General features: G+C 41.1%; 110 protein-coding genes, 1 other RNA gene and 4 pseudogenes (2 of these 115 cut by a window edge). 42 read left to right on the forward strand and 73 right to left on the reverse strand.

What is annotated here, in order from left to right; genetic code table 11:
* From G0029_RS11970 to G0029_RS12015, 11 genes and pseudogenes are all read right to left on the reverse strand, one after another.
* A protein-coding gene (locus tag G0029_RS11970; RefSeq protein WP_180108054.1) for a Bug family tripartite tricarboxylate transporter substrate binding protein crosses the window boundary here: on the reverse strand, positions 1-669 show its 5' portion. The gene continues 387 nt to the left of window position 1, outside the view; the window shows 669 of its 1,056 coding nt (coding positions 1-669); its start codon is at positions 667-669; its stop codon lies beyond the left edge, outside the window.
* A gap of 35 nt (positions 670-704) precedes the next feature.
* Positions 705-1,856 (reverse strand): tricarballylate utilization 4Fe-4S protein TcuB, encoded by a 1,152-nt coding sequence (gene tcuB, locus G0029_RS11975; RefSeq protein ID WP_180108039.1) that lies wholly within the window; start codon positions 1,854-1,856, stop codon positions 705-707.
* 3 nt (positions 1,857-1,859) lie between these two features.
* Positions 1,860-3,254 (reverse strand): FAD-dependent tricarballylate dehydrogenase TcuA, encoded by a 1,395-nt coding sequence (gene tcuA, locus G0029_RS11980; protein WP_180024033.1) that lies wholly within the window; start codon positions 3,252-3,254, stop codon positions 1,860-1,862.
* 99 nt (positions 3,255-3,353) lie between these two features.
* Positions 3,354-4,286 (reverse strand): LysR family transcriptional regulator, encoded by a 933-nt coding sequence (locus tag G0029_RS11985; RefSeq protein WP_180077346.1) that lies wholly within the window; start codon positions 4,284-4,286, stop codon positions 3,354-3,356.
* 226 nt (positions 4,287-4,512) lie between these two features.
* Positions 4,513-4,620, reverse strand: coding sequence for a DUF2474 family protein (locus G0029_RS11990; RefSeq protein WP_111886050.1), 108 nt, complete (start codon positions 4,618-4,620; stop codon positions 4,513-4,515).
* A gap of 11 nt (positions 4,621-4,631) precedes the next feature.
* A complete protein-coding gene (gene cydB / locus G0029_RS11995; RefSeq protein ID WP_180110009.1) occupies positions 4,632-5,636 on the reverse strand; it encodes a cytochrome d ubiquinol oxidase subunit II in 1,005 nt (334 codons plus the stop codon).
* Entirely contained in the window at positions 5,629-7,059 is a 1,431-nt protein-coding gene (locus G0029_RS12000) for a cytochrome ubiquinol oxidase subunit I (RefSeq protein WP_180035495.1), read from the reverse strand. Before G0029_RS12000 ends, cydB begins: the two co-directional genes overlap by 8 nt.
* A 259-nt stretch (positions 7,060-7,318) precedes the next feature.
* Positions 7,319-7,733, reverse strand: a pseudogene (locus G0029_RS18290) (DUF2946 domain-containing protein).
* A 205-nt stretch (positions 7,734-7,938) separates the two neighbouring features.
* The gene (locus G0029_RS12005; RefSeq protein WP_180108037.1) at positions 7,939-8,811 is read right to left on the reverse strand and encodes an MBL fold metallo-hydrolase; all 873 of its coding nucleotides are present in this window, start codon (positions 8,809-8,811) and stop codon (positions 7,939-7,941) included.
* Positions 8,812-8,813: 2 nt separating this feature from the next.
* Positions 8,814-9,230: a DUF6691 family protein gene (locus G0029_RS12010; RefSeq protein ID WP_078193079.1), complete on the reverse strand. Its 417-nt coding sequence runs from the start codon at positions 9,228-9,230 to the stop codon at positions 8,814-8,816.
* Between the two features lies 1 nt (position 9,231).
* Positions 9,232-9,648: a YeeE/YedE family protein gene (locus G0029_RS12015; protein WP_180108036.1), complete on the reverse strand. Its 417-nt coding sequence runs from the start codon at positions 9,646-9,648 to the stop codon at positions 9,232-9,234.
* A gap of 126 nt (positions 9,649-9,774) precedes the next feature.
* On the opposite strand from G0029_RS12015, the gene G0029_RS12020 reads away from it, so the two are divergent.
* The gene (locus G0029_RS12020) at positions 9,775-10,086 is read left to right on the forward strand and encodes an ArsR/SmtB family transcription factor (RefSeq protein WP_180108035.1); all 312 of its coding nucleotides are present in this window, start codon (positions 9,775-9,777) and stop codon (positions 10,084-10,086) included.
* Between the two features lie 40 nt (positions 10,087-10,126).
* Here G0029_RS12020 and G0029_RS12025 read toward each other — a convergent pair whose 3' ends face one another.
* From G0029_RS12025 to dsbD, 4 genes are all read right to left on the reverse strand, one after another.
* On the reverse strand, positions 10,127-10,489 hold the full coding sequence (locus G0029_RS12025) for a YidH family protein (RefSeq protein WP_180108034.1): 363 nt from the start codon (positions 10,487-10,489) through the stop codon (positions 10,127-10,129).
* Between the two features lie 88 nt (positions 10,490-10,577).
* Positions 10,578-11,330: a thiol:disulfide interchange protein DsbG gene (dsbG, locus tag G0029_RS12030; protein WP_180108033.1), complete on the reverse strand. Its 753-nt coding sequence runs from the start codon at positions 11,328-11,330 to the stop codon at positions 10,578-10,580.
* A 21-nt stretch (positions 11,331-11,351) separates the two neighbouring features.
* Positions 11,352-12,194, reverse strand: coding sequence for a TlpA disulfide reductase family protein (locus tag G0029_RS12035; protein WP_180108032.1), 843 nt, complete (start codon positions 12,192-12,194; stop codon positions 11,352-11,354).
* Entirely contained in the window at positions 12,191-14,122 is a 1,932-nt protein-coding gene (gene dsbD, locus G0029_RS12040) for a protein-disulfide reductase DsbD (RefSeq protein WP_227591822.1), read from the reverse strand. Before dsbD ends, G0029_RS12035 begins: the two co-directional genes overlap by 4 nt.
* Before the next feature lie 166 nt (positions 14,123-14,288).
* On the opposite strand from dsbD, the gene G0029_RS12045 reads away from it, so the two are divergent.
* Both G0029_RS12045 and G0029_RS12050 read left to right on the forward strand, forming a co-directional pair.
* On the forward strand, positions 14,289-14,978 hold the full coding sequence (locus G0029_RS12045; RefSeq protein WP_180108030.1) for a response regulator transcription factor: 690 nt from the start codon (positions 14,289-14,291) through the stop codon (positions 14,976-14,978).
* The gene (locus G0029_RS12050; protein WP_180108029.1) at positions 14,957-16,318 is read left to right on the forward strand and encodes an ATP-binding protein; all 1,362 of its coding nucleotides are present in this window, start codon (positions 14,957-14,959) and stop codon (positions 16,316-16,318) included. The genes G0029_RS12045 and G0029_RS12050 overlap by 22 nt, the downstream gene beginning before the upstream one ends.
* 481 nt (positions 16,319-16,799) lie before the next feature.
* On the opposite strand, the gene ssrA is transcribed toward G0029_RS12050, so the two are convergent.
* Positions 16,800-17,159, reverse strand: a transfer-messenger RNA (tmRNA) gene (gene ssrA / locus G0029_RS12055).
* A 128-nt stretch (positions 17,160-17,287) separates the two neighbouring features.
* Here ssrA and glpK point away from each other — a divergent pair.
* Complete coding sequence (gene glpK, locus G0029_RS12060; protein WP_180108028.1) at positions 17,288-18,772, forward strand: glycerol kinase GlpK; 1,485 nt, start codon at positions 17,288-17,290, stop codon at positions 18,770-18,772.
* A 72-nt stretch (positions 18,773-18,844) separates the two neighbouring features.
* Here the strand turns inward: glpK and G0029_RS12065 are convergent, their stop codons facing one another.
* The 3 genes from G0029_RS12065 to G0029_RS12075 all read right to left on the reverse strand — a co-directional run bounded on the left by G0029_RS12065 (position 18,845) and on the right by G0029_RS12075 (position 22,289).
* Positions 18,845-20,371, reverse strand: a complete 1,527-nt coding sequence (locus tag G0029_RS12065) for a DHA2 family efflux MFS transporter permease subunit (protein ID WP_180108027.1) — start codon at positions 20,369-20,371, stop codon at positions 18,845-18,847.
* Between the two features lie 6 nt (positions 20,372-20,377).
* Complete coding sequence (locus G0029_RS12070; protein WP_180108026.1) at positions 20,378-21,529, reverse strand: efflux RND transporter periplasmic adaptor subunit; 1,152 nt, start codon at positions 21,527-21,529, stop codon at positions 20,378-20,380.
* A gap of 262 nt (positions 21,530-21,791) precedes the next feature.
* Entirely contained in the window at positions 21,792-22,289 is a 498-nt protein-coding gene (locus tag G0029_RS12075) for a thioesterase family protein (RefSeq protein ID WP_180108025.1), read from the reverse strand.
* Between the two features lie 107 nt (positions 22,290-22,396).
* On the opposite strand from G0029_RS12075, the gene hemB reads away from it, so the two are divergent.
* Together hemB and thiO are read left to right on the forward strand one after the other, a co-directional pair.
* The gene (gene hemB / locus G0029_RS12080) at positions 22,397-23,410 is read left to right on the forward strand and encodes a porphobilinogen synthase (protein WP_180010032.1); all 1,014 of its coding nucleotides are present in this window, start codon (positions 22,397-22,399) and stop codon (positions 23,408-23,410) included.
* Between the two features lie 137 nt (positions 23,411-23,547).
* On the forward strand, positions 23,548-24,672 hold the full coding sequence (thiO, locus tag G0029_RS12085) for a glycine oxidase ThiO (RefSeq protein WP_180108024.1): 1,125 nt from the start codon (positions 23,548-23,550) through the stop codon (positions 24,670-24,672).
* A gap of 21 nt (positions 24,673-24,693) precedes the next feature.
* Here thiO and G0029_RS12090 read toward each other — a convergent pair whose 3' ends face one another.
* The 3 genes from G0029_RS12090 to G0029_RS12100 form a co-directional block, all read right to left on the reverse strand.
* Positions 24,694-25,629, reverse strand: coding sequence for a TIGR01777 family oxidoreductase (locus G0029_RS12090; protein WP_180108023.1), 936 nt, complete (start codon positions 25,627-25,629; stop codon positions 24,694-24,696).
* 70 nt (positions 25,630-25,699) lie between these two features.
* Positions 25,700-26,149, reverse strand: a complete 450-nt coding sequence (locus G0029_RS12095) for an ABZJ_00895 family protein (protein WP_078193094.1) — start codon at positions 26,147-26,149, stop codon at positions 25,700-25,702.
* Positions 26,150-26,543: 394 nt separating this feature from the next.
* The gene (locus tag G0029_RS12100; protein ID WP_111885262.1) at positions 26,544-27,488 is read right to left on the reverse strand and encodes a GGDEF domain-containing protein; all 945 of its coding nucleotides are present in this window, start codon (positions 27,486-27,488) and stop codon (positions 26,544-26,546) included.
* A gap of 144 nt (positions 27,489-27,632) precedes the next feature.
* On the opposite strand from G0029_RS12100, the pseudogene G0029_RS12105 reads away from it, so the two are divergent.
* The 3 genes and pseudogenes from G0029_RS12105 to G0029_RS12115 all read left to right on the forward strand — a co-directional run bounded on the left by G0029_RS12105 (position 27,633) and on the right by G0029_RS12115 (position 33,018).
* Positions 27,633-28,020: pseudogene (locus G0029_RS12105) on the forward strand (VOC family protein).
* Positions 28,021-28,158: 138 nt separating this feature from the next.
* Positions 28,159-29,412, forward strand: coding sequence for an exonuclease SbcCD subunit D (locus tag G0029_RS12110; RefSeq protein ID WP_180108022.1), 1,254 nt, complete (start codon positions 28,159-28,161; stop codon positions 29,410-29,412).
* Between the two features lie 9 nt (positions 29,413-29,421).
* Positions 29,422-33,018, forward strand: a complete 3,597-nt coding sequence (locus G0029_RS12115) for an AAA family ATPase (RefSeq protein WP_180108021.1) — start codon at positions 29,422-29,424, stop codon at positions 33,016-33,018.
* Positions 33,019-33,066: 48 nt separating this feature from the next.
* Here G0029_RS12115 and G0029_RS12120 read toward each other — a convergent pair whose 3' ends face one another.
* Both G0029_RS12120 and G0029_RS12125 read right to left on the reverse strand, forming a co-directional pair.
* The gene (locus G0029_RS12120; RefSeq protein WP_078193098.1) at positions 33,067-33,867 is read right to left on the reverse strand and encodes a thioesterase family protein; all 801 of its coding nucleotides are present in this window, start codon (positions 33,865-33,867) and stop codon (positions 33,067-33,069) included.
* 193 nt (positions 33,868-34,060) lie between these two features.
* Positions 34,061-34,747 (reverse strand): YggS family pyridoxal phosphate-dependent enzyme, encoded by a 687-nt coding sequence (locus G0029_RS12125; protein ID WP_180108020.1) that lies wholly within the window; start codon positions 34,745-34,747, stop codon positions 34,061-34,063.
* Positions 34,748-34,872: 125 nt separating this feature from the next.
* Between G0029_RS12125 and G0029_RS12130 the strand changes: the two genes are divergently transcribed.
* Entirely contained in the window at positions 34,873-35,910 is a 1,038-nt protein-coding gene (locus tag G0029_RS12130; RefSeq protein ID WP_078190026.1) for a type IV pilus twitching motility protein PilT, read from the forward strand.
* 27 nt (positions 35,911-35,937) lie between these two features.
* Positions 35,938-37,059: a PilT/PilU family type 4a pilus ATPase gene (locus G0029_RS12135; RefSeq protein ID WP_168379063.1), complete on the forward strand. Its 1,122-nt coding sequence runs from the start codon at positions 35,938-35,940 to the stop codon at positions 37,057-37,059.
* A 79-nt stretch (positions 37,060-37,138) separates the two neighbouring features.
* Here the strand turns inward: G0029_RS12135 and fur are convergent, their stop codons facing one another.
* Entirely contained in the window at positions 37,139-37,576 is a 438-nt protein-coding gene (fur, locus tag G0029_RS12140) for a ferric iron uptake transcriptional regulator (RefSeq protein WP_078193101.1), read from the reverse strand.
* Between the two features lie 112 nt (positions 37,577-37,688).
* On the opposite strand from fur, the gene G0029_RS12145 reads away from it, so the two are divergent.
* Complete coding sequence (locus G0029_RS12145) at positions 37,689-38,087, forward strand: outer membrane protein assembly factor BamE (RefSeq protein ID WP_078193102.1); 399 nt, start codon at positions 37,689-37,691, stop codon at positions 38,085-38,087.
* 43 nt (positions 38,088-38,130) lie between these two features.
* Here the strand turns inward: G0029_RS12145 and G0029_RS12150 are convergent, their stop codons facing one another.
* The 9 genes from G0029_RS12150 to G0029_RS12190 all read right to left on the reverse strand — a co-directional run bounded on the left by G0029_RS12150 (position 38,131) and on the right by G0029_RS12190 (position 47,691).
* Complete coding sequence (locus G0029_RS12150; RefSeq protein WP_180108019.1) at positions 38,131-38,457, reverse strand: RnfH family protein; 327 nt, start codon at positions 38,455-38,457, stop codon at positions 38,131-38,133.
* A complete protein-coding gene (locus G0029_RS12155; RefSeq protein WP_111885268.1) occupies positions 38,457-39,539 on the reverse strand; it encodes a hypothetical protein in 1,083 nt (360 codons plus the stop codon). Before G0029_RS12155 ends, G0029_RS12150 begins: the two co-directional genes overlap by 1 nt.
* A 142-nt stretch (positions 39,540-39,681) precedes the next feature.
* Positions 39,682-40,137, reverse strand: coding sequence for a bacteriohemerythrin (locus tag G0029_RS12160; protein WP_078190032.1), 456 nt, complete (start codon positions 40,135-40,137; stop codon positions 39,682-39,684).
* A 263-nt stretch (positions 40,138-40,400) separates the two neighbouring features.
* Entirely contained in the window at positions 40,401-41,249 is an 849-nt protein-coding gene (locus tag G0029_RS12165; protein ID WP_111885279.1) for a class II glutamine amidotransferase, read from the reverse strand.
* A gap of 209 nt (positions 41,250-41,458) precedes the next feature.
* Positions 41,459-42,367 carry an acetylglutamate kinase gene (gene argB / locus G0029_RS12170; RefSeq protein WP_078190033.1) on the reverse strand — a complete coding sequence of 303 codons (909 nt, stop codon included), beginning with the start codon at positions 42,365-42,367 and terminating at the stop codon, positions 41,459-41,461.
* A 10-nt stretch (positions 42,368-42,377) separates the two neighbouring features.
* A complete protein-coding gene (locus G0029_RS12175; protein WP_180108018.1) occupies positions 42,378-43,802 on the reverse strand; it encodes a phosphomannomutase/phosphoglucomutase in 1,425 nt (474 codons plus the stop codon).
* A 562-nt stretch (positions 43,803-44,364) separates the two neighbouring features.
* Complete coding sequence (gene dut / locus G0029_RS12180; protein ID WP_078193106.1) at positions 44,365-44,817, reverse strand: dUTP diphosphatase; 453 nt, start codon at positions 44,815-44,817, stop codon at positions 44,365-44,367.
* A 64-nt stretch (positions 44,818-44,881) separates the two neighbouring features.
* Positions 44,882-46,921, reverse strand: coding sequence for a UvrD-helicase domain-containing protein (locus G0029_RS12185; RefSeq protein ID WP_078193107.1), 2,040 nt, complete (start codon positions 46,919-46,921; stop codon positions 44,882-44,884).
* A 137-nt stretch (positions 46,922-47,058) separates the two neighbouring features.
* Positions 47,059-47,691 (reverse strand): OmpA family protein, encoded by a 633-nt coding sequence (locus tag G0029_RS12190; RefSeq protein ID WP_078193108.1) that lies wholly within the window; start codon positions 47,689-47,691, stop codon positions 47,059-47,061.
* Positions 47,692-47,938: 247 nt separating this feature from the next.
* On the opposite strand from G0029_RS12190, the gene G0029_RS12195 reads away from it, so the two are divergent.
* From G0029_RS12195 to G0029_RS12220, 6 genes are all read left to right on the forward strand, one after another.
* Positions 47,939-48,862: an acyltransferase gene (locus tag G0029_RS12195; protein ID WP_180050356.1), complete on the forward strand. Its 924-nt coding sequence runs from the start codon at positions 47,939-47,941 to the stop codon at positions 48,860-48,862.
* A gap of 15 nt (positions 48,863-48,877) precedes the next feature.
* Positions 48,878-49,942, forward strand: coding sequence for a preprotein translocase subunit SecA (locus G0029_RS12200; RefSeq protein WP_373685044.1), 1,065 nt, complete (start codon positions 48,878-48,880; stop codon positions 49,940-49,942).
* Positions 49,943-50,067: 125 nt separating this feature from the next.
* Positions 50,068-50,787, forward strand: a complete 720-nt coding sequence (gene minC, locus G0029_RS12205) for a septum site-determining protein MinC (protein ID WP_180110010.1) — start codon at positions 50,068-50,070, stop codon at positions 50,785-50,787.
* A 65-nt stretch (positions 50,788-50,852) separates the two neighbouring features.
* The gene (minD, locus tag G0029_RS12210) at positions 50,853-51,665 is read left to right on the forward strand and encodes a septum site-determining protein MinD (RefSeq protein WP_067670152.1); all 813 of its coding nucleotides are present in this window, start codon (positions 50,853-50,855) and stop codon (positions 51,663-51,665) included.
* Between the two features lie 2 nt (positions 51,666-51,667).
* Positions 51,668-51,940 (forward strand): cell division topological specificity factor MinE, encoded by a 273-nt coding sequence (gene minE / locus G0029_RS12215; protein WP_078190039.1) that lies wholly within the window; start codon positions 51,668-51,670, stop codon positions 51,938-51,940.
* A 286-nt stretch (positions 51,941-52,226) separates the two neighbouring features.
* Complete coding sequence (locus G0029_RS12220) at positions 52,227-52,514, forward strand: PA4642 family protein (RefSeq protein WP_067766167.1); 288 nt, start codon at positions 52,227-52,229, stop codon at positions 52,512-52,514.
* 81 nt (positions 52,515-52,595) lie between these two features.
* Here G0029_RS12220 and G0029_RS12225 read toward each other — a convergent pair whose 3' ends face one another.
* Positions 52,596-53,498, reverse strand: coding sequence for an AEC family transporter (locus G0029_RS12225; RefSeq protein ID WP_180107850.1), 903 nt, complete (start codon positions 53,496-53,498; stop codon positions 52,596-52,598).
* A gap of 104 nt (positions 53,499-53,602) precedes the next feature.
* On the opposite strand from G0029_RS12225, the gene G0029_RS12230 reads away from it, so the two are divergent.
* Positions 53,603-54,499, forward strand: a complete 897-nt coding sequence (locus G0029_RS12230; protein ID WP_180107898.1) for a LysR family transcriptional regulator — start codon at positions 53,603-53,605, stop codon at positions 54,497-54,499.
* 40 nt (positions 54,500-54,539) lie between these two features.
* On the opposite strand, the gene G0029_RS12235 is transcribed toward G0029_RS12230, so the two are convergent.
* Positions 54,540-57,653: a DNA translocase FtsK gene (locus tag G0029_RS12235; RefSeq protein ID WP_180110011.1), complete on the reverse strand. Its 3,114-nt coding sequence runs from the start codon at positions 57,651-57,653 to the stop codon at positions 54,540-54,542.
* Positions 57,654-57,906: 253 nt separating this feature from the next.
* Here G0029_RS12235 and trxB point away from each other — a divergent pair, with 253 nt between their 5' ends.
* From trxB to G0029_RS12250, 3 genes are all read left to right on the forward strand, one after another.
* On the forward strand, positions 57,907-58,860 hold the full coding sequence (gene trxB, locus G0029_RS12240) for a thioredoxin-disulfide reductase (protein WP_180107852.1): 954 nt from the start codon (positions 57,907-57,909) through the stop codon (positions 58,858-58,860).
* 111 nt (positions 58,861-58,971) lie between these two features.
* Positions 58,972-59,703, forward strand: a complete 732-nt coding sequence (gene aat / locus G0029_RS12245; RefSeq protein ID WP_180107853.1) for a leucyl/phenylalanyl-tRNA--protein transferase — start codon at positions 58,972-58,974, stop codon at positions 59,701-59,703.
* 21 nt (positions 59,704-59,724) lie between these two features.
* Positions 59,725-60,540 carry an arginyltransferase gene (locus G0029_RS12250; protein WP_078190044.1) on the forward strand — a complete coding sequence of 272 codons (816 nt, stop codon included), beginning with the start codon at positions 59,725-59,727 and terminating at the stop codon, positions 60,538-60,540.
* 85 nt (positions 60,541-60,625) lie between these two features.
* On the opposite strand, the gene rimI is transcribed toward G0029_RS12250, so the two are convergent.
* The 7 genes from rimI to G0029_RS12285 form a co-directional block, all read right to left on the reverse strand.
* On the reverse strand, positions 60,626-61,084 hold the full coding sequence (gene rimI / locus G0029_RS12255) for a ribosomal protein S18-alanine N-acetyltransferase (protein WP_111885277.1): 459 nt from the start codon (positions 61,082-61,084) through the stop codon (positions 60,626-60,628).
* Positions 61,085-61,201: 117 nt separating this feature from the next.
* Complete coding sequence (locus G0029_RS12260; protein WP_078193116.1) at positions 61,202-62,083, reverse strand: metal-dependent hydrolase; 882 nt, start codon at positions 62,081-62,083, stop codon at positions 61,202-61,204.
* A gap of 215 nt (positions 62,084-62,298) precedes the next feature.
* Positions 62,299-63,489, reverse strand: coding sequence for an elongation factor Tu (gene tuf / locus G0029_RS12265; RefSeq protein WP_180077405.1), 1,191 nt, complete (start codon positions 63,487-63,489; stop codon positions 62,299-62,301).
* A gap of 93 nt (positions 63,490-63,582) precedes the next feature.
* Positions 63,583-65,718 carry an elongation factor G gene (gene fusA / locus G0029_RS12270; RefSeq protein WP_111885035.1) on the reverse strand — a complete coding sequence of 712 codons (2,136 nt, stop codon included), beginning with the start codon at positions 65,716-65,718 and terminating at the stop codon, positions 63,583-63,585.
* A 131-nt stretch (positions 65,719-65,849) separates the two neighbouring features.
* On the reverse strand, positions 65,850-66,320 hold the full coding sequence (gene rpsG, locus G0029_RS12275) for a 30S ribosomal protein S7 (RefSeq protein ID WP_005011815.1): 471 nt from the start codon (positions 66,318-66,320) through the stop codon (positions 65,850-65,852).
* Between the two features lie 178 nt (positions 66,321-66,498).
* Positions 66,499-66,873: a 30S ribosomal protein S12 gene (gene rpsL / locus G0029_RS12280; protein ID WP_000246374.1), complete on the reverse strand. Its 375-nt coding sequence runs from the start codon at positions 66,871-66,873 to the stop codon at positions 66,499-66,501.
* A gap of 155 nt (positions 66,874-67,028) precedes the next feature.
* Positions 67,029-68,489, reverse strand: coding sequence for an EcsC family protein (locus G0029_RS12285; RefSeq protein WP_180110012.1), 1,461 nt, complete (start codon positions 68,487-68,489; stop codon positions 67,029-67,031).
* 273 nt (positions 68,490-68,762) lie between these two features.
* On the opposite strand from G0029_RS12285, the gene G0029_RS12290 reads away from it, so the two are divergent.
* Complete coding sequence (locus G0029_RS12290; RefSeq protein ID WP_180110013.1) at positions 68,763-69,992, forward strand: beta-ketoacyl synthase N-terminal-like domain-containing protein; 1,230 nt, start codon at positions 68,763-68,765, stop codon at positions 69,990-69,992.
* Between the two features lie 68 nt (positions 69,993-70,060).
* A complete protein-coding gene (gene hemJ / locus G0029_RS12295; RefSeq protein WP_180077409.1) occupies positions 70,061-70,513 on the forward strand; it encodes a protoporphyrinogen oxidase HemJ in 453 nt (150 codons plus the stop codon).
* A 62-nt stretch (positions 70,514-70,575) separates the two neighbouring features.
* On the opposite strand, the gene G0029_RS12300 is transcribed toward hemJ, so the two are convergent.
* From G0029_RS12300 to G0029_RS12340, 9 genes are all read right to left on the reverse strand, one after another.
* Positions 70,576-70,749 carry a hypothetical protein gene (locus tag G0029_RS12300; RefSeq protein WP_180107855.1) on the reverse strand — a complete coding sequence of 58 codons (174 nt, stop codon included), beginning with the start codon at positions 70,747-70,749 and terminating at the stop codon, positions 70,576-70,578.
* Positions 70,750-70,870: 121 nt separating this feature from the next.
* Complete coding sequence (locus G0029_RS12305; protein ID WP_180107856.1) at positions 70,871-71,344, reverse strand: hypothetical protein; 474 nt, start codon at positions 71,342-71,344, stop codon at positions 70,871-70,873.
* Positions 71,345-71,356: 12 nt separating this feature from the next.
* The gene (locus G0029_RS12310) at positions 71,357-71,833 is read right to left on the reverse strand and encodes a hypothetical protein (protein WP_180107857.1); all 477 of its coding nucleotides are present in this window, start codon (positions 71,831-71,833) and stop codon (positions 71,357-71,359) included.
* A gap of 108 nt (positions 71,834-71,941) precedes the next feature.
* Positions 71,942-72,415 carry a peptidoglycan-binding protein LysM gene (gene lysM, locus G0029_RS12315; RefSeq protein ID WP_078190053.1) on the reverse strand — a complete coding sequence of 158 codons (474 nt, stop codon included), beginning with the start codon at positions 72,413-72,415 and terminating at the stop codon, positions 71,942-71,944.
* Positions 72,416-72,606: 191 nt separating this feature from the next.
* Complete coding sequence (gene acpP / locus G0029_RS12320; RefSeq protein ID WP_078190054.1) at positions 72,607-72,843, reverse strand: acyl carrier protein; 237 nt, start codon at positions 72,841-72,843, stop codon at positions 72,607-72,609.
* 85 nt (positions 72,844-72,928) lie between these two features.
* Positions 72,929-73,663, reverse strand: a complete 735-nt coding sequence (fabG, locus tag G0029_RS12325) for a 3-oxoacyl-ACP reductase FabG (protein ID WP_180025027.1) — start codon at positions 73,661-73,663, stop codon at positions 72,929-72,931.
* Positions 73,660-74,640, reverse strand: a complete 981-nt coding sequence (fabD, locus tag G0029_RS12330; RefSeq protein WP_180110015.1) for an ACP S-malonyltransferase — start codon at positions 74,638-74,640, stop codon at positions 73,660-73,662. Before fabD ends, fabG begins: the two co-directional genes overlap by 4 nt.
* A 205-nt stretch (positions 74,641-74,845) precedes the next feature.
* On the reverse strand, positions 74,846-75,028 hold the full coding sequence (gene rpmF, locus G0029_RS12335) for a 50S ribosomal protein L32 (RefSeq protein ID WP_004279227.1): 183 nt from the start codon (positions 75,026-75,028) through the stop codon (positions 74,846-74,848).
* A 77-nt stretch (positions 75,029-75,105) separates the two neighbouring features.
* On the reverse strand, positions 75,106-75,663 hold the full coding sequence (locus G0029_RS12340) for a YceD family protein (protein ID WP_078194223.1): 558 nt from the start codon (positions 75,661-75,663) through the stop codon (positions 75,106-75,108).
* A 97-nt stretch (positions 75,664-75,760) separates the two neighbouring features.
* On the opposite strand from G0029_RS12340, the gene G0029_RS12345 reads away from it, so the two are divergent.
* From G0029_RS12345 to G0029_RS12355, 3 genes are all read left to right on the forward strand, one after another.
* Positions 75,761-76,423 carry an elongation factor P hydroxylase gene (locus G0029_RS12345; protein WP_180005434.1) on the forward strand — a complete coding sequence of 221 codons (663 nt, stop codon included), beginning with the start codon at positions 75,761-75,763 and terminating at the stop codon, positions 76,421-76,423.
* Positions 76,424-76,512: 89 nt separating this feature from the next.
* On the forward strand, positions 76,513-77,130 hold the full coding sequence (locus G0029_RS12350; RefSeq protein ID WP_078190059.1) for an L-threonylcarbamoyladenylate synthase: 618 nt from the start codon (positions 76,513-76,515) through the stop codon (positions 77,128-77,130).
* 100 nt (positions 77,131-77,230) lie between these two features.
* Positions 77,231-77,557: a hypothetical protein gene (locus tag G0029_RS12355; RefSeq protein WP_180107858.1), complete on the forward strand. Its 327-nt coding sequence runs from the start codon at positions 77,231-77,233 to the stop codon at positions 77,555-77,557.
* Between the two features lie 14 nt (positions 77,558-77,571).
* Here G0029_RS12355 and G0029_RS12360 read toward each other — a convergent pair whose 3' ends face one another.
* Positions 77,572-78,291 carry a GNAT family N-acetyltransferase gene (locus tag G0029_RS12360; RefSeq protein WP_180107859.1) on the reverse strand — a complete coding sequence of 240 codons (720 nt, stop codon included), beginning with the start codon at positions 78,289-78,291 and terminating at the stop codon, positions 77,572-77,574.
* 339 nt (positions 78,292-78,630) lie between these two features.
* Here G0029_RS12360 and G0029_RS12365 point away from each other — a divergent pair, with 339 nt between their 5' ends.
* From G0029_RS12365 to rluB, 3 genes are read left to right on the forward strand one after another with little or no spacing between them, the layout of a single operon-like run.
* Positions 78,631-79,425 carry a segregation and condensation protein A gene (locus G0029_RS12365; RefSeq protein WP_180035866.1) on the forward strand — a complete coding sequence of 265 codons (795 nt, stop codon included), beginning with the start codon at positions 78,631-78,633 and terminating at the stop codon, positions 79,423-79,425.
* On the forward strand, positions 79,422-80,018 hold the full coding sequence (scpB, locus tag G0029_RS12370; RefSeq protein ID WP_078190063.1) for an SMC-Scp complex subunit ScpB: 597 nt from the start codon (positions 79,422-79,424) through the stop codon (positions 80,016-80,018). The genes G0029_RS12365 and scpB overlap by 4 nt, the downstream gene beginning before the upstream one ends.
* 41 nt (positions 80,019-80,059) lie before the next feature.
* A complete protein-coding gene (gene rluB, locus G0029_RS12375) occupies positions 80,060-81,178 on the forward strand; it encodes a 23S rRNA pseudouridine(2605) synthase RluB (protein ID WP_180107860.1) in 1,119 nt (372 codons plus the stop codon).
* Positions 81,179-81,225: 47 nt separating this feature from the next.
* On the opposite strand, the gene bioD is transcribed toward rluB, so the two are convergent.
* From bioD to G0029_RS12400, 5 genes are all read right to left on the reverse strand, one after another.
* Positions 81,226-81,876: a dethiobiotin synthase gene (bioD, locus tag G0029_RS12380; RefSeq protein ID WP_180110016.1), complete on the reverse strand. Its 651-nt coding sequence runs from the start codon at positions 81,874-81,876 to the stop codon at positions 81,226-81,228.
* A complete protein-coding gene (gene bioC, locus G0029_RS12385) occupies positions 81,873-82,661 on the reverse strand; it encodes a malonyl-ACP O-methyltransferase BioC (RefSeq protein ID WP_180107862.1) in 789 nt (262 codons plus the stop codon). Before bioC ends, bioD begins: the two co-directional genes overlap by 4 nt.
* A gap of 7 nt (positions 82,662-82,668) precedes the next feature.
* A complete protein-coding gene (locus tag G0029_RS12390) occupies positions 82,669-83,826 on the reverse strand; it encodes an 8-amino-7-oxononanoate synthase (RefSeq protein ID WP_180107863.1) in 1,158 nt (385 codons plus the stop codon).
* Entirely contained in the window at positions 83,823-85,115 is a 1,293-nt protein-coding gene (gene bioA / locus G0029_RS12395) for an adenosylmethionine--8-amino-7-oxononanoate transaminase (protein ID WP_180107864.1), read from the reverse strand. The genes G0029_RS12390 and bioA overlap by 4 nt, the downstream gene beginning before the upstream one ends.
* An 86-nt stretch (positions 85,116-85,201) precedes the next feature.
* Positions 85,202-85,933, reverse strand: coding sequence for a YqiA/YcfP family alpha/beta fold hydrolase (locus G0029_RS12400; protein WP_180107865.1), 732 nt, complete (start codon positions 85,931-85,933; stop codon positions 85,202-85,204).
* A 223-nt stretch (positions 85,934-86,156) separates the two neighbouring features.
* Here G0029_RS12400 and G0029_RS12405 point away from each other — a divergent pair, with 223 nt between their 5' ends.
* Positions 86,157-86,690 (forward strand): peroxiredoxin, encoded by a 534-nt coding sequence (locus tag G0029_RS12405; protein ID WP_373423589.1) that lies wholly within the window; start codon positions 86,157-86,159, stop codon positions 86,688-86,690.
* 58 nt (positions 86,691-86,748) lie between these two features.
* Here the strand turns inward: G0029_RS12405 and ftn are convergent, their stop codons facing one another.
* Together ftn and rlmF are read right to left on the reverse strand one after the other, a co-directional pair.
* Positions 86,749-87,213 carry a heteropolymeric bacterioferritin subunit Ftn gene (ftn, locus tag G0029_RS12410; protein WP_067762676.1) on the reverse strand — a complete coding sequence of 155 codons (465 nt, stop codon included), beginning with the start codon at positions 87,211-87,213 and terminating at the stop codon, positions 86,749-86,751.
* 361 nt (positions 87,214-87,574) lie between these two features.
* A complete protein-coding gene (rlmF, locus tag G0029_RS12415) occupies positions 87,575-88,549 on the reverse strand; it encodes a 23S rRNA (adenine(1618)-N(6))-methyltransferase RlmF (protein WP_078194245.1) in 975 nt (324 codons plus the stop codon).
* Between the two features lie 365 nt (positions 88,550-88,914).
* Between rlmF and G0029_RS18295 the strand changes: the two are divergent.
* A pseudogene (locus G0029_RS18295) lies at positions 88,915-89,132 on the forward strand (DUF6500 family protein).
* A gap of 79 nt (positions 89,133-89,211) precedes the next feature.
* On the opposite strand, the gene G0029_RS12420 reads toward G0029_RS18295, so the two are convergent.
* From G0029_RS12420 to G0029_RS12430, 3 genes are read right to left on the reverse strand one after another with little or no spacing between them, the layout of a single operon-like run.
* A complete protein-coding gene (locus G0029_RS12420) occupies positions 89,212-89,604 on the reverse strand; it encodes a hypothetical protein (RefSeq protein WP_180107867.1) in 393 nt (130 codons plus the stop codon).
* On the reverse strand, positions 89,601-91,034 hold the full coding sequence (locus G0029_RS12425) for a hypothetical protein (RefSeq protein ID WP_180107868.1): 1,434 nt from the start codon (positions 91,032-91,034) through the stop codon (positions 89,601-89,603). Before G0029_RS12425 ends, G0029_RS12420 begins: the two co-directional genes overlap by 4 nt.
* Positions 91,034-91,405 (reverse strand): hypothetical protein, encoded by a 372-nt coding sequence (locus G0029_RS12430; RefSeq protein ID WP_180107869.1) that lies wholly within the window; start codon positions 91,403-91,405, stop codon positions 91,034-91,036. Before G0029_RS12430 ends, G0029_RS12425 begins: the two co-directional genes overlap by 1 nt.
* Before the next feature lie 88 nt (positions 91,406-91,493).
* Here G0029_RS12430 and G0029_RS12435 point away from each other — a divergent pair, with 88 nt between their 5' ends.
* From G0029_RS12435 to G0029_RS12445, 3 genes are all read left to right on the forward strand, one after another.
* Positions 91,494-92,183, forward strand: a complete 690-nt coding sequence (locus tag G0029_RS12435) for a hypothetical protein (RefSeq protein WP_180107899.1) — start codon at positions 91,494-91,496, stop codon at positions 92,181-92,183.
* Positions 92,184-92,311: 128 nt separating this feature from the next.
* The gene (locus G0029_RS12440) at positions 92,312-93,646 is read left to right on the forward strand and encodes an ISNCY family transposase (protein ID WP_194087869.1); all 1,335 of its coding nucleotides are present in this window, start codon (positions 92,312-92,314) and stop codon (positions 93,644-93,646) included.
* 359 nt (positions 93,647-94,005) lie between these two features.
* A complete protein-coding gene (locus G0029_RS12445) occupies positions 94,006-95,070 on the forward strand; it encodes an SDR family oxidoreductase (protein ID WP_180107871.1) in 1,065 nt (354 codons plus the stop codon).
* Between the two features lie 65 nt (positions 95,071-95,135).
* Here G0029_RS12445 and G0029_RS12450 read toward each other — a convergent pair whose 3' ends face one another.
* Together G0029_RS12450 and omp38 are read right to left on the reverse strand one after the other, a co-directional pair.
* The gene (locus tag G0029_RS12450) at positions 95,136-97,256 is read right to left on the reverse strand and encodes a TonB-dependent receptor (RefSeq protein ID WP_180107872.1); all 2,121 of its coding nucleotides are present in this window, start codon (positions 97,254-97,256) and stop codon (positions 95,136-95,138) included.
* A gap of 423 nt (positions 97,257-97,679) precedes the next feature.
* Positions 97,680-98,738 (reverse strand): outer membrane protein Omp38, encoded by a 1,059-nt coding sequence (gene omp38 / locus G0029_RS12455; RefSeq protein ID WP_180107873.1) that lies wholly within the window; start codon positions 98,736-98,738, stop codon positions 97,680-97,682.
* 378 nt (positions 98,739-99,116) lie between these two features.
* On the opposite strand from omp38, the gene G0029_RS12460 reads away from it, so the two are divergent.
* The 3 genes from G0029_RS12460 to G0029_RS12470 all read left to right on the forward strand — a co-directional run bounded on the left by G0029_RS12460 (position 99,117) and on the right by G0029_RS12470 (position 101,582).
* Positions 99,117-99,638 carry a GspH/FimT family pseudopilin gene (locus tag G0029_RS12460; RefSeq protein ID WP_180107874.1) on the forward strand — a complete coding sequence of 174 codons (522 nt, stop codon included), beginning with the start codon at positions 99,117-99,119 and terminating at the stop codon, positions 99,636-99,638.
* A gap of 113 nt (positions 99,639-99,751) precedes the next feature.
* A complete protein-coding gene (locus G0029_RS12465; RefSeq protein WP_180107875.1) occupies positions 99,752-100,927 on the forward strand; it encodes a thiolase family protein in 1,176 nt (391 codons plus the stop codon).
* Between the two features lie 205 nt (positions 100,928-101,132).
* The gene (locus G0029_RS12470; protein WP_180107876.1) at positions 101,133-101,582 is read left to right on the forward strand and encodes a VOC family protein; all 450 of its coding nucleotides are present in this window, start codon (positions 101,133-101,135) and stop codon (positions 101,580-101,582) included.
* Positions 101,583-101,652: 70 nt separating this feature from the next.
* Here G0029_RS12470 and G0029_RS12475 read toward each other — a convergent pair whose 3' ends face one another.
* The 5 genes from G0029_RS12475 to G0029_RS12495 all read right to left on the reverse strand — a co-directional run bounded on the left by G0029_RS12475 (position 101,653) and on the right by G0029_RS12495 (position 109,192).
* The gene (locus tag G0029_RS12475; protein WP_180107877.1) at positions 101,653-102,138 is read right to left on the reverse strand and encodes a DUF934 domain-containing protein; all 486 of its coding nucleotides are present in this window, start codon (positions 102,136-102,138) and stop codon (positions 101,653-101,655) included.
* Positions 102,131-103,774 (reverse strand): nitrite/sulfite reductase, encoded by a 1,644-nt coding sequence (locus G0029_RS12480; protein ID WP_078190090.1) that lies wholly within the window; start codon positions 103,772-103,774, stop codon positions 102,131-102,133. The genes G0029_RS12475 and G0029_RS12480 overlap by 8 nt, the downstream gene beginning before the upstream one ends.
* A gap of 265 nt (positions 103,775-104,039) precedes the next feature.
* Positions 104,040-106,445, reverse strand: a complete 2,406-nt coding sequence (locus G0029_RS12485; protein WP_180107878.1) for a glucose/quinate/shikimate family membrane-bound PQQ-dependent dehydrogenase — start codon at positions 106,443-106,445, stop codon at positions 104,040-104,042.
* A gap of 170 nt (positions 106,446-106,615) precedes the next feature.
* Positions 106,616-107,854, reverse strand: coding sequence for a carbohydrate porin (locus G0029_RS12490; RefSeq protein WP_227591925.1), 1,239 nt, complete (start codon positions 107,852-107,854; stop codon positions 106,616-106,618).
* 216 nt (positions 107,855-108,070) lie between these two features.
* Positions 108,071-109,192: a CaiB/BaiF CoA transferase family protein gene (locus G0029_RS12495; RefSeq protein ID WP_180110241.1), complete on the reverse strand. Its 1,122-nt coding sequence runs from the start codon at positions 109,190-109,192 to the stop codon at positions 108,071-108,073.
* A 210-nt stretch (positions 109,193-109,402) separates the two neighbouring features.
* On the opposite strand from G0029_RS12495, the gene G0029_RS12500 reads away from it, so the two are divergent.
* Entirely contained in the window at positions 109,403-110,413 is a 1,011-nt protein-coding gene (locus G0029_RS12500; RefSeq protein ID WP_180107881.1) for an AraC family transcriptional regulator, read from the forward strand.
* A 50-nt stretch (positions 110,414-110,463) separates the two neighbouring features.
* Here the strand turns inward: G0029_RS12500 and G0029_RS12505 are convergent, their stop codons facing one another.
* Positions 110,464-110,871: a hypothetical protein gene (locus G0029_RS12505; protein WP_194087870.1), complete on the reverse strand. Its 408-nt coding sequence runs from the start codon at positions 110,869-110,871 to the stop codon at positions 110,464-110,466.
* Between the two features lie 68 nt (positions 110,872-110,939).
* On the opposite strand from G0029_RS12505, the gene G0029_RS12510 reads away from it, so the two are divergent.
* The 3 genes from G0029_RS12510 (at position 110,940) to G0029_RS12520 (ending at position 114,812) form a co-directional block, all read left to right on the forward strand.
* Positions 110,940-112,145 carry an acetyl-CoA C-acetyltransferase gene (locus G0029_RS12510; RefSeq protein ID WP_180107883.1) on the forward strand — a complete coding sequence of 402 codons (1,206 nt, stop codon included), beginning with the start codon at positions 110,940-110,942 and terminating at the stop codon, positions 112,143-112,145.
* A gap of 11 nt (positions 112,146-112,156) precedes the next feature.
* Positions 112,157-114,289, forward strand: a complete 2,133-nt coding sequence (locus tag G0029_RS12515; protein WP_180107884.1) for a 3-hydroxyacyl-CoA dehydrogenase NAD-binding domain-containing protein — start codon at positions 112,157-112,159, stop codon at positions 114,287-114,289.
* Positions 114,290-114,473: 184 nt separating this feature from the next.
* The gene (locus G0029_RS12520) at positions 114,474-114,812 is read left to right on the forward strand and encodes a hypothetical protein (protein ID WP_180025000.1); all 339 of its coding nucleotides are present in this window, start codon (positions 114,474-114,476) and stop codon (positions 114,810-114,812) included.
* A gap of 78 nt (positions 114,813-114,890) precedes the next feature.
* Here the strand turns inward: G0029_RS12520 and G0029_RS12525 are convergent, their stop codons facing one another.
* Both G0029_RS12525 and G0029_RS12530 read right to left on the reverse strand, forming a co-directional pair.
* Complete coding sequence (locus G0029_RS12525) at positions 114,891-115,316, reverse strand: GNAT family N-acetyltransferase (protein WP_227591823.1); 426 nt, start codon at positions 115,314-115,316, stop codon at positions 114,891-114,893.
* 11 nt (positions 115,317-115,327) lie between these two features.
* Positions 115,328-115,343 (reverse strand): annotated as a pseudogene (locus G0029_RS12530) (class I SAM-dependent methyltransferase); it runs 1,209 nt beyond the window's last position.

Genomic DNA, 115,343 nt, shown 5'->3' on the forward strand with positions numbered 1-115,343 from the left:
CAAGGCTGTTAATACTTCGCCACCGCCTTCGAGAGCTACAAAACTCATATTGGCAGGATTTACCCCAGCCTTTTTAGCCAAAATTGCCGTTTGCATCCAATCTTGACCACCCACACTACCAGCACCACCAAAACTGATCCCTTTTGGATTTTCTTTTAGCGCCTTCATCAGATCATCCAGTGTTTTTAATGGCGAATCCTTATGCACTGCCACTAAACCGTAATCAACAGCTACACCCGAAAGCCACTTCACATCCTTCTCAGTAAAATTACCAAATTTACCTTGAGCCAAATTCAGTAAAGAACCAGTTGAAAATGCGATGACCGCATTGTTATTTGCTGGATCATTATTCACGATTTTATTGTAAGCAACGGCCCCAACGCCGCCTGGCATATAGGTCACACGCATAGGGTCTTTTAATACTTCTGTTTCTTTAAAGCCGGATTGGATCAGCTTACAGGTCATATCAAAACCACCACCCGGCTTTGCAGGTGCAATACATTCTGCACGTTTTGGATGACCAGGATCTTTTGAGGCATTGCCTGTGCCGCAGCCAACGACTGCAATACTGGTGCAAGCGACGGCTAACCATTTTAATTTCTTCATTGTTAAAATATCCTTATAGCGTTGTAGTCCATTTAAAAATTCAATTTTCTTACCTATAGCCATCATCGACCTCCATGGTCCGGTTGTGGTTTGGGTGCTTACTTGGTTTTTGAATTCGTTTGAAGTTTTGCGACACGTTCTTCGACGGCAAATTTTAGTAATGCGGCACTTCGGTAAAAGCCGTGCGCAAACTTACCAAAAGGGATCGTCAAGAAGAAAGTCATAACGGTTGCAAGATGAACAATCAGCAAGAGAGCCATTGCGGAACTATCGCGAAATGCCAATAGCGCCAGACCTGTAATGCTGATCAGCAATAAAAGGAAGATAAAACCACGGTCCATAGGTTTTTGTTTTGCATCACCATGCATCGGATGTCGTTTAATATTGAGATGAAGCAGCCCGATCGGTCCAATGATCAGACCAATACCGCCCAATGTACCTAAAATCACCGGTAAACTGGTGTAGGCATACGGTGCTTCTAAGCCTAAAAAGTAGTGATACATCGTCGCGACACTGGTTGCCATAAAGCAAAGTAAAAATCCATACATCGTAAAGTGATGGAAAACACGGCGGATTTGTGTATAACGATCATCTTCCTCATTACAGCCTTTACCATGTCCACCATCTAAATATTTTAAGGTCAGGACATTTTTTGACGCTTGTAAGATATCGGGTTGTGCAACACCCTCTGGAATAATTTTTGAGGTTTGTTTCCAAAATTTTGCAATTCCCAAACCCAAAAGTACAAAAGCCAAAATAAACACAGAGCCAAATAACACGGCAAGAAAGTTATGCGGAAAAATTGCATAAAAATCCCCTTGATATTGACCAAAGATATTGGTGCCATTGAGCCAAACACCCAACAGCATCAGTAATGCAAAAAATACTGACATCGCAGAAACTAGCGGAATTCCGGTATTTTTATAAATCGCGCCAAAAGATGCAGGAACTGCAAATTCTTGATAGGTTTCTAGGCGGACTTGTGCCATGGCTTGAGGAATATTGACGCCAAATTCATGCGGAGGCGCATACTGACAGGCATGTAAACATGCGCCACAGTTGTGACATAAATTTGCCATGTAATGAATATCGGCTTGAGTAAACTCTAGTCTTTTGGTCATTGCAGGGAAAACCGCACAGAATGTTTCGCAGTAACGACATGCATTACAAATCTGTAAAGCCTGTTTTACTTGTTGTTCATGATCCGTGAGCTGTACAACTGGAATTAAGTTTTTAACATTTGCATTCATTCTTTAAACTCCCAGTTTAAACGCAGCTTGAGCCGCATTTTTTCCTGCAATTCGACCAAATGTCGTTCCAATCGACATACCTACACCGGCTGTATAGCCTTGCCCAAGTACATTGCCTGCCATCATTTCGCCTGCAACAAATAGATTTGGACTTGCGACATTTTCAAAGCGCACAGCGGCATCATCTTCGACTTTTAAGCCCAGATAGGTGAAAGTAATGCCTGGACGTAATGCGTAGGCATAATATGGCGGTTGGTTTAAAGGAACAGCCCAATGTGTTTTTGCGGGCGTTAAATTCTCGGTATGGCAATTATCCAGTACGGTGTGATTAAACTCACCCGCTACACAGGCTTGGTTATAGTCCTTCACAGTTTGAACTAAAGTCGCAACATCTAGATTTAATTTTTCTGCCAATTCTTCGATCGTATCTGCCTTAGTACCTTCAAAAACTGGTGGCATAAAACGCCCAACCGATTTTGAATCAATAATTGAATACGCAATCTGACTTGGCTGTTTTGCAACTAAACGCCCCCAAATGGCATAACGTTTCGGCCAGAAATCTTCGCCTTCATCATAAAAACGTTGCGCATTTTTATTGACCACGATGCCGAGTGAAACACAGTCAATACGGGTGCAAATGCCACCATCGTAGAGCGGTGCGCGGGCATCAACTGCGACACAATGTGATTGAGATGGGTCGCCAATAATATCTGCACCCTGATCAATCATGAACTTTAATAAGTTGCCTTGGTTAAAACGTGTGCCTCGTATAATGAAATGATCTGCAGGCCATTCGCCATTTTCATTTTGTCCCCACGCTTCTTTTAACCATTCGCGATTGGATTCAAATCCACCTGCAGCTAATACACATGAAGCGCCGTCAAAACGCGTGCCATCTTCAGCAATTGCAGCAATAAATGTCCCATCTTCAATAATCAGTTCATTGATTTTTGTGTTGTAGCGAATCTCGACCCCTAAATCTTTTGCACTTCTAAAATAGGCATTCACCAAAGCTTTACCACCGCCCATAAAAAATGCATTGGTCCGTGCTACATGTAAGGCACCTGATAACGGTGGTTGAAAATTTACCCCATGTTGACGCATCCAATTACGGCAAGTTGCCGTGGTGCGAATCACTAAACGCGCTAAATGCTCATTGGTTTTACCTGCAGTCACTTTGAGTAAGTCCTGCCAATATTCTTCTTCTGGATAGGCATCAACTAACACATCTTGAGGTTCATCATGCATACAACGCAGGTTACGGGTATGTTGTGAATTTCCACCGCGCCATTCCTTTGGTGCTGCTTCTAACAATAAAACTGAAGCGCCAGCCTCCCTTGCTGTCAATGCTGCACATAAAGCGGCATTCCCACCGCCAATTACAATTACATCATGCATTCGATGTCTTCCCTTTCGAATTTGATGTAATTTAAGACCAAAACTGCCTAGCGCTGTGATAGGCAACTTTTAAATAGGTGTTTAGTAAAATTAAATAGGCTAAAAGTCTAATAGCTCTGCACTTGACCATAATCCTTTATTGATCAGCTGCTTAACACAAATTTTAATTGCTACTTTGGTGGCGAGACTTGCAGGAGAAAGCTCTTCTTCAGCAATACTAATAAGATAATTAATTCGATCCAGCACTGGTTCGACTACTTTGAGTAAACAAATATCTGATTTGAGATAATCAAAATGTGCACTGACAGGTTGAATGGTCGCCATATTTAAGTTGCTGACACAGTTCATGAGTAAGTGTAAACCATCAACTTCATAATTTACGTCCAGCCCCTCAACCTTTTGATCTATGAATTTACGTAGACCATGTCGTTGGCTTGGTAGTACCAGAGGCAAACGATTCACATTTTCTAAATCAATTTTTCCATTTTCAATGCAGTGTTCAAAGCCATACTCTTTCAGTAAAGAACGATTTGCCATAAGAAACATTTGTTCTTTTAATAACGGTTGTACTGCCCAATTGGCATCGACATCTTGGGTAAAAATAATGGCAATGTCGAGCTGTCTTGAGTTGACTAAATTGGTTAAATTTCCCGAGAGACTTTCAACTAAATGAATTTTAATATCAGGATAACGCTCTGACATGAGCTGCATAAAGGGAATACCCAATACAGATGCGATGCTTGGAGAAAATCCTACACTCACATGACCAGTCAGACGAGATGAGTGCGCCGCCTCAATAGCATATTGCACATGACGTAGAGAAAGTTGAGCTTGCTTAAAAAATGCTAAACCCGCTGGCGTGGGCGTCACACCTGTAGAATTTCGCTGTAATAAACGTGTACAAAGTTCATCTTCAAGTTTTGCAATTTGTTGACTGAGTGCCGATGTGCCAACCTCAAGTTTTTGTGCAGCTTTGCCTAAACTTCCAGATTCTACAATGGTGATGAAATATTTGAGCTGTTTAAGTTCCACTCACGCTCCTTAAGTTTTTTTCAATGCATCATGTTAGTTTTAACAATATAGAAGCTAAAAAAACAGAAAAATCATTCAAAAGAAGTATTGAATATAAAAAAATATATTTTATGTATTTCGACACTTTAAATTGTCATATTCTACTTACTCAATTCACCTTTAGTCCCTCAAAAAAATCCACTATCTTACCCAGCAAGATAGTGGATTCAGATTTAAGGAATAGGTTCTAGTAAGCCCACTGCACCAGCAGTCTAAAGAACCCTGCAACAAGCGCCAAACTCAAGACACCACCAAGCCATAGCACAATAAACCAGCCTGCTTGATTCAGTTTCATGATGATTCTCCTTAATGATAGCCATCATCGCCGACACGAACTTTGTCACGGAACACCCAATACGACAGTGCGGTATAGAACAAAATAATCGGTATCAGCACCAATGCTCCAATCAAGGCGAACAATTGACTGCTTTGCGGTGCTGCTGCCTGCCAAATGGTGACGGATGGTGGGATGATATTTGGCCATAGACTGATTAAGAACCCTGTATATGCCAGCACAACTAAGACAAGTGTATAAATAAATGGCGCAAATTCCTGACGTCTTTTACAGGCACGTAAAGCCAATAATGTGAAGATCAATACTAAAATCGGCACAGGGCTAAAATAGTACAGTTTCGGCAAGCTAAACCAACGATTTGCAATCTCTGCATGTACCAATGGGGTGTAAATACTCACTGCAGCAAAAATCACAAATAAGGCGATAATCAGTTTTGGCATGAGGCTAAACATATGATTTTGAACACGTGCATCCGTTTTAAAAATCAGCCAACCACAGCCTAAGGTGGCATACAGCACCACTACAGCAATCCCAGTAAAAATTGAAAATGGGGTCAGCCAATCCAATCCGCCACCACTATAAATACCATTGATGGTTTCAATCCCTTGGATATAAGCACCTAAAATCATACCTTGGAAGAATGATGCCAAGATCGAGCCCCAAATAAACGCTTGATCCCATAAATGTTTGGTTCGGTTCGCTTTAAAACGAAACTCAAAGGCGACTCCACGGAAAATCAGCGAGATGACCATTAAGATAATCGGCATATACAGCGCAGAGAGTACAGTCGAATACACCAATGGAAATGCCGCAAATAAGCCTGCACCACCTAAAACCATCCATGTTTCATTGCCATCCCAAACTGGTGCGACTGTATTCATCATCACATCGCGTTCTTGGCGATCTTTTACTAAAGGAAAAAGGATACCAATCCCTAAATCAAAGCCATCGAGTACCACATAAATCAGCACACCTACAGCAATGATTACTACCCAAATTAAGGATAAATCAATCATGGTTTTTCTCCTGTGGTTGTACTTCAAGCGACTCATCAATCGTACTCATTGGACGATTTGATGCACGAATGACCTCACCATCGCTATGGGCTTGAGAATGAATGAACTGTGGTCCTTTAACCATCAATTTGAGCATGTAATAAATCCCAATACCAAATACGATGCAGTACACGATCACAAAGATTATTAAGGTTAAACCGACTTGTTCTGCCGATACTGGTGACAAGGCGTCTTTGGTACGCAGTACGCCATACACGACCCAAGGTTGACGACCGACTTCTGTGGTAAACCAACCAGCAAGCAGGGCAATAAAGCCTGAAGGTCCCATACATAAGGCAAATTTGTGGAGCCATTTTGACTCATAAAATTTCCCAGTTTTACGCAACCATGCACCCATCAGAGCAAGCAAAATCATCAAGACTCCCATACCGACCATAATGCGGAAGCTCCAAAATACTATGAGCGAGTTTGGTCGATCTTCAGGGGCAAATTCTTTTAAGCCTTTCACCTCTCCCTCTAAGGTGTGCGTCATGATCAGACTACCGAGGTTCGGAATGCCAATTGCATACTTGGTTTCTTCCGCCTCCATATCAGGAATACCGAACAAATATAACGGCATGCCATGATCTTTATTAGTTTCCCAATGTCCTTCAATTGCAGCAAGTTTCGCAGGTTGATGTTCTAAAGTATTTAGACCATGCATATCCCCCACAAATACCTGTAAAGGTGCAAGTGCGAGAATCATCCACATCGCCATAGAAAATGATTTTTTTACTAAGGCATCACGGCGACCTTTGAGTAAGTGCCATGCTGCAGTAGCAGCGACCAATAAGCCAGATACAAGGAATGCTGCTAGAGCCATATGCGCTAAGCGATATGGGAATGATGGGTTAAAAACGATAGCAAACCAATCTTGCGGCACTATAATGCCATTTTCAAAGCTGAAGCCTTGTGGAGTTTGCATCCAGCTATTGGAAGATAAAATCCAAAACATGGAAATACAGGTGCCAATTGCCACCATCAGCGTGGCAAAGAAATGGGTTTTAGGACCCACTCTTCCCCACCCAAACAGCATAATGCCTAGGAAACCCGCTTCTAAGAAGAAGGCACTCAAGACCTCATAACTGAGTAAGGGGCCAGTGACACTACCCGCAATACGAGAGAATTCACTCCAGTTGGTGCCAAATTGGTAGCTCATGACTACCCCTGAAACTACTCCCATTCCGAAAGACAATGCAAACACCTTGATCCAAAATTGGAACAGATCTCGGTAAACGGGATCTTGTGTTTTAAGCCAACGCCATTCTAAGACCGCAAGAAAACTTGCTAGCCCAATGGAAATTGCAGGGAAAATAATATGAAAAGAAACTGTAAAAGCGAATTGAATTCGCGCCAATTCAAGTGCTGTCAAACCTAAATCCATGTCTATCACCTTATTGTGGAATTATGCGGTGAACCACTAACGGCCCATAATTTCGGGACTGCTTTAGGAAAGATAGATCAGTACGATGACGCAGACTGTTGTGAATCTGTTGGGATTTGATCAATTGTTTTAGCCTAATGATATAGGCGAACCGATTCTGTTCGCATCCGCTAAACGGTGCAAAAATATAAAGTTTCATAAAATCACTCTTTAAATACCGAGGTAAATCAACAATTCAAATTGTTGGTCTGATTAGGATTTAAAGTGTGTGTGGAGGTGCCCTACCTTGTGGAAGTAAGTAAAGCCTTTGCAGTGAGAAATATACATGTCGGAAAGCATCTTTATAGAAACTTAGACGGACTTGAATCTTATCGATGATTTCAACTATCTCAAAATCAAAAGGTAGGACAACATCACCATAGACGGTACAGTATTGGCATTGATGGTTAAGTCCATTGTGATCGTCGTGATTATGATCGTGGGTCAGATGATGAACAAGTTCGTTATACGTCTCATGTACGTGTTTGTGCTTTTCTGGGGGACAGTAAATTATGTGTAATAGAGAGACATACCGGAGCAATTTGAAATTCTTCGGGTAATAGTGGTTGTAAATATACTGCGATTTGCAAAACTAAAGTTAAAATTGCAAAAAACAGTCCACTCTGTCTTAGCAACATATTCTCTCAACAGATGCCAACGAAAGCAAAAATACTTAAAAAGCAGTGCTTCCTTGAAATCCGATCATACAAGTCAGCTTTATAGAATAAATATACCTAAAATACCAAGATCTTTAAAGTAAATATTCACTTTAAAGATATAAATATGAATTTTTAAGATAAAGACATAAATAAGTCTTTAGTAATTTGAAATACAATATTTTTAGGTTTTAAAAAAATTAAGCGGTAACTTTAAATACGACACCCCATTTTCTTCAGGTTCGGGAAATTGACCCGCTTTCATATTGACTTGAATCGACGGCAAAATCAGTTTAGGCATACTTAATGTTGCATCCCGCTCATGACGCATCTGCACAAATTCAGATTTTGTAGTTCCCTCATGAATATGAATATTATGCTCTTTTTGCGTTTGAATATCGGTTTGGCAGTGATATTCATCACGCGTTTTTGGCAAATAGTCATGGCACAAGAACACCCGGGTGGAGGCTGGCAATTGATACAGTTTTTGCACCGAATCAAATAAGGTATCTGCACTACCACGCGGAAAATCACAACGTGCTGTGCCATAATCTGGCATAAATAAAGTATCACCGACAAAGACTGCATCACCCACTACATAACTTAAACATGCAGGCGTATGACCTGGTGTCGGGATGTTATATGCCTCTAGCTCACCAATATGAAAATGCTCATGATCATCAAATAAATAATCAAATGGTTGTTGAGCATTAAACTGCTTGATATCTAAATTATAAATGGCACTAAAGGTTTCTTGCACCAAGGCAATGTGATGACTCATGGCAATTTTGCCACCAAGTACAGATTTTAAATACTGTGCTGCAGTCAAATGATCGGCATGCACATGGGTTTCCAAAATCCAATCTACTTTTAAATCTTGTACTTTGACATATGCAATGATTGCATCAGCATGGGTGGTCGAGGTGGTTGCCGAAGCCGCATCATAGTCCAAAACACTGTCAATGATAGCGCAGCGCTTGGTTACCGGATCACTCACCACATAACTAAATGTATTGGTCGCTTGATCAAAAAAATCCTGAACAATCGGTTGTTGCATAGTTAAGCTCCTGACCATTTACGGTGAATCAACACGCCTGCAAGCATCGCCACTATAAAATATAAAACTTGATAATGCCCTAAGCCAATTAAGGTGAAACTTGGCGCTGGGCAAATGCCGGCAATCCCCCATCCTGCACCAAATATTAAGGCACCTATAATAAGCTTTGAATCAATTTTATTGTTACTTGGTAAGTCAATCTGCTCATTAAATACTGTGGTTGGTGCACTGCTACGTACCGCTTTTTGGAATGGAATAAATGCCACAGCAATTGCCCCCATCATGACAAAGGCAAGGCTTGCATCCCAATTACCAAATATGTCTAAAAAATCGATCACTTTTTGCGGATTAGACATGCCAGAGAACATCAAACCTACTGAAAAAAGCGAACCAAATACAAAAGCTAAAAAGTTTTTCATTTTAGAATGCTCCAATCAAGTGACGAACGACATATACCGCAATAAAGCCTGCAAACATAAAGGTCATAGTTGCAATGATGGAACGTTTAGATAATCGGCTGATCCCACAGATACCGTGGCCACTGGTACAACCAGAACCTAAGCGGGTACCAAAACCCACCAGTAAACCAGCAATAATCATCATTAATGGGCTAGCAGACACGATAATCTCTGGTTGTACAAAAAGACCATAAATAAATGGCGTGATGATCAAGCCTGAAAGAAACCACACTGCAGGCGTTTTAAAAATCGTCTGTGGATTCAGTACCTGCGCAATCAAGCCACTGATGCCTGCAATACGACCATGGACATACAAATAACCCACCACTGCTATACCCAACAGAGCACCACCAAGAAACGCTGTCACAAAATCATGCATAGTTAATGCGCCATAAAACAATATTTAAACTTATATTATATAATATTATATATTAATCAAGTCATTTTATGTTATTATCTCGATATACTTTGCTCCTTTTGCTTTTTATGATTCAGGTTAGACGTTATGAACATCGTATTCGATAACTTAAAAATTGAATTTACGCAGGTTGATACCGTTTCCAATTGTTTGAAAGTGTTATCAAATCCTGACCGTTTAAAAATTTTATGTGTGTTGATCAATGGCGAATTAAATGTTCAGCAAATTGAGGAATGTACTGATATTCATCAGCCGACCCTATCACAACAATTGACCGTTTTACGGAACAATAAAATTGTCTCGACACGTCGTGAAGGCAAACAAATTTTTTATCAATTGGCAGACCCTAAAGTGCTGGGTATTATGCAAACGCTGTATCAATTGTACTGTCAGGAATAAACATTTTTGTGCATGCTTTTGTATGGAAGCTCAGCCAAGTTTAGTAAATCCAAAATGAGATGATCAGCAAAAACCCTGTCAGCATGGTCAATAAATTCAGCCACACGGGATGTTGGGTCTGATAATCCTCAATAAATTCCTGTTCGGTTAATGAGCTCAATCCTCGACGATATTGCAAAATTGAGGCAAAGTTCACGAATAAACCAAACACAATCACGGCAATGCCAAGCCACTGTCCATAGATAATTTTGTGCTGATATTGCTCAGGGTGCAGTAGTTGTAGCAATACATTTGATTTTTCAATCACAAAACCAAAGGCTATAAGGGCTAAACCACTGCGGTTCCATGCCAATGCTGTACGTTCCAAAGCGAACAATACGCGTGGATCTTGTAAATTTGACATTGCGCCCCCTGATGTTTAAGTCGTTGACGTTGAGCTTAGCATGATCTTAGACGCGCTGTTGTGTTGGCTTGGTGAGCATCTATTTTCCTTATTTTTCAAAGATTTCTTTGAGATCACTCGGCATCCCTTGTGCAGACTGGAAGTTACCCTTGCTATCACGCCAAGCAATGGATGGTGTTGAGAAGAAACCATATTTGCCCATTAAGCTTTGGTTAAAATCAATTTTTTCTGCAATCTCTAAAGGAATATTTTCAGCTGGTTTAAGACTATTTTTGCCACGATTGATATTAATGTCATTAAATACGGCTGTTGGATTTTTTGACATGAGTAAAGTTGCCACCTGAGCACGGCTTTCATCACGAATCACACCCACTTGAATATGACGTAATTGAACCTTGCCTGACTCTACCCAAGGACGTGCTTCTTGCCAAAATTTATGGCAATACGGGCAATTGGGATCTGAGAATACATAGACAATACGTGGCGCATCGGTTTTGCCATCTTGAATCCATGTTGAATCTTCTAATGTTTTCCATACATCATCCAAAATGGCTTTTTTCATATGCGTTTCAATTTGGCTATTGGAAAGACTATTGCCCTGGGCATCAAACAACTCGCCTTTGATGTAATACTTGCCATCATTGGAAATAAAAATGGTATTGGAATATTGGTCTTCATGCCCCACCCAACCCGTTAAACCTGCAGGTGCAGGAATTTGTTTTACAAATTGAAATCCTTCTTTTTCGAGTTGTTTTTTAATAGTATTCGGATTAGCACTGACACCACATGCCACCGTCAACAGTGTTCCGATGAGTAAACTGGTTTTAAGTAAAGTATTCATGACGCATATCCTATGATCAATTTATGGATTCATTTTCTTTAAGTATTGTTGCAACATCGCTTGACTGAGTTCGCCTTGATGACGCGCAATCAACTGACCTTGTGCATTGAAAAATAAGGTAGTGGGTAAACCTAAACTGTTCACTGCTTGTGGCATTTCACCCTGCATATCGAGCAAAACATATTGAAAACTGAATTGATTTTTTGTGAGATAAGCACGGACGGTTTCGACCTCTTCGCCTTGATTGAGCATGACAAAATGCACCTCAGGGTGCTGATCCTGCGCACGCTGTAATACAGGCATTTCACGATGACACGGCGGACACCAACTCGCCCATAAATTCACAACCGTGGGCTGACCTTGAAATTGTTTTAGCGCAATCATTTCTGACCGACCTTGACTTGTTAGGTTCAGACTTGGAAAACTCAAATTTGGATAATGGCTATCTTGATGCATGATTTTTTGTACTGTCCATCCTGCCCCCATAAGCAGGACAAAGATCAGTAATAATGTGGCTTTTGCTTTGTTCGCAATGGCTGAATTTCGCCACCAAAACCATGCACTTCCTATAATTATTCCGCCAATCAGATGAAACCCTTTGTCTTGAATTTTCAGCATATCAATTGGCGATGCGAGATAAGATTCCAGATTTAATCCAATAAAGACTAGGCGTGCACCGAGTAATCCGATCCAAACACTACTCCAAATCGAATCTTGGAAACGCTGTTGGATTTCGGTTGACCACTGTGCTTCTTGCCCGACTTTTCGTCCAATCATGGCACTGACCAGCAAAGCCAACACCAAACACAACAGTCCCCAAGGCAACATGAATGGTCCAAGATGCAGTGCTTCGCTTGAGATCATGGCGGTGTACCTCGGTTTAATCGGCTCAAGAGTTGCGCTGCACTAAAGGTGCCCGTCAAACGTAGATTGCGCTGTTCCTGATGCTCTGTATCTAAGAAAATTAAAGTCGGTGGCCCTAAAATTTGCCATTCTTTTAGTATGACATCCTGACTTACTTCGTATTCTGTTAAGTCGAGTTTGATTCGAGCAACAGCATCTAAAGCTGTTTGTACATCGGCACGAGGTAACACCTCTTTTTCAATCGGCTGACAAGCCACACACCAATCGGCATACACATCTATGAGCACTGCTTGTCCTTTGACTTGATTCAGTGCCTGTTCAAGCTCAGCTTGGGTACGTACTTTTTGCCATGCGACTAATGTTGTGGCTTGTGTCGTACTCAGTTGTGACCATGCTTGCTTGACATACCATCCACCCGATATTGCAGTAGCTAAGCTCATTGCAATGAACAGCAGTTGCGTCGGCATTTGCAAAATATGCGGACGTATCTTCCATAAAATGTAAATGGTAATACCGATTAATAGGAGTCCCATCAACGTCAAATAAACCACGCTCGGCAGTAAAGGACGTAGGAAATACACCGCCAACAACAGCATGACAAAACCAAAAGTGAATTTCAGACGATCCATCCATACGCCCGGTTTGGGTAAGTACTGTGCACCAAACACACAAGCAATCAACAATGGCAAGCCCACACCTAGACCTAGAATAAACAGGTAACTAGCCCCCATCCACGGTTCAGGCAATTGCGCAACAAACAGCAAAGCCCCTGCCAATGGCGCACTCATACAGGGTCCGACAATTAGCGCAGAGATCATACCCATAATGAATGAACCCCATAAGGTTCCACCTTTTTGTCGTTGTTGCCATTGATCTAAACGCTGTAATACACCTTGTGGTAAAGACAACTGGAATATGCCAAATAAATTCAATGCAAACAGCACGAACATCACGGCAAATAACCCAATAAAGATGGGACTTTGTAACCAACGTTGGAAGTTATAGCCAAGTCCAGCCACAGCTAAACCCATCAAGGCATAAATCAATGCCATTCCGACCACAAAGACACCTGCAATCATGCCAGCACGATAGCCACGATGACGTTGTACCAAAATACTGGATAAGATCGGAATCAGTGGTAAGGAACATGGTAAGAATGCGAGCAATACACCTAAACCTAAGAAAATGATCAGATTCAGTGCAATATTGTCTGTTGAAAGTAAGTGAAAGAAGTACTGATCATTGTTCCAATCGGCCTGCTTCGTGCGCTGTTCAGCATTTGTTGTAGTAACAGATTCTGAACTTGCCTGCATCATCAAGGCATCATCTAGCACTGGCGCACTGGCTTCGCTAGGTCCTGTTAATGCAGTCGGTTCAGAAGATGGATTTAAGCCATTTTCATCCTCTTTGACTTCTGCTTTATTTTTTTTGGCTTGAGTTTCAAATGTTGCAGTTTCAGTGTTTTTCGCCTGTGGTTCTACAGGTACTGCAGTATTGGGTAATGACGACGATGTGACTGCATCTAATAATTTCTTTTGCGTTGTACTTTGCTGACTCAGCTTGCTTTCAGGCAATAATCCATCGGCATCGGTTTGAATGGTGGTGCGCTGAACTGGATAACATAAGCCACTTTCGGCACAGCCTTGCCATTCAATTTTATAGCTTTGCTTCGGTTGCATGGCGACAGTTGCTTGCACTTGTCCATAATGCACTTCGGTCATGCCGAAATTGGGGTCATCTTTTTGCTGTGGACGAGGCAGTTGCAGTGATAATGCTTTGCCATTTTCAATGACTTTAAGCTGATCATGATACAGATAATAGCCATCAGCAATACGCCACGTGAAGATGGCTTTGTCTTGCGCTGTCGATACAGCCTGAAAAGCAAATGCTTGATCAGGGGGTAAAAAATCAGCGGATGCTGTTTGCATACTCAAAATGCTGAATATTCCACACAACCCTACTAACCCTATACGCATAGATGACTTTAATACCCGACATAAATCTATTTTGGTTGATTATGCAAAAGCATAAATTAAGGGAGCATTAACAAGATAAATCATTTATAAAATACAGGCAGGAAGTCAGGAAAACGCTATGTTTGTTGTTTTGGTTGAAGATGATCCATATATTGCCTCAAGTATTTGTGCCACATTGGATTTTTTAAATATTTCAGTAGAACATGTGAGTCATGCGCGTGATGCAGATTATTTTATCCGCCACAGTGCAGTCGATTTATGTTTGCTGGATTTAGGCCTACCGGATCAAGATGGTTTAGACTTACTGCGATCATGGCGCAGAGATCACATTCATGTTCCTGTTTTGGTTTTAACTGCACGGTTACAGACCCAGCAATGTGTTGAGGCATTAAATGTCGGTGCCGATGACTATTTGACTAAGCCTTTTGAACTGGATGAACTAATTGCACGGGTTCATGCACTCACCCGACGTCACCGCGGTTTTTCATCGAATGTCATTCAATTTGACCACTTAATGCTCAATAAAGACACTCAAGAAGTCCATTATCAAGATCAGATTATTCAGCTTTCACGACGTGAATACAGTTTGCTTGAAACCTTGATGAGCCATCCAAATCAAGTGCTTAAAAATGAAGTGCTGTTAGATAAGTTATACGGCTTTCAAGATAGCATTGAAAGTAATGCCCTGAATGTCCATATTTATCATTTACGGCAAAAATTGCATGCGGACTATATCCAGACCATTCGGGGCGTCGGTTATATGTTTAAAATTCCTGAGTCAATGCCATGCAAAAATCACACAGCTTAAAATGGCGCTTGGTCAGCAGTCTTCTGGCTGTGATGATCGGCTTATGGAGTGTGGTGTTTGTTTGGCTGTATATCGACTTACAAAAGCGTCTTCAGGACACCTTAGATCAACGTTTGCATGCCTCCGCACAAATGGTCGCACGACTGATTCAACAATTACCACTGCAAAGTTTGGATAAGTCTGCCTTAGTCCAACAACTTCATTCCACAGATCAAGAACAATTGATCGCTTGCGAAGTATCTTTATTTAGCTCTGACATCAGTGTAGGACAGCATGTCATTGCCAAAACACGCGGTGCACCGAAAGATTTAAGTCAGCAAGCAGTTGGTTTTAGTACTTGGCAACAAGGTGAGACGCAATGGCGCAGTTATGTGTTACGCCGTGGTGAGATTCAAGTGGTGGCTGCAGAGCGTATGTTTTTGCGGGAGTCTTTGCTAAAACAGATTTTGCAATCGGTCTTAATTCCGCTGATCTTGTCATTATTGTTGTGTATCGGCTTAATTGTTTTGATTATTCGTCGGGAATTTAAAGCCTTGGATCAGGTTGTAAGCGATTTAAGTCAGTCTAATTTATCGCTCAATGAAGCAAGCCAATATTTAACGAGCTTAGATGCCAATACCATGCCCTCAGAGGTCTACCCTTTTGTGCAAAATTCGAATCGCTTAGTCCATAAACTGCATCAAAGTCTTGAAAATGAAAAAGTCTTTAGTGCATACGCGGCGCATGAATTACGGAGTCCTTTAACCGCAATTAAAACCAATGTGCAATTGGCACAACTGATGGCAAAAACGGACGGCAATATGAAATTGCAATATAGCTTGGATCAAGCAAATCAAAGTGTCCGTCGCTATGCTGATTTACTTGAGCAATTACTGATGTTATCGAATACCGATCAATCTATTGAACAGATCAAAGCAAGCATTCAGGTACAGCCCATTATTGCCAAAGTACTTGATGATTTAGCACTAATTTATCCTGAAGCAACAGCTAAAATTCAGGTCGATTGGCACAGTCTTGGTAATTTGGCATTACCTGAATTTGTCTTGTATTCTGTTCTTAAAAACCTGCTTGAAAATGCCTTATTGCATGCAAACGCTGATGTGATTGAGGTGAAAATGCAGGAAAATACGTTACGCATTCAAGATAACGGCCGACATTTAAATGCCGAAGACATTCGTTACTTAGGGCAACGTTTTTGGCGTAAATCGGCTCAGCAGAAAGGTCATGGACTGGGCTTATCTTTGGTCAAAATAATGCTGCAACAATATGCTTATACCATCCAATTTGAACCGAATTTTCCTAAGGGATTAAAGATTACACTGTTGTCTCAAAAGAGTTGAATAAAGCAAATTATCATTTTTAGATCATGACTATTTATTCTTTGATTCTCAACGACCACTTTAAAAAATAGCTTGATATATTTGTAATAGACTGACTTGTAATACATTTATTTCAGTTCAATGGCAAGCTCTCTTGCTTTCTTTAAATTCCCCCTCAGGATATAGACAGAATGAATCAGAATTGCGTTCACCTTGAACGGTATAGCATACGTTTCTTTCTTTTTGTCCAATGGGTATGATTAATAGTGATGAGCCATTTTCATCTGAAAGGCGGTAATACTTATCTTGGGGCTGTGCTTTTCTGCATCTCGTATCTATGAGTTAATCTATATACCCATTATCTAGACTAAAAATTAAATGGATAAATTTTTCCAATAATTACCCGTAAAAGGCAAAAATTGAGGTGCACTGCTCAAGCGACAGGCAATACAGCCAATAAAAAAGCCTTTAAACATTAAGCTTAAAGGCTTTTTTAGGAATTTGGTGGAGATGGCGGGAGTTGAACCCGCGTCCGCCAGCACTACGCTCGAGAATACTACATGCTTAGATATCGTCTATTGATTTAGCTCTTTGTGACCCGACGAACAGGGTACAAATCGCGATCCTTTAAGATTTAGTATAAGACCCCAAGGCTTGATCTTATACGGACTTGTGTGCGTTCGCTTCAGTCGGGACCCCTAACCACAAGTATTCAGGGATGCGGACAAGCTGCCCTTAGGCAGCTAGAGCGTAAGTTTCGTCGTTTGCGACTAAAATATGCAAATTTGATTTACGAGAGAAAATGCGCTCTCGACATGCATCTATGAGTTTCATCACCAGCGTCGAAGCCAGAAACATCCCCAAAGTAGCGTCATCATAGCATAACTTCAAAAAATTGCGATGCAATTTCGAAACAATTACACATTGATCTGCGCTTAATTACATAATTGCGTTAATATTTTATTTTTCAAGACCGCAAAAGAAAAATATATGAGCTTTTTATTGGCACTCGATCAAGGAACGACTTCAAGTCGTGCGATCATTTTTAACGAACATGGACAAGTTCAAGCTACAGCTCAACGGGAAACCCATATTCAAACCCCGCATTCGGGTTGGGTGGAGCAAGATGCTCAAGAAATTTGGAGTACACAAATTGCCGTCGTGCAACAAGCACTCGCTTCTGCTCGTATCCTCGCAAAAGATATTAAAGCCATTGGACTGACCAATCAGCGTGAAACCACTGTGGTTTGGGATAAACGCACAGGTCAACCGCTTGCTCCTGCAATTGTTTGGCAAGACCGCCGTGCAACCGAGTGGTGTGGACAACTGACCCAACAAAACCTCAATGACCTCATTCACAAAAAGACCGGTTTACGTATCGATCCCTATTTTAGTGCTGGCAAATTGGTTTGGTTATTAGAGCACACTCAAGGTCTACGTGAACTCGCAGAGCAAGGTCATGTGGCTTTTGGCACGATTGACAGTTGGTTGGTGTGGAACCTGACGCAAGGTGCAGAGCATGTGATTGAAGCCAGCAATGCCTCACGAACCATGCTAATGAACTTACAGCAACAAGCTTGGGATGAAGAACTCTTAGAATTATTCGATATTCCCCTGTCGGTCCTCCCTAAAATCATCAGTTCAGATGAATATATTGCAGATACCGCTACAGGTTTACTTGGCGCAAACATTCCCATTACCGGCATCTTAGGTGACCAGCAATCTGCGCTATTTGGACAGTCATGCTTTGACGCAGGAACAGCAAAAAATACCTATGGTACCGGCTGTTTCATGCTCTTTAACACCGGCACCGAAGTTCAATATAGCCACAATAAATTACTCTCGACCCTTGCATGGCAAGCTCAAGGTCAAACCCATTATGCACTTGAAGGCAGTGTATTTATGGCTGGCGCTATCGTGCAATGGCTAAGAGACGGTTTAGGGATTATTCAAAAAAGCAGTGATGTTGAAAAACTTGCGTCCCAAGTTGAACACACCGATGGCGTGGTTCTGGTTCCTGCCTTTACTGGGCTAGGCGCTCCGCATTGGGATAGTGATGCCCGTGCCCTCCTCTGTGGAATGTCACGTGGTACAAATAAATCCCACATAGCTCGTGCCGCCTTAGAGGCTATTGCTTTTCAAGTGTCGGATGTATTGACCGCCATGCAGTCCGACCTGTCTAGTCCACTTAAAGAACTCCGGGTCGATGGCGGTGCCAGTAGCAATGATATGCTGATGCAATTTCAGGCCGATATTTTAAATGTGCCTGTACTGCGTCCTAAACTTTTAGAATCAACAGCATGGGGCGCTGCCGCAATGGCCGGACTCAAAGCGGGTGTGTTTTCAAATCTTGATGAAATTGCCGCATCATGGCAATTAGAACGTGCTTTTGAACCCAAAATGAATGCTGATCAATGTGAATTTCATTTGGCCCAGTGGCAATCTGCACTCAAACGGGCGCGCTCGGACCTTTAATTTTTTTCAATCTACACCGTGCGCAATAAAAATAACCGCTCATTCGAGCGGTTTGTTTATACTTGATAATATTTAATGTGCATGACCACCACCCACACCTGCTTTAGGCCGTGGGCAGAGCCAAATGATGAGTGCAGCGAATATGAAGACACCGGCCAGTACTAAAAACACATGATTGGCTGAAAGCGTTAAGGCTTCTTTATCCACCAAACTGGAGATGTAACCCAATGCGGCTTCTGAACTCATTCCATGATTCACCAAGGTATTTTGTACCTCGGTAACATGTAAATTACTGACCATTTCACTGCGTGCGACTTTGGTGTGATCATCCCAAATGGTTACTGCAATCGACGCTCCAATTGCCCCTGCCATGGTTCTTAAGAAGTTCATCAAACCTGCTGCAGATGCCATGTCTTGTGGCAGTACAGATGCCAAGGCCATATTGGACAAAGGAATAAAGAAAAATGGCACGGCAAAACCTTGTAATATCTGCGGTAAAGCCAAAGCCATAAAGTCTGCATCCGTAGTCCAAAAGGCGCGCATAAGGGTGACTCCGCCCAAGATACTTAAACCAAAACTCGCCAAAGCACGTTGATCGTATTTGGTTGCAAGCTTTGCAACAATTGGCGACATGGTCAAACTACCGACGCCCATAGTTGCAGTGAGATAACCGGCCCACGTTGCGGTATAGCCCAAGTTAATTTGTAACCACTGCGGAATCAGGACAATACTGCCAAAGAAGGCACCAAAACCAAACGCCAAAGCCAAGACTGAAATGGTAAAACTTCGGTACTTAAACAGCAGTATATTCACCACTGGATGCCGCTCAGTCAGCTCCCAAATCGTGAAAACGATCAACCCGACAAATGCCGTCAGTGCCAACACCACGATAAATGAATTATTAAACCAATCTCGCTCATGGCCTAAGTCCAACATCAATTGCAAGGCACCGATCCACAACACCAACAGCAGCAAGCCACCGCGGTCAATTTTCAATTTCTGTGTTGGAGTTTCAGCCGTTTTCAGTAAGCGCATCGCTGCGATAGCACAACCGATTCCGACAGGAATATTGATAAAGAAAATCCAATGCCAAGATAAATTATCACTGATCGTACCACCCAAAATTGGACCTAAAATAGGGCCAACTACAGTGGTCATTGCCCACATCCCCATGGCTTGGGATTGCTTTTCAGGAGGGAAAATGCGCATTAACAACGTTTGGCTCAGTGGCATAATCGGACCACCAAACAAACCTTGCCCAATTCGGCAAAACACCAACATTTCCAAACTGGTCGATAAACCACACAGTATCGAAAATACAGTAAAGCCAAACAGGCTGATCACAAAAACCCGTACAGAACCAAAGCGCCCAGCGAGCCAACCGGTTAATGGCACACAAATCGCTTCTGCCACAGCATAGGAGGTAATGACCCATGTCCCTTGGGATGCCGATACTGCAAGGCTACCGGTAATATGCGGCACAGATACATTGGCAATGGTCATGTCGAGCACAACCATAAAGTTCGCCAATGCCAAGACCAAGGCAGCGAGAATCAGACGACCACCTTTCAGGTCAGTCATTTGCATTTGCTGATTCATAGGCAATTACTTCGATTTCAGGTCAATCGTCGCTTCCATAGACAGCCCCACACGTAGTGGGTGTTCTGCCAACTCTTTTGGATCTAAACGTATCCTTACAGGTAAACGCTGAACCACTTTAATCCAGTTTCCTGTGGCATTTTGTGCTGGAATCAAGGCAAATGCTGAACCTGTGCCACCAGAAAAACCAGTGACTATGCCATTAAATTTAACTTTGTCACCATACAGATCAGACGTCAGTTCAACTTTTTGACCCGCTTGCACCCCTGCCAATTGGCTTTCTTTAAAGTTGGCATCGACATATAACTGAGAGACTGGTACCACCATCATTAATGACGTTCCCGGTGCAATGCGTTGCCCAACTTGAATATTACGACGTGTCACTACACCATCAAAGGGTGCTTTGATTTGTGTACGTTCTAAGTCCAACTGAGCTTGTTGTAGACGTGCTTGTGCAACTAAAACATCTGGGGTTGAGTTTTCATTGCTGTCTTGAATTAATGCATCATTCGCCGCTTTATTACTTTGTGCCGCTTTTTGACTAGATTTGGCTTGAGCGAGCCCTGCTTGAGCCACATCAAAACTGGCTTTAGCGGTATTCACAGCACTTTGCGCTGTGCTTAATTCTTCTTTAGAAATCGCACCTGAAGCAGCCAATTGTTGACGGCGTTGTAATTCATCTTGTGCTTTATTCAGATCGGCTTGTGCCTTGGCCACTTGTGCGCTTGCACTATGAATTGCATCCTCACTGACAAAGATTTGTGAGTTTAAAGAACTACTATTCGCCGCAGTTTGTTTGTATTGGCGTTTTGCTTTAAGTAATTCAGCCTGTGCCTGAGCTAAGGCAATTTCAGCATCACGAGCATCAATGCGAACAAGCACATCGCCTTTTTTCACTTGCTGCGTATCACTCACCAAAACCTCTGCCACTTGCCCCGTGACCATAGAGGTAATCGACGCTGTTTCTGCACCGACATAGGCATTATCGGTACTGACGGAATGATTTAGAAATATTGACCAAATCAAATACATCACCAAAGCAATCACGATCAATACAGCCACTATACCAAGGCCTTTTTTTCTGCGTGCTTTTAATTCCTGATCGGTGGGCTGCTCTGTAGATGGGGTTTCTGGCAGGTTACTAACGGTATCTGTCATAGATTTGTCCTAAATCTAGCAGACTTGGTCATGGCATCATGAGCTTTGCAAAGCATGTCAACTTTGCTGTCAGATAATGGTGTCGTGAGAAAGTCTATCTTCTTCAATTTTCCGGCATTTTAAAGCTAAAAAATCATATCCTGAGAATAGAAAATGTAACTCGTCAGTCTTTTTTTCGTCGGCAACAGGATAAAATCATGCCCTGCTGCCAATGCTGGACTTTATTTTTTCATCATTTTGAATGTGTTAACTTAAAAATGGCTTAATAAGCATACGATGCAATCGCCGTTGCAATCGCTTTACCTTCATCATTAACCATGGTCATACGCATAGTGCAACCCTTACGGCCTAAACGTAAGGTTTCAGCTCGTGCAACGAAATACTGTCCACGTCCTGGCGCCAAATAATCCACACGCATATCAACGGTCGCTAAGCGAGATACCTTTTTACTCGTTTCTGCTAGATCTTCAGCTGTGGCCTTTTTATACAATTCAGCCATCGCTGAAATACCACCGATACTGTCGAGTAAAGTTGCCGCAACACCACCATGTAAAATTTGGAATGCGACATTTCCTATTAGATTACTGGCCATGTCCACACGTGCTTCGATCTGACCATCGATCACCGTCATTTTCATGGCATTGTGTAAAAAAAATGGGGAGCTGTTAAATGCTTGAGCAATGTTATTTAATAAAGTATCGATTTCATTCTTCGAGTTTAGGTCAATATTACCGGTCCAACTCTTATTTACATCTGTCATAGCCTACTCGAATCGCTGTCATTGAATAAAAAAATAATACGGGGTGCGCCAAACCCTCATTATGCGTCTACAATAGTCAAAGTTTAATACTGATCAATGAGATTGTTATGACCTATACGTTCAATCGTCCAGCTTTTCCTGCCACTCGCATGCGTCGCATTCGTAAAAATGACCAGCTTCGTGCCATGGTGCGTGAAACTCAACTGACGACTGATCATCTCATTTATCCAGTATTTGTGTTGCCAGGCCAGCAACAAACTCAAGATATTCCAAGCATGCCAAACGTACAGCGTCTATCTGCTGACTTGTTACTAAAAAAGGCAGAACGTTTACTCGAATTGGGTGTTTCAAAATTAGCTTTGTTCCCAGTTACACCACAGGAAGATAAAAGCTTAACGGCTGAAGCAGCTTGGCATGAAGATGGCTTAGTCCAAAGCACCATCCGCTTATTAAAAAAAGAACTACCAGAAATGGTTCTCATCACTGATGGTGCTCTCGACCCATACACCACACATGGTCAAGACGGTATCATTGATGATACCGGCTATGTACTGAATGATGAAACCGTTGAATGCTTAATTAAACAAGCGCTCAGCCATGCCGAAGCGGGTGCAGATGTGGTTGCACCAAGTGACATGATGGATGGTCGTATCGGTGCAATTCGCCAAGCGCTTGAAGCCAATGGCCATATCTATACCAACATCATGGCTTATTCTGCAAAATATGCGTCTAGCTTTTACGGGCCATTCCGTGATGCGGTAGGTTCTTCAAGCAACCTCAAAGGTGGCAATAAATACAATTACCAAATGGACATCGGTAACCGTGCAGAAGCGCTACATGAAATCGCACTTGATATTCAAGAAGGCGCCGACATGGTGATTGTAAAACCGGGTATGCCATATTTAGATATCGTCCGTGAAGTCAAAGATAACTTCGGTGTTCCAACCTTTGTCTATCAAGTGAGTGGCGAATACGCCATGTTGGCAGGTGCCATTCAAAATGGTTGGCTATCTGAAAACGTGATTATCGAATCGCTTATGAGCTGCCGCCGTGCAGGTGCAGATGGGATCTGGACTTACTTTGCTGAAGATGCAGCACTCATGTTGAAAGACATGAAATAACCTGCAAAGCCTTCCTGAAATGGTAACGTTCAGGAAGGCTTTTTTATATCTGTAAAATTTAAAAAACAGTCTTGGAAGAAAAACTTCGGCGTTGCTGAAGTTAAGATCAAACTCATACATTCATCGGTTAAAAGAACATGAATATTGCCATTATTGGGGCGGGTATTAGTGGTTTACTCAGCGCATTGGAACTCGTTGAACGCGGTTGTACGGTGACGATTTTCGACCAACAACGCACAGGTTCTGCCGCATCTTGGGCTGGTGGTGGCATCCTCTCCCCGATGTATCCCTGGCGATATCCCAATGAAGTCAATGCGCTCGCACGTTATGGCAAGCAGAGCTACCAAAAATGGAATGAAAAATTAAAACCGATCACTGGGATTGATTTTGAAATTCATGAAACTGGCATGCTGATTTTTGATGAAGATGATTTTGAAATCGGCTTAGATTATGCCTGTTTGCACCAAGATCCCATGCAACAGGCGGAATATTTACAATCCAAGCAAATTGAGCAGATTAATCCTCACATTTCAGCACGCTTTGCACATGGCATTTATTTTTCACAATTAGCCAACATCCGTAATCCGCGACTTTTGCTGTCATTAACAGCTTATTTACAGCAGCATCCTAAAGTTCAGATTTATGAACATTGCGCGATCCGCCAATTAAACCGTTCGGACAATCGTATCCAGTCCATCACCACCGCAGATGGTACGCAACATACAGCAGATCAATTCGTTATTGCCACGGGCGCTTGGTCAGCCGCATGGAGTGAACAACTAGACATTGAGATACCCGTACAACCCGTGCAGGGACAAATGCTTCTCTTTAAAACTCCGCAGAACTGGTTGCCGACCATGTGCATGAATAAAGTTATGTACTTGATTCCACGCCAAGACGGTCATGTGGTTTGTGGCTCAAGTATGCGCCAATGTGGCTTTGATATTCAGACCACAGATGTTACTTTGCAGCATATTCAAGAATCGTGCTTTGACATGGTGCCAGAGCTTGCCAACTTTCCAATTGTGAAGTCTTGGGCTGGCCTGCGTCCATCTTCCCCTGAAGGGATTCCGTATATTGGGCAGATGCCAAATTACGACAATCTATGGGCAAATTTTGGGCATTTTAGAAATGGTTTATGCATGGGACCAGCTTCAGCTCAGTTATTGGCTGAACTAATGACTGGTGAAACGCCTTCATTCAATGCAGACCACTATAGTCCGACTCGCCTGTTTCAAGATGCATTATTAAGCGTCGAATAATGGTCAATCCGTCAAATTCAACTAAGCCAATAAATCCTGCAAGGCTTCTTTTAATGTCGGAAATTTAAACTCAAAGCCTTGCTGTAATAAAGCAACTGGCTGAACCAATTGACCATTTAAAATTAATTGCGATTGCTCACCCAATAAAATTTTAAAGATAGTTGCAGGCACATTGAGCCACGGCTTTTTGGCTAATTGACGTGCTGCAATCTGCGCAAACTGAGCCTGCGTCGTTTTTTCCGGCGCAACCAAATTGAAAATATGCGAATCGATTGGCGTGGGTTCAAGCAATGCATGTTTTTTCTCTGCTTGTTTCATTAAAAACAGCATACTTCGGATCACATCTTGTATATGTATCCACACAAAAGGCTGCCGACCGGAACCTATTTTGTTGACCAAATTGAGCTGAATCGGTCGCAGCATTTGCGGTAAGATTCCGCCACCTTCAGCCAAGACCACACCTAGTCGTGTGATAATGGTATTTTGTTCAGGAAATTGGCGTGTGACTTGCTCCCAACTTTGGCATAGCTCTGACATAAAAATGGCTTGTGGTGCAGCATTTTCATCGCACACTTTTGTCCATTGTTCTTCAATATCAATACCATAATAGCCAACAGCTGAACCTGAAATAATGCATTTCGGAAAAATTTTACGTTTTCGTAAATATTGATACAGCGCTTCTGTGGTTTTGACTCGACTTTCTAATAATTGCTGTTTACGCGTTTCTGTCCAGCGACCTTTGCCGATACTTTCACCTGCAAGATTAATCACATAATCAATTCTGTCATGAGGAATTTGATCGAGCTGCTGTACCCAAGTTAAATGAGGTGATTTAGAAATACGCCCAGCCTTACGACTGAGCCCAATCACTTTATAATCCGCAGCTAAAAGTGCCTTGATGAGATGTGTGCCAATAAAACCGCTGCCACCTGTCATCAGTACTGTGGGCTGATGCATAATTTGTTCTTATCTATCTATATGAAATAATACTATTATCTATAGAACAAGATCACCAAACGATCAAGCTTTATGCACCAAACTTTTGAGCAGCCATCCGCTGTGCTTGCGGACCATAAAACCAATAGGTGATTAAATACAAAGGGATAGCCATCAGTAACAACATGATCACCATTAAACTCATAAACTGAGGATGTTGAACATAGAGCATTAAATTTTGCCAAATTTCAGGATCTTTTCTTGAAAAAATTGCGATACCCAAAAGTACAAAAGCTAAATTATATAACCAAAAAATCAGGCTAAAACCTAAGGTAAATTTTTTACGCTCTGCCTGTGTCGGTGCTCTCTGATTTTTATTTAAAAACCGAAATAACACCACGATCATGGCAATCAGGTAGGGTACGACCGTTAAAATACCACCTACACCCTGTGGCAATAATGCAGCGATCACACCGCAAATACAGGTCATGATTAAACAAATGAAAAAAAACAATAAAAAATAACGTGTTAAAGACACCATGACCCTAACCCAAGAAGAAGTTGACACCTAGTATAAAAAAAAATGCATTTTTTTTCATTTTCATGTCAACCAATCTGTAAACGGCTACGTTATATAGGGTACAAGGTCTGTAGCAACCGATGATTTGGACGGCATCCACAATGTTTCGGTGACCTTTTTAAAAGCAATAAGCTTCATTTTGAATTTAAGTATGAACAGCAGCCATCACTTAAATTTAAAATCGATTTTTTGACCGACGATTTCATCATCACTCGAATCGTCGGTCTTTTATTTTTTGCCTTATGTATTCAGCATTTAATTTTTATATTCTACACCCAAAAAAATCAGCCGATAAAATATCGACTGACTGAAAAATCTATGCAACTTTAAAATAAGTCACAACTGCAAATCTATGTTATGCAGCACAGTAGCGATTACGCCCCTGTCTTTTGGCTACATAGAGGTTTTTATCAACTTGATCCAGAAATTGCATTGGATTATCCAGATCTGAAGGAATAATGGTTTTTACCCCCATGCTGAGTGTGACGAGTTCCGACACTGCAGAGGCTTTATGCGGTAATCGTGCAGCACGCACGGCATCCATAATTCTATCGGCCATCACTGCTGCTGCGGCTTCATTGGTCTCTGGTAAAATCCAAGCAAATTCCTCGCCACCAAAACGCGCAACTAAATCACGAGGTCGTGTACAACAAGATTCCAAACTTTTAGCAATTTGACGCAGACAGGTATCCCCAATCACATGACCATTCAAGTCATTGTATTGTTTAAAATAATCTAAATCGATCAAAATTAAACTCAGCGGCTTTTGCGTGCGGATTGCGTTTAACCATTCACGCTGGTAAAAGTCATCAAACAAACGTCGATTTGCAATACCAGTTAAGCCATCTTTATATGAATATTCTTCGAGCTGACGTTGCAATTTTTGTAGTTGTTCCTCTTGTTTTTTCCGCTCGGAAATATCAAACATAAAGCCGACAAGACAATCTACATCACCATTTGGTTTACGCACGACATGCACAACATCACGTATCCAAAGATATGAACCATCTTCTTTAAGTGCACGATAATCTGCTTCATGATCTATACCAGCCATCGACTGTGAAACACAATAATTCAGTACATAATTACGGTCTTCCTCGTGCATACGTGATGCCCAATCATCTACCGTTTTCCAACTACTTTGTTTCCAACCGAGTAACTTTTCAATTTGCGGTCCAATATAACTAAATGTTTTACTGTCCCAATCAATACACCAAGGAATGGCTAATGTAGACTCTAATAAAGTCTTATACACCATATTATTTGCAAGTTTTTCTTCATCAAAAGGATTATTTGGCATGTTGCATCTCCTGCTACCCCAAATGCAGGCAATATACCCGCTGTACAATAATTCACCTATATACAGGATTAGAACAACATTTTATATTCCTAGTTCTTGGTATTTTTTAACCTAATTTCAGATCTCTACTATTTGAAACGTGTAATCCATCAAAGAAAATATAACAACAATGAACCAGCCTACTATTTTGAAATTCAAAGTTCTGATACCAAGCGTTAAGTTGTCTATTATTCTGCCGTTTTTGGTTGGTCATTTACACGAGTTACAGGATTCCCTAATCAGTAACCCCAGACTTCATGGTGACCTCTTAGAATGCTCTGTACAGACTCCACCGATGCATTGCATTACCAATACATTTACTCGTAGTTTTGAAGTTAAAGATTTCGACCAAATCACTAAGAAAAATCTGGTACAAGATGGCCAAATTGCCATGGAAAAATTTGCGATCCCCGGTCAATGTTGGCAAGGCTATTTCTTAGACCCAGACCACAATACCTTTGGCCTTGTGCAAGTCGATCCAAATGCACAGTAAACACTTGGTTTTTGATTGGGGAGCTTCTACTTGTCGAGAACGACTTAGTTTGACGTATGAATGATTAATCGCCCTCGAAAACGTGACCATCTGTGATACTTTAGAGCCCAATCAATTTTTTTGATTTTTGGGGCTTGCATGACTGTTCGTTTTTTTCATACTTCTGATTGGCATTTAGGACAATTTTTCTATAACCACTCACGTGACTACGAACATGAACAGTTTCTCAATTGGCTGCTTGAACAAATAGCACAAAAACAGCCACATGCCCTGCTCATTGCAGGCGATGTTTTTGATGTGATCAACCCCGCTTCCAGAGCGCAAAAACAGTTGTATCAGTTTCTAGCAGATGCACATGAGCGAGCTCCGCACATGCAAACCCTGATGATCGCAGGCAACCATGACTCAGGCTATCGTATTGAACAAGTTGAACCCTTATTAGAAAAATACCATGCCAAAGCTGTAGGCGTGGTCCATAAAAATACCGAAGGTCAGCTCGATTTAGACCGACTGCTGGTACCGATTTATGATGAACACAAAAATGTAGTGGCATGGTGCCTGACTTTACCTTTTCTACGTGCTGCCGAGATCACCGGTTTCAATGATCAAACCACCAATAGTCAAAATGCCATTGCCTATGTACATCAACAATTAATTGCTGAAGCCAATGCACGTAAAACTCCAGATCAAGCCTTAATTTTAATGTCCCATGCCCACATGCAAGGCGGTGAAACGTCAGACTCAGAGCGCCCGATTATTATGGGCAATGAAGAAGCAATTTCAACCGCCCTGTTTGATGATGTAATTGACTACGTGGCTCTTGGGCATTTGCATAAACCGCAAAAAGTTGGACAAACTCATATCCGTTATAGCGGCTCACCGATTCCCCTGTCATTTAGTGAAATCAATTATAAGCATCAAGTGCTTGATATCAGTATTGACCCGACTCAAAGCGATGAATCACGCTTTCAAATAGAGTCCTTAGCGATTCCGCGCAGCGTGCAATTGCATCGCATCAAAGGCACAATTCCAGAAGTTTTGGCACAATTATCCGCTTTGCCGAGCGGTGAAATTGAAGATATTGATCTGCGTGAATATGTCGAAATTGAATATCATACCGACACTCCGCCTGCACCGAATTTACGACAGCAATTTGAAGAAGCGCTAGCGCCAAACCGTTATCGTTTGGTGCGCATCAGCCGCCGTTATTTAAATTCAGATCAAAATAATCCGCAGCAAGCCGCAATCAACCTTGATCCGCCTACGCCTGAAAAATTATTCCAAAACCTTTGGGAAAAACAGGGCTACGGTGCTGATGACACCGTAATGAAAGATTTTTTAAGTTTGGTCGATGAAGCACAAAAATCACTTGAAGATGATGCGAACACTTAAGGAATTGCCATGAAAATTTTATCTATACGCATTAAAAACTTGGCATCTTTAGCGGGTGAGCATTTTATTGATTTTGAATCTGAACCCTTAGCAAGTGCAGGCTTAGTGGCAATTATTGGTAAAACAGGTGCTGGTAAATCGACTATTTTAGATGCCATGTGTTTGGCGCTGTTTAACCGTGTGCCGCGCTTAAAAGACAGCGATGGCAAACTCATCGATGTAGATGGTTCAGAGCTGCCGACCAACTCACCGCAAACAGTCTTGCGCCGTGGTACAGGCCAAGGCTTTGCCGAGCTCAGTTTTATTGCTCAAGACCAAAAAGTCTATTCTGCACGTTGGGAAATTAAACGTGCCCGTGAAAACCCAAACGGTAAATTGCAAAGCGTACAGCGCTCACTGAAATGCTTAACAGATTGCACTGTTGTTGCGGATAAAACCAAAGCGGTTGAGAGCCAAATTTTACGCATTACTCAACTCAGTTTTGAACAGTTCACCCGTGCCGTTTTACTGGCTCAGTCAGAAGTGACCGCTTTTTTAAAAGCGCGTGATAATGAACGTGGCGAGCTATTGGAGTATCTAACCAATTCCAGTATTTTCGGGAAAATTGGTCAATTGGCCTTTGAAAAAACCAAGCAAATTGCCAATCAGCGTAAGGCTTTGGAAGTTCGACTCGGTGATATTGAAATTTTATCGGATGAAGATCTTGCCTTATACACGGCGAATTTTCAAAGTCATACAGAGTCTTACCAAAAATTCGAAAGTGAAAAGCAGCAATTGCTCAAACAGCAGCAATGGTTTCAACACAAAGATAAACTGATTGCGGATATTCAGCAACGTGAGCAATATTTGGCTATTCAACAGCAGCAACTCGATGCACTGCAGCCGCAGAAGCAGCAATTGCAGCAACTGGAAAAATTCGCCTCAATCCGTCCAAGCATCATTCAACGCAAGAATTTAAGAACTGAAATAGCAACGCTGCAGCCTCAATTGGCTCAAGCACAGCAGCAGTTCAGCGCAATTGAAATTAAGTTTAATCATGAAAAAACTCAATTTAAACAACTTGATCTACAGCAAAAACAGCAGCACCAATTTGAAGTTGATCATCAAGATCAAATTGATTTAGTACGTGCGCGAATTGCCGACCGCCGAGTGCTAGGCGATCAGCTAATTGCTGTAAAAGATGAACTCAAAAAACTGCAAGATCAGCATGTCCCGCTGCTTCAAGCCGAACAGCAATTGTTACAAGTACAGCAGCAGTTAGAACAAAATATAGCGCAGCAAAATACCCTACTCTCGCAAACAGCACATTTTCAAATTTTGGATGAAGCACTGTCTGCACATCTCAGCCCTTTACAGCGTTTTATTCAAAGTTATGCGCAATTTGAGCAGCAATATGGTGATGTCGCTCAAGCCACGCAACAAGTGGCACAAAAACAACAGCAACTTGACCAGCTCATTCAGCAATTTGGGCAAGACCAAGCACTTAACTCGAAAATTACGGGCTTGCGTACAGCGCGTGAAGACTTATTAAATCGCATCAATCAATTAGATATCACCAAGAGTCATTGGCAGCATTACCACGCCATTCATGTTGAACATCAGCAAAAATTGCAAGACCAGCACCAACTGCAAAGTGATCTCACACAGAATCAGCAGCAATGCAGCATGGCTGAAACTGAATTTCATGCACAAAAAGCAGCTCGAGAGAATTTGCAAACTTTACTGCAGCAGCAGCGATTACTGCATGCAGAAAATATTGAACAGCTCAGAGCAAATCTGGTTGCAGGTGAAGCATGTTTGGTCTGTGGCAGCACCGAGCACCCTTATACATATAACCAAGATGTGCTTTCCCATGAACTATTGAAACTGCAAGTACAGCAGGAACAGCAAGCACTAGCGCAGGAAAAAATAACGTTTGATCTGTGGCAGCAACTGCAAAAAAAATGCACACAGCAGTCCACTGCCTTTGAAGCCAATGCACATCAACTCACCTCAATCAGCACGCAACAGAGCAATGCCCAAACCCAGCTTGAGCAATCACTTAATGCACTGAATATTCCATACGATTTGCACTCAGATTTGAGCTTGCTTGAAACGGCTATAACGCATCATATTGCACAAACACAGCAATCTTTGCAGCAAACAGAAGCTGATTTAAAAACCCATGAACAGGCGCAGCAAAACAGCCATACTTTGACTCAATACATTCAGCACACGACAAAGCAGCTGACAGAAATACAGCATGCGGAACAAAATATTCAACCTATTTTGTCTTTATTGGATGACACTGAAAAATATGCATGGCAGCAGTCAACCCGCACCGCTGCTGAAGAAATTTATATTCAATTACAGCAACGTCTTAACACCTTAAAACAACGTAATGAACTAAATGCTCAGCTGAATCAAATAACACAGCAGCTGGAACAGGCAAAACAGCGCAGTAAATTCAGTCTAGAGAATATTGCTGCAACTGAAAAACGCATTTCGACACTGTTAGAAGAAGGTAAACAAAATAGCGATCTTGCAATCCAAGCTATTTTTACCATGACTCAAGTAACTGTTGAAAAACCGCATGAATGGTTATTACAGTTTGAGCAAAACCGACAACAGCTGCAGACTCAGTTTAATACGGTACGTCAACAATTTGAGCAGCGACGCCAAGCCTTTGATACGGCACAAGCAACACTGCAAAAATATCAGGCACAGCAACTACAGTTGCAAACTCAACAAAATGCAGCCGCGTTGAGTATTCAACAGTGGTTAGCGCTGCATATTGATTTTAATGACGCCTTGTTACAGCAGCTCAGTGAAATTACACATGAGCAAGAGCTGCAACTGAAACAGCAAATTAGCTCGGCTGAACGTGCATATAGCGATGCTCAGTCTGCTAAGAAAACATTGGATGAGCAACTACAGCAGCACTTAATGCTGCAGCCTGAAATCGAATTTGAAGCACTACTCTCACAATTACAAAGTTTGGTTGAACAAATAACCCAAGTGATGGAACAGCGTGATGAAGTGAAACTCAAACTCGAAGTACATCAACGCAATGTAGCAAAACAGCAGCAATTTACCGATCAGATTCAACAGATCCAATCTGAGGAACATCGTTGGAATAAGATTTCGAGCTTAATGGGCGATGCAACAGGCAAGAAATTCCGTGATTTGGCACAGCAATATAACCTCGATATTTTAATTGAATATGCCAATCAGCAATTGGCGATGCTTTCACAGCGCTATACCTTAAAGCGCCTTGAAAACTCATTAAGCCTAGCCATTGTCGATCATGATATGGATGGTGAAACCCGCTCGGTCTCTTCGCTTTCAGGCGGTGAGTCTTTCTTAACCGCGCTCGCTTTATCCTTAGCCATTGCGAGCATGGCATCAGGTACAACAAAAATTGAAAGCCTATTTATTGACGAAGGATTTGGTACGCTAGACGCTTCAAGTCTGCACATGGTGATGAATGCTCTGGATCAGCTACAAAACCAAGGGCGTAAAGTCGTGCTAATTTCTCACATTCAAGAAATGCACGAACGAATCCCTGTGCAAATTCAAGTCAATCCTGTCGGAGCAGGTGCAAGCACCATCCAAATCGTATCTTAAAAAAAGCCTGCTTAAAGCAGGCTTTATAATTTTTGATTCTCTAGATCATTACGTCCCGAGTGGACGTAGCGTTAAAATCTGTTCACTACGCCCAAATGGGCCATGGACATCATGCAATACAGAACTACTCAAACCAACACCATCCGCTCCATACTGCTGCACGGTTTCCAGACCTAACCACTGTCCCTGTGGTAAACGGTGCAAATGGATTTGTAGATCCAGATTTGGAAAGCCCCAGCCAAATGGCCAATCCTGACGCGGAACAATACCATTGGCGGTATCAACCATGCCCATTAAACGGACAAAATCAGCAGTCGGCTCACCTTCAACCATGTCATGCTGTGTTCTCAGCCACACAATGCCTTGACCTGCACGGCGCCCATGGCTTCTTGCTTCAATCGACTGAATATATCCCCCCGGCCACTGACGGATACCGTCCCAAATCGGCGCAGTTTCTGGCCCAGTCACATCAGCATCCTCCAAACCTTTCACGGACTGGCTATTTTGCGTCATCATGCGCCAAGTGCGTGCCACAATGCAGGTTTTGCCCTGAGCCCGCATTTCAGATTCAATCAGTTCAATGGTTTTTCCCGGACGAATCACTTGCGTGATTATTTCAAACTCGCCAGCAGGAATTAAGCCCAAAATATCGAGGCTAATGCGCCCGATACGCATATCATGACGTGGTGAAAAACGGTCTAATTCAGCACAAATAATGCCTGTAGCTGGTGCCATGTGTTGCTCATGTGCATTCCATGCACCTTGTGCTAAATTGGTCGAATGGTAATGTGCCGTGACACAGCCTTGCGCATCTACGTCGCGTTGAATCAACTGATAATATGCCGTCATGAACTTCCCTATTTGTCCAAGTGTGAATTACTTCAATATCAAAAACATCCTGATTATTTTGTACTCAACTTTAATGGAAAGTTCAAATTAAAAGGCTCACTTTGAACCCATAGGTTTCATCTATTGTGAAAATTTATCTGCTGTGCTTACACTTTATAAGCCTAGTTTTTGAAAGCAGGCTGAATCTTCTGTCCTATTTTGAATAATCACGTGCGCCAAACAATGCTGTCCCCACGCGAACCATCGTTGAACCCGCAGCAATCGCATCAGTCATATCGCCTGACATCCCCATACTTAATGTATCCCAATCTTCAGGTTTCGCATGCTGTGCTTTGACGTGTTCAAAGAGCATTTTGGCATCAGCAAACGCTTGCGGATTGTTTGGAGCAGGAATCACCATCAGTCCACGTAAGCGTAAATTCGGTAGCGTAGAAATCTGTGCGACCAAACCTGCTACTTCATTCGGCTGACAGCCATCCTTCGTATCTTGCGCATCAATATTGACTTGTAGGCAAATATTCAAAGGTGCTTGCGTCGCTTCTCGCTGGCTTGATAAACGCTCCGCAATAATCAAACGGTCTACCCCATGCACCCAAGCAAAGTTTGAAGCCAAATGTTTGGTTTTATTGCGCTGTACATGACCAATGAAATGCCAATCAATCTCTAAATCTGCCAAAGCCTCAATTTTTTCAAGCGCTTCTTGCAGATAATTTTCACCAAATGAGCGTTGCCCCGTTGTATACATTTCTCTTAGCATTTCAGCAGGATGCGTCTTAGATACAGCCAACAATTCAACCGACTGCTGTGGTCGACCCGCAAGTTGGCAAGCCTGCTCAATTTGCTGCAAGACTTGATTTCGTGCTTCTTGAAGTTTATTCATTGACGGGGTTCTCATTTCATTCATCTTTTTTTGCATTGCCCTGCAACTAAGTGTTGGTTAAGCTGTGGGAAAGCCTTATTATTCTATCAAAATAATTAAGATTTAATTTTTATCTCGGGGATTTTATGGACATTACAGAACTATTGGCCTTTGCTGCCAAAAATAACGCTTCGGATTTACATTTATCTTCTGGTATGCCACCAATGATTCGTGTGGATGGTGAAGTTCGTCGTATCAACCTTCCTGCTCTTGAACACAAAGAAGTGCACAAATTGGTTTACGACATCATGAACGATAAACAGCGTCGTGATTACGAAGAAAAATTAGAAACTGACTTTTCATTTGAAGTACCTGGCGTGGCTCGTTTCCGTGTGAACGCATTTAACCAAAACCGTGGTGCTGGTGCCGTATTCCGTACCATTCCTTCAAAAGTACTAACTATTGAAGATCTTGGCATGGGCCAAATCTTCAAAGATATTTGTGAATATCCACGTGGCATCGTATTGGTGACCGGTCCAACAGGTTCGGGTAAATCAACCACGCTTGCTGCGATGGTTGATTACATTAACGACAACCGTTATGACCATATTTTAACGGTCGAAGACCCGATCGAATTTGTACACGAATCAAAAAAATGCTTGGTCAACCAACGTGAAGTACATCGTGATACGCACGGCTTTAACGAAGCACTTCGTTCCGCACTGCGTGAAGACCCGGATATTATCTTAGTCGGTGAGATGCGTGACCTTGAAACCATTCGTTTGGCGCTGACAGCTGCTGAAACCGGTCACTTGGTCTTCGGTACACTCCATACAACCTCTGCCGCAAAAACCATTGACCGTGTGATTGACGTATTCCCTGCTGAAGAAAAAGATATGGTTCGTGCCATGTTATCCGAATCACTTCAAGCCGTAATTTCACAAACCCTACTCAAGAAAAATGGTGGCGGTCGTGTGGCTGCGCATGAAATCATGATCGGTATTCCTGCGATCCGTAACTTGATTCGTGAAAACAAAGTCGCGCAAATGTATTCTGCGATTCAAACGGGTGCCAACTACGGTATGACCACACTCGATCAAAGCTTAAAAAACCTTGTCGCAAAAGGCATTATTAGTACGCAAACTGCACGGACTGCAGCAAAACAACCCGAATCTTTCTTGTAATTTTTTTATTTTTCTGGGGCGATCGTTATGGATTTTAACGGCTTACTTGATTATATGGTGGAGAAAAAAGCATCGGATTTGTTTATTACAGCCGATGTTGAACCCTCGATTAAGATCAATGGGCAAATTTTGCCAATTGGCTCGACTAAGTTACCGGGCCCGACTGTCGGTCAAATCTTACATTCGATTATGTCTGACAAACAGCGTAAGGAATTTGCCGATACGCGCGAATGTAACTTTGCCATTAGTAATACCAGTAAATCTGCTCGTTTTCGTGTCAGCGCCTTTCAACAACGTGACCAGCCAGGTATGGTTCTGCGTCGTATCGAAACCGTTATTCCAACGATGGATGAGTTGAAATTACCGCCGATTTTAAAAGAATTAGCGATGACCAAGCGTGGCATTATCATTTTCGTAGGTGCAACGGGTACAGGTAAATCAACCTCTTTGGCATCTTTGATTGGCTATCGTAATGAAAATAGCAAAGGTCATATCATTACAATTGAAGACCCGATTGAATTTGTACACCAACACCGAGGCTGTATCATTACCCAACGTGAAGTGGGTATTGATACCGACTCTTTCGAAGTTGCCTTAAAGAATACGCTACGTCAGGCACCTGACGTGATTCTGATTGGTGAGATTCGTTCACGTGAAACCATGGACTATGCGATTGCCTTTGCTGAAACGGGTCACTTGGTTTTTGCTACTCTGCATGCCAACAACGCCAACCAGGCCATCGACCGTATCATTCACTTCTTTGAAGCGGATCGTCATAGTCAGCTGTTCATGGACTTGTCTTTGAATTTAAAAGCAATGGTTGCGCAGCAATTGATTCCAACCATTGATGGTAATTCACGTCGTGCTGCCATTGAGATTTTGATCAACTCACCTTTAATTTCAGACTTAATCCGTAAGGGTGAAGTGCATGAAATTAAAGACCTGATGAAGCGTTCTCGTGAACTAGGTATGCAAACCTTTGACCAAGCCTTATATGACCTTTATAAAGCCAAGCAAATTAGCTACAAAGATGCGCTCAAACATGCCGATTCACCGAACGACCTGCGTCTACAAATTAAATTGTCTGAAGAAGGCGGTGAGCATTTACTGCGTGCAAATTCAAATATTACCTTTGATGGTCAACATTAATTTTGCTTAAACGCTTTCGGAAATAAAAAACAGACTTCACATGAAGTCTGTTTTTTTATTCATTCTCATCCGTATCGGATTATTTTTTACGATATGCTTCTTGGCATTCAGGCGCATCACAATAGCCATAAAGATTTAATGAGTGACCTGTAAGTTGGAAACCAAATTTTTCTGCCACTTGATGTTGCTCATGCTCAATCACATCATTAGTAAATTCCACCACTTTATTGCAGTTTTGACACACAATATGGTCATGGTGATCTTCTTGCATAATCTCAAAAACAGAATGATTGTTTTCAAAATGATGGCGTTGAATAATACCTGCAGCTTCAAACTGTGTTAACACGCGATACACAGTTGCTAAACCCACATCTTCACCTTGTTCAAGTAAAGTCTTATAAATATCTTCTGCGCTTAAGTGATGTTGTCTTGAATTTTCAAGCAATTCCAATATTTTAATTCGTGGAAGTGTAACTTTAAGTCCAGCTTTACGTAAATCTTGATTTGAAATAGGCATGAAAAAAGGTCTCTCAACAAAATTAAAGTTGGAATATGCAACAAAGTGTAGATGCAGTATGATCTATCCTTGGATCAAATGCATCATAATTAATTTGGGATAGTTTAGCAAAATGCAAAAAATCATGCTGACGTTATTCGTCACTTCATTGCTCGTAGGCTGTTCAACCTTGGGCGTTTATAAAGTTGATATTCCACAAGGTACACCTTTAACTCAAGCACAAGCGGCTAAAATTCAAGTGGGAATGAGCCACCAACAAGTTCGCTTTTTGCTAGGTAGTCCAACTGTTGCCGATCCAATGAATCCGTTACGTTGGGACTACATTTATAAGTATACCCCAGGAACATATGCTAAAAAAGCCAAGATTCCTGCTGCACATGGTCAACACTTAAAAATCTTCTTTGACCAAAACGGTATCGTTCAAAAAATTGAAGGCTTAGAAACCATTCCAGAGTCACAACCAGGCTTACCAGGTTCTAAAGAAGCGATTTTAACTGCGCCACCACTATAGTCGCTTTAAGATAAAAATAAACCCCTAAATTTAGGGGTTTTTTTTATAAGTACAATTGTTTGAAACGATTGCCTCGACAATAACGGCCAACGGGATTTTTCTTGGCGCGATTACGACGAATATCTTTCGGATTAATGGTTAATGCACGATAGATTTCGACACGATCACCTGCTTCAAGTAACTGAAATGAATCGCTTACACGCGCCCCGAAGATTCCTAGTGTTAATTCTTCGGGTAAATCCACTTGTTTTCGAATGCCACTTTGCACAATAGCATCTTCAACCGTCATACCGGGATTAAAGCTCAGCGGAATTAATATCTGCTGTTCCACGCTCGCATAAGCGACCCATACTTGTAACTGAGCTGTCATTAGAATAACTGCCCAATCACAGCCACCAATGCCAATATTATTGACAAGGGCACTACGATACGTACAGCAATACGCCAAATATTATAAAAGGTTTCATGACTGAAGTTCATTGACTTACGTAGATGACTAATCTTCATAATCCAACCTGCGAAAATCGCATAAATCAGACAAATAATTAAGCCCCAAATCAACAAGGCAATATTAAATACTGGAACAACAGTGCTCAGTGCCCATACAAAAACCGCAACCAATAAAATCGCCCATTGCACCACTACGGCCAATTGGCGTTGTTGTAATTGTTCACGTGCCATTTGAATCAGCAATGCTGAAGCTGCGACTAAACCCACAACCAGTGCTAAAGCAGGTACTTGTACTTTTGCTGCGAAAAAGGCAAAAGCAACCACTGCCAAAAGTTGAGCGATCCAAATTGGAAATACCGTTTTGCTTGCAATCTCTTGTTGCTTCACAGCTGGCAAACTTGACTGCCAGTACAAGCCCATCCCCAAACCACTTGCTACGAGCGCCAAGACGGTTGCATTGCCCCACTCACTAAATTCGAGCGCAGTCATTTTCCACTCTGGTAAGGCAGTTCCCATAACATTCGCTAAGACTACTGCAGCAATCACACCAATAGCGGTCAAAATCACTAAAAATTGGCGTGGTACAAACGACAATGCAAATGCAATGACTGCAAGGACAGCCAAAATAATGCTATAGGCAAAGCCATTAGCTGTAAAAATTGCCACATATTGCGACGCGGCTGAAAGCATGGCACCTGCTAAAAATGGAATAAATACTACGGCAAGCCAACCGACTATACGCCATTTGGGTGAAGCATCCGCATCACGTGTTAGCGAAGACAGTGCTTGAACTGCTGTAATTTTTGAACGTTTTGCTAAGGCAATTTCCAAATAACATAGCGGTAAAGCTAAAATAAGCATTGTACCTAGCCACAACAGCCAGAAATCTAGCTGACGTTCAATTTGAATACCTGTTACCGGTGCTAAAGTTGCAATAATGATAAAAGATAAACAGAACGCCATCAGTGGCGATAACCATTTCGACATCGCATTGTCCTGCATGACAAATTCCTTTGAAAATTCTAGCGCTATTTTGCCTTGCTGTGCCTTGAAAATCAAAAACAAAAAGCAAATCACCTTAAAGGTGATTTGCTGCGCAAATGATATTATTAGAATTTAATTGTTTTTATTTCATTTTTTGAGGTTATGAAAAGAAACGTGCAAACCAATTTTTGCCTTTTTTCTTTTCTTTTTCTTTGATGATACCCATCATATTTTCTTTAACAGCACCGACATAATCAGCATCATCGTGCTGAATATGGTTAATTAGCCATTTTGAAAGCACTTCATGTAATTCATTTTCAATCGCATGCCCCATTTCAAAACGGTCGCGGTAAGATTCAATTTTTTTAATAAATAAATCATGTACGCGTTTATGTGGCACACGATATTTATAACCCGCTTCTTCTTGTAAAGATTCTTCGAAGGTAAAATGTGATTGCGTGTAATCAATAATGTTTTCCAGAATTTGTTTTACACGATCACGATCTGTATTTGCGTCAATGCCATCAATTTCATTGATGTAGTCAAGAATCCGTTTGTGTTGATCGTCAATCACATCGATACCAGTATTGTATTCTGGAACCCATTTCATTTTCATTACGACCACCTATAAATATGAAGGACTTATCACGTAAATTTCATCATATAATTAAAGAACTTAAATAAAAATGAAGTAAAAAGGTTGGTTTTAATTGAAATACTGCCATTTATATTGTAATCAATTGTTTTTATTATGTTAATTTATTTAATCCCGAGTATAAAGCTAAGATATTTTTTAATCAATTCAATATCTTAGAAAACACCCTTAATTCAATAAAGTGTAAGATATTCATTTTTATAATGAATATCTTTCATTCAAAATTAATACTGATCTGCACGTGTGACACGTTTTAAAGATGGGTCCAGCCGCTCACGTTCTAAACGTTCAACAACCGTCTTTGCAGCACGTATTGGACGACCATGTTGAAATAAAATCATTTCACCCGGCTCAAATGCTGTCCAAACTTCATTTTGCGTTAAGGGTTCAGTGGTAATCACGGCAACACGGTCTTCAGGCGTAGTGACTTCACTAAAATCGACTTCAACATCAATATCAATCAACTGTGCAGGCTGAAATGGAAACTCTCGAACCAGCCAATGCAGCTTGGTAATCGCATAACTAAAGAGCGCCTGCCCATTCGACAAACAAAAATTAAAGGTGCCATGTTCCGCAATTTTCGGAGAGATTTCTAATAACAGGTCAAACACCTGATCAAGTGTAGGTTCGGTATAACCAAAACGTTTCACCATTTGCTCGAGCAAATAGCAAAAGGCCAATTCACTGTCGGTATTGCCAACAGGGCTGAAGCGCCCCGTGAGCTCAGGCTGAAAGCCATGTAGGTCGCCATTATGTGCAAAAATCCACTGTCTGCCCCACAATTCACGACTAAATGGATGTGAGTTTTCAAGATTAATTTTGCCTTGTGTCGCTTTACGAATGTGTGCAATCACATTGCGAGATTTAATCGGGTAGTTTCGGATCAGCTCAGCAATCGGAGACTCTACAGCAGATTGATTGTCGACAAATAAACGACATGCTTTATCTTCAAAAAAAGCGATACCAAAGCCATCACAATGATCTGAGGTAATTCCTGCTCGCTGCGAAAATCCCCTAAACGAAAAAGTAATATCGGTAGGAGTCGCACAATTCATTCCGAGCAGCTGGCACATATTGATCATTTCAGCAGTAAATCTATGATTTCTCTATTGTGCATGACAGTTTTAGTTGTTGTAAATCTAAAATCGGCGCCATTATAAGAGTTTTTATAATCCAACAGGGCAAATACATTATTTGATCTTTTCAAATGTCACTTAGCCAACTGATAAATAATAAAAAAGCCTCAAAAGAGGCTTTTTTATATCAAAAAATGCTAAGTATCTTAAGCTTTTTTCACATTGGTTCGATTGGTGATTAAAGTCCCCACACCATGATCTGTAAAGATTTCAAGTAATGTTGCATGAGGTACACGACCATCAACGATATGCGCGCTGATTACGCCGCCTTTGACTGCATCTAATGCACAGCCAACTTTCGGAATCATGCCGCCATAGATCACGCCAGTTTCAATCAAACGATCGACTTCTTGGGTGGTTAACCCAGTCAGCAGATTTTTATTTTCGTCTAAAACACCCGTGATATTGGTCAATAAAATTAGCTTTTCCGCACCCAATGCTTCCGCCACTTTACCTGCAACCAAGTCAGCATTGATGTTATAGGTATTGCCGTCTTCGTCTACACCTAATGGTGCAATCACAGGAATAAAATCGCTTTGGGTAAACATTTCAAGTACGTCAGTTTTCACACCAACCACTTCGCCAACTAGACCTAAATCAATCTGTTTTACTGAACCATCTTCGGCAGTTTTTTCCATCAATAATTTTTGCGCACGGATCAAATTACCATCTTTACCCGTTAAACCAATTGCACGGCCACCGTGTTTATTGATTAAGTTCACAATCGATTTGTTCACGCTGCCGCCCAAGACCATCTCGACAACTTCCATCGTTGCAGGATCAGTCACGCGCATACCGTCGATACGATCAGACTCACGGCCTAATTGTTTGAGGAATGAATCCACTTGTGGACCACCGCCATGTACCACAATCGGATTTAAACCAACCGTTTTCAGCAGCACGATATCACGTGCAAATGAGCTCTCAAGCTCAGGATCGGTCATGGCATTACCACCATACTTCACTACCAGCGTCTTACCCGCAAAACGTTGAATATACGGCAAAGCTTCCGTCAGGATTTGTGCTTTGTCGATGCCAGTATGTTGATGTGGCATTTGCCTCTCCTTATTGAGCATCTGGAATGTCATGAGCAATGTCTGGATAGTGCTCAACTAACATGGAAACAAACAGATCTCGTATTTCTTTTAAGCGTGCTGATGAGTTGGCATCAAAGCGTAAAGTGAAATACTCACCTGTATTCGATGCTCGAATGATGCCAAATCCATCATCAAAATCAAGGCGTATTCCATCAATTTTACTGATTTGTGCCGAAATTCGCGCAGAATTAGCTTCAACCTGCTTTAAAACTTCCGCTGGATCATGCTGATGCGTACTGACATATAAATCTTCGGTACTAAAGCGCTCTGGATATTTCGCCAAAGCTTCTGACAATGTCAGCCCCTGAGTTTGAATATATTCTAAGACCCTTAAGGCAGCATATAGACCGTCGTCATAGCCACCACCACGACCGTCATTAAAAACATAATGCCCTGCGTATTCACCACCAAAAACCGCTTTGCCTTTAGATTGGGAAATATATTTTCGCAAGAAACTACTGCCCGTTCGAATCATGACAGGCTGCGCATCTAAATCGCACACGGTATCTCGAATCATTGTTGAACATTTCACATCAAATACCACTTCTGCATGTGGTTTTTGAGTCAAACAAATTTCAGCAAATAAACATAATAATCGATCTGCAGAAACGACTTTGCAAGTTTCATCAATCAGCACTAAACGATCACCATCACCATCTAAAGCAATGCCAATATCGGCTTTTTGTAGCTGTATGGCTTGGCGGAGAAGGGTTAAATGTTTGAGCTGTGATGGATCTGGAGCATGATCAGGGAAATGTCCATCAGCTTGGCAACGTAATGCCAAAACTTCACAGCCTAATTTATTTAATAATAAGGCTGCACAATGCCCAGCTGAACCATGCATGCCATCGATCACAACTTTAAGTGGTTGCTGTAAATGAATGTCATCTAAAATAAATTTCTGATAGGCCAAACAATATTCAGGCTTGATTTCGTGTGGCTCAAGTTCAATCATCAAATGCACACGTTCCGATGAAAAACAATTTCGTGCTTCGACTGCAACGTGTTGAATCATCTCTGGACAAGGTGGCTCACCTTTGATAATCCACTTGATACCATTATCTGATTTTGGATTATGGCTCGCCGTCACCATAATGCCATTGCCTTGAAATTGTCCCGCAATAAAATACAACATCGGGCTTGAGCAGCAGCCAATAATTTCCGCTTCAAGGCCAGCCTCATGGCAGACTTTTTGAATTATTTTTGCATAGGTTGGACTGGTTAAACGCGCATCATAGCCAATAGCAAGTCTCTTTTGCCCTACATCTAAATATTGTTTGACTAAGCCACAAGCAATTGACTGAACTAAATCAGCATTTAAGAGCGATATTTTCCCGCGAATGTCATATGCACGAAAAATATGTTGCGGAAAGTGACTAAACAGTGAACCCATACTATGTTCTTCTAATTACATCTTTATTAATTAAAAAATCTAAAATTCTATTGAGAATTTAAGCTTTTAATTAAAGGATAAAATCCTGAAAAAAAGTGTAGCTTTTTTTATAACAAATTTAGTTAACAATCAATTAATAATATTTAAATACTGATCTAAAAATTACACTCACATTTATTCACTAATTTATTTTTAAAATTAAATCAATACCTTACATTAATAAAAATATCAATTTATCATTTAGTCTTAAATATTTTACTTTTCAAATATTTTTGATTATTTATTCAAATGTGTATAAATATAGTAAATCGATCAAATTTAAACCAATACACAAAATTCTAATTATTCTTTACCCTCACCCCTAAAATATAAACCAAGTGAACTCATCAGAATTAAAAATCCTGATAAGATCCAAAATACTCTAAATATAGATTTGAATTTGAATAAATTAAAATTTAAATAAAATGATATAAATAAAAACCATCACGAGGATGGTTTTTTATTAGCTACTTGATTTTAGGCATTTACTTGTCAACACACTGGATCAAAAGTCTCGCGCTGATTAGTTTTTACCTGTATGACCAAAACCGCCTGCACCACGTTCAGTGGCTTCAAACTCATCTACAATATCAAACTGAGCTTGTACAACTGGCACTAAAACATATTGTGCTAAACGCTCACCCGGCTCTAGGCTAAATGCAGTTTGGCTACGGTTCCAAACAGATACCATCAATTCACCTTGGTAATCTGAATCAATCAAACCAACCAAGTTACCCAACACGATTCCGTGTTTATGACCTAAGCCTGAACGTGGCAGAATTAAACCTGCATACTGCGTATCTTCGATATAAATCGATAGGCCTGTTTTTACCAGAACAGTTTGACCCGGTTCAATTACGGTGGTTTCTTCTACACATGCACGTAGATCTAGACCTGCCGAACCTGCTGTTGCATAAGTTGGCATTGGCCATTCCGTACCTAAACGTGTGTCGAGAACTTTAACTTGAACTTTCATGGTTCATTCCTGTTTCAATAAAACGAATTTCAAAAAATAAATAAAATATTCTACGCATTAAGCTTTAACGCTTAATCAGCGCGCGTAAATTTTCTAAATAATGCTGTGCTTGCTGTTTAGGATCGATATCCCCTGCCAGCTTTTTCTTGCGCCCTAACCACTCCAATTCATCTTGTGGCAGTTCGTCCAAGAAACGGCTTGGTGTCATTTGTCGCATTTGACCACCGGCTTTACGTTGCTCTGCTAGAGTCATGGTTAAGCCTTGACGTGCACGAGTAATCCCTACGTACATCAGTCGACGTTCTTCCTCGACCGTGTCAGCAGCAATGGAGTTTTTATGCGGTAGAATTTCTTCTTCCAGACCAATCAAATAAACGAATGGAAATTCCAGACCTTTCGACGCGTGGAGTGTTAACAAATTGACTTTGTCAGTGTCTTCTTCTTCTTGTTGCTGTTCTAACATATCGAGCAGCACCATCTTACGAATCACACTTTCAATGTTCTTTTCATCGACATCTTCTGCACGGTTAATCAAACTTTGAATACTGCTATATAGCACTTCAATATTATCCAGCTTGGTTTTTTCCTGCGCAGGTGTAGCAGCAGACTCTTTAACATAGTCGATATAACCTGCTTCAATCATCATGCGACGAATGATCGGAACAGGCTCATCATCTTCTAATAATTCACGGGTAAAGGTCGAAATAAAGTCTGCAAATTCAGCCAATTGGGTTGTAGCTTTTTTCGGAATCGCCATGCTCAAGCGCTGATCCCCTGCTGCACTGAGCAAAGACAAATTACTTTCCTGCGCAAATAGACCAAGCTTTTCCAAAGTCACAGGACCAATCGCACGTTTTGGTGTATTGATAATTCGTAAGAATGCGCTGTCATCTTCAGGGTTGATGATCAAACGTAAGTAGCTCATCAAGTCCTTAATTTCAGCACGAGCGAAGAAAGACTGACCACCCGATAATTTATACGGGATCTGCATTTGGCGTAGCTGTGTCTCTAGAGCACGCGCTTGGAAATTACCACGGTATAAAATGGCGTAGTCTTTCCAATTTTTACCGTTCATCAGCTTGTGCGTAATCAAGTCTTTTACGACGCGTTCTGATTCATCATCGTCATTACGACAAGTAATCACGCGGATCACTTCACCATGGCCTTTATCTGACCAAAGCTTTTTATCGAAAATATGTGGGTTATTGCCAATAACGGTATTGGCAGCTTTTAAAATACGACTGGTCGAGCGATAGTTCTGCTCAAGCTTAATCACTTTCAGATTACGGAAATCTTCCTTCAATAAAGCCATATTCTCAGGCTTAGCACCACGCCATGCATAAATCGATTGGTCATCATCACCTACCGCGGTGAACTGTCCCATGACACCCACGAGTAATTTCACCAAAATATATTGCGCGGTGTTGGTATCTTGATATTCGTCGACCAATAAATAGCGGATTCGATTCTGCCAACGATCACGCACTTCTGCATTTTCTTGTAATAAGCGCGTCGGCATGACAATCAAATCATCAAAATCAACGGCATTGTACGCACGTAAATTACGCTCATACAGTTGATACAAATGCGCAAATTGAACGTCTTCTGCTGTTTCACAGGTGGTATGCGCTTGCTCAGGTGGAATCAGATCGTTTTTCCAATCTGAAATCATTTTCATGGCTTTGGCAATCAGCTCTTTACTTTCTGCACCGGATAAATTGTCGCGATGCATTAAGTCCATCAAAATGCGTTTGCAGTCATCTGCATCTAAAATTGAAAAGTTATTTTTCAGTGGTGTATTTTTTAATTCCAAACGGAGCATGTTTAGCCCGAAGTTATGGAATGTAGAAACCGACAGCCCTTTTGCCTCTTCACGGCTCATCAGCTTCGTCACACGCTCTTTCATTTCACGCGCAGCTTTGTTGGTAAAGGTCATCGCGGTGATACGGTGCGCAGGAATACCACAATGCTTCACCAAATAGGCAATTTTACGGGTAATCACCGATGTTTTGCCTGAACCTGCCCCTGCAAGTACTAACAAGGGTCCTTGAGTGTATTTCATTGCTTCAAGTTGCTTGTCGTTCAACTGACTTGCCAGTGACATAGTCTTTCCTCTTATTAATTCGAGGATGATTATAGTCATCTGAAACGATCTTGCCTAATGCAAAATGTATTTTATCGGTCATTAAAAATGCCATAAAAAAAGCCACCCGAGGGTGGCCTTTCGTTTCGAACTAAAACTTATTTAGTTTCGTAAACTGAGATTTCTACGCGACGGTTTTGTTCACGACCTGCAGCAGTTGAGTTATCCGCTACTGGAGAAGTTGAACCGTAACCACGTGCAGTAATACGAGTTGAAGAAATACCTTGAGACGCTAGGTAGTTTTTCACTGAATTTGCACGGTTTTGAGAAAGTGGGTTGTTGATCGCATCAGTACCAGTGTTGTCTGTGTGACCATGTACAACGATTGCAAGTTTGTTTGCAGTACCGTCTTCACGCAATACTTTAGCAACATCATTCAATGCAGATTGGAACTGAGATTGAATAGTTGAAGAGTTAGTTGCGAAAGTTACTGATGGCATAACAAGGTTGATCGAACCATCTGGATTACGACCTACGTCAACACCAGTACCAGCCAATTCTTGTTTAAGACGTTTTTCTTTCTTATCAAGAAGAAGACCTGCACCACCACCAACTACAGCACCAATTGCAGCTGCTTGACCCATTTTGTCTTTATCAGCATTAGAATAAGCAATACCAGCGCCTAAAAGAGCACCTAGACCAGTACCGATTGCTGCTTTGTCATATTCCATGTTTTGACAACCAGTAAGTGCCATTGCCCCAACTACTGCCGAAATTACTAGTGCACGCATTGCATGCCTCCTTCTTTGTGTTTTGTTGTATGGTTGAAATGATGAAGTAAAACAAATGGCTGAACCATTGATTTTTTGTTAATAATAAAACGTTTAGTTACAATTTGTAATATGAATACGAGATTTATTTGTTAATTCCATCACAATTTCTTCACAGTTCTGCAGATGCCCTTTTTTATTTAATCAACTCGAACTATATTTATTAGAATAAATCATTATTTGGACAATTTCCGCTAGGACTTTTTATATGTCATCTCAAACAAATAAGCAACCGACACTAAAAAAAATTAGCAAAGGACTTACCGTCGGTTCAGTTATGACAGGCAGTACTTTTTTCCATGGTCCTCCTGTACTAGCCCTTGGTCTAACCAAACTCTTTAAAAAATCAAAAAAGGTTGATGAAACCAACATAAAAATTACCAACAGTTGGCTCATGGTTAATAACTGGTTAATTGATCACGTTTTACCCAACACAAAATGGGATATCACCATCGATGAAGGCCTCGACTTAAATTTGCATGGTCGCTATCTCATGACCTGTAACCATCAGAGTTGGGTCGATACAACAGTTAACCAATATTTTGGTTTAACCCGTATGCCACTGACGCGTTTCTTTACCAAATGGGAACTCATTTTCATTCCATTTGTTGGACAAGCTTTTAAAATTTTAGGCTTTCCAATGATGAAACGACACAGCAAGGAACAAATCGCGAAAAATCCTGAACTTAAATATCGAGATATGGAAGAAGCGCGTAAATCTTGTGAACAGTTATTGAGCCAGCCTTTTACCCTGCTGAACTATTTGGAAGGCACTCGCTTTACCCCTGAAAAGCATGCGCAACAGCAATCACCGTATCAAAACCTTCTTAAGCCGAAAGCGGGTGGTTTAGCACTGGCACTCAATATTTTAGGGGATCAAGTTGATGCTCTCGTAGATATGACCATCGTCTATCCAAATGGTGCACCAGGTTATGGCGAATTTTGGCTCGGTGAAGTTCCGCGTATCGCCGTGGATTTACGTAAAATTGAAATTCCAACGTGGGTGCATGGCGGCAACTATGAAGATGATGCAGAATTCCGTGAAAAATTTCAGCATTGGGTAGATGAGCTGTGGACGGAGAAAGACCAACTCATTACTCGTATGAAAGCTAAATACTCAGTTACTGAATAATTAAGAAGAAGTTTTATGTCGCAGAACAGCATGCCGCAAAACAAGAAATCCAAATATCATCATGTCAATCCAGACAGTTGGTCATTCAAACTGTTTTTGATTTATGACATATTCATGGTGTTTATTATTGTTTTTAACTTGTTCTGCCTGTGCATGAACTTTTTCCTCATGAGCAATCTTGGCAGTTGGTTCTTTAACAGTATCCACCTGCCCGATGTGCTGAGTTTTTACCGTGAACATTTGCATCCGTGGGTGATTACCACCGAAGCGTGGTTCATTATCTTTTTGATTGTAGAACTATTGGTGCGTTGGGCGATTGCCATCATCAACAAGCACCATCAGCGCTGGTTCTTCTTCCCGTTTATACATTGGTACGAAATTTTAGCCATTGTGCCGCATTTACGTTTCCTGCGTTTATTTCGCGCGGGCGTGATTGCCTATCGACTTTATGAAATGGGTTATCAGATTGTGCCATCGGCATGGCAAAAGAAAGCTTTGTTTTATTATCGTGTGGTGATGGAAGAACTGTCTGATCGAGTAGTACTTACCGTGTTAGATGGTGTTAAGCATGAGCTCAATACCAGTACAACCCATAAAGACCTAATTAGTAATCTTGTGCAGCATCACCGTGAGATGTTCACCCAAGTTTTAGCTGAGATTTTGCAAGAAAATTTAAGCAAAGAGCTACGTACTGAACGTGAATTGATCGCCAAAAATGTCGGACAAATCGTAAGTCAGGCCATCGAAGACACTCCAGAACTCACGCAGCTATTGCGCTTAGTGCCAATCGTTGGCAGCCGCATTGAACAGCAGATTCAAAGTATCGGGCAACGTTTAGGTGAAAATATTACCCAAGGTTTAATTTCCCCATTGGCTTATCCCAATACATCGACGGCTCAAAAACCCAATCTATATTTAGACATTTCACAGCGTGTTAGCCGTATTGAAATCGAAAATAATGTCCAGCTGGATGAGTTGGTTCGCTCTGCGGTTTTTGAAAGTCTAGAGGCTATTCGTAAGCAAGTGAAAGTAAAACAGTGGCAGCAGATTATGCAGGAACAGGACCAAGCTACAGAATAAACACTTAGTCAAAAATAATTGCGAACTCCGCTAGAGTATTCATGCAAATTGTTCTAGGATTTGCTCTATTTACAACATAACTACTTCGGCACAAAAGTAATAGTTAGAAGTCTCAAGGATTCAATATGGCTGATATACGGATAAAAGGCAAAATGGTCAATGCGATTCGCATTCACCTCGATATCAATGATCATGATGCGATCCGCCAGCAACTTACTCCAATGTTCCAAAAGGCTTTTCCACCCGGAACATTAGCCGTGATTGAAAGTACGGTTGATCAAGAACTAATTGCACTGATTCAACTACTTATTAGTATTGAAATTCAACCGATTGGTGTCACTGAAGGTCCGCTATCGGACCAAGCACGTGCTATCCAATTTCCCGTAGTTCCTGCGGATCGCAAACTACAACAAGTTAAACCGACACGCGAACAAGTGGTTGAAGAGCCCGCGCCTGCAGAAGAAAAAACCGAAGATAAAATTGCTGCAGTCGAAGTACCGACCATTCGTCATGCTACGTCGTATCACAATGAAATCTTACGTACAGGTCAATGTTTAGTCCAAGACCATGGCGATATCATTATTAATGCTGGGATTAATAGTGGTTCAGAAGTAATTGCTTCAGGAAATATACATATTTATGGTAGTGCTCGTGGTAGAGTCATTGCCGGAGCTGGTGGGAACACGGCTGCACGTATTTTCTGCCATTCATTAGAAGCTGAATTGGTTTCAATTGCAGGGACTTACTGTGTCGCTGATGACATTCCACCTCATGTGGTCAAACAGCCAGTACATATTTATTTGAATGACCAGCAAGAGCTAGTATTTGAAGCTTTGCAATTTTAATGTATAAATAATCACCAAACCCCTAATTAAAAAAGGGGATTTAAACCATAACAGGAGTGGATTCGGTGGCGAAAATTGTTGTCGTAACATCAGGTAAAGGTGGCGTAGGTAAAACAACTACAAGCGCATCTTTTGCAACAGGTTTAGCCCTTCGCGGCCACAAAACTGTTGTGATCGACTTTGATGTGGGTTTACGTAACCTTGACTTGATCATGGGCTGTGAACGCCGCGTTGTATATGACTTTGTAAACGTATTGAATAACGAAGCTCGATTACAACAAGCGCTTATTCGCGATAAAGATATTGAAAATCTCTACATTTTGCCAGCATCTCAAACACGTGATAAAGACGCGTTAACAGATGAAGGTGTAGCTCGTGTAATGGACGAACTTTCTCAAGAGTTCGATTACATTATTTGTGACTCACCTGCGGGTATCGAACGTGGTGCAATTTTAGCAATGTATCATGCTGATGAAGCGATCATTGTGACGAACCCAGAAATTTCTTCGGTACGTGACTCTGACCGTATTATTGGTATGCTCGACAGCAAAACCAAAAAAGTAGAACAAAACGAAGGTCGTATCCGTAAGCATCTCTGTATTACACGTTTCAATCCAGAACGTGCGGATAAACAAGAGATGTTGACGATTGATGACATTTCAAAAGATATTTTACGCGTACCGACTTTAGGTGTTATTCCTGAATGTAAAAGCGTTTTACAAGCATCGAACGAAGGTAAACCAGTGATTCTGTTTACAGAAGAAGCGGCTGGCCAAGCGTATGATGACCTTGTTGCACGTTTCCTTGGTGAAGAGCGCCCTTACCGTCACATTACGGTAAAACCTAAGGGTTGGTTAGCACGTCTATTTGGAGCGTAATCATGGCAGGATTTTGGAGTAAACTTTTTAGCAGCGATGAGAAACCGTCAAGCGCACAAACGGCAAAAGACCGTTTAAAAGTCATCGTGGCATCTGAAAATGGTTTAGGTAAACGCCTCAGCCAAGACAAGATTGACATGATGAAAAAAGAAATCATGCAAGTGGTAAATCGCTATGTTCGTGGTGTAGATGAGCAACATATTCAAATGTCTGTTCGTTCAGAAGCGAATATTGAAATGCTTGAAATGAATATCAATTTGCCTGAAGAACGTTAATCTGAATTTTGATTAGCCAAGTAAATTGAATCAAGGCAAAATGTGAGGCTGGATCAGTAAAGCGCTGCTTTACCCAGCCGCAAGACGAGAAGCTTTGCTTCGAGTGGGTTGGATTAGTTTTATTCCTGTGTTAGATCAAAAGCTTTGCTTCGAGTAAACGGGATAAAAAAATAACTTTTGATCCAACCATAAAATGAGTCGCTTAACTTAGAGATGGCGAATAAAACCATTTTACTTGCGTACTCATTTTTGCCTTTTTGTATTTTAAACCAGCAAGGAGATTGCGATGGCATTATCTCAGCCAGCAACGTTCAACGAAGAATGGTCAGATGAGCGTGTATTTGCCTACCTTACTCAGCTTCCTCCTGAAGGAGTGAATGGCGACTTTCACGTGCTTTACCATGCTTTCAAACATATGCGTCCAAATGACTATGAGCGTCTTTTGACTCAATTCGTTGCCGATGGCCGTGATGTGAACGCAACTAATCCTGAAGGTCAGCGTATTCATGACGTGATTGCTCAATATCCACGTCAAAGCGCAGGTTTCCTCGAAGTATTGGCAAAATTTGCTTAATTTCGAGTACCGAAAAAAAAGCCCGCATCATGCGGGCTTTTTTTATCTTATTTATATCGGCGTAATTGAATATCATCATAATCAATGCATGGTCAATATGAGCAATGGAAACATCAAGCCAAAACCAATGGTTTGTACACTAATAATCGCCGCCATCAGTTGTGAATCACCTTGATAATAGCGTGTCAAAATATAAGACGATGATGCAGTTGGCAAAGCAAAAAAGACCACTAAAATCATTCGCTCAAAATCAGTCAGACCCATCCAAGTACTCAATAGATAAGCAATACATGGCATTAACATGAGACGCCCTATCGTATTTAAACTTAAACGACGTAGATCGGCGCGCATTTGCTGAAACTGTAATGCTGCCCCAACAGAAAGTAGTCCGAGCGGTAAACTCATGGCTGCCAAGATTTTTAATAATTCAGGTAAGCCTTTAAATAGACTCAAGCCTGATAAATTAAACAATACCCCTGCCACACAGCCTAAAATTAAGGGATTTTTTGCGATTGACTGACAGGTCTGCCTCAATTGCTTCACACTTAAATTTGAGAAGGCCAATACTGAAATAATATTGACTAAGGGCACTGCAACGGCAATTAACATGGCAAACATCTGCATGCCTGTGGAGCCAAATAAAGCGCCCATAAGGGATAAACCAATATAGGTATTAAAACGGATATGACTTTGGATATACACGCCAAAACGCTGCACGGGGATATGCATAAACTGCTTGATCCCCCACAACACAATGCTGATCAAACAGGTGCCCGCAACCAGTACTGTCAACATTCGTGAAACGGTGTTCATATCCAATTGCACGGCTGATACATTCAAAAAAAGCAGCACAGGAAATAAAACGTAGTAATTAAGTTTTTCTGAATTTGCCCAAAATTCATCCTGAACAAACTGTGTGTATTTAAGCACATAGCCCATCGCGATTAATGCAACGAGGGGAAACAATGCGACGACGATATTCATGCTGTACGCCTTGAAATAAAGTAGCTATTTCATCTTTAACCATTTATGTAGCACAATATAATCCTCATCTAGACTCATAACAAAATGAGTAATTACTCATGGCAATGACATTTTCTCAGCTTGAAATTTTTATTAAAGTCGCAGAACAACAAAGCTTTACTCTCGCTGCTCGACAGCTGGGAATTACTCAGTCAGCTGTCTCTCATGCCCTAAAGTGTTTAGAGCAACATTGGAATGTCAGCTTATTTAGCCGTGAGCAAGGCGCTATTGCCCTAACACATATCGGCCAACAACTTCTACTACACGCAAAGGAAGTACTCAATACAACGCAAATCATGCAGCAGGAAGTAAATGCAGCTCATGGTATCCAACAAGGAACTTTAAGAATTGGCTCTTTTGGTTCTTCTAGTTCGATTCATCTACTTCCAGAGCTATTAAAGGCATATAGAGAGCGCTATCCACACATTGAAATCTATGTCGAAGAAGGTACTGATGCAGAAGTGTCTCGTTGGATTTCTGAACGTCAGATTGATGTTGGTTTTGCCGTACTCCCCAAGCCGCAGCTGTTCACCTTCCCGTTAATTCAAGACATTTTCATTGCCTTGATTCCAGATAGTTATTCAGTTTCCAAACACAGTCATTTAAATATCCAAGACCTGCAAAATTACCCCTTTATTATGACCCGTGCGGGCAGCCAGTCCCATGTCGAAAAACTGCTTAAACAACACTACATACAACCTAAAATTACCTATCAAATGTCGCAACTGTTAACCATTTTAAACATGGTGAATTTACAGGAAGGGATTGCTATTGTTGCAGATATGGCGATGCCTACTGAGCTGTTGGCATTGCATCCACATGTGGTTAAACGTCCACTCTTTCCAAATACCCAACGGCAAATTGGACTCGCCGTAAAAAATCAAAAACTCATGAGCCCTGCCTGCAAAGCCTTTATCGAACTGGCCCAGTGCATGTTCTACCAAGATGAGTTCTCAATCTAAAAATAAAAAACCTGCCGAAGCAGGTTTTTTGTTTTAGGACTTAGACCAAGATATCTCGTTTACCATTTGGCCCCATACTACTTACGATACCATTTTCTTCCATCTGATCAATAATCCGTGCAGCACGGTTATAGCCGAGACTGAATTTACGTTGCAGCGAAGAAGTAGAAGCTTTACGAGTTTCCAGTACAAAGCTAACGCATTGGTCATACAAAGCATCTCGATCTGATCCGCCATCACCATCTTCAAAACCGCGAGATGTCGACTCTTCATCATAAGGCGTGAGGATCTCATCGACATAATTCGGTTCACCGCGCTCTCGCCATGCATCACAAATACGGTTCACTTCATCGTCTGAAATAAACGCGCCATGTACTCGTTCAGGTTCAATTTTACCCGGTCCGAGGAATAACATATCACCATGACCCAGTAAGTCTTCCGCACCACCAGCATCTAAGATAGTACGTGAATCCAGTTTACTGTTCACACGTAACGCAGCACGGGTTGGAATATTGGCTTTGATCAAACCTGTCACCACATCTACGGTTGGACGCTGTGTCGCCAACAGCAAATGAATCCCTGCCGCACGTGATTTTTGTGCAAGACGGGTAATCATTTCTTCAGCTTTTTTACCCACTTGCATGATCATATCGGCAAATTCGTCGGCAACAATTACGATCAACGGCATCGGCTGTAAACGTGGCGCACGACTTTGCGTTGCAGAGTCATCTGGCTTCCAAGTTGGATCGATCAGATCTTCACCATTGGCCATTGCTTCTTCAATTTTGCGGTTAAAGTCAGTCAGCTTACGCACTTTCATCAAAGACATTAGCTTATAACGACGCTCCATTTCATTCACACACCAATTCAATGCACTCACTGCATCTTTCATGTCGGTTACAACAGGCGTTAATAAATGTGGAATATCGTTATAGTTAGCAAGTTCCAACTGTTTCGGGTCAATCATGATGAGTCGCAGTTGCTCAGGTGTATATTTCAACAACATCGATAGCAACATGGCATTGACAGCGACTGACTTACCAGAACCTGTAGTACCTGCCACCAACATATGCGGTGCTTTCGCCAAATCTGCCAAGACAGGATTACCGGAAATATCTTTACCCATCGCCATACTAAGTAAGGCATTTGGATCACGGTATGCCGGCGTTTCTAACAGCTCAATAAGACGAACCATTTCACGTGAACTATTTGGGACTTCAATCCCGATATACGGTTTACCCGGAATAACTTCCACCACACGTACAGAAGCCATAGACATCGAACGCGCCAAGTCACGTGAAATATTGGTGACTTTAGACGCTTTCACACCAGGTGCCAAATCAAGTTCAAAACGTGTTACGACTGGTCCCGGCTGTGCCTCTACAACTTTGGCTTTGACATTAAACTCTTGCAGTTTAATTTCTAAAAGTTCAGACAAGCGAGACAATTGCTCTGCAGTGAAATTGACTTTCTTATTCGGATCAACCGGATCTAATATTTCCAAGCCTGGCAAAGTCGGTAAATCCAAGCGTTTTTGTGCCACTTGCATCGCACGTGACATTGGACGACCAGAAGCATCAGTTAAAGGTGCATCAAAGTCAAAATCATCTTCGAGATCTAAATCGACGTCTTCAGGTTTGCCCGCTGTTTCTTGCCACACTTCACGGAAAGCATCTTTATTCGAGCTGATTAAGGCTTTTTCATCATCAGATACAAAAGTCTGCGGCTGTGTATTGATTTCAGCACGAACCAAAGGCGTAGATTGCGCATAACTACTGGTTGTACGAACTGGCTGTACCTGTTCTATCACTCGCTCTGCTTCTTCAACCAGCAAATCATCGAGATCATTAAATTCAGTTTCAACACTGATATTTTTCGGTGTGGTGAGCGTTGTCGTTTGTGCAGCAGCTACGCCTAAACCTGCAACGGTTGCAGCAGCACCTGTAGCAAATTCATTTGAATGCGTTGCAGGACTTTCACTTTGTGCTGTATTAAATGGGCTATGCACATCAGTCGCTGTTTTACCATTTGGAACGGCGGCTAACAGCTCATCGAAGATCTCATCATCATCCCAATCCACAGATTTTTTAGCTGCCGGCGCCGCTTCTGTCGGAGAAGTCAAATGCACATCTGCTGCTTTGTTGAAATATTCAGTTTGATTGGCAGGCTGCTCTTCTTCTGCAGCTTTCAGTAAAGCATCAATATCTTGTTTGTGCCGTTGGTCATCATTTGAATGCAAGGCACGCCAAACCTCTCCCGTCGCAACAACACGTTGTTGATCTTGCTCAAGCTGACGCACTTTCGCCAAAGTATGTTCAAAATCTTCATCGGATGGTGTAGCAGTCTCCGGCGAATTTACCGTAGATAAATGCTGTGCATTGCCTTCTTTGTCTGCACATTCTTTATCAGCAATATCATCAAATAAACGCTCAGCAACACGATCACGTACTACAGGGTCAACCTCTACAGCATGATGCTCATGGGCGGGTGTGACTGGTGCAATCACTTTTGATACATTAGTAGCCACACTGCCTTTTTTAGTAGATGGTACGGTACGGTCAAAAGCAGTATCTCCTTCAGGGACATTGCGATAGAACAAATCTTGGAGATAAGCCGGTGTGGACTTCATGGTTGCCCATGTCTTATTCCACTTGATACCAAAGGCCAAAGTGAACAACATGATCCAAAATGCAATGAGAAATACTGCTGCACCATAGACCGTTAAAATTTGTTCAAGACTTTGACCCAGTTCATAACCAATAATCCCGCCCGATGCATTTTCTAAAGTATCTTCGGGAACATTCCAAAACAGGAAAAGTAAACTTGAAGTTGCCAGTAAAATAAAGAACTGAGCGGCATAGCGAAATGGACGGTTTAGAAAACTACGTGGCCACCATACTTGAATTGCTTCGAGAAATAAATAGACAGGTATCAGCAGACTTGCCCAACCTAAAAATCCATAGAGTAAGTCAGCTATCCATGCACCTGCGACGCCGCTGGCATTTGAAACTTGCTGAGTATCACTGGATAAATGCATCCATCCCGGATCAAATGGCGTATATGTGACTGTTGCAAGGAACAGATATATCCCAAATGAAACAAGGAATAATGTCATTATTAAGCGCTGTGCATATGCACCCGACACCGCTGTCATATACGTTCCTGTAACCAATTCTTCATGAATGTTTTTGTCATTACCCACAACAAAAATGGGCTGAATCTAAACCTGTTATTATGCACCTGTTCAATAAAAAAGATGCAAGATAATTTAAGTATAGTTGTTAACTTTATTCTATATAGCTCAAAACGATTTCGATGATCAATAATATCGACTTTAATCTCACACAATCGTTTCAAACTTTGACGTATAATTCCACAAATTATCATATAAAAAAAGGATTCTACGGATGAGCGCTCGTCACTCACGTCTAATTATTTTAGGTTCTGGTCCTGCAGGTTATAGCGCTGCGGTATACGCTGCCCGTGCGAACCTGAAACCGACACTCATCGCAGGTATTCAATTAGGCGGTCAATTGACTACAACGACAGAAGTAGACAACTGGCCAGGTGGTGCAGAAGGTTTAACAGGCCCTGCCCTAATGGAACAAATGCAAGCGCATGCTGAACGTTTTGGTACAGAAATTGTGTATGACCATATCAACGAAGTGGACCTCAATGTTCGTCCGTTCGTGCTTAAAGGCGATATGGAAGAGTTTACTTGTGATGCATTGATTATTTGTACAGGTGCAACTGCACAATATTTAGGTCTTGAATCAGAAGCTGCTTTCATGGGTCAAGGCGTGAGTGCATGTGCAACATGTGACGGGTTCTTCTACAAAAACCAAAAAGTTATGGTTGTCGGCGGCGGTAATACTGCTGTGGAAGAAGCACTTTATCTTTCAAACATTGCTTCTCATGTCACTCTTGTACACCGTCGCGACACTTTACGTTCAGAGAAAATCCTTCAAGATCATCTTTTTGCAAAAGAAAAAGAAGGTAAAATCAGTATTATCTGGAATCACCAAGTGGATGAAGTCATTGGCGATAACACCGGTGTGACTTCTGTACGTATTAAATCTACGCAAGATGATTCAACACAAGACGTTGATGTGACTGGTATGTTTGTGGCGATTGGTCACAAACCAAACAGCGGTATTTTTGAAGGCCAATTAAACTTACGTGATGGTTATATCCAAGTTCAAAGCGGTACTGCAGGTAATGCAACACAAACGTCTATTCCGGGTGTATTTGCTGCGGGTGATATTGCCGATAGTATCTACCGTCAAGCGATTACTTCTGCAGGTTCAGGCTGTATGGCTGCACTCGATGCTGAAAAATACCTTGATGCACTCGGCGAATAATCTTTTGCTTCAGTCATTTGCTTAGCTAAATAGTTTTAAAAAATTAGCCGACCTGATGGTCGGCTTTTTTATGTATGATAAATATCCGTGTATCTCAATAAGAAGCTTGGCATGCCGATACTCCCTCCTTCTGAATTTACTTTCCCCGATCCAGTTGAATGCAATCCTGATGGTGAAGGCTTAATTTGCATCGGTGCTGACCTCTCCCCTTCCACACTGTTTGAAGCCTATAGTCACGGTCTTTTCCCATGGTTCAGTGAAGGTGATCCAATTTGTTGGTGGTGTCCTGAACCCCGCTGCATTATTCGACCGCAGGACTATCATCCGAGCAAATCGTTATTACGCAGCATGAAAAAAATGGACTATAAGATCACCATTAATCATGCGTTTGAAACTGTGATTCGCTCATGTTCACTGCCGCGTAGTTATGCTAATGAAACATGGATTTCAGAAGATATCATTCAGGGATATTCTGCGCTATTTGAAGCAGGCTATGCTTATAGCATTGAAGTTTGGGAAAACGAGATCGTTGTCGGTGGCCTCTATGGTGTCAATATTGGCCATGGCTGCTTTGGCGAGTCTATGTTTAGTACACGAACAGATGTCTCTAAAATGGCGTTTTACACCTTAATGCTCATCGGGCAAGAGAATCAGTTGCCATGGATTGATTGCCAATTGGTCAACGATCACCTCTTAAGCTTAGGTGCGAGTACACTTTCTCGCCAACAATACCTTAATTCGTTACAAGATGTTGTTAAACAACCCTCTATCGATTGGAAAAAGTATCAGGACAGTGTATTTTCAAGTAAAACAATAGCGCAATGGGCAAGTCTCAGCGCATGACAATAAAAGAGGGATATTACGATGAATTCCTATCAACCGAAGTCCCTGTTGAACGAATTACAGTACTACATCACGCCTCCGCATGATTGTAGCTACTTAGAAAATAAATCTGCCCGGATGGTCTTTTTGGACCCGGTCCATCGTATTGATGTGGTCACATTATCTGAACTTTCCCGCATGGGTTTTCGTCGTAGTGGTGATTTTGTCTATCGCCCTGAATGTCATCTTTGTCGCCAATGTTTGTCCTCTCGCGTTCCTGTTCATGAATTTCAAATGAACAGCGTGCAAAAAAAAGCGTGGAAACGGAATCAAGATTTAACGGTGAAAATTAGCCGCCCTCAAGATGCCGATGCAAAGCATTATGCGCTGTACGAACGCTACATTAATGAGCGGCATGCTGATGGTGATATGTACCCACCTAGCCAAGATCAATTTGAAAAATTTTTAATTAATAGCTGCACTGACAGTTTCTTTTTAGAGCTGTGGTTAGATGAGCAACTGATCAGTGTATCTACCTGTGATCCACTTGATGATGGTATTTCAGCGGTATATACCTTTTTTGATCCTGATGAAAGCCGTCGCTCCCTAGGGACTTTTGCCATTCTGAAACAAATCGAGCATGCACAAAAGCTTGGACTGCAATATGTCTACTTGGGCTATTGGGTACCCGATTCGCAAAAAATGAATTATAAATCTCAGTACATTCCACTGGAACTTCTGCTTGATGGACAATGGCGTCGACTCAACCGACCACTGACCCAAGAAGAAATTAGCCAACTGGGGGATTCCCTGATGACCACCCTACCTTCCGGTTGGAACAATCCTATTATTAAATAAAAGGGATCAAACAAAAGTTATTCAATAAAATAGCATCCGTTTATTCACGAATGCTTTCTTTAAATTTGATCACTCTTCACCGCTTTTATTTAAATAAAGCTGCAAAATCATCACCACAAGTCTTCACCATAATAATGGCGTGCTCACGAGTTCCATCGGCATTTGGATAATAATTCTTTCGCAAATCGATTTGATGAAAATCCGCTTTTTCATATAAACGGATCGCTGGTTGATTACCTTCTCGCACTTCTAAGAAGATTTGAATGGGGTTATTTTTGAGTAAGGCAATAGATTCATCGAGTAATTGAAAACCTAATCCTTTGCCTTGCTGGCTCGGATCGATCGCCATCAACAGCAAATTTGCTTCATCTAAAACGGGTTGTAAAATGCAAAAACCTACAACTTTTCCTTGTCGCTCAATCACCGTACTTTGATAGGCAGCAATCGATTCTTGAAATTGTTTTATGGTCCAAGGATGGCTTTGTACGCGGCGCTCGATATCGTAAACCTGCTGGACATCAGCGTCTTGCATCAAACGAATCATCTTCGTTTATCTTTCTATAGCTAGGGTATGCGCATTATAAAAAGTTTGTCTATAAAGTTGAATAAAAAAAAGAGCGATTTACATCGCCCTTCTGAAAAAGTCATCACAGCGTTTTGATTAGAGACCCAAATATGCTTTCCACGTTTTTAACAAACCAGAAGTATCTAAATCATTCGGGTGAAAACCAGGTTTAAAATACATCAGCATTTCTTTACCCATACCAGTGATGATGCCTTTTGAAGGGCTATAACCATAGGTATAAATATCTTTTAATGCTTCAAAATTAAGCTTGTTATCTTCTTTTAATAAACGAGCGACAAAATAACTTTGTACGAAGAATAAAGTCACCATTGCGCCAATCAATGAACCTGTACGGAGTGCGTAGGCCTTTATTCCCTGACCAAAGACACCTTCAAATACATCATAAGCTACGGCTTTATGCTCATTTTCTTCAATCGCATGCCATAACCACATATTTTTCATGGTTTCATCAGTCATTAAGGCTTGAATATGTGGGTTTACCAATAACTGTGAAGCAATCGTTGCAGTGAAATGCTCAAGTGCCGTAGTTGCAGTAAGATCCACCATTTCTTGAGTAATACCAACAGGTTTACCAATACGTGCAAAGACTTTACGTACACCTTGGATAACACGACCCGTTGCCTTATCAAGTGTTTCGACATCATGACCGTATTTTTGTGCAGAAGCATTAAAACCCTCATGCTCTTGCGTATGCATCGCTTCTTGACCAATGAAAGCACTAATTTCTTTTTGTAAGGCTTCATTATTTGCGATCGCGGGGTGTTTACGTACTGCACGCACACTATCAATAAAGAACATTTCACCCGCGGGAAATAAAGCAGACAATGCGGTCATAAAATGTGTTAAACCTGCTGAGCCATTCATCCAGTACTCTGGTACCGCATCAAAATCAAAATTCATGCGACGTACAGGGAAACTTGCACCTGCTCGATTAGTAATCTTTACTTTAGCGTTCATGCCTAACTCCTTTTTGAGTTATGAAATACTCAAACTTTTATTGGTTTTCTTGAGTTCATATTACGGTTTTATTGACGCGTAATTATTTCAGTTAAGGACAGTGAATTATCACTAAAGGACAGCTTTAAAAAATATTGTCAGACAATTTCCCTATCACATTGAATAAGCATAAAAAAAGCGCCTCAAAGAGGCGCTTTTTTACACACATTTAGTGATTATGCAGTTACTTTAGAAACTACACCCGCACCAACTGTACGACCACCTTCACGGATCGCGAAGCGTAAGCCAGCGTCCATTGCGATTGGGTGGATTAATTCTACTGACATTTCTACGTTGTCACCAGGCATAACCATTTCAACGCCTTCTTTAAGCGAGATCGCACCAGTTACGTCAGTTGTACGGAAGTAGAACTGTGGACGGTAACCGTTAAGGAATGGAGTATGACGGCCACCTTCGTCTTTAGAAAGTACGTATACTTCTGCGTCGAATTTAGTATGCGGTTTGATTGTACCTGGTTTAGCAAGTACTTGACCACGTTGAACGTCTTCACGTTTAGTACCACGTAGAAGAACACCACAGTTCTCGCCCGCACGACCTTCATCAAGAAGTTTACGGAACATTTCTACGCCAGTTACAGTTGTTTTAACTGTATCTTTAATACCAACGATTTCAACTTCTTCGCCTACTTTCACGATACCAGTTTCAACACGGCCAGTTACTACTGTACCACGACCTGAAATTGAGAATACGTCTTCGATTGGCATAAGGAATGCTTGGTCGATAGCACGTTCTGGTTCTGGGATGTAAGAGTCAAGAGCTTCAACAAGAGCAACTACAGCATCTTCGCCGTATTGACCAGCTTCACCATTAAGCGCTGCAAGAGCAGAACCACGGATTACTGGAGTGTCGTCGCCTGGGAAGTCATAAGTAGAAAGAAGTTCACGAACTTCCATTTCTACTAGTTCAATTAGCTCTTCATCATCAACGATGTCACATTTGTTCAAGAACACAACGATGTAAGGTACACCTACCTGACGAGAAAGCAGGATGTGTTCACGAGTTTGTGGCATAGGACCATCAGTCGCTGAACAAACCAGGATCGCACCGTCCATCTGAGCCGCACCAGTGATCATGTTTTTAACATAATCGGCGTGACCTGGACAGTCTACGTGAGCGTAGTGACGGATTGGAGAATCGTATTCTACGTGTGAAGTATTAATTGTAATACCACGTGCTTTTTCTTCTGGTGCAGAGTCGATTGCAGCGTAATCTTTCGCTTCACCACCGAATTTTTTTGCACATACAGTTGCAATTGCAGCTGTTAAAGTAGTTTTACCGTGGTCGACGTGACCAATTGTACCCACGTTAACGTGTGGCTTATTACGTTCGAACTTAGCCTTAGCCATGAGATCTTCCTTTTTAAACTACTCATGCAGGGATACTGCATGAGCATTTGGTTTTTAACTATGAATTAGTTTGGGCTTATAGTAATCGAAAGATTACTCGTCGTCACCTTTTTTACCGCCAGATTGGAACTTAGCGATGATGCCTTCAGCCACGTTACGTGGTGTTTCAGCGTATTTAGCGAATTCCATAGAATAAGTCGCACGACCTTGAGACATAGAACGCATATGAGTTGCGTAACCAAACATCTCAGAAAGTGGAACTTCTGCACGGATAGCTTTAGTACCACCAGGTAAATCGTCCATACCTTGAACAAGACCACGACGACGGTTTAAGTCACCCATGATATCGCCCATGTAGTCTTCTGGAGTTTCTACTTCAACTTTCATGATAGGCTCAAGAAGAACAGGATCTGCTTTCATGAAACCGTCACGGAATGCGTAAGAACCAGCCATTTTGAACGATAATTCGTCAGAGTCGACGTCATGGTAAGAACCATCGAACAATGTCGCTTTGATGCCAACAACTGGATAACCAGCTAGGACACCATTCTTCATACGTTCTTGGATACCTTTGTCAACCGCACCGAAGAATTCTTTAGGTACTACACCACCAACAACTTCTTCAGCGAACTCGTAGTCTTTACCAGCATCTTCAGCAAGTGGTTCTAAACGTACGTATACGTGACCAAACTTACCTTTACCACCAGTTTGACGTACGAACTTACCTTCTTGTTCAACTGATTTTTTGATCGTTTCACGGTAAGCTACCATTGGTTTACCAATGTTCGCTTCAACGTTGAATTCACGCTTCATACGGTCAACAATAATGTCAAGGTGAAGCTCACCCATACCAGCAATAATTGTTTGACCAGATTCTTCGTCAGTACGTACGCGGAATGATGGATCTTCTTTCGCCAAACGACCTAAAGCAACAGACATTTTTTCTTGGTCAGCTTTAGTTTTAGGCTCAACCGCAAGCGCAATTACTGGCTCTGGGAATTCCATACGCTCTAGTGTAATTACATTGTTTTCATCACATAATGTATCACCAGTCGTAGTATCTTTAAGACCTACACATGCTGCGATATCACCCGCACGAATTTCTTCAATATCGTGACGGTCATTTGCGTGCATCTGTACGATACGGCCAACACGTTCGCGCTTCATTTTAACTGGGTTATAGCAAGGGCTACCTGCTTTAAGCACACCAGAGTAAACACGTACGAATGTTAAGTTACCTACGAATTTGTCGTTCATGATTTTGAACGCAAGCGCAGAGAACGGAGCATCGTCAGACGCTTCACGAGAACCTTCAGTTTCGTCTTTGTCGTCAAGGATACCCTTGATCGCTTCAACGTCAGTCGGCGCAGGTAAGAATTCAATTACAGCATCCAACATACGTTGAACACCTTTGTTTTTGAACGCTGAACCACAAAGCATTGGTTGAATTTCATTCAACAATGTACGTGCACGTAAACCTGAAACGATTTCTTCTTTAGTTAACTCACCTTCTTCAAGGTACTTGTCCATGAGTTCTTCTGATGCTTCCGCAGCAGCTTCAACCATGTTAGTACGCCATTCGTTAGCAGTATCAACTAATTCAGCAGGGATTTCGCCATATTCAAACTTCATACCTTGAGACGCTTCGTCCCAGATAATCGCTTTCATTTCGATTAGGTCAACAACACCCTGGAAGTTTTCTTCTGCACCGATTGGAACAACGATTGGCACTGGATTACCACCAAGACGTGTTTTAACTTGTTCAACAGCACGGAAGAAGTTCGCACCAGTACGGTCCATTTTGTTCACGAATGCAATACGTGGAACTTTATATTTATTTGCTTGACGCCATACAGTTTCAGACTGAGGTTGTACACCACCTACAGCACAGTAAACCATGCATGCACCGTCAAGAACACGCATAGAACGTTCAACTTCAATAGTGAAGTCTACGTGTCCTGGGGTATCAATTACGTTAATACGGTGCTGTTCAAATTGGTTACCCATCCCTTTCCAGAAGCATGTTACTGCCGCTGAGGTAATAGTAATACCACGTTCTTGCTCTTGTTCCATCCAGTCTGTAGTTGCAGAACCTTCGTGAGTTTCACCAAGTTTGTGACTCTCACCTGTGTAGAACAAAATACGTTCTGAAGTGGTAGTTTTACCAGCATCAATGTGCGCAGAGATACCAATGTTACGATAACGAGAAATTGGGGTTTGACGAGCCATGATTTCTAGCATTCCTAAATTTTGTTGTTTAAAACAGGACGCTTTAAGCTGCATAGCAACTTAAAGCGATTCGATGACAAAACAGTGACAACTGATTTGTCACCCTCCTGAATAGGGGCTGTTTTATCCGCTTAGAAACGGTAATGAGAGAAGGCTTTGTTGGCTTCAGCCATACGATGCACATCTTCACGTTTTTTGATCGCTGCGCCTTTACCTTCAGCTGCATCAAGCAACTCACCAGCAAGACGTAAAGCCATAGTTTTTTCAGAACGCTTAGCAGCAGCATCTACTAACCAACGCATAGCCAAGGCAGTACGACGGGATGGGCGTACTTCCATAGGCACTTGGTATGTAGCACCACCAACACGGCGTGCTTTTACTTCGACCATAGGACGAACTTTTTCAAGAGTAGTCTCGAAAAATTCAACTGGGTCTACTTTAGATTTTTCTTGAACGCGGTCTAAAGCACCGTAAACGATACTTTCAGCAATAGATTTTTTACCATCTTGCATTACGTGGTTCATGAATTTAGCGATTGTTTGGCTGCTGAACTTAGGATCCGGAAGGATTTCACGGGCAGCAACTACGCGACGTCTTGGCATTTTAATACACCTAATAAATATGACACTTCAGGTTACTCCAGCAGGTGCACAAAGTGTCATGTGCTTTCGCTGGCCTTACTATACGTCGCTTGGAATTTTCACAAAAAATGCAGAAATCAGACAAGCGAGACGATAAAGGATTGCAGTTCTAACGAACTAAGAAGTTAATCTTTTCAGATTATTTCTTAGGACGTTTAGCACCGTATTTAGAACGAGACTGGTTACGATCTTTAACACCAGCACAGTCTAAAGAACCACGAACGGTATGGTAACGTACACCTGGTAAATCTTTAACACGACCACCACGGATAAGAACAACACTGTGCTCTTGTAGGTTATGGCCTTCACCACCGATGTAGCTAGAAACTTCAAAACCTGAAGTTAAGCGAACACGGCAAACTTTACGCATTGCTGAGTTAGGTTTTTTAGGTGTAGTTGTGTAAACACGTGTACAAACACCACGACGTTGTGGACAAGCCTTCAACGCAGGAACTTTAGATTTTTCAACTAAAGTTGTACGACCCTTACGGATCAACTGATTTGTTGTTGCCATTTGGCAATTCTCCCGTTAATAAAAAGCCCCAAAAAATACTACTTTTTGAGGGCATGCAATTGTAAGCGAAGACTTAAAATTGGTCAACAATATACGATCATCGAAAACATTTATTCATCATGATTTGCGCAATTTTTCACCCACAAATAAATAGTTTATTTTTCAGAAGAATCTGCTGATTTTTTTGTAACTTTATCTACGGCTGCTGTTTTGGCTTTACGCGGCTTAGTTTTGGGTGCAGCTTTTTCCACTGGGACATCCTCCTGCTGTACAGATTCCAACACATCAAACTCATCTTTTTCAGCTAAAGCAGGTTTTTGCGCAGCCCCGGGTGCATGAGGCTCAACAACTTTCTCCGCAAGTGCCTCCAAACCTTCTGAGACTTTTTGTTCCTGCTCTACTTCCACTTTGGCTGCATCAGAGTTTTTAACTTGTGTTTTTTTGGTGACTTTTACTGCGCGAATACTCTCATGACCTGTAACATCTATAGTCTGATCTAGTACAGGCTCAGCCAAATCCATATCTTTTGCCTTAATACCTTCTAGTAATTTTGGTGTTGCTTGAGCAAGCAACTCAAGAGAACGCTCATAGGCATGTAAAGGTGACAAGCTAATATCCTGATGCTGCAAAATATATTGGCGCGCATTAGAAAAGACTTGCTGTGCCTTCTGATTCACTTCATCCACTAAACGGCGACTATACACCACACTTACACCAACACTCGCCACAGGAGTTAATCGTGATAACTGATTTAACAATGAAACTTTTGGTATTTGATTGAGCCATGCCCACTTAAACTGACCATTTTCATCTAGTACATATTTTTTCAATGCTGCTGCATCAGTGTCTGAACCTACCAATTGCTGCAACTGATGCAAATCACTATTTTGTAGCGTGCTACTCAGAGCTTTTATTGCCATAAGCAAAGTCTGTTTTTCTGCAATTAAACTCAAGTCGACCTGTTTAAAAATAAACTGAACAATATCTTGATCACTTTCTTTACTTAAATCGAAACCATAAGAACGTCCAACTTGATAAATTATTCGTAAAGTCATAATCAATGATGCAGGGATATCAATACTTGAACCAATAACACCTGTCGCACCTGTTAAAGCCCCTTGAATCGAAGCAATCCATTTATTTTGCTCGCCCAAGGCCTGACTAATACGACGCGAACGATCGACATCTTGTGTCAACTCTTCTAAATCACGTACCCCAGCTTCATCCAGTACAGCATCTACAGATGAAATATCCGAACTAAAATGATTAAGTCGATCAAATAAATAATCAGAAATTTTGTCACTAAATTGAGGAGCAACAAAATTAGCCACATTATTTACGGTATTAAAATGTCGACCCAATAATTGTCTAGAAACATTTGGAACGTGTTCACGCAAGATTTGCTGAGGATTATCATATTTTTTTACATCAAATACGCCCGCTTGCCTTGACTGACCCTCCAAGGTTTGGCCATTTTTTTGAGGTTGAATGACCTTAGTTACGGATTCGGGTGCGACATGATTAATGATGGACACCCCAGTAGAACTGAGCTTTTTAGCCACTCCAAAGGCGTTTGAGAGTAGACCTGCCGTTGGTTTATTATTCGTTTTCACCATTCCCTACCTCATTAAAACTATTCTTGAAATTATTGATAAATACTAGGTGTAGTCAAACTTTATCACAACTTGAATATGTATCTCTAAGTTAAGTTTTTTGCTGCAAAGTTGCAAATTAGCTCAGTCAACAATAGGCATAGGATTTGCCATAAGAATTCAAAAAGCTTTCTGCTATCATTATTCCAATCAAATTATATGAGTTCGCCTATTTAGAAAGTTTCCTTCGTATACTTTCTATAGCTTGCTCACACACTACCTATAAAGGATCTGTAGATGAAATGTGTTGTAATCACTGGTATGGGCATCAACTCATGCATTGGTAATACATTAGAAGATGTCACTCATTCTTTGCAAAACGGGATTTCTGGAACACGTTTCAACCCAAGTTATGCTGAACTTAATTTTAAAAGTCATGTCAGTGCGGCTGCAGAACAAAACTTTGACGGTATTGACCGCCGTTTAAAACGCTTTATGGGCGTATGCGCAATGTATGCATACAACTCAGCTTTGGCTGCGGTAGAAAATGCAGGCTTAACAGCAGAACAAATCGGTGGTAATCCACGTTACGGTATTGCGGGTGGGTCAGGTGGTGGTTCAACTGCATCTGTTGTTGAAATGAAAGAACTTCTAGACACCAAAGGTGCACGTAAAGTTGGTCCATTCTTTGTACCACGCAATATGACCAACACCATTACTGCAAACGTGGGTGTTGCATTTAAAATGCAAGGTATTGCACACACCATTACTAGCGCATGTGCAACATCTGCAGATGCCATTGGTTATGCATACAATTTGATTCAATTAGGCAAACAAGACTTAATGCTTGCTGGTGGTGGTGAAGAAGACCATTGGTCACAAAGTCTTTTATTTGATGCAATGGGCGCACTTTGTTCAAAATATAACGACACTCCAGAGACTGCTTCACGCCCTTACTCTGCTGACCGTGACGGTTTCGTGATCGCTGGCGGCGGTGGCTTCGTTGTACTAGAGTCACTTGAACATGCTCAAGCACGTGGTGCAAACATTTTGGCTGAAGTTGTCGGCTATGCAGCAAATTCTGACGGCGCTGACATGGTTGCACCATCGGGCGAAGGTGCGACGCGTTGTATCCTTATGGCTTTAGAAGAAGCTAAACAACATGGTGTAGATACCATCGACTATGTTAATACACATGGTACATCTACTCCGGCAGGCGATGTCACTGAACTTAAAGCGATGGAGCGTGCTTTCGGTGAAGGGCAAGTTCCTCCGCTCAGCTCGACCAAATCGATGACCGGTCACAGCCTGGGTGCTGCAGGTGTACAAGAAGCGATTTATTCTATTTTGATGATGCAAAATGACTTTATTGCACCAAATATCAACGTGACTGAACTTGACGAAGGTGCAAAACCTTTTGATATCGTACTTGAAAAACGTGATGCAAAATTGAATACTGTGATGAGTAACAGTTTTGGTTTTGGCGGTGTAAACGCTTGCCTCGTTTTCAAAAAATGGGAAGCATAATATAAAGTTTGCTGCTTTGGCGCTTCGGTGCCAAAGCACATACCCACCGCCCTTTTAAGGGTTAATATATGGATGCTCCATCAGATGCTTTCCTCTGGGTAAAAGCATTGCATATCATCGCAGTTGTTTGCTGGTTCGCAGCGCTATTTTATCTCCCTCGCCTTTTTGTCTACCATGCTATGAGTGAAGATGCTACCAGTCATCAGCGCTTTCAAATCATGGAACGTAAGCTATACCGCGGCATTATGTGGCCCGCTATGATTGCTACACTGATCACGGCGCACTTCCTCGTCGATTGGGGTGATGCAACCCGACACTACCATGAAGCGCTTTGGTTCTACTTAAAAGTGGGATTGGTTGGACTATTGGTGATATATCATTTTGTATGTGGTTATTACCGTAAAAAGCTTATCGAAAATGCACATTATAAGTCGCATAAGTTCTGGCGTTATTTTAATGAAATGCCAACTTTGATTTTATTTGCGGTGGTTATTTTAGTTGTGGTGAAGCCAAGCTTCTAAACAACTGTAAAAAAGCCCCTACTCATTGGGGCTTTTTATTTATCTTATTTAATATTCAAAAACTACAACTGCACACAGCTATCTAAAATATTCCAATTGTGTGCTCTAAATTGCTCACGCGGATACGGCACTTCAGCACACAACATCCCCTCTTTCTTAAAGAAACGTCGGCCGTGGCTATTTTGATTCAACTGCGTTAAATCAGTCGCACCCTGATTCAACAAATTAAAAATCATAATTCGATCATTCAAAATGTGCCCCGCAAGTACATAGCGCTCCCAAGGCACCCTCCTCTATATTGGACAAAGTATTGCCCAAATAATTTTTGATATGCCAAGATGAATACTGTCCCTGTTTTTAACCACCCTGCATCCTAAACGAATCATAAGAAAGCTCAGATAGCTGTGCCTCCTCTTCATATTGCTTAAACAATTGATTCACAGTTTGATTTGGCAAATACAACCAATACATCAAAGAGGCATTCCAGCCTGTTGATTGCTGCACCTGCTTCAACACCGCATATACACCATAAGCTTCCAATTGTGCTGCTGAGCGCAAACTCAACTGACTGACACTTAAAGGCTCCAAATAAACTACTTGTCCAGTCTTTAACTGCTCATTACGTATAATTCGAACATAACGTGCCAGCCAGCTTTGAATCAACATCCTTTCAACCAAGGAGATCGGGCACTCAAGTATCTGCTGTAATCTGTGATATTCAGCCATATATGCATCCAGCTTATCCTCTTTATTTAACGCGATAGTAATCTGATAAAGGATCGCCAACTGATTTAAATACTTAAAGTCTGGATATGTGGAATTGCTCGGCATACTTAAACTGCGTTATTGGTCTGCATACTGCAACCATGTGTTAAAGCGCTGCAACGGCACCTTTTCTTGCTGTATCAACGCACCAAGCACCAAACGATGCTCAACAACAAATGCACTAACCGCTTTAGGATCATCGACCAGCAATTGCTGAAACTCAGCAACTAAATTCGTCTGTTCTTCTGACCACTTTTCACGCGTTAGCTTCGCATTCAATGGCTGGCCCAATACATTCTGTTGCTCTTGCCCCAACAAACTAAATACCCAATCCTGATGATAACGATAGCGCCCAACATTCAATGCCAAAAACCGATCTCCAGCATTCAGCCCAAGCAAGTTAAAATACGGCTCTTGTGTGTAATTTGAATGATAAGAAATTTCAGACTGCTGCCACTTGAGCACCCGAGGATCAATACGCTCATCCCACCGCAGCCAAAGACACACAACAACTGCAAGCAACAGTAAGATAATAAAGATGATTTTTTGTTTCATTGATTTCTTATTTTGAATTATTTCAGCCGCATTATATTCAACTCCACCATTCACGCATACAAAAAAAAAGCCATCGAAAGATGGCTTTTTTACTGTAAACACAAATATTTATGCAGGAATACGCAGCACTTGCCCTGGGAAAATGTCATCGGCATTTTTTAACAAAGGACGGTTGGCTTCAAAAATTTTATTGTATTGATTTGCATCACCATAAAATTCTTTAGAGATTTTAGACAGGTTATCTCCCGACTTAACAGTATAGAACTTACTTTCAGGCTCAGGACTCGTCACTGTTAACTGATCATCTACTTGTGCCACATGATCAATATTCCCTACTGCTAAGATAATCTTTTCACGATCTGCTTGGCTTTGTACCTGACCTTTCACTGTTGCTAGATCTGAAGTCCCGTTATAACTCACAGACAAGCCTGTTACAGGTAAGCCCAGTGCTTTGATATGACCCAATAACTTATTGGCAATTTCTTGTGCAGATGGTTCAGAAGGTGTTGCTGGCGCTGCCTGAGGCTCTGCAGGTGCTGTATTTTTTTTACCAATACCTTTTACAAAATCAAAAAGACCCATATTTTTCTCCGTTGTTTTTACTGTTTTAAATCATTTAACTATTGTTCAAACTCTATTCTTATAGCTAAAAAATAACCGCTTTTGAGTTGTTGTTGGTGACAGAAACGTAAGCTAATGTAAAAACAAAATATTCGGCATAAAAAAAGCCACCGAATGGTGGCTTTTTAAATCAGCATCGCTGAAATCTAAAATTAACCTAGTTTCTTAGAAACATAGTCAATTGCAGATTGTACAGTAGTGATTTCGTTTGAATCTTCATCAGGAATAGTGATGTCGAAATCGTTTTCGAAAGACATAACTAATTCAACTAGGTCTAGAGAGTCTGCACCTAAGTCATCCATGAAAGAAGCTTCGTTTTTGATCTCGTCTGCTTTAAGACCAAGTTGTTCAGCTACTGCTTGTTTTACGCGTTGTTCGATATCGCTCACAGGAATTCTCCTCATTGCTTGTGGCGTTTTTAATGCCGTTAGTTTAATTGAATCTAAATCGTTTTGAAAGTTTATACTTGAGCGCTTAGCTCATGTATAAACCACCATTTACATGTAATACAGTTCCGGTAATGTAACTTGCCTTTTCAGAAGCAAGAAAACTTACGGCATTTGCGATATCTTGCGGCTCACCTAAACGGTTTAAAGCCACTTGATCACTCATCTTTTTACGAATTTCTTCGCTTAACTGTTCTGTCATTTCTGTTGCAATAAAGCCCGGAGCCACTGCATTTACAGTGATTTGGCGGCTTCCCATCTCTTTTGCAAGGCTGCGACCAAAGGCCTCAATCCCTGCTTTTGCAGCAGAATAGTTTGCTTGTCCTGGGTTAGCAAAATGTGCAACCACAGAACTAATATTAATAATTCGGCCAAAACGTGCTTTGGTCATACCCTTTAAAACACGTTTAGAAAGTCGATAAACGGCTTTCAAATGAATGTTGAGAATGTCATCCCAATCATCTTCTGACATACGAAGTAACAAATTATCTTTGGTAATACCAGCATTGTTCACTAAAACCAATACTGAACCAAAGTTTTGCTCAATGTCTGATACCAATGCATCAATTGCAGTTGCATCACGTACATCTAGAACTTTACCCGCACCATTTTCAGCATAAGCAGCAGATAATTTTTCTGCACCCGCTTCTGATGTTGCCGTACCTACAACAAAATAACCGTCTTGAATCAATTGCTGAGCAATTGCTGCTCCAATCCCTCGGCTCGCACCTGTTACTAAAGCAACTTTGCGTTCTTGTGTCATGCAATTTTCCCTTCTGCCACTAAAATGGCATTCAGTGCATCTTCCATACGACCTTTCGTGTCGAGTGGGAATGCTTTTTCAATATTTGGCAAACGTTTTGCGAGATTCGCAAGGACATTACCCGGACCACATTCAGCAATGTACTGAATACCTTGGTCTTGCAAATACTGCATGGTCTTTGTCCACTGTACAGATTGGTATAACTGTGCAGTTAACGCCTGACGTAATTGCGCTACATCAGTCGCGATTTCAGCGCCTACATTTTGTATTACAGGTATAGTAGGCAGCTCAATGGCAGTTTGTTCCAATGCTGTCGCAAACTGTTCAGCAGCAGGTTTCATCAATGCACAATGCGATGGCACAGAAACCGGAAGTGCGATTGCCTTACCGCCATTTTCTTTAGCAGCAGCCATAACCGCTTCAACCATGGCTTTATCGCCCGCAATGACAACTTGACCTTGTGCATTGTAGTTTGCAGCATCTACTGAACCCGGGCCTTCTGCTTGAGCACAAAGTTCAATGACTTTGGCATCATCTAGACCCAAAATTGCCGCCATTGCACCTTGACCTTCAGGTACAGCACTTTGCATTAACTGACCACGTAGGTTCACCAGTTTAACGGCATCACCTAGGCTCATCGCACCTGCAGCAACCAAGGCGCTGTATTCACCTAATGAATGACCTGCAAGGTATTTCGGTGCAACACCACCTAACTCTAACCACACACACCATAAAGCAATACTGGCAGTCAGGAGTACAGGTTGAGTAAATTCTGTTTGGTTTAACCCTTCACCACTTTGAGCAATTTGCCAAAGATCAAAGCCAGCCGCTTCTGATGCTTCTGCAAATGTTGCTTGCACACTACTAAACTGTTCTGCAAGTTCAGCGAGCATGCCGACTTTCTGTGACCCTTGACCCGGGAACACGAATGCAGTTTTAGTAGCTTGAGCTGCTTGCTCGAGTTGTTTAGCAGACATAAAAAAATCCTTTATCAAGACTGGTGAATTTATGCTATTTGGACATTTATTCAACACAATCCCATGTAAGCTTGTTTCAGGGACGGAAATTTAACACTTAATTTTTGTCTTGGTAATTGCCAAATGCAACAAAAAATCGGTACAAAAAAAGGGAGCTTAACGCTCCCATTTTTTCTACTAAGCTTGACGCTTAATACATCACCAATTATTCAGCAGATGCTTTAGCGAATAATTGACGACCACGGTAGATACCATCTTTAGATACGTGGTGACGACGGTGAGTCTCGCCAGTAGCTTGGTCTACAGTTAATGCATTCTCGGTTAAAGCGTCATGTGAACGGCGCATGTCACGGCGAGAGCGACTTTTACGGTTTTGCTGAACGGCCATGATGGCTCCTTACAAAGATCGAAAAAATGGATCAGAACAAATTCGATTGTCTTATACTCAAGAGTATAACACAAAAATTAGTTAAGTTTACCCTTCAAACCTGCCAAAACATCAAACGGGTTGTCCCGTTTTTCTTCAACAAGCTCTTCAGCGGCAGGTTGATGCTTATGTTCACAAGCGTCGTGCTTAGGTGACAAAGGCATCAACAATAACAATTCATCCTCTATCAGTGAGAGTAAATCAGCAGTCGCAGGCGCATCATATGAACCTTTGGTTGTTGCTTCACTTTCACCTAAAACGATGAAATCAGCATCCTCATCCAAGCGCTCTATCAGTGACTCGTCATCTACAAGAGCTAGATGAAAACTTGAAACAAGTGGGATCTCAACAGTATCCAGACAACGCTGGCATTCCATTGGAACATTTGTTTCAACATGACCATCTAGCCATACAATGCGATGATAAGCATCCATTGATAGCTTACAGTCTATGTTAATCAATTGATCATCAATTGATCCAACAGCTTCACGAGCAATACGAACAAAGCGAGATAATGGCAGTGTTCCTGACCATTTAAAGCCCTGTTCAGCCCATTTAAACGGCTCAATCTGTGCCGGAAAGGTATTTGCTGACATAATTAAGGCGGCAATTCTACAAATTCATCAGTACTCTGTCAAAGATTAAGATACAATTTTGTACTTATTTAGACAGACCATTTGGGTAACTTAAGTTATGCATCTGTTGCAGCCGCAAACAGAAGTGAATGTTTCATCACTTATGAGCACAATTTCAACGCTTGATTCTGACATTTCAACTGACCAAGTGCAACTCTCGGCTTGGGAGAAACTTTCCACAGAAACAGAACACGTCGATTGGCTCATCTTACACTTTAATCATTGGTTTTCCCACCTGAATGTGAGCTTAGTGAAAGGTGACTTTGAGCCCGAGTACTTTCCTGCCGATTCAAACGGCCCTGCCCGTATTCAATTTGCCCATGGTTATTTCAATAGCGCCCTGCATGAAATTAGCCATTGGACTATTGCTGGCGATCAACGTCGTTTACTTCCCGATTTAGGCTATTGGTATGCACCTGATGGTCGTAGTAAAGAGCAACAAGCCCTCTTTGAACAGGTAGAAATTAAGCCCCAAGCGATCGAATGGTTATTTGCCAAAGCATTTGGGCGTAAGTTTCGTGTCTCACTTGATAACCTCACTGGTGAAGGTGGTGATGGCAGCAGCTTTAAAGATAATGTCTATGCACAATTACAGGCTTATTTTAAGGGCGAAGCCAAACTTCCACGCGATGCTTGGCGCTTTATCCAATGCATTTGTCACTGTACACGTGCTGGCAAAATGTTACAGGCGAATGAATTTCAACGTGAAATGCTTGATTAAATTATACAATTTGACTGCATTTCACGTTGCACAAAGCGAATAGACCGCGACATAATGTCTAGAGCTTTTAATAATAAGAGGAAAACGACATGTTGCATTTAAGAATACATCCGGAAAATCCTCAGCCCCGTTTAATTACGCAAGCCGTTGAACGGATTCGTGCCGGCGATGTGGTGGTTTATCCTACAGATGCCGCCTATGCCATCGGTTGCCAGATTGGGAACAAAAATGCCATGGAACGCATTGCCCAAATTCGTCAGCTCGATGCTAAACATCAATATGCGATTATTTGTGCAGATTTATCTGACATTGCCACGTATGCCAAAGTCGACAATGCCATGTATCGTTTATTGAAAAATAATACACCTGCAGTCACTACCTTTATTTTGCCTGCGACCAGTGAAGTTCCTCGCCGTTTAATGCATCCTAAAAAGAAAACCATTGGACTGCGTATTCCGAGCAACCCGATTTGCCAATTATTACTCAAAGAATTGGGTGAGCCTTTATTAACATCGACCTTAATTTTACCGGGCCAAAAAGAACCGATTGATGATCCTTACGAAATTGAACTGCAAATCGGCAAACGCATAGATGTATTGATTGATGGCGGTTTAGGTACTTTAAATACCACTAGCGTTGTAAACCTTGCAGGTGAATACCCTGAAGTGATTCGCCGTGGTGTCGGTGATGTCAGTGCATTTGAATAGCGTGTACTATTAAATACATGCTGTCGATTAGAAGCACAGCATGTAAAATACATCGGCTCAAAACGCGGTTAAAGCACCTTTCGATAAAGGAATCGACCTGATGACTTTATTTCAGATTTTACTCAAGCTCCAAAATGCGACAGACCTCAGTGTCTCCGAGCAAAGCAGTCTCAATCATTTTGCTATATATGCCAGTGAGCCTTGGACTTTAGAATCCACGGCTCAACTAAGGGCAATAGATAAGAATTTAATTTCACCAATAGCGACAACACAGCCGCAAATTTTTCGTTATTTTTTGCATGCATCAACGGTCAAATCACTGTTTAAACGTAGAGCTAATCAAAACCTCTGTTCGCAAGCGCAGTGCCAACTCATCATCGAATTTGCACTTGAACAAAGGGTCTTACCAACAGGCTCAAAGCCTTGATCGTGTACTTTTGCTCAAGCGCAATAAAGCTGCATAAATTCTTTTAAGTGAATTTTTTGTTGTCCCTGCTCATCAAAATTATTTGTATTGAGCCAAGCTTCATATGCTTGAGACAACATTGGCCAATCCTGATCCAACATCGCAAACCAAGCAGTATCACGATTACGACCTTTCACTATCACATGTTGACGAAACAACCCTTCAAATTGAAAGCCAAAACGCAAAGCAGCGTTTTTCGAAGGCGCGTTCAAGTCATCACACTTCCACTCCACCCGTCGATATCCCGCTGCAAAGCATGCTTTTAACAACAGATAAATGGTTTCTGTTGCTGCGGTTGATTGCTTCATTAAACTTGAAAAATAGACATTACCAATTTCGATGACAGCATGTGCTGGGCGTACATTAAGCAAACCAACCCATCCTACAATGGCATCACCAACCTCAATGACATAATGCATCGAACCGGCAAAATGAAAGGATTGCTGAAAATAATCAAGCAATTGCTGCATGCTTTGAATTTGAGAATAAGGCAAATACGTCCAACAGCGTTCATCGGGTTCTTGTTGTACTGTCTGCCACAGCCGCTGTAAAAGACTATCATCAAGCTGATCGGGCAACATCGGAATAAGCCGAACAGATTGCCCCACTTCGGTTTTACATCTGAACTGGCAAGGTTCAAACTGCGCCAACGTCATCCCTACGGCCTGACCCCATTGATTATATTGTTGTGGCATAGCAAATATTCTTTTAGTCAATTCATTCAAATCATTTCATAATGGACGCCCATCATCCAGACATCACAGCTTAAATGAGTTCATGGATTGATGAGTGTATTTTTTACAATTAACACAAGATGTGATCGATATCACAGCTTTAAAATTTTACATGTGTATAAATAAAGCCTATTCCCTATAAATTTTAAGTTTTTTACCCAATTCAACCGTTCAGTAATTTCTTTAAACGCATTTTTCCATTACACTATTCCCTATAACTTTTGTGCTTTTACTTTCGATGTGAGATCGAAGCGAAAGCTGTCTGCATGCCTTTGAAAATTCGCGTGGCCTATAATTGCAATGAACCAAACTGTCCATAATTCTATGGAAGATGCTCCACACATTCGCGTTTTGGATGAGTGGCAAGAAGCTATTCCAGAAGATTTGTACATTCCACCCGCTGCATTTGAAATTCTATTAGAGCATTTCGAAGGACCACTCGACTTTCTGATTTACCTGATTCAAAAAAATGGCTTCGACTTATTACAAGTCGATATTGCCCCAATTGCATCCCAATATTTGTCTTATATGGATGCAATGAAATCCCTAGATATTGAATTAACCGCAGACTATATGGTGATGGCAGCCCTATTGGCCGATTTAAAATCGCGCCTATTATTGCCAAAACCTAAATCGACCACAGCACATGAACAAGATCCTAAACAAGAATTGATTGACCGTTTAGAAACCTATTTGCGCATCAAACAAGCTGCGGAAAGATTAGGTCAAATGTCGGTATTGGATCGAGATACTTTCGATACCAATGTCAGTTTAGGAACGATTGTCGAAACCAATGATGGTTATGACATTCAATTACTCCGTGATGCCATACTCTGTGTCTTTAATCGACCAGAACCGGTTACCCACCAAATTTTACAAGAACCTGTCTTACTCGAAGAACGTATTGCTTATATTGAAACTAAGCTAGAGTCAGGTGAAGTATTAGATTTTGCGGACTTACTCAAACCAAGCCAAGGCCGCATGGGTGTTGTCGTGACATTTATGGCCGTGTTGGAACTGACACGCCAACAAAAAGTTCAAATTGTCGCATCAGGTGTAGAAGCACCGCTTGCAATTCAAGGAGCACGTGCATGAACACTGAACTTAAACAAATGACTGCGGTGTCTTCAGAAGATAATCTGCATGAAATTTTGATGCAGCTTGAAGCCATTATTTTTGCCAGTGAAGCGGCAGTGAGTATTGCCCGTTTAAAAGAGGCTTTCCAAGACCGTTTCAGTAAAACCGAATTACGCCAATATTTGCAGCAACTTTCAATGCTGCAACACGGCAGATCAATTGAACTTGTTGAAACCGCTCAAGGTTTCCGTTTTCAAGTACGTGCAAAATATCGTAATATTATTGCACAGACCTGGCCTGAACGACCAACTCGTTTATCGCCATCCTTGCTCGAAACTCTTTCTGTCATTGCTTACCATCAACCGGTAACCCGCGCAGATATTGAGCAAATCCGCGGGGTGACCAACAATAGTCAAATTTTACGTACGTTATTTGACTGGAACTGGATTAAAGAATCTGGTTTTCGTGAACTCCCAGGACGACCCGCGTTGTTAGTTACAACGCCTCAATTTTTAAATGCTTTTGGTCTAACCTCATTGGGCCAATTGCCTCCCCTGCAGGATGCCAAGGAAGCTTTTATGGCCCTCGATGCGAATGCACCGAAGTCATAAATAGGTGAACTGTTGATGATAATTTCTAAGGTTATGCTGTCATGAGTGAAAAATTGCAAAAGGTGCTCGCACGCGTTGGTTTGGGTTCTCGCCGTTATATGGAAGAAGTCATTGCCGCTGGTCGTGTAAGCGTAAATGGGCAAGTTGCCCAAGTGGGTGAACGTATTGAACCAGGTGATGAGCTTCGCATCGATGGTCGTAAAGTTCAGTTCCAAATTGAAGACGAAATTCGTCGCCGTGTGTTGATTTACTATAAACCAGAAGGCGAAATCTGCTCACGCAATGACCCTGAAAACCGTCCAACGGTATTTGAACAATTACCTCAAATTACAGGTGATCGTTGGGTGATGGTGGGTCGTCTAGATATCAACTCTACAGGTCTATTGCTGTTCACGAATGACGGTGAACTGGCGAACCGTTTAATGCACCCGTCTAGCGAAATCGAACGTGAATATGCCGTTCGTGTCATGGGTGAAGTCACCCCTCAGTTAAAAAACAACATGTTACAAGGCGTTGTTTTAGATGATGGTCCGGCAAAATTTGAGTCATTCTCTGAAATTGGTGGTGACGGTATTAACCGTTGGTATCAAGTGGTTGTAAAAGAAGGTCGTAACCGCGAAGTTCGTCGTATTTTCGAATCTCAAGGCTTAAAAGTGAGCCGTCTTTTACGTACACGTTATGGTTCAGTAATTCTGCCACGCGAACTGCGTACTGGTCGCTGGATCGAGCTAGATAAACAAGATATCGACAACTTAACCAAGTCTGTTGAGCTTAAACCACGTCAAGGTACTGGCCTGTTTGGTATGGCGAAACGTCGTACTGAACGTATGCAAGACAAACCAATGGCAGCACGTCGTGGTGGTTACTTACGCCAACAACGTCGTGACAGTGACGAAAACCAGCCACAACAAAGCAATGGTTATCAAGACAACCGTGGCGAACGTCGTACTGGTCGTACTGAAGGTGGTTTCCACGGCAATGGATTTAACCGTTCAGAGCGTCGCAACGACGGTTTCAACAATAACCGTAATGATCGCAACAGTGAAAACTTCGGTAACCGTGAACGTCGTAACGACAATTTTGGCAATCGTGAGCGTCGTAATGACTCTGTGCCAAGTCGCGCATTTAGCGGAAACAACAAAGGCTTTAAGAAATTTTAATTTCTTAAGTATAAAAAAACCGCTCATTTGAGCGGTTTTTTGTTTCTTTATACAGATGGAATTACAGGAACATCAATCCATAACACCTCTGGAAAGTGTTTCGCTAAATATGCTTTTAAATATTCAGCAGTATCTTTAGAAATCAATGCATCTTGCGATTCATCATTTAAATTATAAGCCAGTGCATAAAGCACTAAGCCACGACTTTTTAGTGCCTCCAAACTTAAAATCGTATGGTTAATGCTGCCCAAACGACCTGATGTCACCAAAATAACGGGATATTGTTTCTCTACAACATAGTCGATGGTTAAAAGATCCGTGGTTAATGGCACCATCAACCCACCCGCACCTTCGAGTAAAACATTGTCATATTTTTCAGTTAAACGTTTTGTCGCGTATTCGATTTTAGCAAAATCAATGTCACGTCCATCGATTTTGGTGGCGAGATGTGGCGATGCAGGATAACTAAATATTTCAGGCATCGTGAGTTTGGTTTCATCTTCGACCAACAACCCTGTACCCATAATTTGACGATGTTGTTCTATATCCTCAGAAATATCGACATTGCCTGTTTGGATCAACTTTTGCGTGATCGTTCGCGCCCCTTGTTCATTCCATATTTTAGCCAAATAGCCCGTGGTATATGTTTTCCCGATGCCTGTATCGATCCCACTAATGAAATAAACTTGCCCTGTCATGGCATTCTCCGTGCAATACAAAAAATCGGATGATAGGTCAGTGCATAACGCATCTGCCCAGATTCATCACGCAAAGAAAACTGTTGATATGCTGAATAAAAATCAAAGAGCGATTTTTTCGTCCAACGAAAATGTGAGGCTGTCGCAGTCACACCTGTCGCTTTTAAATGCTGCAAAACCTGTTTTGGATGATCAAAATATAATGCCGCTGTCTGCTCTGAAAGATGCAGAATTTCAAAACCATTTTGACTTAATATGATTTGAAGCATATCAACATCGAGGTAGTCCAAACCCTGCCCAGTCAAAGCTTTTATTTCCTGTAAATTCTGCTGCCCAAAGGTCGAAAAACAAAAATATGCCTCTGGATTTAAACTTTGAAAGGCTTTCTCAACAATGCCCGCTAAGTTCCCTACCCATTGCAAAGCCGAACTAGATGCGATCAAGTCGATATGCTGTGGAAATTCAAGTTGTTCGATATCTCCAAGCCAGTACTGAATCTGCGGACTTGATGAAAAATGCTGTTGAATTTCTGCATATAGATCATTCAAAACCAAATGATTGATTTGCATATTTTCCAGCATCAAATGGCTTAAATTCCCCGAGCCACATCCAATTTCAAAAACCGTTTCTATAGGATGATTTTGCAACTTTGAACAATACTGCTGCATCAACTCAAACAAATGTTGAGCAATCTCTTTTTGTACAACGGCATGTTCAGCATAGCTGTGCCCTGCCTGAGCAAAGCGCAATGCCACTTGGGATTTATCAATTTCAATATTATTCACAATTCACTCACAACAATTGAGTCAACTGATCAAGATCTGTTTGTGTAATCTGAGCAGTGAGTGAAATGCGTAAGCGCGAACTATGCTGCGGCACAGTGGGTGGACGTACAGGCATGATATAAAAACCTGCCGCTTGCAAAGCTTGAGCCTTGGCAACTGTTTTATTCGACTCGCCAATAATGACAGGCACAATATGTGATGTAGATGGACAATCAAAACCTTTGGCTTGCACAGCTTGTTGCAAATTTTGACTGATTTGCTGTAAATGGTGACGCTCTGCTTTTAAATTTAAAACATTCTTGAAAATAAAATCTGTCCACGCCATACAGATCGGGGGCTGTGCGGTACTAAAAATCAACGGTCGCATCGAGTTAATCAAATAGTCACGAATAATCGAATGACAGATGAGATACCCCCCTATTGAAGCCAGTGCTTTACCAAATGTACCGACTAAAAGATCAATATCATCCATCACCCGATATTGCTCAGCACAGCCTAAACCACGCTCACCGCGCACACCGATCGCATGTGCCTCATCGACATACAACATCACTTTGGGAAATTGTTTTTTGATCCGTACCAGTTCAGCCAAATCGGTTTCATCACCATCCATACTGAAAATCGATTCAGTCACCACAATGATCCGCTCAAAAGCCTCATCTTCATGATATTTGCATAAAAGCTGAGAAAGATGCGCCAAATCATTATGGCGATAACGTACATATTTCGCAGTCGATAATCGCATGCCATCAATCATACTGGCATGAATCAGCTTATCCGCCAATATCAAGGTTTTACTGTCTGCCAGTGCAGGTAAAATCCCGATATTCATGTGATAGCCACTGTTAAATAACAGTGCAGATCGGCCATGAAAGGCATCACTTAATGTTGATTCAAGTTGTTCATATTCAGGAAAGTTTCCTGTCAATAAACGCGATGAGGATGAACTCATCCAACGCTGTGCGTTCGGGGTTTCATCAAAGAATTGTTCACGTAGGTGTAGGTTTGAAGCCAAACCTAAATAGTCATTTGACGCTAAATTCAACATGGTATGATCGTGAATACTAATGTAACGATCATGCTGATGATTTGAAGTGAACTGACGTAAGTTGCCTTGCTGTTTTAGTTGATCAAGTTGATCTGAAAAATGGTTGAGCAGATTCATGCTGGCTGCACCATGTTTTTCACCACCTCAACCATGTGTTCTAACAAATTTTTTAATTCATGCTCTGAAATAATATATGGGGGCATAACATAAACCAGCTTACCGAATGGACGAATCCAAATACCACGACGGACAAACTCCTGTTGTAGGGTTTTCATATCTACATTAAAGGTCAATTCCACCACACCAATTGCACCAAGTATTCGTACATCTTTGACATGTTCAAGCGATGAAAGTGCTGGTAAATGAAACTTCAATTGTGTTTCGATACGTCGAATATTCGCTTGCCAATCTCGAGACAGCAGCAGTTCGGTACTTTTTACAGCCACAGCGCAAGCCAAAGGATTTGCCATAAAGGTTGGCCCATGCATAAATACACCTGCCTCACCTTGACTAATGGTTTCTGCGATATGCTTGGTAGTCAGAGTTGCTGACAAAGTCATATATCCGCCAGTCAAGCCTTTGCCAATACACATAATGTCCGGCTCAACTTCAGCCCATTCCCATGCAAATAATTTTCCGGTACGGCCAAAGCCTGTAGCAATCTCATCGAAGATCAGCAATATATTGTATTTTTCGCAGAGTAATTTAGCTTGACGCAAATATTCAGGATGGTAGAAACGCATGCCTCCTGCACCTTGCACAATCGGCTCAAGAATCAATCCCGCAATATTTTCATGCTGTTCAGAGAGAGTCTTTTCTAGTTCAGCAATATCCGTAGGATTCCACGCTTGGTCAAAGCCAACTTGCGGCGCAGGAACAAAAATTCGATTGGGTAAACTGGAACCAAATATTTGATGCATGCCAGTCACAGGGTCACAAACCGACATCGCATTCCAAGTGTCGCCATGATAGCCAGAACGCGGTGTGACAAAATTGGTTTTATTCGGTTGATGCAAAGACGCCCAATACTGCACTGCCATTTTCAAGGCTACTTCGACAGCAACCGAACCTGAATCGGCAAAGAAAATTTTATCTAAACTGGACGGGGTGATTTTTAACAGTAATTTAGCCAGTTGAATCGCGGGATCATGCGTCAATCCACCGAACATGATATGTGACATTTGTTGCAGTTGATCGGTCACAGCTTGATTTAGCTCGGGATGGTTATAACCATGAATTGCACACCACCATGAAGACATACCATCAATCAATTGACGACCATCTTCAAGCTCAATCATTACCCCTTGCGCACGTTTCACTTTAAACGTTGGAAGGGGCTGAGTCATCGATGTATAGGGATGCCAAATATGTTGCTGATCAAATTGTAGATCGGTTAAATTGGCCATCCCTCACTCCATGTATCAGGCTTAAACATCAATGTGGCAAGATGTTACCCCCACGCCAATGAAAAATAAATTGCCATAAAGCCCAGCTATTCAGAGATTTGTTCTATTTTCTTTAAATATTGGCAGATTTTGCAACTTATGACTTCAGATTGAAACAAGGGAAAGCCATGTGAGCCAGAAACCAATTCAGTCTCCAAAAACTTTACAGCTAAATTATGCAGTAAGCGTCCAACTTTGTAACTAACCAAATAATCTTGCTTAGCAAACAAATGGTATTGATGACCAGTGTAATTTTTCAAGATACTGACATTATTAAGCTTCTCCAAACAGTTCAATCCTGCTCGAAGCACATCTAAATTTTGCGCTTGAATCAAACTTTGCAAGGTGATGAAATCTTGCTTAGTGCTATCAGTACCCTGACAAACCATATAACCAAACTTCTTTAAGGTAGAAATCGCATCCTGCTCGAAAGATTGTTTGAAGCTTTGAAAACTCGCTTGATCCATCGCAGCAGGCCACTGTTCATCAGCTACAAAACTTGGATTTGAGCCTAATGTGATCAGCACTTTCTGTTGTTGATATTTTTTTTGAATTTCATCTACCAAAATCGTCGCCAATTGACCACCAAGGGACCAGCCAATAATCACATCAAATTGCTGCGCCAATTCAACTTTCTGTTCCAGCACTGCTAGATTTAAGGCATCAAAAATATTCCATAATTCGACCTGATAACCTTGGGTGATCAATGCCTGCTGTAAAGGAGCAAGTAATTTACGACCTCCGCCCCATCCAGTAATAAGTAAAATCTGTTGTTTCAATGCAAACTCTAAAATTAAACGATTCCAAATAGTATAAAAGTTCAGAGCACGTTTGATAGTGGCATTTCAGCACATCAACCGATTTGCCAAAAGACATTCGAAATCTACTTCAATAAATATAAAATCAGCTAGCCTACAGCGCTTTAAAATTTGCTAAGATCAGATAAAGAACAATATAAACTGATGCTCTATGAAAGTTTCTTCATTGCTAAAAATCTGTTTCATGACATGTGCTTTAATAGCAACTACCCAAATCACAGTTGCTGAAACATCCATACTCAGCACCAATCAAAACAAACAAAAACAATGGATAGGCACACCCGCACCCAACTTTAAATTGCAAGATCAAAATGAAAAATGGCACGAACTGAAGCAATATCAAGGGAAATGGCTCGTTCTGTACTTTTACCCTAAAGACAACTCACCCGGTTGTACAGAAGAAGCCAATCAATTTAAAACCCTATATCCACAATTTTTAAAAAGTAATGCTGTTGTTTTGGGCGCAAGCTTAGATGATGTTGCATCACATCAAAAGTTCTCTAAAGCACTACAACTTCCCTTTCCAATTCTTGCCGATCAACAACATAAACTGGCGACACAGTTAGGTATTGTACGAAACTTAGGGATTTTGAAAGTTGCCAAACGTGAAACCTTTCTGATTGATCCGAAAGGCATTATTGTGTATCACTACAGTAGTGTGAATACACAGACACATGCGGCGCAAGTTTTGGCAGATATCAAAAAACTACAACAATAGTTTTCATGGTCCAATAAAAAACCCAGCAGAAGCTGGGTTTATTTTGATATTTTTTAAATTACATTTGAGACTGAATATAGTTTGGAAGACCAATGAGTTCGATCAAACGCATTTGCTTTTCAAGCCAGTAGGTATGATCTTCTTCAGTATCTGACATTTGCTGACGGAGCATATCACGGGTCACATAGTCACCCTTTTCTTCACACAATTTTACGCCTTGAGCAAGTTTCTCACGAACATGATATTCAAGCGCCAAATCCGCTTTTAAACAAGTCACAACGTCTGTACCGACTTCAATATCATCACGATTCATATTCGGCGTTCCTTCAAGGAACAATACGCGACGAATCAATGCATCTGCATGTGAGCCTTCTTCTTGGCTTTCATGATCGATACGTTCAAAGATTTTACTTAAGCCCCAATCTTCATACATACGGGAATGAATTAAGTATTGATCACGAGCAGCCAGTTCGCCACCGATCAGCATATTTAAGTAGTCTACGACTTCTGGATTGCCACGCATTTTCTTCACTCCATACCCTTTTCAAATATTATGGACAAGTTTCAAAATGAATGCAAAATATAATTTTTGTAAGCTTATGATTTTTATATAATTTAAATGATAAACATACGCATTTGCAGTTCAATTCCGCGCATTTTTCACATATAAAAGAAGCCCTTGCAGAATATTCAAGGCATTTAGAACACGAAATAATCAAAAATCGCTGGATGCTGTTTTTTGTAACAATTAACAATACGTCTTGTTTAGCAAAAATATCTCCAGATTGATTCAACACACTGTGCTTATCGCTATAGGAAACTTTATACTGATGCCCTATGCATTGCTGTCAAAGACAAGGCGAAAATCTCCAACGAAGACAGACTTAAGCTGAAGTCCAACGTGCTTTCTTCCACGCTTGCTGTTGCCTTAAATCTAAAAAAGTCCAAGCGACAAAACGGCTTTCTTTTTGTCCCTGCGTCATTTTAATGGTTTTCACATCCACTGCACCGCTCTTCGCTAAGGCCTTTAAAAGCACTGGCAATGTTGTTTTCTTGGAAACCAGCGTACTAAACCAAAGACATTGTTCAGCAAACTGGATGCTCTCTTGTACCATTTGGCAGACAAATCGCTCTTCGCCGCCATCACACCAGAGTTCGTTCTTTTGACCGCCAAAGTTTAATACCACCTTGCTCCGATCAACTGGCTTGCCCAGTTTTCTTAATTTTTGCGTTGCTGTCGCGTTGGCTTCATCTTGCGAGGCATGAAATGGTGGATTACACATAGTCAAATCAAAACGATCTGAAGGTTTAATCACACCATTAAAAATATTGCTCGCTTTTTTTTGCAATCGAATCTGAATGCCTTTACGCAGATTCGGATTGGCCTCCACAATAAATTGAGCACTTTTAACCGATGCAGCATGTATGTCTGAGCCTACAAATTTCCAGCCATAGCTGCGATGACCAATAATCGGATAAATACAGTTCGCACCAACCCCAATATCTAAGACTTGAACGGTGTGTCCTGTTGGAATCTGCCCTTTGTTGTTGGCACTTAACAAGTCAGCCAAATAGTGAATATAGTCAGCCCTGCCCGGAATAGGCGGGCAAAGAAAATCTTTGGGAATATCCCAATATTGAATGCCATAAAAATGCTTAAGCAATGCTTTATTGAGCATTTTCACAGCGTGTGGATCAGAAAAATCTACCGATAAATCATTATATTTATTTGGGCTGACAAAAGGTGCAAGTTCCGGACAGCTCTTGATTAACTGCGGAAAATCGTAACGACTGCGATGCAGATTTCGTGCATGTAATTCCGATTTTTGCTGCGGAAAAGATTTCTTTGCTTGCGCCATGTGTATGCCAATAATCAACGGGAGAACAGAATTATCTGATAAGGCAGGATCTATACCTGCAAATTAACTAATATTGTACGTGAATTTGACCATCTATGACGCCCCAATCCTTTTATTTATCTATCTGCAAAATTAATAACGACTAGGATATTTATGCTTATTTTAGCTAGACATTTTTGTTTGCTATATCATTAAACAAAACCTTGGAACATTGATTAAATAATAGTCGCGGAACATGAAGAATCAAAAAATTCCACTCGGTGATGTCTGGGTTTTTCGCACCAGCATAAAGCAACGATTTATATCAAATAAAAATAGGATTTCGTATAGTGTGTATTATGTTAATTTTATAAAAAGTTAAAACTATAAGAAAAGAGTTAAGAAAATATTTAGTCATTGATGTAATGAGAAAATTGAGAAAAAAGTGGATAACGTTGATTTATCTTTCTATGCCTTTTTCAATAATAAAAATGATAATCCTGAGCTCTTAATTGAAGCGGTTAGTTAGTGGTTAATGCAACATAAATTAGATCATTTCAAAAAAGTTATAAAAATAAAAGCTCTTGTTTTAAGTGAGTCTTAGCTTAACTCAGCATAATAGCTGTTATAGGCTTTGTTGCACAAACAAATAAGTAGCTGATTTAAATTCATTAAATCCATTCCTAATAAACCCAAAATAAAATCGTAAAAAAGATAATTAATACCATGAAAAACAATGAAAACTTTATATAAAACCATAATTTTTCATGGTTTTTAATAATATTAATACTTGTTTCTAAATTTACATTATTAAATATTAAAAATTCTCTTTTCTTGAAAAAATTCTCTAAAGATTTTTCAGAAAAATAATTTATAAAATTAATAAATGTAACCATTGTTATAACTAATTCGATATTAGCCACATCCATAGATTTATTTTTATAAACGCTTCCACCATATATTTTACTTTTTAAAAATTCATTATTATTTATATACTTAGATGCCATTTGATGAAATACAGCCCACAAAAAAATACTTAATATAAGTAAAATAACTATTAAATCTTTTGTATTCATTTTAATCTTTCATATCCATATTCTACAACTGCTTGACCTGTTACACCACCAACATAGCCTCCCAGAAGAGTCGAACCAACAGCTATAACACCAACAACAGCTAAAACAGGGAGACCGACTGTTCCACCAACAGCACCAATTACAACTCCTCCGATTACAGTTCCAACACTCCCTCCAATTCTTGCGCCTAATAACCCCCCATTAATTTTACCAGTTTGTTTCAATATTTCCTTTCTTGTTGCATCTGAATCACCTTTTTTATAGACTTCAGCTACAGACTCTGCACTACCATAAAGATCCCAAGCGAAAACTATCCCTCCACCAATTTTTAAGCCTCTGCTAACTTTAGATGTTTCATCCATATTTTTAATATAGTCATCAATACTACTATTATTTTTTGCACGGACAAAAACAGTTCTTCTAATCATATCTCTATTATCTTTAAAATTAATTCCATGATTCCATGCGAAAAATCTTTGATTAGATGCTGCTTTTAATGCTTCAAACTCCTTAGCATTAGCTCTTTCAAATAAGTAAAAATTTCGTCTAAATGATTCAGGAGCTTTAGCTTGTTTAGCCTCATCCATCTTTTTTAGTAAAATAGAATATCTACTAGCTACTTCTTTATTGATTGTAGTATTAAAATTAACTGCACTATCAATACTTTCTTTCGATGCCAAAATAAAAGGATCTGATTTCAAATTTTGTAAAAACAACTCTGAAAAATCTGCCTGTACAGGTTCATTTGTTAGAGCAACAAAATCACTTCCCTTTTTTATTTCTTGTAATTGGTCATATGAATTTGCAAAATATAATGGATCAAAATTAGGGTCTTTCAAAAAGGTTTCTAATTTTGATTCAGCTTTTTGAGCTTTTGCTTTATAGCTATTTAATTCTTTAGCTGTTGTTGTATTACAAAGAATAACTACTTGACCAGGAATAAGTGTTTTTATCGCAGCGATGCTCTTTAGATGTGGATTATTTGTTTGTAAAGTATTCCAATCTGATGGAGTTAATGATTTCTTGAAAACTCTTTGTGACCAGTGCAACATTGTTTCCCTTTGTTTCACTAAATACCATCCAATAACGCCATTTTCTAAATAAATCTCCTTAATATTTTCTTTGATCTTTTTAGTTAATTCAGCTGTCGTTTTAAAGTCAAATACGCTCCAGTTATTAGGCTTTGGAAATGACTTAGCAGAAACTCGTTGAATCATTTCACCACGGTAACTAATTTCATAGTGCAAAATTTTATTGGATTTAAAAATATTAAACCATTTAGTAAAACCTTGATCATCAAAAAAGTTTCCTTCATCTTCGAATTCAACTTTTGTAGCCGTACTATTAAGAACTTTAAACGTATAGGTTAAGTCTTTTATTTTTAAAGGTTCATGTATCTTAAACTGTAGACGTGTATATCTTTTTTCCATTATTCTTCTTCAACTTCATCATAAGCATTTTGTGCTTCTTCAATTTCGTTTACCATAACGCGAGCCACTATATTTTGGGCCTCTGCTGCTGTTTTTAGACTCATAAATCCTTGACTGTCAGTTGTTCCTTTTTGCAAATTTCCATCTTGATCAAAGATAAAATATGTTTTATTCGAAAGAGGTATATCGTCTTTGTTTTTAACGAGATATTGCAAAACATAAGGTTGATTAGGGACGGGTAATATAGGAAGCTTTATCGAAACGTTTTGCCCCCCTTTAAAAAGATGTTGTCCAGCTTTGGCCTCAAACTTTGCAGGCGTAATTAATGTAATTCCATTCTTATTAATTATGATTTGAGAACCACCAGCCATACATTACCTATTTATTATAAATTTCACAAATTAAGCTCGAAATTGACTTAATATAAAAACAAATACTTCAATGTTTTTTAATTTAGATATGACTTTCATCATTGCCCTTCAGCTAAAGGATAGCATCATTGTAACAGCAGATAAAAAAGAGGTTGTTACGAGTGAACAAGAAATGAACTATTTTAACGAACACCACACATTAAAACTTCATACTTGGGATAATGGTGTTATTACTGGAACAGGGGAAAGCTATGTAATTCATCGTTCGATAGCCCTTTTCAAAGAATTAGCTGGCTCAAATATTCATAAACTTCCTCAATGCTTAAAGATATCAAGACAAATCAGAGAATTAGAGATAGGGAGAAATCACTATCAGGTCGAGAATACCAAACTTCTTTGTAGTACCTATAGTGAAAATGGAGCCCAACTTTATAAGATAGAGCTTTTTGATAGTGCACAACCTTATACATTCACAGCTATTGAACCAATGGATATCACGGTATGGATGTTTGACCCTAATATTGAATTAATTTCCACAGATTTACAGAATCTCTATACCGATTTAAAAAACTATGCTGCATTTTCTAATCAAGCAGAATGGATCAATTACTATATCAACCGTCTCGCTCCGATTTACCAAAAGCAAAGCCAGCAAGATTCACTGATGAGTCAAAGCTTTGATTTCTTTTTTCAGACGAAGAATGAATACATTATTGGCCATATACCAAATACCCAAAATTCAGCCATAGAATTTAAAGAATTTTTTTCTAACTTTTAGTTCATTTAACATAATGGCTGTTATACGAAATGAAGATGTTAGAACCCATTTAAAGTGTCTATATTCTCACCAATAAAAATGTCTAGTTTATGATGGTTTTTATCACCATGGACTGGATATAAATATAGATGCTGATCACTATGTCTGACAAAGAAATTCAACGGCTTGCAGTTCTGCAAGACGTTCGAGATCATCGTATTACCCAGGTCCGTGCTGCTGAAATCCTAAATCTTTCCACCCGTCAAATTACCCGGTTATTGCAGAAGCTCAATCAAGATGGTGTCTCAGGTATGGCACATGCCAGTCGTGGTCAACCTGGCCATCGTCGCCATGATGACTTGTTAAAATCAAAGTGCCTTTCCATTATTGCTGAACATTTACTGGGCTTTGGACCCACCTTGGCGCATGAGAAGCTCAACAGCATGTTTGACCTGAATATCCCGGTAGAAACGCTTCGGCGCTGGATGACGGCCAATGACCTGTGGATTCCGCGATCCAAGCGCCTGAAGCGTCCATATCAGCCACGTTATAACCGGGATTGCTTCGGTGAACTGATCCAAATTGATGGCTCATATCATGACTGGTTTGAAGGTCGAGCTGCAAAATGCTGCTTGTTGGTTTATATCGATGATGCTACTGGAAAGCTGTTGCATCTGCGCTTTTGTGAGGCTGAAACGACCTTTGACTACCTGCTTTTAACCCGAGCCTACATTGAACAATACGGCAAACCTCTAGCCTTTTATAGTGACAAGCATTCGGTATTCAGAGTTAATCAGAAATCCAGGCAAGACAGCCAGATTACGCAATTTGGGCGGATTCTGAATAATTTGAACATCGATATTATCTTTGCCAACTCCCCCCAAGCCAAAGGTCGTGTGGAACGTGCCAACAGAACCCTTCAGGACCGTCTGATCAAGGAGATGCGCCTGGAAGGCATCGGTTCGATTGCAGAGGCCAATATATGGTTACCCTGCTTTATTGAGCAGTTCAATCAGAAGTTCGCCAAATGTGCGCGAAACTCAAAGAACCTGCATCGGCCATTAACCGAATCTGATCTTGAACTGGATGATATTTTTACCTGGCAGGAACCGCGTAAGGTCACCAAGAATCTGACCCTGACCTATGACAAGTGTATTTATATGCTTGAACCGACAGAGCTGAATCATAAGCTTGTTGGGCAATACATTTCATTTCTGGAGTACCCGGATGGTACTGTGGCAATCATGCATGAAGGACGGAAGATCAACTATAGCGTCTTCAATAAACTGGCTGGACTACAGCAGAATGATGTGGTTGAGAATAAAAGATTAGGTTCGGTCCTGGCCCATATCCAGCAGCAACATGAGGAATTGGAGAAACAGAATAAACGTTCCCGTCTCAAGAAAAGTATGCCGAGTCGTAAAGCTCAGAAAGTTGTTATTGAACAAAGAAATTTAAATCCTGTGCTTGACTCTTGTAGTTAAAAACAGGACATTTTAAATGGTTTATCGCATAGACATTTTAATTGGGGAATAACAGAAGAAGCCTATAACTCTTATCTAGGCTTTAAATTAAAGCTCACAAGTTAGATATGACTCTTTGTCCATTTTTCTGTGAGATTTTGCGTCCATACTCATAAGAATATACATCTATCCAACATTCATCCCATATTCGCATATTTTAAGATCAATAAAAAAGTACTTTTTCAGCATTCACATGCATTCTCTGCTGAATTTAGTGCGCATTAAACCCAATCATCAACATATATTTTTTCAAATCAATCAAAGACAAAACTAAATATTCTCAATATGATAAAAAAATGCGTCAATTAAAGTTGAAGAATATGAATAGCAAGACAACAAGACAGATACTCGTCACAGGCGCGACAGGCTATATTGCCAGTTGGGTCATCAAAAATTTACTCGAATTAGGGCACACGGTACATGCCACAGTTCGTGATCTGAATAAAACATCAGGATTTGCACATCTCGAAAAAATTGCAGCTGATACAACTGGCACTTTAAAACTGTTCCAAGCCAATTTATTAGATGAGGGTGCATTTGATTCAGCCATGCAAGGTTGTGACATTGTGATCCATATGGCATCCCCTTTTGTAGTGACCAACTATAAAGACGCAATTAAAGATATTATTGAGCCTGCGGTGATAGGCACTGAAAATGTACTCAATAGTGTAAATAAAACTGAATCCGTTAAGCGAGTGGTGGTAACGTCAAGTATTGCATCAACTTATGGTGATGCAATTGATATTTTGCAAACCAAACATAATCAGTTTGATGAATCGCATTGGAACACTTCTAGCTCTGAGACGCATCAGCCTTATCCATATTCAAAAGTGATGGCTGAGCGCAAAGCGTGGGAAATGCAAAAAGCACAAAACCGTTGGGATCTGGTCTGTGTTAATCCAGCACTGGTCATGGGGCCATCTTTAACAGCGTCAACACAGTCAGGAAGCGTTGAAGTGCTACAACAGTTTGCCAATGGTATGACTTTGGCCGGTGTTCCACCAATGTGGAATGGTATCGTCGATGTTCGCGATGTTGCCGATGCGCACGTACAAGCAGCTCTCAATCCCGCAGCAAGCGGACGTTATATTATTAGTGGTGGTACTTTAAGTTTATTAGAAATGGGGAAAATATTACGCTCGCATTTTGGTAATAAATTTCCATTTCCGCGCAATACCTTACCGAAGTTTGCCTTTAAAGCCTTTGGCCCTCTTGCAGGTTTCCCACGAAAGTTTGTTGAACTGAATATGGGTTACCCGATTTACTTTAATGCTGAAAAAAGTAAAAAAGAATTGGGCATTGAGTACCGAGATATTCAACAAAGTGTGGTTGAACATTTCCAACAATTACTCGATGACGGTGTGGTGAAGCAATATATTCCGTGAATCACTCATCAACAAAAAAGCCACCTTAAATAGGTGGCTTTTTATATTAAAAAAACAAATCTAACTTAGAAATCAAAAGTCACACCAACTTTATAGGTACGGTCTGCACCAATCGTGGCAAAGTTTTCATTAAATACACCCTCCCAATATTTCTTATCGGTCACATTGTCAACATTTGCCATAAATGTTGTATATACACCACCTAAATTTGTTTTATAACGTGCACCTAAATCCACTGTCGTAAAATCAGGTAATTGTAAGGTATTTGCTGAATCAACATATTGTTCACCCACATAGTTTACTCGACCATTCACAGATAAACCGTCGAGTAAAGGTAAGGCATAATCCAAACCAATTGTCGCTGTAAGATCTGGCATACCTAGAAGCTCATTGCCTTTATTGCCTAATGCTTTGGTATATTCCGTATCAAGATAAGCCATGTTACCTAATATCGTTAAACCATCACGAACTTGTCCTGAGAAACTCCATTCAATGCCTCGAGCACGTGTTTCTGCACCATCAGTAGTCGCCCCATCAATTACCATAGTGTCAGGCTTTTTAATCTCATACAAAGCAAGTGTATTTAACCATGATCCATTTTGGTATTTAGCACCCACTTCATATTGTTCGGTTTTAAAAGGTGCAAAAGTTTTTCCAAAATTCAGATCACTTTCATCTGTAACGGTTTTACCTTGACTCAAACCCTCTACATAATTGGCATATAAAGAAAGATTTTCACCAAAAGGTTTAACTACAAGACCTAAACTAGGTGACCAAGCATTTTCTTCATAACGCCAATCAGCACTATTTTTACGTTGTGAACTAAAATTCTTCAAATCCATATCTTGGTAACGTAAACCGAGAATAAATTGAAGTTTGTCTTGAAGTAATGAAATTTGATCACTCAAAGTATAACTTGCAAACGTATTGTCATTTAATGGCATGACACTTGGTGCGACCGCCATCAATCCATTTTGACCGGGGTTATATAAGTTAGTTGAATATCCACTGGATGTAGCAGGGTTATGCTGATCTGTCTGAATATTAAGATAATCTGCTCGAAGACCTAATTTGTGTGAAACAATACCCGTATTAAATTTATAATCACCGCCAATATTTGCGGATGTATTTTTAAAGTGCGCGTATTGACCATAAGTCTGTGTAGTCGCATCACCTTGTTCATTATTCAGAACCATACGTGTGCCAAATACAAAGCCTTTATATTTTTTATCTGCATAACCGGCACCAGCAAAGATATTTGCATTCGGTGTTAATGCATATTTCGCTTTTAAACCAACAAACTTACTATCTATTTGAGTATCTGAATCATTAAAATAATTTAATCCACCTTCCGGTGCCGCAATCACTTTTTTAATCTTTGCAAACGAAACCATGGCAGGTGAACCATTTTCACGATCTTCATGTATTGCATAGGCATCAAAATTTACTTGTAATTGATCTGTAGTATAGTCTGCAGCAATTGAACCCAGTGCTTTAGTATCTTCTTCTCCATCAATATTACGTTTACCTTGGCCATAGACTAAATTCGTGCGAACACCAATTTTTTTTTGTTCACCGAAACGGCGTGAAACATCAAGATGACTTTGGTAATAACCTTCATCTTCCAGAGTAGAAGTCAGTCTAGTTAAATCTTCATGTGCACGTTTAGGCGTAATATTAATCACACCACCAATCCCTCCATTAGGTGCCATCCCAGCGACCAAGGCATTTGGCCCCTTCAAGACCATTACAGCCTCTAAGGTTTCTGTGGGTACACGACTGACCGGTGCCATTCCGTATAAACCATCTAAAGCAATTTCATCACCATGTACACCAAATCCACGAATTTGGAAATTTTCATATAAATGCCCCTGATTCGTGGTCATACGAATACTCGCATCATTTTTTAAAACTTGTGCTACAGTTGACGCTTGCTGTTCTTCAATTAACTTTTTACTATATGCAGCAACGCTAAATGGCGTATCAACAATTTTTTTATTTCCCAGTGCACCAAGGTCTGTCTGCGCTTTCAATTTTCCATTTGCAAGCTGCTTTTCAGCTGGTACCTCAACTTCAATCGTTTCAAGCACGGTTCGCTCTGCTGCATTTACTACTGCAGATGTGCCCACCCCTAAGATCGCGATTGAAATCGCACGGACTAAATGAGTTTTTGGAAAATTGATCATTGTTGAACGCTTAATTTGTTTGAATAAGAATCATTATTATATTTAGAATAATTCTTAACTACATTATGAATCTCGATGATAATATTTTTTTAATGAAAAATATAAATATTCATTTTTTATAAATTGTAGATAAGACAAATGTAAATAATTGTTTATTATTAATTTTATAAAAAAAATAAATACAATCTCTGTATGTTCAATTAAAGCTCTCAGGTAAACAAATGATTAATTAACATACAAATAATTTGAATTTTTACATGCTATATTGCCTTTGAATAGATGTATCCATTTACATCCTACGATTATTCAAAAGTTAATAAGGCATTTTGGTTAGTGCCTGTTAGCCAAATTTAAGTCCCTTTTTTAAATTAAAAAAAAGCGACTCAAAAGAGCCGCTTTTTTCTAACCGAAGTTAAACTCAAATTATTGAGCTTGACCAGGTTGAGCCACTACAGTACGGCTACCAGAAATCGTAGCGAATACGCGACGGTTCATAGCACGGCCTTCTTTAGTGTTGTTGTCAGCGATCGGTTGATCCCACGCGAAACCTTGAGTAGATAAACGAGCTGGGTCAACGTTGTATTCGTTAACAAGTGAAGATTTAACAGAGTTAGCACGAGCTAGTGATAAACGTTCGTTTAGAGCACGTGGACCAGTGTTGTCTGTGTGACCTTCGATTTTAGCTGTAGCATTAGGGTATTCGCCTAATTTTTCAGCTACTTTAGCGATTTCAGGTTTGTATTGATCTTTGATGTTTGATTTGTTTGTATCAAAGAACACACGAAGTTCCATGTTAAGATCTTCAGTCAACTCTTGAGGAGCTGGAGCAACTGGAGCAACTGGAGTTACAGGAGCAACTTCAACTACAGGAGCAGCAGGTTTCAAGTGACCACCAAGAACTACGTTAAGACCAGCTAAAGCTGTGTAGTTCCAGAAATCTTCATCGATGTTGTAAGTAGCACGAGCTTCAGTACGTAGAGATAAAGCATCGTTTAAGCGCCAGAAAGCACCTAAACCTGCATTACCCAAAGTACCTTCTTCAGTAGTACCACGAGCTTGTGCAGATGGAGCTAAACCACGAGCAGCAGCTTCGTCAAATTTGTATTTGTAGTGACCAGCACCCAACAATACATATGGCTTAACTTTGCTGTCATAGTTTTTAGTGATCAAATCAGAAGTAGCATAGAAGTTACCATTGATTTGAGTTTGTTTGTATTCGCCGAAATCAACGTCTACATCACCTTTCACTTGGTTATATTCAGCTTCGAAACCTAACCATGGAGTTAATTCAACACCAAGTGCTGCACCAACAAACAAGTCATCTTGTAGCTCAGGACTTTCAGTTAAGTTACCACGGCTGTTGTTGTGTTGAGAATCTTGGAAAGTGTAACCAAGCATTAATGGAGTAACAGTTACGCCTGCGTTTGCAGCTGCTAAAGGAGCAGCTACGAGCATTGCTAATGCAATACGACTCATTTTCATGGATTTATCCTCCAGAGATAACAATTGTTGTTCAAGCTCAAGCCGAAAAATTGGCTATCCTGAGATAGGCTTTCTTATACCCCAGTTTTTTTTTTAAGCTATTCACGCTGAATCATACAAACACTTTTTTCTTTTTCCAAGTGCTTGATTAATCTAATCAAGTAAATTATTGACAAAATTACTTACAATTTCCGTTGTAATTCGGTAAATTTTTACTCAATTTTGAGCAGTGAATCGCCTATTGTCACTTGCTATTTTCATTTTAACAGCTTTATCTAAAATTGAGTAATAAAATTCTATACTCAAAATTAATATCGCCATTAAAAACACATATAACATTAGACATATAAAAATAATATTAAATTTTGGATTAAATCAATGCTTTACAATAAAGAAACCGGCTTTACGTTATTTGAACTTTTGGTCTCAATTGCGATTATGGTCATTATCGTGACGATAGCTTTACCACATTTCAACAATTTAATGGCGCAGCGAGAAGCGAATAACATCAAATTGACTATTCAGAATCACAATGCTTTCGCACGGGCTCAGGCCACAATTTATCACTCCAATATTGTGATTTGTCCTAGTCTTGACTTTAAACTTTGCCAACCTAACAACTGGAACAGTGGACTGATCATATTTATTGACAGTAATAAAAACCGTCAAGTCGACGCAAATGAAAAAATATTGCTGCAAGATAAACTCAATTTAAAATATGGCGATCTGTCTTGGCGTGGGACTCTACACATTCCAAGTCTCACCTTTCAATCTAGCTCAGGTTTACCCAATGGTTCAAATGGCAGTTTCTACTACTGTTCGAAATCAACGCTTCAACCGATCCGAGCAGTCTTAAGTCGAATGGGACATATCCGATTTGAAAACCCAACCAGTTGCTAATTTGAGAACCGGTGAGTCCAAAGCAGCCTTTTAAATTTGCTTTATTCCTGTTCAATTTTACTTATACTGCTGACGTATTCAAAAATTAATGTATAAGAAAATGGAGATATGTAATGACTGATATCGTCATCGTGAATGGAGCCCGTACTGCAATGGGTGGTTTTCAAGGGAGTTTAGCCGATGTAACTGCACCAGAATTAGGCGCAGTTACGATTAAAGCAGCCATCGAACGCGCGGGTTTACAACCGATAGATGTTGAAGAAGTCATTATGGGTTGTGTGCTTCCGGCTGGCCTGAAACAAGGTCCTGCCCGTCAAGCGATGCGTCAGGCTGGTCTTCCAGATTCAACTGGTGCCGTAACCATCAATAAGCTGTGTGGTTCAGGTATGAAAGCTGTTATGCAAGCGGCGGATATGATCAAGGCAGGATCAGCTCAAGTCGTAGTTGCAGGTGGTATGGAATCAATGACCAATGCCCCTTATGTTTTGACCAAAGCACGAGCTGGCTACCGTATGGGCCACGGTGACGTTAAAGATCATATGTTCTTAGATGGCCTAGAAGATGCAGAAACGGGCCGACTCATGGGGTCTTTTGCGCAGGATATGGCAAACACAAAAGGCTATACACGTGAACAAATGGATGACTTCGCCATTCGCTCGCTTAAACGTGCTCAAACTGCAATTACTGAGGGTTATTTTGCTGACGAAATCGTGCCTGTCACTGTTTCGAGTCGTAAAGGCGATGTGATTATCGATAAAGATGAACAGCCTTTTAACGCTAATATCGAAAAAATTCCAACACTGCGCCCTGCTTTTGCTAAAGATGGAACCATTACCGCTGCCAATGCTAGTTCTATTTCTGATGGTGCATCTGCTTTAGTTTTAACATCAGCAGATCTAGCTTCAGCAAAGGGCTTAAATCCACTAGCGAAAATTGTGGCTTATGCATCAAATTCACAGCATCCTTCAGAATTTACTATTGCACCTGTAGGCGCAATTCAAAAAGTTCTAGATAAATCGGGTTGGAATGTTGCTGATGTCGATTTATGGGAAATTAATGAAGCTTTTGCCATGGTCACGATGTGCCCAATTGATGAATTTAAATTAGATGCTGAAAAAGTAAATATCAACGGGGGTGCTTGTGCGCTTGGACATCCAGTTGGTTCTACAGGTTCACGCATTATCCTAACGCTGATCCATGCATTAAAACGTACAGGCGGTAAACGTGGTATTGCAGCGCTGTGTATTGGCGGTGGTGAAGCGACTGCTGTGGCGATTGAATTGCTTTAATCCTCTGCTGACTCCCTTCACAAAGGTGATTTAGAGGGAATATTCTTTAATCCTCCCCTAACCCCTCCTTTAATAAAGGAGGGAGACTGAAAATCCCTCTGTAAGAGGGATTTTTTATGCTTACATTTTAGACATAAATTGTTCACATACAGGTCAGCCAAGGCTCTTAAAATAAATGTCGACATAATAATAATGGATGACCTTTATGCAGCTCAATCACTATTTGAATTTTCAAGGCAATACCGAAGCAGCCTTTAATTTTTATCGTTCTGTATTTGGTGGAGAATTCCTCAATGTGATGCGTTATGGCGATATGCCTGCCGAGGAAGGCATTTCACTATCCGATGCAGATCGGCAAAAGATTATGCATATTTCCCTGCCAATCAATGAATTTACCATGCTGATGGCCTCAGATGTCAACGAACAATTTTGTGCACAAACCAACCAAACCTTTACCGTAGGCAGCAATCATTATATTTCGATTAATTTAGAAAGCAGTGAACAAGCGGAAGCCAAACGATTGTTTGATGCATTGTCCAAAGGAGGCTCTATAGAAATGCCTCTCGAAAAGACCTTCTGGGACGCGCTGTATGGCGCATTTACCGATCAGTTTGGCATTAAATGGATGGTCAATTGCCAGCTTAAAAATGAATAATCACTCATTAAAAGTATTTCGATCAATAAAAAAGCCTCCGAACGGAGGCTTTTTTAATCAATCATGGCACTTAAGCACCTGTTTGATAATGCGCTTGCGGCACTGCCGTTGAAGCTTGATATGGATTGGTAAAATCATCTAAGCCAGCAGCAGCTTCAGCAATATCTTTACCTTCTTTCACCACAAAAGTATCGAAACCTGAACGCTTCATGTAGTTCAACACATCTTTGAATACATCACCTGTTGCACGTAGCTCGCCTTGAAAACCTTGGCGACGTAACAACGCAGCAAATGAATAACCACGACCATCGTTAAAGCCTGCAAACTCGATAAAGATTGCATCTAACTGGTCAAGCGGGAATTCATTGGTTTCAGGTGAAGCATCAACCGTTACGAAAAGTGCTTTTTTACCAGTTACATTCGCAAGTTGATCTAACTGCTCAACTGTTAAAACCACGTCACCTTGTGGCAACACACCATCTTCACCAATGACTTGGTAAGTATTGTCTGCAATCGAGCCATCTTTAGAGAGGACTTGTAGTGCTGTATTAAGCATATGCACGCTCCTTAAATGGTTGGATGCCAACACGGCGGTAAGTATCAATAAACTCTTCGCCTTCTGCACGAAGGTCTAGATAAGTATTTAAGATTTCTTCAATGATGTCTGGTACAACTTCGGCTGCAAATGATGGGCCTAAGATGTCACCAATCGATGCATCATGGTCGGCATTACCACCCAAAGTGATTTGATAGAACTCAGCACCCTTTTTATCTACACCTAAAATACCAATATTACCGACATGGTGGTGACCACACGCATTCATACAACCAGAGATGTTCAGATCCAATTTACCTAAATTGTAAATGGTATCTAAGTCATCAAAACGACGAGAGATCGCTTCAGAAATTGGAATCGATTTCGCATTTGCCAATGAACAGAAATCACCACCTGGGCAGCAAATGATGTCGGTTAAGAACCCAATATGCGCACGTGCAAGATTGTGTTGATCAAGGATTTTCCATAGATCAAACAAATCTTTTTGCGGTACATCCACAAGCGCAATGTTTTGCTCATGTGTGGTACGGAACTCACCAAAGGTATATTTGTCAGCCAAGTCAGCAATCAGGTTCATTTCTTCAACAGTCATATCGCCCGGTGCAATACCCGCACGTTTCAAAGAAATCGTAACGATGCGGTAACCTTTGACTTTATGTGCATTGGTGTTGATGTTGAACCATTGTTTAAATTTCGGCTCTGCGGCAAATTGCTCTGCAAAATCTTCATCCGCATAATCTTGGTAATCAAATGGTGTGAAGTTCTCATCCATTTTCGCCAAGGTATCAGCATCAATTTTTAAAGTTTTGATGGTATGTGCAAATTCAGCTTCCACTTTCTCTGCAAATACTTCTGGTGTTAATGCTTTCACCAAAATTTTGATACGTGCTTTATATTTGTTATCACGACGACCGTGTAAGTTGTATACACGAAGTACCGCTTCTAAATAAGCAATCAAATCTTCACGTGGCAAGAAGTCACGAATAAAGCTACCAATCACTGGTGTACGGCCTAAACCACCACCAACTTTGATTTTATAGCCAATCTCGCCTGCTTCATTTTTCACGATATACACACCGATATCATGGAAAGACGTTGCCGCACGATCAGTTTCTTCCAGTGCTGAAACTGCAATCTTGAACTTACGTGGCAAGAAAGCGAATTCTGGGTGGAAAGTTGACCATTGACGAATCAATTCACACGTTGGGCGTGGGTCAGCAATTTCACCCGCAACCACACCTGCATATTGGTCAGTAGTTGTGTTACGAATACAGTTACCCGAAGTTTGAATCGCATGCATTTGAACAGATGCGAGCTCTTGTAACATATCAGGCACATTTTCTAGTGCAGGCCAGTTAAACTGAATGTTTTGACGGGTAGATACGTGCGCATAACCACGGTCATAGTCCTGAGCCAATGACGCAATTTTACGTAATTGTTTAGAATTCATCAGGCCATAAGGTACTGCAATACGTAGCATCGGTGCATAACGCTGTACATAAAGGCCGTTTTGAAGACGCAGTGGACGGTATTCATCTTCCGTCAATTTACCTGCTAAATAACGTTCCGTTTGATCACGGAACTGTGCAACACGTTCATTAACCAGTTGCTGGTCAAAATCAGTATATAAATACATGGCGTACAGCTAGTAATTTCTATTATAACAATGCACAGCATAACGAGATTTTATCTATCAAGAAAATGCGTTTTTTACATATTTAATAGCGATTTTATTGATAAGACTGTCGCAATTTCACTGATATAGCGGATTCCGGTCATTTACTTTTTATTTATTAATATATTGAATTATTTCTCCATTACTTAGCATAAATTTACATAAAGAATTTAAGCCAATAAAAAGCCCGATAAATCGGGCTTTTTATTTAGCGATGTAAAATCACTTATTTTTTATCTGGTAACGCATACGCAACAAGGTAATCACCAAGTTTTGTACCAAATGAACCATGACCACCAGCCATGATCACAACATATTGTTTACCATTTGCTTCATAAGTCATTGGAGTCGCTTGACCACCTGCTGGTAGACGACCTTCCCACAAAGTATCACCATTCGTTACATTGATTGCACGGATATAGTTATCTTGTGTTGCGCCTACAAACATGACATTACCAGCAGTCGATATTGATCCACCAAGACCCGGTACACCAATTTTCACAGCAGGTAATTGGAACAATTTCGGTAAACTGTCTCGAATTGTACCAATACGTTTTTTCCAGACCACTTCATGTGTATTTAAATCTACACCTGCAGTAAAGCCCCATGAAGGTTGTTTACAAGGTAAGCCAAGTGGTGACAAGAAGGCTTTGATTTCCACACCATAAGGTACGCCATACATCGGTTGCACGCCTTGTTCAGTACCCGCACCTTTCGCAGTTTGCTCACGGTTTGGATCTGTAGGAATCAACTTAGTGACAAATGGCAAGCCAATTGGGTTCATCACAGCAACTTGACGGTCTTGGTTCACCGACATACCACCCCATTCAAATACCCCAAGGTTACCTGGGAATACCAATGTGCCATTTTCAGATGGTGGTGTATAAATACCGTCGTAGTTTAATGATTTGAAATACACACGACACATCAACTGGTCAAACATAGTGGCACCCCACATTTGTTTATCAGTCAATTTATCTTTTGGTGCTAAATCAAAATCAGAGAACGGTTGAGTTGCAGAATAATGCTCACCTTTAGTTTGTGGACCACGTTTTACAGTTTGTGGAACTGCTTTTTCGGTGATTGGCACAATCGCTTTACCGGTACGACGGTCAAGGACGAATGCATTACCTGTTTTGGTTAAGACATAGATCGCAGGAACAGTATTACCTGATTTATCTTTGATATCTGCCAATGAAGGTTGTGATGGTACATCCATATCCCACAAATCATGATGTGTGGTTTGGAAATTCCAAATTAATTTACCTGTTGATGCATTTAATGCCAACATTGAGTTTGCATAGCGTTCATCTAATGGCGTACGGTGACCACCAAAAATGTCTGGTGTGCCTACACCTGTTGGCACATAAACGATGTCAAGTTTTTCGTCATATGCTAAAGGTGCCCATGCATTCGGTGAGGCTACAGAGTATTTTTGACCTTCGCCTGGCATGGCATTTGGATCTTCCGCCCCTGTATCAAAGATCCACAATAATTCACCAGTATTAACATCATAACCACGGATGACACCAGATGGCTCTTTAGTCGAGAAGTTATCAGTTGTTGAACCGCCAATCACAATGGTTGTGCCAGTAACCACTGGAGGTGAAGTTGGGATATAACCGCCCGGATACGGATAAGGCATATCTTTTTGTAGATCGACTTCGCCATTATGACCAAAATCACTACATGCTTTACCTGTGTCAGCATTGACTGCAACCAATCGACCATCATTTACAGGCAAGATCACTTTGCGCGGACATTCAGTTGAAGTCGAGCGTTTGTTCTTTAAGCTTTTTGCAAACTGAGTGGTATTTGCTGCGTCAAAATAAGACACACCACGACATGTTAAATGTTGATAGGTATTGTCCGCTTTAAGTTTAGGATCGAATGCCCATTTTTGTTTACCTGTCGCAGGATCAAGTGCAATTAAACGTTGGTGAGTTGTACACATAAACATGTCATTGCCGACTTTAATCGGAGTGACTTGGTTTGTGGTTTCACCTGAGTCATTTTCTGTTGGTAACTCACCTGTACGGAAAGTCCACGCTACTTCTAAATCTTTAACGTTGTCGCTATTGATTTGGGTGAGTGGAGAATAACGTACACCACCTTGTGTACGACCATAGGCAGGCCAATCTTCAGGAGCAATACCCTCAATCGCTTTGGCTGTTTGAGGTTGTGCATTTTTAATTTCACCGTGAATTTCTTGCGGATCATTAAAAATTGAATAGATCATCACAATAATCGCAATCACCAGTGTGCCTGATAATGTAATTTTCGCAGTTTTGCCATTTTCCATACCGCGTGTCACGGCAGGAATCAGTAACCAAAGGCCCAATAAGCCTAAAATATCAAAACGCGGTGCAAGTGCCCAAAAGTCAGAACCTGCCTCCCAAAGTCCCCAAATCACTGTACCCAGCATCAACGCTGCATAAATGTATAAAGAACTGTTTTGAATTTTTCTTAAGTATATTGCTGAAGCCAGCATTAACAGGCCGGCGATAATGTAGTACCAAGAACCGCCAAGTACTGCCAGCCAGATACCACCAATCAATAGAACCAAGGCGAAAATTGCCATCACAACGACGGTAAATGTTCGCATCCCAGTTCCGGTAGATGGGTTGCTCATGTTGACCACCTCTATTGTCGAATGTTGTATTTGGTGCGTGAAACACATTCAACACACCACCGTTTTTATGTCGCAAAGAGAAGTTGTTACAAAAACAATTCAAGAGGAAATATCGTAATTTTTCTCAGAATTACCGAATTGCTTTTATAAGAACTCTAATTTGACATCAATTAAAATGCTGTTTGAAATTTGATACCGCCGACCCACGCATTCTCACCATTTTTGTAAGCACCGACGTGACGGATATATTGAATATTTGGACGAATAGTCAGCCAGTTTGCTGCATGAATACCGTAGTAAATTTCTGCGTCATACTCTTCACTTTGTAGACCGCGTGCATCAACGCTGTTATTGGCAATATTGGCATCATTCACATCATCATTAATGCTGATACGACCTAAACCAATCGCAATTTCATCCTGAGGACGTGCATCGAATGCACCTTTGTAGACCAAGCCAATGTTTTGCATATCACTCACATTGTTGGTGTCTGAGTCATGCACGGTGACATTCACAAAACCGCTTAAGCCACGTGAAGCATCGTCTTTGTGTGCTGTCAGTTGTTGTTTCGCCACAATCCAACCACCTTGATGGTGATCTTTTTCATTTACTGGGCTATCAATGACATCGGCATCAGCGGTACTGTAGTAGTAACCTGCACGGTATTCACCCGGTAGCTTTTGTGTCCCCACTTTTGGAGTCCACACTACTTCAGCAGGAATAATCGCACCTTTAGAACCATCAGTACTCAATTTCCAACCTTTACCACGTTTTAGATTTTCAGGGTTGTATTCATAAACCCCGACTTGTGCGTAGAGTTCAGGCTGAATGTTATATTTCACGCGAGCAGCCCATTGGCTGACTGGCCAGTTGTACCATTGGTCACCGACCCAGTTACCCACTTGTGAACCACAAAGTGCTAAGTTTTGAAAGTCACAGTCAAAGCTGTTGAAATCTTCACCTTCACCGAAACGACCGACTTTAATATCTAATTTTTGGTCTAAAAATTTTTTCTTGATCCAGAAATCAGTCAAACGCCAAGTTTGACCACGACCCCACACTTCTTGTGTTGCACTTAAATGACCATTTAATGCATCTGAAGTTTGAGACAATGAACGACCATTACGTTCAGTGATATTGATTTGTGCTTCGGTATCTTTCCAACCCGCAATTTTTTCTAAATCGAGATATGCCCCAATCGCGAATTGGTCCGCATATTCAGTGCCATGACTAGAAGCATGCTTTGCATCTAACAAAGTGGCTAATTCGCCACCATAACTAAAACTAAAATCGTAACCTTTCTGTTGAAGGGCTGTTCGTTGACCGTTCCAATCACCGAACATCCATGGGCTTTCAGAACTGAAAGCATCTGCAGTAGTTGCCGCTTGGGTTGCTGAACCTGCAAGCATTATTCCGAGGCTAAGATATAAAGATCCAAGTTTACTCACAGCTATTTTCATTTGGAGACCTATATACCAATTGTGTTAATAGTTTATATAATACTCTCACATTTGTATAATTTATTTATTTTTTTGTTAACAACTCTCAATATTTACATAGATGTTTATCTAATTAAGAGATTTTAAAGGTTTTATTGTTTAAATTATCACCTTTTTTTATACAATTCATAACCAATTATCCGCACCTAAAGTTTTACCCACATGGGTATAAATCAATGTTGATCTAGAAAATTTAATCGGACATGCCAGTTGAGTTTGTGTCATTGTGTCGCCTTCTTGTAGCGGAACTTCAACACGCCAATGCCGCTCTTGGGCCAATTGTGAATTTAGGGCTTCATCCAAACTTAAAACTGGTTCCACACAGACATCTTGAGAGGCAAAAATCATTTTCCACTCAGCCCATGTTTTGTTCAGTATCTTGCTGGCAATTGCATGCTTAATTTCAGTCTGATCCTGTGGATCAAATGACATGCCTTGCGTCGCTAAAGCGGGTAAATCGAGAATTTGCGCTAATCCATGTAAAAACTGTGGCTCCAAACCACCTATAGACAGATAACGACCATCTTGGGTTCGATAATAGTCATAGAAACTGCCGCCATTCAGATGTGCAGTTTCTGCGGCTGTTACAGCATTGGCAGCCAATACGCCAGCTGCAGCCATATTGTTCAATGCGACAGCGCAATCGGTCATGGAAATATCAATATATTGTCCTAAGCCGCTACGGTAACGCTCAATCACCGCAGCTAAGATGCCAGTAATCGCATGCATTGATCCGCCTGCCACATCGGCGATTTGAATCCCCATCGGTGGCGGGCCACTATCTTGGCGTCCGCTATGACCTGAAATGCCTGATAAAGCCAAGTAATTGATGTCATGCCCTGCGCGGTCTTTGTAATGTCCGGTTTGACCATAACCCGTAATCGAGCAATAAATAAGTCGCGAATTAATTTCGGCCAAAACTGCATAATCCAAACCCAAGCGTTGCATGACACCTGGACGAAATTGTTCTACCACAATATCAAAATCTGAAATTTTAGCTTTAATCAGTTCAATGCTTTTCGGGTCTTTTAAATCTAATGCGATGGATTGTTTATTGCGATTTAAATAACTATGCGCTGTGGCTTGCCCATTGGCATAAGGTGGCATCAAACGAACCAGATCGGGACGCGTCGGTGACTCAATATGCACAACTTCCGCACCCATATCAGCCAAATACAAGGTCGCAAATGGCCCTGGGAGTAATGTCGAAAAGTCGAGTACTTTCAATCCTTTTAAAGCAGCTTCCATGGATATTTTTCTCTAATTGTGTAGATTTTTTATCCATGGTAGAAATATAAAATGATTAAAACAATGTCATGTTCAGCCATTTACCTTGATAGTTTCGGCAATTTACCATGTAAAAATGGTAAAACCGCTGTTGTAAATTGCCATGATTTCTTTTTTTAGCGTCATTTAGGTCAAACATTTGTGAACATTAAAGAGACTGAAGGATTAAACATGAGTCGTGATACGATCAGTATCCATTTCGTCAACGCAGCCTTAACTGGTGTGAAACGTCTCGGCATGGATGTCGAAACTTTATTGTCTCATGTTGGCATTGAGGCTGAACTTCTACGCCAACCCAAAGCGCGTATTTCACCTGAACAATACACACGTTTTATTAAAATGTTGTGGATGGTGACTCAAGACGAACATGTCGGTTTTGATATTCAACCGCGCCGCTTGGGTACTTTTGCCATTATGTGCCAATTGATTATTCATGCAAAAACCCTCGGTGATGCACTCGAATTGTCTTCGCAGTTCTACAAACTGTTTGGTGATGAATGGTCGGTGACACTAGAACGTGATAAGCACGAAGCACGTTTAGTTCCTCAAATTCCGAAATCTATGGACCCAGACCATTTCATTACAGAAAGTATGCTGATGATTTGGCATGGTCTCGCTTCTTGGTTGATTGAACGTCGTCTGCCTTTAGAGCGTGTTCACTTCGGTTATAAACGTCCTGAACATGCTGACGAATATGATGCCTTGTTTTTTGCACCTGTCATGCAGTTTGATACACCACGAACTGAAATTACATTTGCAGCGGATTATTTAGATTTACCCATTCGTCAAAACGAAGAAACGCTTGAAGAATTCTTAAAAGCGGCTCCTGCACAGTTATTGGTTAAATTTAAAAATACCAATTCATTAACATCTCGTATCCGTGATGTGCTGAAGAGTCAAATTGGCGAAGAAATGCCAACCTTGAACGATGTTGCTTCAATGCTGTATCTATCGCCGCAAACACTACGTCGTCGTTTAGCCGCTGAAGGTAAGAGCTACCAAGGTGTGAAAGATGCCTTACGTCGAGATGCTGCAATTCACTTATTGCTTAATCCAGACTTAACGCTTGAAGATGTTGCACAGCAAGTCGGTTTTAGTGAAACCAGTACTTTCCACCGTGCCTTTAAAAAGTGGACCGGTGTAACACCAGGCCTATATCGCCAATTACATGGTTATCACTAAGCAATATTCAAAAATACCATTCTCTAAAACCTGATCTCGATCAGGTTTTTTTATTTCGGAAAATCTGCAAGTTGTTTTTGACAAAGCAATGGATCGACGGGCGTGATCACGCGTTTGCCATCCTGTATCCGATACATTTCTGCCTTGATCACATGATCATTTCGATCATACTCACAGGCTAAACCGCCCATCCCCTCATCTGAGGGATGAATGCCATAGATCATATAAACATAAAAACCGATCATGCATACAAAACCTAAGCAGCCTACTAGTACTAGCCAAGCCAGACCTTTCAACACTCGCTTCACATTTTTATGCATAAGCAGATCTTCAATTTGAACTAAATCGATAGCAACTAATCTTAACCGATCCTCGCTTTCAATATGCAGGTTGATTTTTATCTTATTCAGCAGCAAGCGTTGACCAAAAATATCAAACGACTCACCCGTTCTCATCATTGCACTGGCTTGATTAATCCGTACACTCAAAAAACCAATAAAAATTTATAGATCATAGGGACAGGATTATGAGCGAGGCTTACATCATTGATGCCATTCGCACACCGCGCGGCAAAGGAAAAAAAGACGGTTCACTACATGCCGTTAAACCGATTAGCCTACTGACCGGTTTATTGAACGAATTACAAAACCGACATCAATTTGACACCGCTGCAGTTGACGACATTGTACTGGGCTGCGTGACCCCCATTGGTGACCAAGGTGCAGACATTGCAAAAACCGCAGCCATTGCAGCAGGTTGGGACAATGATGTGGCAGGCGTACAAATCAACCGTTTTTGTGCATCAGGTTTGGAAGCCGTAAATATGGCTGCACAAAAGGTGCGTTCTGGCTGGGAAGATCTGGTGGTTGCAGGCGGTGTAGAGTCGATGTCTCGTGTGCCGATGGGCAGTGACGGCGGCCCTTGGGCGCTTGACCCTGAAACCAATATGGCCTGTGACTTTATTCCACAAGGCATTGGAGCCGATTTAATTGCCACCATTGACGGTTACAGCCGAGCAGATGTGGATGCCTTTGCAGCCAACTCTCAGCAAAAAGCCGCAGCAGCTCAAGCCAATGGTTATTTTGACCAATCTGTCGTTCCTGTTAAAGACAAAGCAGGCGTGACAGTTTTAGCCAAAGATGAATTTATTAAACCAACGACCACAGCAGAAGGCTTAGGCAAGCTCAACCCAAGTTTTGCCATGATGGGGCAAATGGGCTTTGATGCCATTGCCTTGCAAAAATATCCTGAAGTCGGCGCAGTCAACCATGTACACCATGCAGGGAACTCATCGGGCATCGTTGATGGTGCTGCCGTAGTATTGCTTGCCTCTGAAAAAGCGATCAAAGAACAAGGCCTAAAACCGCGTGCCAAAGTGCTTGCCACTGCATTGGTGGGTGCAGACCCAACCATTATGCTGACTGGCCCTGCACCTGCTGCACGTAAAGCCTTAGCTAAAGCTGGCTTAACCATTGATGATATTGACCTATTTGAAGTGAACGAAGCTTTTGCAGCAGTCGTGATGCGTTTTATTACCGAACTCAAGGTTGATCCTACCAAAGTCAATGTGAATGGCGGTGCAATTGCATTAGGACATCCGCTGGGTGCAACAGGCGCCATGATTTTAGGCACCCTGATGGATGAACTAGAACGCCAAGGTAAAAAACGCGGCTTAGCAACACTTTGCGTGGGTGGCGGTATGGGCATCGCAACGATTATTGAGTTGGTATAAGGAGAATAAAAATGAGCGCAATTCAATTTGAAAAAAATGCCGACAATATCGTCATTTTAACTTTAGATTCTCCAAACCAATCTGCCAACACCATGAATGCAGACTTCCGCACGGCACTGGCTGAAACGGTAGACAAACTGCAAGCAGATGAAAATATTGCAGGGATTATTTTTAGTTCCGCAAAAAAAACCTTCTTTGCCGGCGGCGACTTAGACGAACTGATTCAAGCTACACCTGAGCATGCGACAGAATTCTTCAATATGATTGAAGAGATGAAAGCCAAACTGCGTTATATCGAAACCCGTGGCATTCCTGTTGTAGCAGCTTTAAATGGCACAGCGCTTGGCGGCGGCTGGGAGTTAGCTCTCGGCTGTCATTATCGTATTGCGCTGAATGATGCTAAGGCGAAATTTGGCTTACCTGAAGTGACCTTAGGCCTACTGCCGGGCGGTGGTGGCATCGTACGTATGGTGCGTTTATTGGGTCTGCAAAATGCATTTCCACTCTTAATGGAAGGCAAACAAATTGGTGTCGAAAAAGCCAAATCATTGGGGCTGATTCAAGACACCGCAGAAAACCTTGAAGAATTGATGGACAAAGCCATTGCGTGGGTGAAAGCCAATCCAAAATCACAGCAGCCCTTTGATATAAAAGGCTATAAAATTCCGGGCGGGACGCCATCCACACCTGCGGTGGCGCAAATGCTTGCCATTGCACCAGCCATTTTACGTGACAAAACCAAGGGCTGTTACCCTGCACCTGAAGCCATTATGGCCGCAGCAGTTGAAGGCGCTCAAGTGGATGTCGATACGGCACTCACCATTGAATCACGTTACTTTACTTACCTTGCAACCGGTCAAATTTCTAAAAATATGATCGGCACCTTTTGGCATGGTCTAAATGCTATTAAGTCTGGTGCAAGCCGTCCAAAAGACGTCGCGAAATGGCAAGCCACCAAAGTTGGTATTTTAGGCGCAGGCATGATGGGTGCAGGCATCGCTTATGCCACAGCATCAAAAGGCATTGCAGTTGTACTTAAAGATATCTCTGTAGAAGCTGCTGAAAAAGGCAAAGCCTATAGCCAAAAACTGCTGGATAAAAAAGTAACTCAAGGCCGTTTAAGTGCAGAAAAACGTGATCAAGTCTTAGGACTGATTCATGCCACTGCAGATGCTGCCGACCTACAAGGCTGCGACTTGATCATTGAAGCTGTATTTGAAAATGTCGAGTTGAAAGCCAAAGTGACACAAGAAGCAGAAGCCTATTTGGCAAATAGCGGTATTTTTGCGTCAAACACTTCAACCTTGCCAATTTCAGGCTTAGCCAATGCATCTCAAGATCAAGCTAAATTTATCGGTCTACATTTCTTTAGTCCTGTCGACAAAATGCAATTGGTCGAAATTATTAAAGGTAAAAATACATCGGCTGAAACCTTAGCCAAAGCCTATGACTATGTACAGCAAATTGGCAAAACACCAATTGTGGTGAATGACAGCCGTGGCTTCTTTACCAGCCGTGTCTTTGGCACCTTTGTGCAAGAAGGTTTACGTCTACTGTCTGAAGGCGTACACCCTGCCCGCATTGAAATGGCTGCACTAAAAGCTGGCATGCCTGTAGGCCCATTGGCGATTCAAGATGAAGTGTCTTTAACACTCTCTGAGCATGTTGCGGCCGAGACACGTAAAGCCCTACAAACCGAAGGCAAAGACCTGCCTCGCTCAGGAGCGGATGACGTTATTCAAACGATGATTCATGAGTTTGGCCGTAAAGGTAAAGCTGCGGGTGCAGGTTTTTATGAATATCCTGAAGGCGGTAAAAAGCATCTCTGGGATGGCTTGAGCAAATGGCAGAAAGATAATGCTATTTCTGAACAGGAAATGATTGACCGCTTCCTGTTTGTACAGTCACTCGATACCTTACGCTGCCTAGAAGAAGGTGTTTTGGAATCGACTGTTGATGGCAATGTCGGATCAATCTTCGGGATTGGTTTTGCCCCTTGGACAGGTGGTGCACTTCAATTTTTAAACCAATATGGTTTGGAAAAAGCGTTACTTCGTGCCAATACACTAGAAGCAAAATATGGCGAACGCTTCAAAGCACCGCAATTGCTGAAAGACAAAGTGGCGAAAGCTGAGCAGATTTAATTATTCATTTTGAGCATGCAAATTTTGCTGTTCAATCACATCAAAAGGAGCTTCGGCTCCTTTTAATTTTCATTCGCATTCGCGTGTTTGCAAACAAATCTAGATTTTACGCTAACTCTCATCTGTTTTATGTTATAAAGTAACAAGTTTTTTGATTTCTTTTTATCCGATTGAGTAGCTTGTTATGACTGATCATACTTCTCCTGAAAAATCACCATGGGGCTGGAAAGCACTGATTATCTTCTGTATTTTAGGTACGTTATTCATGGGTATTTTCTGGCTTGCTGTGACCAATGAACCAGACTATATGCCGAGCCAACAGAAAAAAGACAATACTCAACAGCATGCATTTAAAAATGCCCCTGTGATGTCAGAAGAAGCGTTGAAAAAGGCACAAGCTGATCAAGCAGCTCGTGAAGCTTCTGCGCCGACTGCAGCAGATATGCAGATGACTGAAGAACAACATGCACATATGGATGACATGAGCCCTGAACCTACTGCATCGAATGATCATGGTCACTAAGCTTTGACCTCATCTATATAAAAAAAACGCTTAAAATATTAAGCGTTTTTTTATTTATAGATGTCCAATTTTACGTATTTAAGCCAAAGCCATGTACATATCTTGATGCGGAATACCACAATCTAAATATTCATCACCTTCAACAACAAAACCTAAAGCTGCATAAAACGGTATAGCATGCACTTGTGATGATAGTTTTAAATATTCACGTTGCTCTAATTTCGCTTGTTCGATGATAGCTTGCATCAAGATTTTACCAATACCCTGACCGCGATAGGCCTTTAAAACAGCAACACGACCTATACTGTTATTTTTCAACAAACGTGCAGTTGCAATAGCTTTCATCCCATCATGAACAATAAAATGCAGTGAAATCGCATCTTCTGCATCCCACTCTTCCGCGGGCGATATCTGCTGTTCTAAAATAAAGACCTGTTCACGTATCGGCCGAGCTGCAGATGCCAGTTGCTCCCACGGACCAAATTGAATATTTAACTGCTGCATCCCTTCATCCTTTAGCATTTACAGCCA

Origin of the sequence: Acinetobacter sp. YH12138 (genome assembly GCF_015218525.1) — a bacterium.
GTDB lineage: Bacteria > Pseudomonadota > Gammaproteobacteria > Pseudomonadales > Moraxellaceae > Acinetobacter > Acinetobacter amyesii.

Bases quoted from the DNA above. Each gene is read 5' to 3' on its own strand.
- tcuB (WP_180108039.1), bottom strand. From the start codon at position 1,856: ATGAATGCAAATGTTAAAAACTTAATTCCAGTTGTACAGCTCACGGAT.
- tcuA (WP_180024033.1), bottom strand. From the start codon at position 3,254: ATGCATGATGTAATTGTAATTGGCGGTGGGAATGCCGCTTTATGTGCA.
- G0029_RS11990 (WP_111886050.1), bottom strand. From the start codon at position 4,620: ATGAAACTGAATCAAGCAGGCTGGTTTATTGTGCTATGGCTTGGTGGT.
- cydB (WP_180110009.1), bottom strand. From the start codon at position 5,636: ATGATTGATTTATCCTTAATTTGGGTAGTAATCATTGCTGTAGGTGTG.
- G0029_RS12000 (WP_180035495.1), bottom strand. From the start codon at position 7,059: ATGGATTTAGGTTTGACAGCACTTGAATTGGCGCGAATTCAATTCGCT.
- G0029_RS12005 (WP_180108037.1), bottom strand. From the start codon at position 8,811: ATGCAACAACCGATTGTTCAGGATTTTTTTGATCAAGCGACCAATACA.
- G0029_RS12010 (WP_078193079.1), bottom strand. From the start codon at position 9,230: ATGAAAAACTTTTTAGCTTTTGTATTTGGTTCGCTTTTTTCAGTAGGT.
- G0029_RS12015 (WP_180108036.1), bottom strand. From the start codon at position 9,648: ATGCATGATTTTGTGACAGCGTTTCTTGGTGGTGCTCTGTTGGGTATA.
- G0029_RS12020 (WP_180108035.1), top strand. From the start codon at position 9,775: ATGAACATCGTATTCGATAACTTAAAAATTGAATTTACGCAGGTTGAT.
- G0029_RS12025 (WP_180108034.1), bottom strand. From the start codon at position 10,489: ATGTCAAATTTACAAGATCCACGCGTATTGTTCGCTTTGGAACGTACA.
- dsbG (WP_180108033.1), bottom strand. From the start codon at position 11,330: ATGAATACTTTACTTAAAACCAGTTTACTCATCGGAACACTGTTGACG.
- G0029_RS12035 (WP_180108032.1), bottom strand. From the start codon at position 12,194: ATGATCTCAAGCGAAGCACTGCATCTTGGACCATTCATGTTGCCTTGG.
- dsbD (WP_227591822.1), bottom strand. From the start codon at position 14,122: ATGCAAACAGCATCCGCTGATTTTTTACCCCCTGATCAAGCATTTGCT.
- G0029_RS12045 (WP_180108030.1), top strand. From the start codon at position 14,289: ATGTTTGTTGTTTTGGTTGAAGATGATCCATATATTGCCTCAAGTATT.
- G0029_RS12050 (WP_180108029.1), top strand. From the start codon at position 14,957: ATGCAAAAATCACACAGCTTAAAATGGCGCTTGGTCAGCAGTCTTCTG.
- glpK (WP_180108028.1), top strand. From the start codon at position 17,288: ATGAGCTTTTTATTGGCACTCGATCAAGGAACGACTTCAAGTCGTGCG.
- G0029_RS12065 (WP_180108027.1), bottom strand. From the start codon at position 20,371: ATGAATCAGCAAATGCAAATGACTGACCTGAAAGGTGGTCGTCTGATT.
- G0029_RS12070 (WP_180108026.1), bottom strand. From the start codon at position 21,529: ATGACAGATACCGTTAGTAACCTGCCAGAAACCCCATCTACAGAGCAG.
- G0029_RS12075 (WP_180108025.1), bottom strand. From the start codon at position 22,289: ATGACAGATGTAAATAAGAGTTGGACCGGTAATATTGACCTAAACTCG.
- hemB (WP_180010032.1), top strand. From the start codon at position 22,397: ATGACCTATACGTTCAATCGTCCAGCTTTTCCTGCCACTCGCATGCGT.
- thiO (WP_180108024.1), top strand. From the start codon at position 23,548: ATGAATATTGCCATTATTGGGGCGGGTATTAGTGGTTTACTCAGCGCA.
- G0029_RS12090 (WP_180108023.1), bottom strand. From the start codon at position 25,629: ATGCATCAGCCCACAGTACTGATGACAGGTGGCAGCGGTTTTATTGGC.
- G0029_RS12095 (WP_078193094.1), bottom strand. From the start codon at position 26,149: ATGGTGTCTTTAACACGTTATTTTTTATTGTTTTTTTTCATTTGTTTA.
- G0029_RS12100 (WP_111885262.1), bottom strand. From the start codon at position 27,488: ATGCCAAATAATCCTTTTGATGAAGAAAAACTTGCAAATAATATGGTG.
- G0029_RS12110 (WP_180108022.1), top strand. From the start codon at position 28,159: ATGACTGTTCGTTTTTTTCATACTTCTGATTGGCATTTAGGACAATTT.
- G0029_RS12115 (WP_180108021.1), top strand. From the start codon at position 29,422: ATGAAAATTTTATCTATACGCATTAAAAACTTGGCATCTTTAGCGGGT.
- G0029_RS12120 (WP_078193098.1), bottom strand. From the start codon at position 33,867: ATGACGGCATATTATCAGTTGATTCAACGCGACGTAGATGCGCAAGGC.
- G0029_RS12125 (WP_180108020.1), bottom strand. From the start codon at position 34,747: ATGAATAAACTTCAAGAAGCACGAAATCAAGTCTTGCAGCAAATTGAG.
- G0029_RS12130 (WP_078190026.1), top strand. From the start codon at position 34,873: ATGGACATTACAGAACTATTGGCCTTTGCTGCCAAAAATAACGCTTCG.
- G0029_RS12135 (WP_168379063.1), top strand. From the start codon at position 35,938: ATGGATTTTAACGGCTTACTTGATTATATGGTGGAGAAAAAAGCATCG.
- fur (WP_078193101.1), bottom strand. From the start codon at position 37,576: ATGCCTATTTCAAATCAAGATTTACGTAAAGCTGGACTTAAAGTTACA.
- G0029_RS12145 (WP_078193102.1), top strand. From the start codon at position 37,689: ATGCAAAAAATCATGCTGACGTTATTCGTCACTTCATTGCTCGTAGGC.
- G0029_RS12150 (WP_180108019.1), bottom strand. From the start codon at position 38,457: ATGACAGCTCAGTTACAAGTATGGGTCGCTTATGCGAGCGTGGAACAG.
- G0029_RS12155 (WP_111885268.1), bottom strand. From the start codon at position 39,539: ATGCAGGACAATGCGATGTCGAAATGGTTATCGCCACTGATGGCGTTC.
- G0029_RS12160 (WP_078190032.1), bottom strand. From the start codon at position 40,137: ATGAAAATGAAATGGGTTCCAGAATACAATACTGGTATCGATGTGATT.
- G0029_RS12165 (WP_111885279.1), bottom strand. From the start codon at position 41,249: ATGTGCCAGCTGCTCGGAATGAATTGTGCGACTCCTACCGATATTACT.
- argB (WP_078190033.1), bottom strand. From the start codon at position 42,367: ATGCCACATCAACATACTGGCATCGACAAAGCACAAATCCTGACGGAA.
- G0029_RS12175 (WP_180108018.1), bottom strand. From the start codon at position 43,802: ATGGGTTCACTGTTTAGTCACTTTCCGCAACATATTTTTCGTGCATAT.
- dut (WP_078193106.1), bottom strand. From the start codon at position 44,817: ATGAAAGTTCAAGTTAAAGTTCTCGACACACGTTTAGGTACGGAATGG.
- G0029_RS12185 (WP_078193107.1), bottom strand. From the start codon at position 46,921: ATGTCACTGGCAAGTCAGTTGAACGACAAGCAACTTGAAGCAATGAAA.
- G0029_RS12190 (WP_078193108.1), bottom strand. From the start codon at position 47,691: ATGCGTGCACTAGTAATTTCGGCAGTAGTTGGGGCAATGGCACTTACT.
- G0029_RS12195 (WP_180050356.1), top strand. From the start codon at position 47,939: ATGTCATCTCAAACAAATAAGCAACCGACACTAAAAAAAATTAGCAAA.
- G0029_RS12200 (WP_373685044.1), top strand. From the start codon at position 48,878: ATGTCGCAGAACAGCATGCCGCAAAACAAGAAATCCAAATATCATCAT.
- minC (WP_180110010.1), top strand. From the start codon at position 50,068: ATGGCTGATATACGGATAAAAGGCAAAATGGTCAATGCGATTCGCATT.
- minE (WP_078190039.1), top strand. From the start codon at position 51,668: ATGGCAGGATTTTGGAGTAAACTTTTTAGCAGCGATGAGAAACCGTCA.
- G0029_RS12220 (WP_067766167.1), top strand. From the start codon at position 52,227: ATGGCATTATCTCAGCCAGCAACGTTCAACGAAGAATGGTCAGATGAG.
- G0029_RS12225 (WP_180107850.1), bottom strand. From the start codon at position 53,498: ATGAATATCGTCGTCGCATTGTTTCCCCTCGTTGCATTAATCGCGATG.
- G0029_RS12230 (WP_180107898.1), top strand. From the start codon at position 53,603: ATGACATTTTCTCAGCTTGAAATTTTTATTAAAGTCGCAGAACAACAA.
- G0029_RS12235 (WP_180110011.1), bottom strand. From the start codon at position 57,653: ATGACAGCGGTGTCGGGTGCATATGCACAGCGCTTAATAATGACATTA.
- trxB (WP_180107852.1), top strand. From the start codon at position 57,907: ATGAGCGCTCGTCACTCACGTCTAATTATTTTAGGTTCTGGTCCTGCA.
- aat (WP_180107853.1), top strand. From the start codon at position 58,972: ATGCCGATACTCCCTCCTTCTGAATTTACTTTCCCCGATCCAGTTGAA.
- G0029_RS12250 (WP_078190044.1), top strand. From the start codon at position 59,725: ATGAATTCCTATCAACCGAAGTCCCTGTTGAACGAATTACAGTACTAC.
- rimI (WP_111885277.1), bottom strand. From the start codon at position 61,084: ATGATTCGTTTGATGCAAGACGCTGATGTCCAGCAGGTTTACGATATC.
- G0029_RS12260 (WP_078193116.1), bottom strand. From the start codon at position 62,083: ATGAACGCTAAAGTAAAGATTACTAATCGAGCAGGTGCAAGTTTCCCT.
- tuf (WP_180077405.1), bottom strand. From the start codon at position 63,489: ATGGCTAAGGCTAAGTTCGAACGTAATAAGCCACACGTTAACGTGGGT.
- fusA (WP_111885035.1), bottom strand. From the start codon at position 65,718: ATGGCTCGTCAAACCCCAATTTCTCGTTATCGTAACATTGGTATCTCT.
- rpsG (WP_005011815.1), bottom strand. From the start codon at position 66,320: ATGCCAAGACGTCGCGTAGTTGCTGCCCGTGAAATCCTTCCGGATCCT.
- rpsL (WP_000246374.1), bottom strand. From the start codon at position 66,873: ATGGCAACAACAAATCAGTTGATCCGTAAGGGTCGTACAACTTTAGTT.
- G0029_RS12285 (WP_180110012.1), bottom strand. From the start codon at position 68,489: ATGGTGAAAACGAATAATAAACCAACGGCAGGTCTACTCTCAAACGCC.
- G0029_RS12290 (WP_180110013.1), top strand. From the start codon at position 68,763: ATGAAATGTGTTGTAATCACTGGTATGGGCATCAACTCATGCATTGGT.
- hemJ (WP_180077409.1), top strand. From the start codon at position 70,061: ATGGATGCTCCATCAGATGCTTTCCTCTGGGTAAAAGCATTGCATATC.
- G0029_RS12300 (WP_180107855.1), bottom strand. From the start codon at position 70,749: ATGATTTTTAATTTGTTGAATCAGGGTGCGACTGATTTAACGCAGTTG.
- G0029_RS12305 (WP_180107856.1), bottom strand. From the start codon at position 71,344: ATGCCGAGCAATTCCACATATCCAGACTTTAAGTATTTAAATCAGTTG.
- G0029_RS12310 (WP_180107857.1), bottom strand. From the start codon at position 71,833: ATGAAACAAAAAATCATCTTTATTATCTTACTGTTGCTTGCAGTTGTT.
- lysM (WP_078190053.1), bottom strand. From the start codon at position 72,415: ATGGGTCTTTTTGATTTTGTAAAAGGTATTGGTAAAAAAAATACAGCA.
- fabG (WP_180025027.1), bottom strand. From the start codon at position 73,663: ATGACACAAGAACGCAAAGTTGCTTTAGTAACAGGTGCGAGCCGAGGG.
- fabD (WP_180110015.1), bottom strand. From the start codon at position 74,640: ATGTCTGCTAAACAACTCGAGCAAGCAGCTCAAGCTACTAAAACTGCA.
- rpmF (WP_004279227.1), bottom strand. From the start codon at position 75,028: ATGGCCGTTCAGCAAAACCGTAAAAGTCGCTCTCGCCGTGACATGCGC.
- G0029_RS12340 (WP_078194223.1), bottom strand. From the start codon at position 75,663: ATGTCAGCAAATACCTTTCCGGCACAGATTGAGCCGTTTAAATGGGCT.
- G0029_RS12345 (WP_180005434.1), top strand. From the start codon at position 75,761: ATGCATCTGTTGCAGCCGCAAACAGAAGTGAATGTTTCATCACTTATG.
- G0029_RS12350 (WP_078190059.1), top strand. From the start codon at position 76,513: ATGTTGCATTTAAGAATACATCCGGAAAATCCTCAGCCCCGTTTAATT.
- G0029_RS12355 (WP_180107858.1), top strand. From the start codon at position 77,231: ATGACTTTATTTCAGATTTTACTCAAGCTCCAAAATGCGACAGACCTC.
- G0029_RS12360 (WP_180107859.1), bottom strand. From the start codon at position 78,291: ATGCCACAACAATATAATCAATGGGGTCAGGCCGTAGGGATGACGTTG.
- G0029_RS12365 (WP_180035866.1), top strand. From the start codon at position 78,631: ATGAACCAAACTGTCCATAATTCTATGGAAGATGCTCCACACATTCGC.
- scpB (WP_078190063.1), top strand. From the start codon at position 79,422: ATGAACACTGAACTTAAACAAATGACTGCGGTGTCTTCAGAAGATAAT.
- rluB (WP_180107860.1), top strand. From the start codon at position 80,060: ATGAGTGAAAAATTGCAAAAGGTGCTCGCACGCGTTGGTTTGGGTTCT.
- bioD (WP_180110016.1), bottom strand. From the start codon at position 81,876: ATGACAGGGCAAGTTTATTTCATTAGTGGGATCGATACAGGCATCGGG.
- G0029_RS12390 (WP_180107863.1), bottom strand. From the start codon at position 83,826: ATGAATCTGCTCAACCATTTTTCAGATCAACTTGATCAACTAAAACAG.
- bioA (WP_180107864.1), bottom strand. From the start codon at position 85,115: ATGGCCAATTTAACCGATCTACAATTTGATCAGCAACATATTTGGCAT.
- G0029_RS12405 (WP_373423589.1), top strand. From the start codon at position 86,157: ATGACATGTGCTTTAATAGCAACTACCCAAATCACAGTTGCTGAAACA.
- ftn (WP_067762676.1), bottom strand. From the start codon at position 87,213: ATGCGTGGCAATCCAGAAGTCGTAGACTACTTAAATATGCTGATCGGT.
- rlmF (WP_078194245.1), bottom strand. From the start codon at position 88,549: ATGGCGCAAGCAAAGAAATCTTTTCCGCAGCAAAAATCGGAATTACAT.
- G0029_RS12420 (WP_180107867.1), bottom strand. From the start codon at position 89,604: ATGAATACAAAAGATTTAATAGTTATTTTACTTATATTAAGTATTTTT.
- G0029_RS12425 (WP_180107868.1), bottom strand. From the start codon at position 91,034: ATGGAAAAAAGATATACACGTCTACAGTTTAAGATACATGAACCTTTA.
- G0029_RS12430 (WP_180107869.1), bottom strand. From the start codon at position 91,405: ATGGCTGGTGGTTCTCAAATCATAATTAATAAGAATGGAATTACATTA.
- G0029_RS12435 (WP_180107899.1), top strand. From the start codon at position 91,494: ATGACTTTCATCATTGCCCTTCAGCTAAAGGATAGCATCATTGTAACA.
- G0029_RS12440 (WP_194087869.1), top strand. From the start codon at position 92,312: ATGCTGATCACTATGTCTGACAAAGAAATTCAACGGCTTGCAGTTCTG.
- G0029_RS12445 (WP_180107871.1), top strand. From the start codon at position 94,006: ATGAATAGCAAGACAACAAGACAGATACTCGTCACAGGCGCGACAGGC.
- G0029_RS12450 (WP_180107872.1), bottom strand. From the start codon at position 97,256: ATGATCAATTTTCCAAAAACTCATTTAGTCCGTGCGATTTCAATCGCG.
- omp38 (WP_180107873.1), bottom strand. From the start codon at position 98,738: ATGAAAATGAGTCGTATTGCATTAGCAATGCTCGTAGCTGCTCCTTTA.
- G0029_RS12460 (WP_180107874.1), top strand. From the start codon at position 99,117: ATGCTTTACAATAAAGAAACCGGCTTTACGTTATTTGAACTTTTGGTC.
- G0029_RS12465 (WP_180107875.1), top strand. From the start codon at position 99,752: ATGACTGATATCGTCATCGTGAATGGAGCCCGTACTGCAATGGGTGGT.
- G0029_RS12470 (WP_180107876.1), top strand. From the start codon at position 101,133: ATGCAGCTCAATCACTATTTGAATTTTCAAGGCAATACCGAAGCAGCC.
- G0029_RS12475 (WP_180107877.1), bottom strand. From the start codon at position 102,138: ATGCTTAATACAGCACTACAAGTCCTCTCTAAAGATGGCTCGATTGCA.
- G0029_RS12480 (WP_078190090.1), bottom strand. From the start codon at position 103,774: ATGTATTTATATACTGATTTTGACCAGCAACTGGTTAATGAACGTGTT.
- G0029_RS12485 (WP_180107878.1), bottom strand. From the start codon at position 106,445: ATGAGCAACCCATCTACCGGAACTGGGATGCGAACATTTACCGTCGTT.
- G0029_RS12490 (WP_227591925.1), bottom strand. From the start codon at position 107,854: ATGCTTGCAGGTTCAGCAACCCAAGCGGCAACTACTGCAGATGCTTTC.
- G0029_RS12495 (WP_180110241.1), bottom strand. From the start codon at position 109,192: ATGGAAGCTGCTTTAAAAGGATTGAAAGTACTCGACTTTTCGACATTA.
- G0029_RS12500 (WP_180107881.1), top strand. From the start codon at position 109,403: ATGAGTCGTGATACGATCAGTATCCATTTCGTCAACGCAGCCTTAACT.
- G0029_RS12505 (WP_194087870.1), bottom strand. From the start codon at position 110,871: ATGATGAGAACGGGTGAGTCGTTTGATATTTTTGGTCAACGCTTGCTG.
- G0029_RS12510 (WP_180107883.1), top strand. From the start codon at position 110,940: ATGAGCGAGGCTTACATCATTGATGCCATTCGCACACCGCGCGGCAAA.
- G0029_RS12515 (WP_180107884.1), top strand. From the start codon at position 112,157: ATGAGCGCAATTCAATTTGAAAAAAATGCCGACAATATCGTCATTTTA.
- G0029_RS12520 (WP_180025000.1), top strand. From the start codon at position 114,474: ATGACTGATCATACTTCTCCTGAAAAATCACCATGGGGCTGGAAAGCA.
- G0029_RS12525 (WP_227591823.1), bottom strand. From the start codon at position 115,316: ATGCAGCAGTTAAATATTCAATTTGGTCCGTGGGAGCAACTGGCATCT.